Here is a 93,734-nt window from a genome sequence, read left to right as displayed (position 1 = left end):
GCTGCCTGCCGGACGATTGCCTTGATAGCCGCCGGATGGACGGTTACCGCCCTGTCCGCCTTGACCGTTAGGACGGTTGCCTTGATAACCGCCAGATGGACGATTGCCGCCGCCTTGAGCTGGACGGTTATTCGTGCTGCCTTGCTGAGATTGAGCTGCCGGGCGTTGTTCTTGCTGCGCCGGGCTAGGTTGTGATTGACTTGGTTGCGTTGGAGTTGTTTGCGTTTGGTTTGGTTGCGTATTCGTTTTAATAGAATTCATAGGCCCCTGTCTGTCCTGAGATATATTTTTGTTGGCTGGCTGAGACTGCGGTTTGCCCGCTGTCTGCGAAGCAGCCGATACCGTCGCGCCGGAACTTTCCTGCGCGCGTTTTGCTGCGGCATTGGCTTTAATATCGCGGAAAAAACCTTCCACTTTCTGCACCATTGCGTTTTCCATAACACTCATATGGTTATTAACGGGCAGATTCAGCCGTTTAAGAATAGTTATAATTTCTTTACTGCTCATGTTTAGCGATTTGGCGTATTCGTATACGCGTGTTTTATCTTTATTGTCCTTGCCGTCCTGTTGGTTGCTCAATATGATCCACCTCCGAATTTTGACTCAGATGACCTGCAATCATTTTTCCGAACTTTGCGTCAGTTACCGCCAGTACGACTCGTTCCGGCTTTCCTATGGCCTTTCCAAGCTGATCGCGGTCAAATGCTTCGGCGAGTTGTATCCCGTAGGTGCTGCATTTGTCGCGAAATTTCTTCTTCGTATTCGGGGATGCGTCTCCCGCAATAATAACGAGATGCGCGTCTCCTTTACGTACCGCCTTGAGCACGATTTCATCCCCAGTAATCAGTTTCCCGGCCCTCATGGCCATGCCCAGAGAGGATAAGCTTTTATTCGTCTTCATCGCTTATCAGCTCCTTATTGGCGAGAAACTGCTCCTCAACCGAGATGAAATCCTGTTCAAGCTGGTCGTAAATTTCATTGCCGACCGTTTGCTTCAAGGCCCGGTCAAGCGCCTTCGACTTTTTCGCCAGCTTAAAGCAGCTAACTTCGCCGCAAAGATAGGCGCCTCGACCGGCTTTTTTACCTGTAAGGTCTATCAACACTTCTTCTTCTGGTGTCCGAACAACGCGGATTAACTCTTTTTTCGGTTTCATTTCTTGGCAAGCTACGCATTTGCGCAGCGGCACTTTTCTCGGTCTCACCGTACATCCCTCCTCTGCCGATTATGGACGCAGCAGCTGAAGCCGGCTAGGAATCGATAGAGACGGAATCCTGATGCATCGTGCCTGTCAACGTTCTCGGGCGGCCGTATTCCTGCTCCGCTTGCGTTTCACTCTTAATATCGATTTTCCAGCCCGTCAGCTTAGCTGCAAGGCGAGCGTTTTGTCCTTTAATGCCGATAGCAAGTGAAAGCTGGTAATCAGGAACGATGACGCGTGCCAGCTTTTCCTGCTCGAATACGATAACTTCCAGCACTTTGGAAGGGCTCAGCGCATTTGCCACGTATTCTTCGACGCTCTCCGACCAGCGGACGATATCAATCTTCTCGCCTGTCAATTCGGTTACAATCGTCTGTACCCGCAAGCCTTTTGGACCTACGCACGAGCCAACCGGATCAACCTCTTCATTGCGCGAATGAACGGCAATTTTCGAACGGAAGCCCGCTTCGCGCGCTACGGAGCGAATTTCAACGACACCATCGTAAATTTCCGGAACTTCCAGCTCGAACAGACGTTTCAGCAAGCCGGGGTGCGTACGGGAAAGAATGATCTGCGGACCTTTCGTAGTATTCTCGACTTTTGTAATATACGATTTAACACGATCGCCGTGCTTGAATTTATCAGTTGGCATCAGCTCAGTCAGCGGCAGTACCGCCTCAACCTTGCCAAGATCGACAAACAGATTGCGAACGTCCTGGCGTTGTACGATGCCATTGACGATATCTTCCTCTTTATCGATGAAAGCATTGTAGATAAGTCCGCGTTCCGCTTCGCGAATTCGTTGCGTCACGACCTGCTTAGCCGTTTGTGCCGCAATCCGTCCAAAATCGCGCGGCGTTACTTCGATGTCAGCAATATCGTCCAACTGGTAATGCGGGTTGATCTCCCTCGACGCATCTATAGTAATCTCAAGACGCGGATCGAGCACTTCATCGACGACTGTTTTGCGCGCATATACTTTAATAACGCCAGTGTGGCGGTTAATATCGACACGCACGTTTTGCGCCGTATTGAAATTGCGCTTGTAGCTGGAGATTAAAGCTGCCTCTATCGCTTCAAGCAACACATCTTTGGTAATTCCCTTTTCCCTCTCGATTTCCGATAACGCTTCAATAAAATCCATGCTCATTGGAATGGAGTTCCCCCTTTCAAAAATAAAAGCCTCTGCCTGGCGTTTCTAGAATACAATAGCCAGTCTAGCACTCGCTACTTTCACATACGGAAGCGTATGCTCCTTCTTGCCCGCTTTCACTTGAAGCTGTTCGCCGTCAAAAGCGAGAAGCTGACCCTCGAACTCTTTCAAACCGTCGATCGGCTCATATGTCGTTATGTAGACATGCTTGCCAATCGCTTTGCGCACATCTTCCGGTTTTTTGAGCGGCCGTTCGGCCCCCGGTGAGGATACTTCGAGAAAATAGTTGTCGCTGACCGGATCATTCTTGTCGAGCTGCTCGCTGAGATATTCGCTGATCCGTCCGCATTCATCGATATCGATGCCGCCTTCCTTATCTACGAATACACGCAGGAAGTAATGGCTGCCTTCTTTCACATACTCAATATCAACAAGCTCAAAGCCATTGCTGTCGAGAAACGGCGCTACCATTTCTTCAACGACGGATTTGATTTTGGATGTGCTCAAATTGCTTTAACCTCCCGTTTGTACGTTCGAAATGGGCTTGATCCATGGAAAAAGCCCAAATACAAAACGTAAAGAGTGGGTTTCCCCACTCTTCTGCTTCAAAGTCTCTATCCACATCATTGCCACAAAAATTATATCATAACCGCATGAAGAGTGACAAGAAATCTTTTCATGTGCTGACAGTTAGAAGAGGGATAGCTGATTCGATTCCGGCAAGCCGCGGAAGCAGCCCATGCCGTTCAGAACCTCGACAATCGTCTTGCTGGCCTTCGATTTCTGCTGGAAATCTTCGATAGACAAGTACTCGCCTTCTTCACGCGAAGCCGCAATGTTCCGGGCCGCATTGTCGCCGATACCGGCGATAGCCGCAAACGGCGGGATAAGCGATTCTCCGTCTACGATAAATTTCGTAGCATGGGATCGATAGAGATCGATCGGCTTGAAGGAAAGTCCTCTAGCCGTCATTTCCAGCGCCATTTCCAGCAAGGAGATGCTGTTCTTCTCCTTCGTCGTCGCGCTAAAGCCTTTTTCTTCAATCTCTAGCAATTTCTTAAGAATCGCGTCATAACCTTGACAGAGTATTTCCAGATCAAAATCCTCGGCGCGGACCGTGAAGTACGTCGCGTAATATTCAATCGGATAATACAGTTTAAAGTAGGCGGTTCGAACAGCCGAGATAACATAAGCCGCGGCATGCGCCTTCGGAAACATATACTCGATGCGCAGGCAGGAGTCGATATACCACTGCGGTACTTTGCAGTTTTTCATCTCATCGATCCATTCCGGCGTCAGCCCCCGGCCTTTCCGTACGCTTTCCGTAATTTTGAAAGCGAGTCCGGCGTCCATTCCTGCTTTATAGATCAAGTATAACATAATATCGTCACGACAGCCGATCACGGTCTTGATGTTACAAGTCCCCTTCTTAATTAATTCCTGGGCATTGCCGAGCCATACGCCCGTGCCGTGGGACAATCCCGAAATTTGCAGCAGATCGGCAAAGGAAGAAGGCTGCGTCTCCTGAAGCATCTGACGAACGAATTTCGTTCCCATCTCCGGTACGCCAAACGTCGCGACCGGCGTCCGAATCTTCTCCGGCGCAACGCCAAGCGCCTTCGTGGAGTTGAACATGCTCATCACCTTCGGATCATTCATCGGAATTGACGTCGGATCGACGCCCGTCAAATCCTGCAGCATCCGCATCATGGTCGGATCATCGTGACCCAGAATATCGAGCTTCAGCAAGTTCATCTCAAAGGCATGATAATCGAAATGCGTGGTTTTCCATTCCGCGTTGACGTCGTCGGCGGGATATTGGACAGGCGTTACATCCTCTACCTCTATATAATCCGGTACAACGACGATACCGCCGGGATGCTGCCCGGTACTGCGCTTTACTCCGGTAACGCCGGCAGCGAGCCTCGACAATTCCGCGCCCCGCCACTTCTTCCCGTGGTCTTCCTCGTATTTTTTGGCAAAGCCAAAGCCGGTCTTCTCCGCAACCGTACCAATCGTGCCAGCCCGGAATACGTTTTTCTCACCAAACATTTCTTTGGTGAAGTTATGGGCTGTCGGCTGGTATTCACCCGAGAAGTTCAAGTCGATATCGGGAACTTTATCGCCTTTGAAACCTAGGAACGTCTCAAATGGTATGTCCTGCCCTTCGCCCTTGGTCACTTGCCCGCATTTCGCACAGCTTTTGACCGGCAAGTCAAAGCCGCTCATGATGCTGCCGTCGAGGAACCATTCGCTGTGCCTGCAATCGGGATTCAAGCACATATAGTGTGGCGGCAGCGGATTAACCTCAGAAATACCAAGGAAGGTCGCGACCACAGAAGAGCCTACGGAACCCCGGGAACCAACAAGGTAACCATCCCTATTGGATTTCTTCACGAGTCGCTCCGAAATCAAATAGTTGGCCGAGAAGCCAAATTTAATAATCGGTACGAGTTCCTTCTCCAAACGGTCGATGACAACCTGTGGAAGCTCTTCCCCGTAAAATGATTTGGCCGTGTTATAACACGTTTCACGGATTTCCTCGTCCGCGCCCTCAATGATCGGCGTGAACAATTGTTCCGGGAACATCTCGAACGGTTCAAACCGTTCCGCAAGCTGAATCGTATTCGTGACAACAACTTCATAGGCACGAGCCTCACCCAGAAAAGCGAACTCGGCGAGCATTTCGTCCGTAGTGCGAAGATGAGCTTCCGGCTTGCGGATATCCTTCAGCGGACTAAAGCCGGTAATGCCATGAATCGCGATATCCCTGAACAGCTTGTCTCTCGGGTTCAAGTAGTGCACGTTGCCCGTAGCAATTACAGGCTTGTTCAGCTCGTCGCCGATCTGGCAAATATAACGGTGAGCCTGTTCAATTTCTGCGCGGCTGCCTACGAGACCCTTTTCGACCAGATGCATGTAGAAATCGACTGGCTGAATTTCCAGCACATCATAGAAGCGGGCAACCTCCAGCGCTTCCTCATAGGATTTGTTGAGCACCGTCTCGAAAAACTCGCCTTTCTCGCAGCCGGATATAACAAGTATGCCTTCGCGAAGCTCAACGAGCTTGCTTTTTGGAATCGTCGCTACCCTTTTGAAATGTTCGGTATGAGAAATAGAAATGAGCTTGAACAGGTTCTTCTTGCCGGCAGCATTCAACGCATAAATATTGCAGTGGAAAGGCCGGGAATTGGATAAGTCCAGTCCTACATAATCATTTAATTGATGAAGTCCGGTAATGTTGCGTTCCGCTGCGTCGCTGATTAGACCATATAATACGCCGCCAAGCGCCAGAGAGTCATCGACCGCCCGGTGATGGTTCTCCAGACCGACTTTATACTTGGCCGCCAGAGTATTCAGACGGTGATTCTTTAGTGACGGATGAATGAACCGTGCGAGCTCCAGCGTATCGAGTACCGGATTCGTTACCTCTGGCATGCCCAGCGACTTGCAATTCGCTTGGATAAAGCCGATATCGAATCTGGCGTTATGTGCCACAAGAACAGAATCGCCAATAAAAGCAATAAATTCACGAAGCATAGGTTCCAGTTCAGGAGCATCCTTGACCATATCGTCGTTAATGCTCGTCAACTGCTGAATGTGATAAGGAATTTTTTCATGCGGATTAATGAAAGTTGAGAAACGATTGATCTCTTTGCCATCCTTCATACGAACGCCGGCAAGCTCGATAATTTTATTGTTTACAACGGAAAGGCCCGTCGTCTCGATGTCAAATACGATATATTCGGTTGTTGCCAGCTGTTCCTCACGGGAATTCAGCACCATCGGCACCGCATCATTGACGACGTTGGCTTCTAGTCCGAACAGTACTTGAATGCCATTCTTCTTCGCTGCCTTGAAGGCATCAGGATAGCAGTGGATATTGCTGTGATCAGTCACTGCAATCGCCTTATGCCCCCACTTCGCCGCTGTTTTCACATAGGCATCGATTGGCGTTACCGCATCCATTGCACTCATCGTCGTATGAAGATGGAATTCAACCCGCTTCTCTTCTGCCTTGTCCTTGCGGTCCGGCGGAGAACCGATTTCGTTCAGATCGCTCGGCATCATAACGAGCTCAGGCTCTTGCATAAACCGGTCGTAATCGACCCGGCCTCTCGCCTTTACCCATTTGCCGTTCGCAATCAGGCTGAACATTTTCAAGTCGTCCTTCGTTTTGGCGAACATCTTCATCGCCATGGAGTCGGAGAAGTCGGTAACGTTAAACGTGTACAGCGTCATTCCATTCCGCAGTTCTTTCACATCAAGCCCAAATATGGTGCCCTGTACCGTAATCTTCTTCTCTTCTTCGCGAATGTTCATAATCGGAACCGGCTCGTCCCGAATATCGTAGCCTACAGATATTTTAGACGGCTGCTCATCATCTTCATTCGCATCGGAATCGGCGGCGCTTTCCATAATCTGAAGAACGGCTTCCCGTTCCTCCTGTACAATTTTCTGCTGAAACTCTTCGTATACCTCTTGTCTAGACGCCCCGCCCGTACCAACCTCCAGCTTTACCCTATAGTTGCGGGCAAAACAGCGGCTGTAGAAGCGCACGATTTCCTCGTCGATCCGTTTTTTCCGGGCAAGCTCAAGGCCCATTCCGTCCAGCAGCGAGATCGTAATCAAATCGCCTTCTGCATCCATGCCGGCTTTCGCCAGCCAGCCGTTAACCGACGCGATTTCCTGCTGTGCCCATTCAATGAACAGGCCCCAATATTCCCTTGCTATGTCCGCAGAAGCAACATTGTCCTCATAGTGGAACTGAAAATCGGTCTCTGCGATATGGGCGAATTTCAGATGTACCGCCTGCAAAAGTCCGCTGTAAGCCCTAGAAGGCACTAAGGACGCTTTGCGAATGCAAAACGTCCATTTGCGGTTGCTTTTGCGGACAATTACCTGATCAATGTACCCGTCTTTATAATAAGAATGGATAAGTTCCTGAGGCAGCTCCGATTGCTGCAGCAGCAATTCGAAGCGTTGCCTCTTATCTCCGGTCTGACTCATGGTTAATCATCACTCCCAACAAACTCCTATCGATCCGATCCGAGCCAGAATTTAGTAGGCGCGTGCAAAAACGACTGTATGCTCAGCATGCTCACCGCATACGAGACAATTGGTTTTCTTCTTCTCAGGCTCAAACGGAATATTCCGGCTCGTTGCGCCTGTCTCTTCCTTCACTTGCTTCTCGCATGCCGCCGAACCGCACCAGCCTGCGAGTACGAAGCCGCGCTTCTCTTCCATCGACGCTTTCATCTCATCCAGCGTCTCGACATCATAGAAGTTGTCCTCGCGGAATTGCTTCGCTTTCTCAAACATCGCCGCCTGAATCTCTTCCAGCATCGTCTGAACTTCCTGGGTCAGATTATCCTGACGGACGATCTTCTTCTCGCCGGTTACGCGGGAGACGAGTACGACTTGTCCATTCTCCATGTCACGCGGTCCAAGCTCAAGACGAAGCGGCACGCCGCGCATCTCGTATTCGTTAAACTTCCAGCCCGGGCTTACATCGGAGCGGTCATCGACGCGGACGCGAACACCCGCCTGCTTCAGCTCGGCAAACAGTTCATCGACTCGGCCGACTACTTGCTCACGCGTTTTGGCTGGGCCAATCGGAATCATGATAACTTGCGTCGGTGCTACCTTCGGAGGCAGTGCCAGACCACGGTCATCACCGTGAACCATAATCAATGCGCCGATAAGTCTTGTACTTACGCCCCACGAAGTCGTATGTGCAAACTGCAGCGTGTTTTCACGATCCAAATATTTAATATCGAATGCAACGGCAAATTTCGTGCCGAGATAATGAGAGGTGCCGGCTTGAACAGCACGGCCGTCCTTCATCATCGCTTCGATGGAATACGTATTAATAGCGCCGGCAAACCGTTCCGAAGGTGTTTTCTCACCTACGATAACCGGAATCGCAAGAAACTCTTCGACAAACTGGCGGTAAACATCCAGCATTTTCATCGTTTCTTCGCGTGCTTCTTCTTCGTTCTCGTGAGCCGTATGGCCTTCCTGCCACAGGAACTCGCTAGTACGGAGGAAAGGCAGCGTCCGTTTCTCCCAGCGGACTACGTTCGCCCATTGGTTAATGAGCACTGGCAAGTCGCGGTACGATTGAATCCACTTCGAGTACATATGTCCGATCATCGTCTCTGATGTCGGACGGATCGCGAGCCGTTCTTCCAGCTGTTCACCAGCCGCTTCAGTTACCCATGGCAGCTCTGGATTGAATCCTTCCACATGGTCCTTTTCCTTCTGGAAAAAATCTCTCCGGGATGAACAATGGGAAGTAGGCGTTGCGGTGTCCGGTTTCTTTGAAGCGGCGGTCCAGATCGCGCTGGATGTTCTCCCAAAGCTCGTAGCCTTCGGGACGGAACACGATGCACCCGCGAACAGGCGAATAGTCCATGAGCTCCGCTTTTTTAATAACATCGATATACCATCTTGAGAAATCCTCGCCCTGCGGCGTAATTTCGGTTACAAACTGTTTATCCTTCGACATAACCGGTTTACTGCTCCCCTCGTACCAATCGCAAAATATCGTTATAGGTTACTACTACCATCAACAGCATTATCATCGCGAACCCGATAAAATGAACCATGCTCTCCCGGTTCGGATCAATAGGACGCCCGCGCAAAGCTTCCAGGCCAAGGAAGATTAGCCGGCTTCCGTCTAGTGCCGGTACAGGCAGCAAGTTGAAAATGCCTAAATAGAGACTGAGCAGCGCTGTCCATGAAGTCAGCTGCGTAATGCCCTGCTGCGCAATTTGACTCGTATATTCAGCTGTTCTTACCGGTCCGCCCAGATCATCGAGTTTAAATTCGCCCATAATGAGCTTCTTGAAGCCTTCAAAAATGCTGATGGTCATCACTTTCATCAGCTTGCCCGCGCCGGTAATCGTCTCTGTGAACGTAGCCGATCGCGTAGGAAGCGATGCGGAAATGCCCACCTTGCCGACTCCTTCAGGATTAGGCTTAGGCGTAATTTCAATCGTATGCTTCACGCCATCGCGAATGATGTCGAACTTCACAGGCACGTTAGCCGATTTACCGATAATATCGATCATTAGATCGAAATCTCCGCCTATCTTCGTTCCGTTCACAGCATCAATCGTATCGCCTTTGTGAAGGCCGGAATTTGCCGCCGGAGAGTTGTCCTGAATCGTACCGACGAACAGCCTGTCGGGATTCTCTTGCGGAATACCCGCCATTTGAATATACGCGGCAAACAAGACAAATGCCAGTACAAAATTCATTAAAGGACCGGCAAAAATCGACAACGCCCGCGCACCAACCGACTTGCTGCCGAATTGGCGGTCAATGGGAGCGATCTGCGTTTCTTTGCCTTTGGCGATCATCAACGCTTGCGGATGTACCGAAAAACGCTCGGTTTCTCCATCAATATCAAGAGAAACGAACAATGCCCGCTCCAAATCGATAGCGGTAACTTCACCACGAATGACACCGCTCCGCTCATCGAGACGGTCCAAATACAGCCTTGTCACTTTCCCGTCCTTCACACGGACGGCGATCGTCTGCCCCTCGCCAACATCAACGATTTCCGGATCTTCGCCGGCCATCCGGACAAAGCCTCCGGCCGGAATGAGACGCAACGTGAAGCGGGTTTCCCCGCGTTTGATCGAGAATAACTTCGGCCCAAAGCCGATCGCAAACTCTCTAACCAAAATGCCGGCTCGCTTGGCAAAGTAATAGTGGCCCCATTCATGAATGGTCACAATCATAAAAAATACGAGCACGGTCAAAAAAACGACCTGAATCATCTCCATAACGAGCCTCCTGTTCGTAACGGCCTGTACATAGATTATCATTATTCTCCCGTTCGATACAAGAGAACCACAGGTTGCCGCAGAAGCTAGATTGCGGCAGCGGCTTGGCGCGCCCAGGCGTCAATTGCCGCGATCGTTTCTACATCATTGACATCGGTTACCGAATGCTTCTCCAGCACTTGCTCTAGCACTTGTTCGATAGCCAGAAAATCAATCTCGCCATTCAGAAATCTTGCAACCGCCACTTCGTTGGCAGCATTGAATACCGTAGGCGCCGATTGCCCTGCTCTACCGCATTCAAAAGCCATCCGCAAGCAAGGGTAGCGTTCGAAATCCATTTCGCGAAAATGCAGCTTTCCGATCGCAGCCAGATCGAGTCTTCCGCAAAGGGAAGGCTGACGCTCCGGATAGGTAAGCGCGTATTGAATCGGTACGCGCATATCCGGCAAGCCCATCTGTGCAATAACGCTATTATCGGCAAACTCGACGTAGGAGTGGATAATGCTCTCCGGATGGATAAGCACATCAATCTGATCGTAGTTGATACCGAACAGCCATTTGGCTTCAATCACTTCAAGCCCTTTGTTTACCATTGTTGCCGAATCAATCGTAATTTTTGCACCCATCGACCAATTTGGATGATTTAGCGCCTCTTGTACGGTTACACCAACAAGCTGCTCTCGTGTGCGATCACGGAATGATCCGCCGGAAGCCGTAATGGTAATACGGCTTAGCGACTTGCGGTCCTCACCGTTCAGGCATTGGAAGATAGCCGAATGCTCGCTGTCTACGGGAATAATAGAAACTCCCTTAGCCTTAGCCCTTTCCATGACGATATGTCCAGCCGTTACAAGTGTTTCCTTATTGGCAAGCCCGATGTTTTTACCCGCTTCAATTGCAGCCAGAGTTGCCGGAAGCCCGCGGCTGCCTACAATGGCCGTAACGACGAAATCGGCATCGTTGTCTGCAGCGGTTTCAATGAGCCCCTCTTCGCCATAAACGACCCGAATCGCGGCAGGAAGCAATGCCTTCGCTTCGTCAGCCAATTCCTTGGTCGCCAGGCAGACGATTTCAGGCCGGAAGCGCAAAGCTTGCTCAACCAGCAGCAAAACGTTGCTGCCGGCCGATAAGCCAATGATCTCATAGCGTTCGGGATCGCTTGCGACTACATCGAGTGTTTGCGTGCCGATTGAGCCAGTCGAGCCAAGAATCGTTAATTTCATCGTTAACCCTCTCTCGCCATACAGCAATTAATATACTAGACAACAAAAAAGCGGGCGCTGCGCCTCCACGACGCTCCGCCCGCTTCCTCTTTGGAACCGTTTATGTAGGCAGCAAGCCGGAAAGAAGCACGAGCGGGAATACGATAATCCAGCTGTCGCAGCGGTCCAGTATGCCGCCATGCCCCGGAAGGATCGCACCGGTATCCTTAATGTCGCGTACGCGCTTATATGCGGATTGAATCAAATCCCCGAGCTGTCCAGCAACTGCGGCAATCAAGCCTATACCGAGCGCTCTCGGCAAGCTTACGACATCAGGCATAGCCAGCGCAAAAGCAACGGCTGTAATGAGCGACAAAATGACGCCGCCTGCCGCTCCCTCAATCGTCTTGTTTGGACTAATTGAAGGCCATAGCTTATGTCTGCCTATAGCTCGTCCCGCGAAATAAGCGCCGACATCCGACGCAATAATACAACCGAGAACAAGGAAGGTCCAGAACAAGCCATGCTCTTCCATTTGTCTTACCGTATCCAACGCGCCAAACCCGTAGCCTACGTATAAAGCGCCAAGCAGCATAAGCGCGGCGCCGTCAATCGTTGTTTTGTTTTTGCTAATAACCGTTACAGTCAGCAAAAGAAACGCTGCAATCCACATCACCATCAAAGCGGAAGGAGCTTCCATGTCCCATAAGGACCAAGGCAGCACGAACGTAAGCATGCCCGCAAAACCGATAAGAGAAGCAGGATGATGCCAAGCGAATCCATTCATACGTACATACTCGGAGAAGCCGATTATAGCCATGAGCACGAGCAAGCCGGCAAAAAATCCATCCGCCGGCCAGCGCAAAGGCGATGAAACCCGCGGCCGCGAGAACGCCTGTCACGATTCTTTGTTTCAAAATTCCAGTCACTCTCCGTTATGGAAGCTTACAAGCCGCCGAATCGCCGCTTGCGGCTCTGATACTGCAGCACCGCTTCTTGAAAATGAGCCTCGTTGAACTCCGGCCAATATACATCGGTAAACCACAGCTCGCTGTAAGCAAGCTGCCAAAGCATGAAATTGCTGAGCCGCAGTTCGCCGCTCGTTCGAATCAGCAGGTCCGGATCGGGGATGTCGCGGCTCAACAAACGCGCGGACATCAATTGCTCGTCAATCTGATCCGGCGTCAAACGACCATCAGCCACGTCTCCGGCTATCGCCTGGATCGCATCGATCATTTCCTTGCGACTGCCGTAGTTAAGCGCAAAATTAAGGACGAGGCCGGTATTGTTGGCCGTCCGTTCCATCGCTTCCTCCAGCGCGTCAATCGTGTAAGAAGGCAAATCGGATTTGATCCCCATCATTCGGACTTGAACGTTGTTCTCAATAAGTTCCTCCAGCTCGATCTCCAAAAACTGCTGGGGCAGCCGCATCAGAAAATCAACCTCGTCCTTCGGACGCTTCCAGTTTTCCGTCGAAAAAGCATACAGCGTCAAATACTGGACGCCGAGCCGATCGGCTTCCCTCACGACGCGTTTGACCGCCTTCATACCGGTATGATGACCCGCAATACGCGGTAATCCGCGATCTTTGGCCCAGCGCCCGTTGCCGTCCATAATGATGGCGACATGATCAGGCACTTTATCTAGCTGAGGCATCTCAGCCTTTGGGGACGATTTGCCTAGTTTGGCCCAAAGTCGACTGATCATCTACGTTCCTCCCACCCGGAATTGCAAACCCCTTCTTGCAGAAGGGACTCGAAGCGCAATTAAACTTCCATGATTTCCTTCTCTTTAACGACAAGTACTTTATCTACTTCAGCGATAAAACGGTCAGTCGCCTTTTGAATATCTTCTTGATGGCGGCGGGATTCATCTTCGGAAATGTCCGTTTTCTCCATCTTTTTCACATCATCATTCGCATCGCGGCGAATATTGCGGATTGCTACCTTAGCTTCCTCGCCGAATCTCTTCGTCATTTTCACCAAATCCGCGCGGCGCTCTTCTGTAAGCGGCGGAATTGTAATCCGGATAGCTGCGCCATCATTCGAAGGCGTCAAGCCCAGATCGGATTTCATAATCGCTTTCTCAATCGCGCTGATCGATGTTTTATCCCATGGCTGGATGAACAGCGTGCGGGAATCCGGTGTATTGACATTAGCCAATTGGGATACAGGCGTCATTGCGCCGTAGTATTCAACTTGAACACGATCAAGCAGAGCAGGCGTTGCACGGCCTGCGCGCAAAGTAGCCAAGTCGCGCTTTAATGCGCCGATCGCTTTTTCCATCCGCTCTTCAGCGTTTTTCTTAACAGCTTGAGGCATTATTTTGCACTCCCTCTCACAATGGTTCCGATTTTCTCGCCGAGCACAACTTTCTTAATATTCCCTTTTTCGGTAATCGCGAACACGACCAGCGGAATATTGTTGTCCATGCAAAGCGAGGATGCGGTTGAATCCATAACACCCAGGTTTTTGCTTATCACGTCCATGTACGTAAGCTCATCATATTTCTCTGCGGACGAATCTTTGAACGGATCGGCGGAATATACGCCGTCCACTTTGTTTTTCGCCATCAGAATGACTTCTGCTTCGATTTCAGCTGCACGGAGCGCTGCGGTTGTATCCGTCGAGAAGAACGGATTGCCTGTTCCTGCAGCGAAAATGACTACGCGGCCCTTCTCCAAGTGGCGAATCGCCCGGCGGCGAATATACGGTTCAGCAATTTGCTGCATCGCGATCGACGTTTGTACACGAGTTGGCACTTCGATTTGCTCCAAAGCGTCTTGCAGCGCCAGAGAGTTCATCACCGTTGCCAGCATGCCCATATAATCGGCAGTCGCACGATCGATCCCTTTTTCCGTTCCCGCAATTCCGCGCCAGATGTTGCCGCCGCCAACAACGATTGCAACTTCTACGCCAAGCGCAATAACTTCTTTCACTTGTTCGGCAATTTCCGATATTACAGAGGCTTCGATGCCGTAGCCATGATTCCCGGACAGCGATTCTCCGCTGACCTTCAATACGATTCTTTTAAACACTGGCTGTCCCAACGTCACTACCTCCATCATTGTACTGCTATTTTGTTGCACCATTGACTGATTGACTTTGCTGCTGTAAAAAGGCTTCCATATAAAAAGCAGGCGGGGCGGACGCCCCGCCCCGCCTGTGCGTTCGGATTACAGTTTTGCTTGAGCCATAACTTCTTCAACAAAGTTATCTACTTTTTTCTCCAAGCCTTCGCCTAGTTCATAACGAACGAAACGACGGATCGAAATGTTTTCGCCGATTGCGCTTACTTTTTCATTCAGCAATGCGGAGATTGTTTTGTCCGGATCTTTAACGAAGGATTGCTCAAGCAAGCAATACTCTTCATAGTATTTCGAAATGCGGCCTTCAACCATTTTGTCAACGATTTTCTCAGGCTTGCCTTCGTTCAAAGCTTGTGCGCGAAGAATTTCGCGTTCTTTCTCGAGCTCGTCGGAAGGTACTTCTTCACGGCGAACAAATTTAGGGTTCGAAGCTGCGATGTGCATCGCGATATCTTTAGCAAACGAACGGAATTGTTCTGTTTTCGCTACGAAGTCAGTTTCGCAGTTGATTTCAACCAGAACGCCGATACGGCCGCCTGCATGGATGTAGGATTCAACTACGCCTTCTGTTGCGATACGGCCAGCTTTGTTAGCTGCTGCGGAAAGGCCTTTCTCACGAAGCAATTCGATTGCTTTCGTTACATCGCCGTTTGTTTCGTCCAGAGCTTTCTTACAATCGAGCATTCCTGCTCCGGTTCTTTCACGAAGTTCTTTTACTGCGCTAGCACTAACTGCCATATTTAGCCCTCCTGATAATGTTCGTTGTTATTTAATCATCCGGTCAAGCAGAAACAGCTCCGCCGTTCTTAGTGGCGAAGCCAAAGTTTCGCGGTGAAATAAAAGCAAATTTATATCGAGAACCTATAAACTCTTATATTTCAAAAAAAGGGCGGTGAGAGGCTTTCACCTTCTGACCACCCTTTGTTGAACTAGCAAGCGTAATGAAGATTAAGCAGTTGTTTGCTCGCCTTGGTTAGCTTCAACAATAGCGTCAGCCATTTTGGACGTAAGCAATTTCACCGCGCGAATCGCGTCGTCATTGCCTGGAATGACATAATCGATTTCGTCTGGATCGCAGTTCGTATCAACGATACCTACGATTGGAATACCAAGTTTGCGAGCTTCAGCAACAGCGATGCGCTCTTTGCGCGGGTCGATGATGAACAAAGCGCTTGGCAGGCGTTTCATGCCTTTAATGCCGCCGAGGAATTTTTCCAAACGGTCTTTTTCTTTGTTAAGGATGATAACTTCTTTCTTTGGAAGAACTTCGAAAGTTCCGTCCTCCGACCATTTCTCCAGCGTGCGAAGACGATCGATACGCTTTTGAATCGTTTGGAAGTTAGTCAGCGTTCCACCCAACCAACGTTGGTTGATGTAGAAGTTGCCGCAACGCTCAGCTTCTTCTTTAACAGAATCTTGAGCTTGTTTTTTCGTGCCGACGAACAGCATAGTGCCACCTTCAGCTGCGATCGAGCGAACAAAGTTGTAAGCTTCCTCAACTTTTTTCACTGTTTTTTGCAAGTCGATGATGTAAATTCCGTTTCTTTCGGTGAAGATATAACGATCCATCTTAGGGTTCCAGCGACGAGTCTGGTGACCGAAGTGTACCCCAGCTTCGAGAAGCTGTTTCATGGAAATAACCGCCATTTCTCCAACACCTCCTATAGTGGTTTTGTTGTGTAGTGCTCCGCCGCCAATATCATCTTTCGCTAAAACTTCCGGCAGCCGGAAGCACCGTTAGCGAAATTAATCGGCGTGTGTTTTTAACACCGTCCATTAATATACCATATTCGTATGCACGGTGCAACAAACTTTGTGATTCAATTATCCATTTCGCTATTTTTCAGCAATTATTCGATGCCTTTTGCTTTCAGTGCAGCACGTTCTTCTTTTGTCAAAGGTTCGCTCTTAATGATCGAGACGACCTCTTTCAGCTGGGGCTTGCCTTTAAACAAAAAATAACCGGCGCGGACGGTGGGCTTCTTAGATCGTTTCATGGCCGCGATAAACGCCGCTTCATCCTCGATCAGACCGTTGTCGGCCAGCAGCTTGGCTGTCCCTGTCAAATTCATGCCGCCCTTAATCTGAAGCACAAGCTCTTGAACCGGAGCCTCCGGTTCTTCCGTCTGCTCAGGCTTCACAGTGCTTTCCGGCTTTTTCTCCGGCTCAGCCGACGCTACAGGTGTTGCAGAAGGTGCAATCGTAGCCTCGGTGCCTGCAGCGGGGCTGCTAACGACAGGCTTATCTGCCGCCTGCTCTTCGACGGCAGCAGCAACAGCGGCATCCAGCTCCTTCTGGGAGAATTGCTTCTCATCGCCTGCGAACAGACTCTCTCCCAGCTTCGCCTGACTCTGCTCCCCGATCTGCAGCAGCTGAAGCAAAAGCGCGCCAACGATGATGCCAATGCCAAGCCCTGTCAAAAACATACGGTTTTTAAGCACGAGCGCCCTCCTCCTGCTTCGCCAGCTGCAGAATAAGCTGCACTTCCCCTTTGTTCATTCCGAGCTTTTTCGCGATCAGTTCAATCGATTTACCCTGGCTGTACAGCTCCAACAACTCGGCATAACGCGACTGAATTGTAGTCGGCGCTGGCACTGCTGCTGGAGCCGGATCAGCCTCCTGTACTAGCCGTACTGGTTCCGCTGCGGGCTGGGCAGCAGGAGCAAACGCTTGCACAACGCTCGCTTCAGCTGCTTGACGCGCCCCCATCTTGAGGCCTTGCATTCGACCAGGCAGTTGCATCCCCCGCTTGTTTCTCCAGTAAATCCAGTCTTCTCTCCAGCTCTGCAATGCGCTGTTCTTTTGCTTCAGCCTGCGCCTGACCTTGCTCACGGAACTTCGTTACGAGCTGCACAAGCTCCTTGTGGTCGAGCTCCGTGTTCTCCATAAATTGTTCCAGCGCAATTTCCATATTACTTGCCGCTGTACCAGAGTTCGACTGCTCTTGCTTTGCTTTCGGAATCAATAAAGCAAGCACAAGTACGACGGCCCCCACTAATACGACATATGTCCATGTATCCATCTGCTGCACCTGCCTAAACTAACGAGTTGATAACTTAAAGCTTCATATCGAAGCGATGGCCTTTGTACGGATGAATCGGCTTCTCATCCTCGGCTTCCTCTGCAGAAGGGTTGCGCTGCTTGTCCCGTTTTCCGCCTTTGGAGCCCTCCTGGTCTTTCCTGATGTTGAGGCCAACCGCATGTTCAAGCCCTTCGTTTCGGGTGCGGGCAAGCTCATCTTGCCGCGTTTGCTGCTCCCCAAGCTTGGTTTGCTCCATGGCAGGGCGTTGGTTAAGCGCACCTTGCACGCCTCCGAGCTCTGGCGTTCTAGGAATAGAAACCTGCAAATCAATCGGTCTGAACGTCATTTCCCGTCCTCCTTATTGGTGCGGTATTGTTATGGGAAAAACGGTACGTGGACAATATCGCCTTCCATGTAACGGAACGACACATGTTGGATTGGATCTTTAAGATAGCGGGTATATCTGCCAATAACAATTTTTATCCCGCCGTATATCGTATGGCTGACATCAACCTTTGCCCGATCCGTATCTTCCAGCGTCTTCTCGATTTCAAGAATGCGATCCCGCATATCCTCGATCTCGCTCATGGACACACGCTTGGTCGCCCCTAGCTTAATCCGCAGCGCCATTTTGTCTTCTGTCAATTGACCTGATGCTGCAAGCTGGTCGAGAATCGTTAATGCTTTTTCCGATTTATCCAGACTTTCCTGAACTTGCCGAAGCTTTTGGCGCAACTCAGTCAACTCCGCGCGCTGCTCCGGCCGGACGCCGACCTCCACAGCGGTAGCAGTGGACATCGTGTTGCCGATTACTCGCGCTGAGACAAGATCAGCCGCTTGAATCGTACCGCCAACAATCAGCCCTTTGGAGCCTGAGCATATGACGCTGCGGCCGGCACGAACGGCAGAATGCATAATGCTTTGCGAGACGAGAACATCTTCTCCTGCACTTACATTGCCGTCTTGGATAAAGGAGCTTTTAATGTTCTTATTCGCTCTCACATGGCCTTTATTACCGGCCATGATGCCGCCGATAATTTCAATGGAGCCTTCCGATTCCAGTTCCGCGCCTTCTACGCCGCCGATAATCCGAATATCACCGGCTGCTTTGATCTTGAAGCCGCTTAGCACATTGCCGCGAATGACGACCGTGCCTATGAAATCGATATTGCCCGTTTTGTAATCGACATCCCCATTAACCTCGTATACCGGGAAGACGTTAATTTTTTCTTTGTCCGTTAACGTAATAAGACCGTCGATCGTAGCATACATCGCGGTCTGCTCGCCGCTAACGACGACATTCTTCCCTGGTTTAAACCTCGCTTGCTTGCCAAGCTTGGCAGCGATCGTTTCCCCGGTAACCATTTTCCCAGGCATCCCGTACTCCGCTTCAACCCGCTCGGCAATAAGCTGGCCGCGCTGGACATTCTTCAGCTGTTTGACCTCCTTGAAGTCCACCGTACCGTCTTCAAGCTCTGCCGGGCGCTGATCCCGCTCCTTCATGTCATAAATGAACCGGATATAGCCGTCTTTGCCTGTCGTTGCCTGCTGCCCTACGGCGACGAGCGTCTGCTCCTTGCAATAGGCCAGCACGTTATTGCATATCTCCGTAAGAAGTTCAGTTCGGATCCCGCTCGTAATGCCTTTGCTAATTAAGAATCGTTCCAGCTGATTAGGCGTGCAATCAAACTCATCCGTAATCCGATTAAATATTAAAAAGGCAGACAGCTTATCGGCAGATGTTTGAATGCGCAGGAACGAATCTAGTAGTTGATCGTCCACCTTTATACCCCCTTTCTAGTGCTGTGTTAATTGATCTTTATGCTTAGCCAACGCTCCACGAAGCCGCAAAATCGCCTTAGAGTGGAGCTGGGAAATTCGCGATGGTGATAGCGACATCACTTCAGCAATCTCGCTTAATGAAAGCTCATCGTAATAAAATAGAGACACGACGGTACGCTCTTTTTCCGTCAGCTTCTCGATCCCGCTTACAAGGGATTCCTTCAAGAAAAATTCGTGAACCTTATGGTCGGGATTTTTCACCCTCTCGTCAACGAGCAGGCTCATCCTCGTCTCCGTTTCTTCCTCCCGAATCGGGTCCTCCAGCGAGCATACAGTCGTGATTGCAATTTCGTGGAGCATCGTTGTAAACTCTTTCTCACTAATTTCCAAATAATTGCTTATCTCGGTATCTGTCACGGAACGCAAATATTGCTGCTCCAGCTTTTGATAGGCCTCTTCCACTCTCTTAGCCTTCTCGCGAATGGAACGAGGTACCCAGTCTCCTTGGCGAAGACCGTCAATAATTGCGCCTCGTATACGCCACGAGGCATAAGTTTCAAACTGCAGGCCGCGGCTGTAATCGAATTTTTCAATCGCATCTATGAGGCCCATTACGCCATTGCTGGCAAGATCGTCGCGGGAAACGTTTTTCGGCAAACCTATCGCCATGCGGTTCGTGACGTAGTCGACGAGCGGCAAATATTGCTCGATCAACCGTTTCTTCGCCTCAAGATCGCCTTCGTCCTTCCATGCTTGCCACATCTCGATGTTCACTGACGCAATCATCGCCTCAACCTCCCGTCAGGTGACGTATTGCTTTTACTAATTGTTCGGGATCCTTATTCTCCGTCGATACCAGCTGCGGAGGATTCAGCGGACGGAATTGCTCCGCTGCCTGCTGTTGCTCTTGATCAAATTTTTCCGTTCTCTCCGCTGCCGGCCGGCTCCCCTCTTCTAGTTGAGCCTTCAACAGCTGATTGATATCATCGCCCTCATCCGGTGTATACAAATCGAGCGCCGTTCCTTTGCCTTCTTCGTTTGCAGCCTGAGCGAGCTCAGATCCGGCATTCATCGCCGGGGGCTGCAGGATGATAGAAATAGCCGCCCTTAGAATAAACGCAAGAACGACAAAGGCGATGAAAGCGTATAAGCTGCGCAGAAGCATGACATCCAGCGGGTTTTTGCCAATCGAGAAAAGCATCGTCAGCGCCGCTCCGACAAGTCCCATCACTATATTCCATCGCCAGGTTCCGATCATTCGTGCTCAAATCTCCTTTGTACCAAGCTGTACGCTTTTTATCAGTAAAATACCGGTGCTGCTGTCAATTTCAATCGTACGTCCATAATTGCCGCCGACATCCTGAGCGATAACCGTAATCATGTTCTTCGCCAGCATGTGTAGACAGGACTCCACGTTGCGCGGACCAATTCTCATGGAATCGGACTGTCCGCTGAACGCAAACATTTGCGCTCCTCCCGCCATCTTTGCAATGGCGCGCCGCATATTCGCACCGGCATCTTTCATCCGGCCGATTAGCTCTGGAATGGCAGTATCGGCATATTTGGCAACGTTAATGGCAGATTCGCGTGCAATTTCCGATGAAGGAAGCATCACATGCGCCATTCCGGCAACCTTCGAAACAGGATCATATAGCGTTAACCCGACACAGGAGCCTAGACCCGTCGTTCGAAGAACTGCCCCGTCCGTGGCGATATTCAAATCCGCCATGCCGACCTTGACCAAATTTTGCTCTATCATTCGGCAGTTACTCCCAAAGCTTTAAATATTTTATTAAAAGATTCGGGGTCGGGTATGAGAAAGAAATGGCCTTCGAGTTCCTGCCGGTCTTCCAAAAACGTCGTTTCGATTAACAAAGCAGAATCGCCCATCTCCCCGTATTGGACCAAGCCATAGCTTAATATAGCACCGGCCATATCGAGAGCAACGGACGGCACCGATGGCGCCATCGTCAAATGGGTGAAATCAGCGAGCGAAGAAAGATAGGAGCCGGCGAGTATATTGCCGATTTCGCAGAGCGCGGACATCTCCATTTCCGAATATCCTTCTTCTATTTCTTCAGGCCTCAAGGAAAGCAGCTGGTTCAACAGCGACTTTGCCGATTGCTCCTGAATAATGAAAAACATATTGCCGGGCGCTTCCCCCTCAACGCGAAGGAAGACCGCTATGACGACCTGCTCGGAACCGCCAACGCGTTCCGCAACTTCCTCGAAGGGCAGCAAGCTGACTTTTGGAACCGCCATATCAACCGGCTTGTCCAGTAATCTAGACAGCGCAGTTGCGGCATTGCCGGCTCCAATATTGCCAACTTCCTTCAGCACATCTAATTCAAAAGCTTCAAAACGGCTGAATAAACTCACCTTACACCTCTAGCTGTTCAAGTTGAATAATTTCATTTTTGTTCAGCACCTCAGACAGATTGAGCATAATAAGCAGTCTGCTGTCGCCAAGTCTAGCAATTCCCCGCAAATATTTCGCTTTAATGCCGCCAACGATTTCCGGCGGAGAATCAATCGTATCCGTATCGATATCGATAACGTCATTCGCTGCGTCAACGATAAAGCCTACCTCGAGCTCACCAGCTGCGACGACAATAATCCGGGAATTTTCCGTCGGCTCCGTCTCGCCAAGTCCGAACCTGCCGCGAAGATCAATAACCGGAACGACGATGCCGCGCAAATTGATTACACCTTTAATGAAGCTTGGCGTTTTCGGAACGCGCGTAATTGGAGACAACCGCTCAATGGTCCGTACCTTGTCAACCTCGATGCCGTATTCCTCGTGTCCCAGACCAAATACTATGACTTTCAATTCTTCTCCCATCGTGAAACCTCCTTATTTAATGAGTGCATTAGGATCAATAATGAGCGCGACTTGACCATCACCAAGGATGGTAGCGCCTGAAACGGCTTCGATATTGGTCAAATATTTGCCAAGCGATTTCAATACAATCTCGCTTTGGCCAATAAATTCATCGACAGTGATGGCCGCCCACTTGTCGCCTTTACGGATAACGACGATTTCGGTCTCTGCTTCGTCCCGCTCGCTGTAGTCTGGAGACTCCAACACCCGGCTGAGAGAAATTAATGGAATAACCGAATTGCGGAATTCGATCATTTTATTGCCATGAACCTCTAGCACTTGCTCCCGTTTAATAATCGCTGTCTCCACAATAGACGATAACGGAATCGCATATTTTTCCGAGCCCAGCTTAATCAGCATGGCTGAAATAATGGACAGCGTAAGCGGCAGCTGAACCGAAAATTTCGTTCCTTTGCCCAGCGCTGACTCTACAGTAACGTTGCCCCCTAGAGACGTAATTTTGGAACGTACGACGTCCAATCCGACTCCGCGCCCGGAAATATCCGAGATCTTATCAGCCGTACTAAAACCGGCAGCGAAGATGAGCATGTGAATCTCGTCATTCGTTAAGCTTTTCGCTTGCGCTTCGGTGACAACACCGTTTTTAATAGCAATTTGCAGCACTCGGTCGCGATTAATGCCATTGCCGTCTTCCTCTACCTCGATGAAGACGTTGTTGCCGCTGTGGAATGCCCGCAAGTGAATCGTTCCCGTCTCCGGCTTGCCCGCGGCAATCCTTTTATCGATCGTCTCGATGCCATGGTCGACGGAATTACGCAGTAAATGGACAAGCGGATCTCCGATCTCATCGATAACTGTCCGATCAAGCTCTGTGTCAGCTCCCGTAATGACCAGATCGATTTTTTTATCGAGCGATTTTGCCAAATCGCGAATCATGCGCGGGAAACGGTTGAATACCGTATCAACAGGTACCATCCGCAGCTTTAGGACGATATTTTGCAAATCGGAGCTGACACGCGCCATGTGTTCTACTGTTTCCGTCAGGTCGCTGCGTTTAATTTCGCTTGCTAGCTGCTCCAGTCTAACCCGGTCGATCAGCATTTCGCTAAACAAGTTCATTAGTGTATCAAGACGGTCGATATCGACACGGATCGTTCGCGATACAGCCGCTGGAGCGCTTGAGGCAGCTGTCTGACTGCGAGCGCTGCTTACTTGGCTGGATGCCTCGTTTTTGGCGGAATCAGCAGAGGGCTCTGCTTTTGTTTCTGCAGGAGCAGCTTCCTGAACTGGCGCTGCTTCCGTAACATGGAGCAATTGGAGTGATTCCTCATCAAGCAGCGTTACCGTTGCCGTCTCAATTTCGGAAATCGAAGTGATCTGCTGTTGAAGGTCCTCTTGAGCGAGCTTGGAAATCGTAAAGACGACAAAGGAACGGTCGAACTTTTCTTGCTCCAAATCTTGTACAGAAGGATCGGACTTGACGATTTCGCCTGTCCGCTCGAGCAGATCGAATACCATATAAGCACGTGCTGCCTTGAGTACACAGTCTTCATTAATGCTTACCGTAATGTGGTAGGCCAAATGACCGCTTTCGATCGATTGCTGCAGAATCGAGGTTTGGAACTCATCCAGCAATCCTTTTGCAGCCGGTTTGTTTGCTGCAGGCGCGGCTGCAGCTGGTGCAGATGCTGCGACAGCAGCATTCGATTTATAATCGCCTTTAAAAATAGATTGCAGCACTGCAACGAGAGCCGTTACGTCTGCTTTGCCTGTTCCGCCGCCGACGATATCCTGTACCATCGCTTCAAGCGCATCAAGTCCTTTAAAAAGCGTATCAAATATAAAGCTGTCCATTTTAAGCTTGCTGTTCCGAACCAAATCCAGCACGTTTTCCATCTCATGTGTCAACGATGCAAGATCCTCATAGCCCATCGTTGCCGACATGCCCTTTAATGTATGGGCTGAGCGGAAAATCGATTGAACAATCGTAAGATCCTCCGGCGCTCCTTCGAGCTGCAGCAGGTTTTCATTCAAGGCTTGCAGGTGATCGTTGGACTCATCGATAAACATCGACAGATAAGCGTTCATATCCATAGTGGTGCACCTCCTGTTAGGACTCTAGCTCTTTAGATCGATTTCAAAACGGCTTGCGCGATAGCTGGTGATATGCGTTGAAGCGGCAGCACTGTCTTCGCCGCCCCGTTCTCCACTGCACTTCTTGGCATACCATAGACGATGCAGGTTTCCTCTGCTTCCGCTATAGCGGTTGCCGCTCCGCTTTCTACCAGCGCCTTCAAGCCCTTCGCGCCATCGCTCCCCATTCCGGTCATAATCACCGCATGTCTCTTTAATGAAGAAAACGGGATCAGCGATTCGAAAAGCACGTCGACTGAAGGGCGATGCCCATTGCGCGGAGCTTGCTGCGTCAGCTTGATATGATAGCCCGATGGATCATGAGCCATCTCCATATGGTAGCCGCCAGGAGCGATGTAGACGACTCCTGCTTGCAGCCTTTCGCCTTGAGAGGCTTCAACAACTTGAAGCTCGCTGAAGCTATCCAGCCGCTGGGCAAGCGATTTAGTAAATTTCGGCGGCATATGCTGTACAACGAGTACAGGAGCCGGGAGATGGGCGGGCAACGAGCAAATCACTTCATGCAGCGCTCTCGGTCCGCCAGTTGATGTTCCAATTGCCACGATATGGCGAAACGGATCGGATTTCGCAGCCGAATGTTCCGGCAAAATTGGCTTGACGATATCGGGCTGCGCTTGAGCAGCTAACCGATCTTTATGTAATGGGGCTGGTACCGAACGATTTGGCAATCGCTCCTGAACCGTCTTGCGTACAGGCTCTGTTTTTCGTTCCGGTATCCCTGGTTTACGTTCATTCGGCACCGAATCCCCTAATTTTTGAGCTTTATCGTCAGTTGGAGCTTTGATAGTTTTCTTAGCAGGCTGCGCCTGTCTCTCCGGCTCCTTCAGCTCGATTCCCGGCAGCCTTCGTTTCATCAGCACTGCGATTCTCAGCTTTTCCAGCAGAAGCTCGCCTACTTGGATGATGTCATTCGAAAAGGCTCCGGAGGGCTTTCGGATAAAGTCAAATGCGCCGTATTGCAGCGCCTTGATCGTCTCTCTTGTGTTCTCCTCGCTTATGCCAGAAAGCATAATGACGGGAGTCGGATGAAGCTTCATAATGGATTGAAGCGCATCGATTCCGTTCATTTCCGGCATTTCCAAATCCAGCGTCACCGCATCCGGCTTTAAGCGTTCTATCGCTTCAATCGCCTCTCTGCCATTGGCAGCTGTGCCGGCGATTGTAAATTGCGGATCTTTCACGATGAGATCGCTGAAAATTTTACGCATGAACGGAGAATCATCTACAATGAGCACGCGATAAGGAGCCATCTTCTTCCTCCTCATTTCAAAGGACTATCGTGATAGCCTGAACATTTTATGTAAAAATCCCTTGACGCCATCCTGCGAAGTTCCAGTTATCGCTTGCTTTGACTCTGTAAACCGCTTGGCAATTTCCTCTACTCCTCTAGAAGCGTCTGTGCCAGGAAAAGCGATTGTAAATGGAACCTGACGTTTCACCGCCTTCGAGACGTTTGGATCATCCGCGATCATACCAAGCGACTGCAAATCCACTTGCAAGAAGCGTTCAGCCGCCATGGTGATCTTCTCGGCGGTTTGTCTGCCTTCTTTCTTGTCTCCAGCACGGTTTACGATCAGTTTAAAGCTCGCGTCTATCCCCTTCGCTTTGACCATTTTGATCAGCGCGTACGCATCCGTGATGGACGTCGGTTCGGGGGTCGTCACGACGATCGTCTCCTGAGCCGCCTCGATAAACGTTACCGTTTCCTTGGAAAGGCCGGCTCCCGTATCGAAGAGGATGACATCATACATGCCGTGGAGCTTCTCAATTTGCCCGGCAAACCATTTCATCTCTTGCTCCGACAGCTCCAATAAATCTTTAAAGCCGGAACCGCCTGCAATGAAATGAAGACCTGCCGGCCCTTCTTGCACAATATCCCAAATTGTTTTATCTTGCTTGAACAGATGATAGAGATGGCTGGTAGAGCTGACGCCCATTAAGACATCGATGTTCGCCATTCCGATATCCGCATCGAACACGAGAACTTTTTTCCCCATACGCTGCAAAGCGATGGCAAAATTCAAACTAAAGTTGGATTTGCCGACACCGCCTTTACCGCTTGTAACGGTGATAATTCGCGTTCCCCGGGTGGCCTCCAGCCCATTCTTCTGCTTCACCAGGTTGCGAAGCGCCTCCGCTTGGTCATTCATTGGCTGGCTCCCCCAGCAATTCATTCACATAGGCTTCGATGCTGAACGGTGCGATGTCATCCGGCACCGTCTGGCCTTTGGCAACGTAAGTTGGAGTCAGCTCGTAATTCATCGCCAGATTAAAGATAGCTCCGTATACGGATGTCTCATCCAGCTTAGTGAATAGCGCTTTGCGGACGCCGTATTTGGAGAAGTTCTCCGCGACAGTCAGCATATCACGCGTCTTGCCAGTCAAGCTGAGCACGAGTATCGTTTCACTGATTTCATTCGTCTGGAGCAGACTGTTAACTTCCGATACATGCAGTTCATTGCGGAAGTTTCGCCCCGCAGTATCCATATAGATTAATTCCTGATTCTCTAACGCCTTGAAGGCTTTAGGCAGGTCCATTGGCGAAAAAACGACTTCTATCGGCACATTCAAAATGTTAGCGTACGTTCGCAGCTGATCGACTGCCGCTATCCGATACGTATCGGACGTGATGAATCCGACCTGCCGTCCCCGCTTAATCGTCTGCTCTGCTGCCAGCTTGGCAATTGTCGTCGTTTTCCCGACGCCTGTCGGACCGACAAAATGGATGATTCTCGCCTCTTCGCTGATCTGGCCGCTAGACATGGGCGCCATCCAATCGGTAATAATTCGCCCGGCAGCCTCCCAAACGCTCTGCACTGCCAACGGAGTCTGCTGGGCATAAAGCCTTTGCTCCACTTCATCCAACAATCGTCTAATAAGCTCGGGCTCTACCTCTTGATCAACCAGACGTTCATAAAGAGCTTCAAGCGCTGCCGGCATGTCCTGGCCTGGCTTACGAACCGACAGCTGCAGAAGTGACTGCTTGATGACGCGAATTTCATCCAGCAGCTCGTCATTGATTCGGCTTAAAGCTTGAGACGGAGGCTGCTGCGGCTCCAACACCGCGGTTGCCGCAGCAGCAGCCTGACTTTCGCTATATGCTGGCTTTGCTGATGCTGCGGCAGCTGCCGAACGCTTCTGCACCGTTTCATTAATGGCTGTCATAACAGCCTCGAAATCGGCTGCTTGCTTGCCTGGCGATTGCGGCTTCGGAGGCGGCGCATTGCTCTCAATCGCCGCGATAACCTCCATCCGCTTTTTGCGGAACATCCCCATAAATCCGCCAATGCGTACTTCCTTCGTATTTAGAATGACGGCGTCTTTGCCAAGCTCACTCCGAATCATCGGCAGCGCTTCTGGCAGATCATTGACGACATACCGTTTCACTCTCATAAGTTCACCACCCCTACGCTTTGAACTTCAATATTCGGTTCAAGCTCGCTGTAGGAAAGAACCGGCACATCCTGCATCGTGCGTTCCACGATTTGACGCAAATACATGCGAATTGTCGGAGAGGTCAACACAACCGGCTGTTGTCCGGACTGAATTTGTCTCGTAACCTGTTCATTCAGTTTGCTGTAAATTTGCTGCGTAGCAATCGGATCTAATGCAATATAGCTGCCTTGATCGGATTGTTGGACCGATTCGGCAATTTTTTTCTCAAGCGCCGGCCCGACAGTAATGACTTTCAGGGTATCGCCGGTGGAAGAAAACTGCTGCGTAATTTGACGAGATAACGCTTGTCTCACATACTCGGTCAGAATATCGGGATCCTTCGTATAATTGCCCTGATCGGCCAATGATTCGAAGATCGTAACGAGATCGCGAATTGAAACTTTCTCTCGTAGCAGCTTTGCCAGCACTTTTTGCAGCTCGCCAATCGATAGAATAGAAGGAATCAATTCGTCGATAAGTGCAGGGTATGTTTCTCTCACGTTATCCACAAGCGCTTTCGTCTCCTGACGTCCGATCAGCTCATGTGCATGGCGCTTAATAATTTCGGTCAAATGTGTTGCAACGACCGATGGCGGATCTACAACCGTGTAGCCGGAGAGCTCTGCCCGCTCTTTCATCGGTTCGTCGATCCAGATGGCTGGCAAACCAAATGCAGGTTCTGTCGTTTCGATGCCGATTACGGAGTCGTCCTCGAAGCCCGGGCTCATCGCCAGATAATGATTGAGCAGCAATTCACCTCGAGCGACCGTGTTGCCTTTAATTTTAATGATATATTCATTTGGCTTAAGCTGAATGTTGTCCCGGATTCGAATGACTGGTACAACAAGCCCAAGCTCCAATGCGCATTGTCTTCTTATCATAATGATGCGGTCCAGCAAATCGCCGCCTTGCTGCGTATCTGCCAGCGGAATTAGGCCGTAGCCAAACTCGAATTCGATGGGATCCACTTGCAGCAGACTGATGACGCTCTCCGGACTGCGCACTTCCTCGATTTGCTGTTCTTCGACGAGAAGCTCGTCCTGCTCTTGCCTCTTCGATATGGACTGCTGCATTTTCCAGCCTCCATAAGCCATAAGCAGCGAGAATGGCAGGGTACGAATAAGACCGATCGGCGTAAATAAACCAAGTAAGGCAATCGTACCTGCAACGACATACAGCAGCTTCGGATACTTGAAGAGCTGGGCTGTAACATCATCGGCCAAATTGCCGTCGGAAGCTGCTCTTGTTACGATCAGGCCCGCTGCTGTAGAAATAAGCAGTGCCGGTATTTGGCTAACGAGACCGTCACCGATGGTCAGGATTGAATAAGTAGACAATGATTCCATGAAATCATATTTATGTACGACCATACCGATTACAAAGCCGCCGATCAAATTGATCAGGAGGATAATAATCGAAGCGATTGCATCGCCTTTAACGAACTTGCTGGCGCCGTCCATCGAGCCGTAGAAGTCTGCCTCGCGCTCGATTTTAGAACGGCGCTCACGCGCTTGCTGCTCATTGATAAGTCCCGCATTCAAATCTGCGTCGATACTCATCTGTTTACCAGGCATCGCATCGAGCGTAAACCGGGCTGCAACCTCCGCTACCCGCTCCGAGCCTTTTGTAATGACAATAAACTGAACAACGACGAGAATAAGGAACACGATAAATCCGATGGCGACTTGCCCGCCTCCAACCCAACTGCCGAAAGTCTCAACGACTTTACCAGCATGGGCATGCGCCAAAATATTCCGGGTCGTCGACACGTTCAGGGCTAGCCTGAATAACGTCGTTACGAGCAGGATGGCTGGAAATATGGAAAAGTCCAGCGCTTCCTTCGTATTCATGGCGATGAGCAGAATCATGAGCGCGATGGATATATTCAGAATGAGCAATATGTCCAGCAAGGGAGTAGGGATTGGGATTACCATCATGAGTACGATGCCGATGATCCCGACCAGAATAACAAGATCTTTTAGTTTCATGATGCTGCCTCATCCCTTTCGGTTTTGATGATTTACTCGGCCTTTCAACTTATATACGTGCGCAAGCACTTCCGCCACAGCCTGGAACAGGTCCGCAGGTATGGAATCTCCGATGTCTGCCCGTTCGTACAGCGCTCTGGCCAGCGGCTTATTTTCCATCGTTATGACGCCATGCTCCTTCGCAACCTCTCGGATTTTAAGCGCGATATGGTCCATCCCTTTGGCGATAATGAGCGGCGCTTCCATCTTAGTAGCGTCGTACTGCAGAGCAATGGCAAAGTGCGTCGGGTTCGTAATGACGACATCCGCCTTCGGAACCTCCTGCATCATCCGCTGCATCGCCATCCGGCGCTGCCTCTCGCGAATTTTGCCTTTAATTAAGGGATCGCCCTCTACTTTTTTGTGTTCGTCTTTAATGTCTTGCTTGGACATCCGCAAGTTTTTGGCGTGCTCGTATCGCTGATACATATAATCGAGCAAAGCCACTACAACTAGAACGGCGCCAATCTTAATACCGAGATTAACCGTCAGTCCGGCTGCAAAATTAAAAATTTGTTCAATCGATAAATGCGGCAGTAATAGAATACGATTCCATTGCCCCGCAATCGTCTGATAGACGAGAAGTCCGATAATGAGCAATTTCGTAATGCTCTTCGCAAACTCAACCAATGATCTTGCAGAAAAAATTTGTTTAAACCCGTTATAAGGATTCAGCTTGCTGAACTTTGGCTTCAGCGGGTCACCCGTCAATAGAAAGCCAAACTGCAATACATTTCCGACTATTGCGACGATAACGGCTATCGCAAAAATAGGAGCCAGAATCAAAATCAAGTCGAGCGTCAGTTCCTTGAACAGAATACGAACATTTCCTTCTGACAACTCCATTGTCAGCTGGTCATTGAATAAATGCTCGAACATAACCATGATACGCTCTTTGAAATAACCGCCAATCATGGCGAATCCCGCGAACACGAACAACAGAATGAAAGAGCTGGGCAGCTCAGCCGATTTGGATACCTGCCCCTTCTTTCTTGCGTCCTGCGTCTTTTTCGGCGTCGCCTTTTCCGTCTTTTCTTGGCTGAATAGCTGCAAGTCGAGCTTCAAGCGGTACGTTCGCACGGCTGCAGCCTCCTTATTGGCCTTCGGCTTGCTGTACGATGCCAAACAACTGCTCCAGGTTGTCGAATAGAATTGCGAACAGCTTATCGAATAAAACCGCCATCCCAGGCATGAGCAGGATCAAAACAAACAAACCAATAATAATTTTGAGCGGTATCCCGATAACAAATACGTTATATTGCGGTGCTGTCTTCGCTAGAAAGCCAAGACCAGCATCCGTCAAGAACATAGATACGGTAAGCGGGGCAGCAATTTGAAGCGCAAGCATGAATGTATGCCCTACCGCCTTAGTTAGAAATTCCGTAATGCTGCCTTCATATAGCCTGCCAAACAGCTCGTTGTCCAGCGGTATCCATTGATAGCTGTCCATCAATGCCGTTAGCAGGTAATGATGGCCGTTCATTATCAGAAAAATCATAATGAGCAGCATATACTTGAAATTGCCGAGCAGCGGCGCGGATGTTCCTGTCATGGGATCGACGACGTTTGCCATCGCAAAACCAATCTGAAGATCCATGAGCGCACCTGCCGTCTGTACAACGGTAAAGAACAGATAAACTATGTATCCTATGAGAAGTCCTACCAATACCTCTCTGAAAATAAATAAAATATATTGCGCATCTGGTACGACAGTCTGCTTCATCCCATATGTCAGAAAGACGATAAAAGAAATAAAGAAGCCTAGACCAATCTTAAAAGCACTCGGCACACCTTTCATGGAAAACCAGCGGTGCGACGACGAAAAAAGCCGTAATTCGACAAAAGATTAACAAAAAAATAGGAAAGCTTTGCACGAACAGATCCATCTCTTCGATTCACAGCCTATCCGATGTATTTATATAAATTATTCAGCAGATTGTAAGTGAAATCGACGATCGTATTTAAGATCCAGGGACCAAATACAATAATGGATAAAAAACCGCTACGATTTTGGGCACAAAGGCTAACGTCTGCTCCTGAATTTGCGTAGTCGCTTGAAAGACACTGACGATCAATCCGACGACTAGTGCAATCACAAGCATTGGTGCGCTGGCTTTCAAAATCGTATAAAGGGCTTGTCCCGCCAAACCGATAATGAAATCAGCACTCATGGCATGTTCCTCCCGTCTTCGTCATGGATTGAAGCTGAGCAGCAGCGATTTGACGATTAAGTACCACCCATCCACAAGCACGAATAAGAGCAGCTTGAACGGAAGTGAAATCATGACTGGCGGCAGCATCATCATCCCCATCGCCATTAATGTGCTGGCAACGATCATGTCGATGACAAGGAATGGAATAAAGATCATAAACCCCATTTGAAAAGCGGTTTTCAGCTCGCTGATCGCATACGCGGGAACGAGTACCGTTATCGGAATATCCTCGAATGATTCCGGCTTCTCCGCCTTGGTGTAATTCATGAATAGCAGCAGATCTTTCTCTCGCGTATGGGAGAACATAAACTTCTTCATCGGAACTGCGGCCGCCTCCAGTGCTTGTGTCTGCGACACTTCACCCTTGAGATAGGGCTGAAGGGCTACTTCATTCACTTGCGATAGAGTTGGCGCCATAATAAAGAAGGTAAGAAACATCGCCAGGCCGATCAACACTTGGTTCGGCGGCATTTGCTGCGTGCCGAGCGAAGTCCGGACAAAGCCGAGGACAATTACGATTCTCGTAAAGCTGGTCATCAGAACGAGAATAGCCGGGGCTACACTCAATACTGTTATTAGAAGCAATATCGATAATGCGCTCGTTCCCGGTTGTTCTCCTCCGTTGCCAAAATTGATCTCGACATTGGGCAGCGGCTCCGCGAATGCATGCGGTTGAAGCAGCATCGCGGCAAGCTGTACGGCGACGATCGATATCCACCATTTATTTTTCATTGTCATCCATCAACCGTTCATTAGGTTTATCGTCTTTAAGCAACGACTCCAACTGCTGTTTACGGTCCGCTTGACGATTCAGTTTGTCGTTCAGCATCGCCTGGAAAGACGTAGAGTCGGTATTCCATTGTCCTTCCGGGGACTCTGCTTCCGTACCGCGCTTGCGGAATCGGCTGAGAACCTCCGACACCGAACCGCCGGACCAACTGCCGGAAGATTGACGCTCAAGCGCGGCGATAATTTGCTGCGCCTGTTCACCAGACTCTACTTTGTCTAGCAGCGTAACGTTCTCGCCAACTCCGACGATGTAAAGCCGGCCTGCAAGCTCAACGACCTGAAGGGAGTTGTTTTGTCCCAGTGCAACGCCTCCGAGCGAACGAAGCGAACGATTCGTGCCCCACACCCGGCTCTTCTGGGACAAAAACTTCATAACAACGACTATTAAGCCGATAACTAGAAATAAAGATATAACGACCCAAATCATGCTGCCGGTCAAATTGCCTGAATCGGAGAAAGCCGGTTTCCCGCTGTCCCCATTCAATTCGCTTGCCGCTGCGTATGCAGGCCAAACCGCGATGCCTGCTGCCGAGAGCATGGATAATTTTGCGCTTATTCCCCTAATTAGCATACCGGTAAACCGTTAGCCGAGCGTTTTCTTAATCGCTTCGATAACGCGGTCTGCTTGGAAAGGTTTCACGATGAAATCTTTCGCACCCGCTTGAATGGCGTCAATAACCATCGCTTGCTGCCCCATTGCCGAACACATAATAACCTTCGCATTAGCATCCAGCTTTTTAATTTCCTTCAATGCAGAGATACCGTCCATTTCCGGCATCGTAATGTCCATCGTAATCAAGTCTGGCTTCAGTTCCTTGAATTTCTCCACCGCCTGCGCGCCATCTTGCGCTTCTCCGACGACTTCGTAGCCGTTCTTGGATAAAATGTCTCGGATCATCATGCGCATAAAAGCTGCGTCGTCTACGATTAGAATGCGGTTTGCCATCTTTTTTTTCCTCCTAGGGTGTTATTGTAATTTTTGAATTCGGTCCCATTGGCTTACAATATCGGTTACGCGTACGCCAAAGTTTTCATCGATAACGACAACCTCGCCTTTAGCAATCAGCTTATTGTTCACGAGAATGTCGACAGGTTCACCGGCCAGCTTGTCCAGCTCGATAATCGATCCTTGGGACAATTCCAATATATCCTTAATTTGCTTCTGGGTCCTTCCTAATTCTACGGTAACCTTTAGCGGTATGTCGAGCAATAAATTAAGGTTTGTTTCATCTGTATTTACGTATGGCTGCTGGTTAAAATTGGCGAATTGTACGGGTTGTACATTTACGCCCCGATTCATCGGATCTCCATACGTTTGCGGACCTTGCGGCTGAGCCGGCATTTCGTAGTACGAAGGCGGCTGTTGCATTTGAGAAGCTGCTGCCGCTTGCATATGCCCTTGTGTATGAGCTGCTGGGGCTTGCTGTTGTGCAACTGGCTGTTGCGGCGACGGCGGCGCTGCGGCCGGTGCTGGTGCACTTGCTGGCTCCTCTGCTCCTCCGCCCATTAACGTTGACACCATTTGCTTCGCGAAGGATACAGGCAGCAATTGCATAATCGTCGAATCAATGAGATCACCAATCATCAGCCTGAACGAAATTTTTATGAAGATATCAACCGGCGGCAATTGGCCCATGCCATCCCCGCTGTCGACATCGAGAATGTCAATGCCTGGAGGCGAAATGTTGACGAAGCGGTTGAAAATGGTAGACATCGATGTAGCCGAAGAGCCCATCATTTGGTTCATCGCTTCCTGCACTGCGCTAATATGTATTTCATTCAATTCCTGAGCCGTAACTTCGCCTTCTCCGCCCAGCATGAGGTCCGCTATGACTTGAGCATCCTTCGTCTTAATGACGAGCGAATTGATGCCTTCAAACCCGTCTACATATTGCACGCTAACGGCAACATGCGGCTTCGGAAACTCGTCAGACAACTGGTCTCTCCGGATAAAAGTAACTTCCGGCGTCGTAATGTCGACTTTTTTACCAAGCAGCGTAGATAGAGCTGTTGCCGCACTGCCAAACGTAATATTGCCGATCTCGCCAAGCGCATCCTGTTCAATCGAGGTCAGAAAGTCTGACAGCACCGCATTTTCAGCGACAGGCTGCTCCGTCTCCGACTCGCCGGATGACTGCTTCAACAACGCATCTATTTCTTCCTGGGACAAATAATCTTTACTCGTCATATTCCTCTTCCGCTCCTTCGTTGACAACTTGATCCACTTGAACGGCTAACCGATCTTTGACCGAGCCGGGACTGCCGATAAATTTCAACTTGTCGCCTACCTTAATTTGCAAGCCTTTGTTGATCGGCTTATGAAGCGAAATGACATCACCGACGGACAAACTGAGAAACTCCTGAATCGTAATCGAAGATTCTCCAAGCTCGGCGACTATCGGCAGCTTAGCCTTGCTGACACGCTGCTCCAGCATTTCCACTTCTTCCGGTATGCGCTCCTTTTTCTGCGACACGAACCAGTGGTGGGCCGAGAGGCGAGGCATAATGGGTTCAATGACAACATGCGGGATACACAGGTTGATCATCCCGGTTGTATCTCCGATTTTAGTGCTAAGCGATATCAGTGCGATCGTCTCGTTAGGTGAAACAATTTGCATGAACTGCGGGTTCGTCTCCAGGGCCTCCATGCGAGGCGAAATGTCGATGACCGTCTTCCACGCCTCCTGCAAGCTTTCGAACGTACGGCTGAAAATCCGCTCCATTACGATCGTCTCTATCTCCGTCAAGTTGTTAATCTTCGACGGGGCTGTGCCTTGTCCGCCAAGCAAGCGGTCAAGCATCGCATAGGCGACGTTAGGGTGAACCTCAAGCACCATTCTTCCTTCGAGCGGCTCGGCTTCGAAAATATTAAGAATTGTCATTTTCGGAATCGAGCGTATAAACTCGTCATAAGGAAGCTGCTCGACTTGAACTACACTAATTTGCACGAACGTGCGAAGCTGTGCTGAGAAATAGGTAGTTAAATATCGCGCGAAGTTTTCGTGGATGCGGGTCAAGCTGCGAATATGGTCCTTCGAGAAACGAACAGCGCGCTTGAAATCATATACCCGTACTTTCTTCGTCACTTCTTCTTTTTTCAGATCATCCGCATCCATCTCACCAGATGACAATGCGGCAAGCAGCGCGTCTATTTCATTTTGCGATAAAACATCAACCAAATCTCTCACCCCCTTCAAGGAATGTCGGCATCAAGTTTCTAAATCTGCGTAATAATAAAGTCAGTAATTTCAACCTTAACCAGCTTTTTGCCTTCTGGCAAAATCGGATTGATCAGGTTTAGAAGCTTCGATTCCAGCATGTCCTCGCCTTTGGAGCCCCTCAGTTCATCCGCTGTCATGTCTGCTATCGTACGATTGATTATCGGCTTTATCTCAATCTCCATCAGCTTGTCGAAATCTTCTTTCGTTTTTTTGCTGTCCAGTTGGAAAGCAAAGCTGATTTTCACAACATAGTCTGCATCCAGCAGATTTCGTGTGAAGCCCTTCAGCTCGGAAGTCACTTCAACCCGCTTATCTGCACTTAATTGCTTGACGACAACCGGTTTGTTGGCATTCGCATCCGGGCCGTTTTCATTAAAGAATGATTTAAACAAAATGATACATACAATTGCGATAAGCGTAATGGCCAGCAATGTAGTAACTAACCATGGCAACATTTTTTTCATGTCTATGGACCCTCCGTTTGTTCGCTCTTATGGGTCGCCGCGTATACGCCGATCGTTCGAAGATAACTCTGTACGAGCAGCAGAAGATCGGACGCGCTTTCCGCCACTATGATTTTTTTGCCTGTCGTCAGCGAAATGATCGTATCAGGCGTCTCTTCTACCAATTCAATAAGAAGAGCATTAATCATGACTTTCGTGCCATTCAAACGAGTTACAGTAATCATAAGCTGCCCCCTTCACATACCGGGGAGGCTTCCGCCTCCCTCCGGTTATGGTCTAGCTAAGCGCGATTAGCGCTTCAGGTTTACAACTTCCTGCAAAATTTCATCCGATGTTGTAATAATCCGGGAATTGGCTTGGAAACCCCGCTGCGCTACGATCATCTCCGTAAATTCGGCAGTAAGATCGACGTTGGACATTTCCAATTGACCAGCGATGATGGCCCCAGTACCAAGCTCTGGATCATTTGCGGTCATAAATTCAAATTCGCCATCCGGATTCGCGTTAGCCGTAACTTGATACAAGTTGCCGCCCATTTTGAGCAAGCCGCTTGGATTGGTCACTTTAACGACACCCAGCTGCGCGACGACTTCCGTACCATCCGCAGTCACACCCAAGATCGAGCCGTCTTGTCCGATCGAGAATGAGGTGTATTCTGGAGGAATCGTGATTGGCGCGCCGCCACTGTCAAGAACAAACAAACCTTCAGCCGTAACCAGCTGTCTGTTCGCATCTGGCGTAAAGTTGCCTGCACGGGTCAGATAAACGGGTTGTCCGTCTGGACTTGGAGATACTGCGAAAAAGCCGTCGCCGTCGATACGCAGATCCGTCGGTTGATTCGTTGTCATCGCACTTCCCGGCGTATGCACGGTATCGATCGAAGCGATCGACACGCCAAGGCCGATTTGACGGGCGTTAACACCTGCTTGCTCACCTTCCGCAGAAGCTGTAACACCAGCCGTCGTTTGGCTCATAATATCGCTGAACATGACGCGGCTACCTTTAAAGCCAACCGTATTGACGTTTGCAATGTTATTGCCGATTACGTCAAGCTTCGTTTGAAAGCCACGCATACCGGATACACCGGAGTACATCGATCTAAGCATTTTTTTGTATTCCTCCTAATTAAATAGTAGATACATTATTCATGGGACTGCTTCAATCGGTCGGCAGCCACCAGGCCCCCTTATCGGTCCAGCCCGTTTCTTGCTTAGTTAAGAATAACTGCGCTGTCTATTTGCGTGAATACATTACTATGAAGCTGATTGCCGTCCATGGCAGTTACAACCGTTCGGCTTGGCACGTTCACAATCATCGCAATATCTTTCATAACGATAAGAGAATCTACTGCGCCTTTCGATTCCGCCTCTTCCACCGCATTCAATATTTTCGTCAATGATTCCGGTTGAAGCTGGATGCCGCGCTGCTTCATGCGTACCTCAGCATGATGACTGAAATTAAGCACCTTGGCATTCAGCATATCGCGGAATTCCGAAGACGGATTCGGCTTTGCTGCTGCTTTGGACTGCTGCATTAATTTCACTGGCATGATATGCCCAATTTTTACGCTGTCGCTCACGGTGTATCAGCCCCTTCCGAGGATGACTCCGAATCCTTGCCGTTCTCCGAATCGCCTTTATCTTCACCCGTCTCCGAGATGGAAACCAAATGATCGAGAAGCACCATCGAATCGTCGCTGAATTTGGCATATTGCTTGCCGTCCGAGAGGACAACGGAATTCACGATACCTTTTGCCAACACAGACTGACCCTGATCATTCATTTCGTACCATTCCACCGTTTTACCGATCAGATTCGATGCCGTTCCAAGGTTCTGACGCAGCAGCCCGAGCTGTGTCGACATATTCGTCAATTGCTCCACCGAAGTGAATTGGGCCATTTGCGCGATAAACTCTTTGTCTTGCATCGGCTGCATCGGATCCTGATTCGCCAGCTGTGTAACCAGGATTTTCAGAAAATCATCCTTGCCCAGCGTCTGGTTTGGCTCCCGCTTGGCCGCGTTCTGCACATTCTTCGCACTATAGTTCGGCCACACGGCAGTTGGACCAATGTTGTTATTCGCCACATCGCTCACCTCCATCCTACTTGCGCATCGATTGATATTCAGTTGATTATGCCGTTACGTTCACTGCCCGGCCAAAGCCGAGATCCTGAATGGCAATCTGTTCAGCAACTTCACTCTCAAAGCCAGCATCGTCAGATATCCGGTCACCTTTGGATTTGTTCTGTCCTGCAAAATTTTGCTGTGCTGTCCCTTGGCCATGCTGGCCGCCGGCCAGTTGAGCTGCGTGTTGTCCCTGCGTAACCTCCAGCTTGTCAACTGATAAGCCTTGCGCCTGCAGAGCTGCACGCAATTGTGCCATTTGATTGTCCAGCACGTCTTTGGCCGACACCGTATCCGTATGGAAGACGGCAGTCAATTGACCGTTTTGCATTGTAATCCGGACGTCGACTTGACCAAGCTGCTCCGGGAACAGTTGAATTTTCGCTTCCGTTTTGCCGCCGTTCAAGATGCTGATATCCAGCTTTTGAACGAATTGTGACATTGTCTCTGCGAATTGATCTGCCGCAACGTAAGGCTGAAGCAGTGCTCTCGCCGCTGGATGCTGGGCTGCTGTACGGAGAACATCTCCAAATACCGCTCCGCTTGGCACTACCGCTCCTTGCTCTTCTGTTCCAGCAGGGAAACTATCGTTCATGCTGTCAGATGCAGTTTCTTCAACTGCTGCAAGCATTACAGAAGGATGAACCGACTGCTGGGTCAAACGCTGCAGCAAAGCTGCCGATGTCGCTGTTGACTGCGTAACGACTGGAGCTGCAAGCTGCTCTCCATCCGCTTTAACAGCTGCTTGATCCTTTGCAGCAATATTGCCTTTCTGCTTCTGCAGCAGCTCCTGCAGCGCTTGAAGCTGTTGACCGATTAATTGTGTCGGTTCCTGCTGCTGAATTTGTTTCAGCGAGCCGTCTTGTACGGCAGCTTGAAGCTGCAGCAGCGAATCCTGCAGTTGAAGCTTCACAGCCGAAGCCGGGTTTTGACCCGTGTCCGAATCGGCTTGTCCGCCATCTTGTACTTGAGCCAGAGTCAACGCTGGAATGCCGAGCAAAGCCAGCAAAGCATTAAACTGATCCAGTACCGAACCCAGCTCTTTTGCCGCTTCATCGCTCCCGGCATCTGCTTCCTGCTCTTCCCCTGTGTCTAGCTCGCCAATTAGGGCATCCAGCATCGACAGTAAATCTCTGGTTTCCTCAGCGCCAATTGTTAACGCGCCGCCACCACCTAGACTTGCTCCAAGGAACACTGCTGCAGGGTCAACTGAGGCCGAACCGCTAGAGGCTTTTGACGAACCGCCGTTCATCTGGTATACCAGCGCTTGCTGAAAGCCTGCGGCACCGCCCGCCTTCGTTTGTCCTGCTCCGCTTGTTGACGCTGCTGCGCCCCCATTAGCGGGTATAGAAGCCATGATCATATCCATTTTTTCACCTCCTCTCGATTGAGAAGCTGTTATTTTCCTGTCATTAGCTTCGATACGAGCTGAGCTGTCAATTTCTCATTAATGCCTGACATCCCGGCTACAATAGCCGAACGTGTATTATCGTCGACCCCGTTCAATATCCGCAGCACTTTACTTGGACTTACATCCGCCATCGAAATAAGCAATTGCGCCGCGCTTTTTGGATCCATCGCTGAGAACGTTGCGTTTAACTGCGCCGTATCAAGCGTTGAAGAAGGTTGTTTTGTCGCATTTGCTGCCGCTTTCGCTTTTTTCAGCTCTGCTTGCAGGGCTGCGATTTGCCGGTCTTTTGCAGGAACGGTATCCTTCAGCATAACCGTCGCATCTGCTGCCGTTTGCGGGTTCATTTTTTCCATTACCCGTACCCGGTCATCCGGACGCATCGCTTCCAGAACGAGTACCATATCCTCCAGCGTCATAGCTTGCAAAATCGGTGCCGCTTTACTTGGCGTAATTTTGCCGTACATGCCGGCCAGCTCCTGAATTTTGGCTTGATACTGCTCATCCTCAAGCCCTTTTTTCTCTGAAGCTTTTGTTAATTGATCTAGCTCGGTCTGCAGATTTTTCAATTCCTGCTCTTGAGCTGTTTTTTGCTGTGCGGTTTGAGCCAGCTCATTCTCTTTCTCCGTCAACTGGGCTTGAAGATCTTCGATTTTACGGCCCATGTTGTCCGATTTGATCTCCTCATCGTCTGCCCCGCCGGTCGATGGCTTCGCTTCAGGAAGCACATTCCGAAGTACAGGAATCGAATTACCCAGTTTAAGCATCGAATTGCGCATGTCGGCATTGTACAAAATGTACACGACACCGATGAGCACGACGACAAACAGAATCGGAGTTACGAAAAACATCATTCGCTCAAAACCGTTATAGCTCTCTTTCTCCATATCCGCATTCGCCATTCCAATCACTCCCTCTAGCCTTGCGCTGCAGCTTAAGTTTACGTCGCCGATGCGATGTAGCGAACGGTCGCCATCTCATCCAGCTCATACTGTTCCTTCAGCTGCGTCGCGTACCGGAACCGTTCATGCTCATGCTCTTTCGCTTTCATCCATACCTTCTCATCCTTCATTCGGTCAGCAAGCAGCGAGCGGTTGCTGTCCACACGCATTTGCGCGCGTCTTATATCCCTGAGCTTGCTTTCGATGCAGCTGTCCAGAAATTCCAGATAATGCTGCAGTATTTGCAGCTCCGATAAAGATACGGCCGTCTGCGATGTTTCCATCAGGCTCGCTTCCCACTCTGCACGTTTTGTCCGCAGCTCGGAGAGCGACAGCTCTTCGATTTGCAGTTCGCCGATTGCGGAGGAAAGCAGCCATTCCGCTTGCGTCTTCTCGCTCGTCTTTAAGTCGACGATTTTTTGATAGGAATAACGAAAGGATGCCATTTACGGTTCAACTCCTGTAAAATTCGGTCATTAATCGGTTCTGCGTTTCTTCAAGACTGACTTTTTCATTCGTTTTTTGCCTTGTGAATCCGTTGATCGCATCGATATTATCAATAGCCAGATCAATTTCTTGATTGGAACCGCGCTGGTACGCCCCAATATTAATGAGATCTTCCGAACCTTTATAAATAGAAAGAAGTCGTTTTAATTGATTGGCTGCATCCTGCTGCTCTTCCGTTACGATCTCCTTCATAACACGGCTGATGGAAGCCAGAACGTCGATTGCCGGAAAATGACCCTTATTGGCCAATTGGCGGCTAAGTACGATATGTCCGTCCAAGATGCCTCGAACGGCGTCCGCAATCGGTTCATTCATATCGTCTCCGTCAACGAGCACAGTATAGAACGCGGTAATCGATCCCGTTGGACCGGTTCCCGCCCGTTCCAGCAGCTTAGGCAAGTTCGCAAATACAGAAGGCGTGTAACCTCGTGTTGCTGGCGGCTCGCCTATTGCTAATCCGACCTCACGCTGCGCCATGGCATACCGGGTTACGGAATCCATCATCAGCATGACGTTCAACCCGCGATCGCGGAAATATTCAGCAATCGAAGTTGCAAGCAATGCACCTTTAATCCGAATCAATGCCGGCTGGTCCGATGTGGCGACAACGACAACCGAACGGGCTAGACCTTCTGGTCCAAGATCTTTCTCGATAAACTCAAGCACCTCACGGCCCCGTTCGCCGATTAATGCAATCACGTTGACATCAGCTGAAGTATTGCGGGCAATCATGCCGAGCAGCGTACTTTTACCAACGCCAGAGCCTGCAAAAATACCGACCCGTTGGCCTTGTCCAACTGTTAGCAAGCCGTCGATCGCTCTAACACCGATTCCGAGCGGCTCCACAACGCGCGGGCGCATCAGCGGATTACTTGGCTCGTTATGTGTAGAGTAATGCTGCATCCGGCTTGGAAGGAATGAACCGTCCAACGGTTGCCCAAGACCATCCAGAACTTTACCTAACAGCTCAGAACCGACTTGTACAGTAAGAGGCTTGCCTGTACCAACAACATCGCAGCCCGGGCTTATCGCATGCAGATCGCCAAGCGGCATTAGAATGACTTTATTGTCGCGGAATCCGACAACTTCGGCCTTGATCGGCTTAGTTGCCTTCGACGGGTATATGTAGCAAACATCGCCGATGCTTGCATCCGGTCCTTCAGACTCAACGGTCAGCCCGATGACTTGCGTCACCTTGCCGTTTACGCGGACAGGATCGATGGGAGCTAAATGCTCGACATATTTGGAAGCGTCCAGCTTACTCGCGCTCATCCTGCAATCCACGCTCCTCGCTGCTTTGATGAGCCAGTTGAATGAGCTCGCGCTTAATTTCAGAAAGCTGTGTATCGATTCTCGCATCGATGCTGCCAAAGGCGGAACGGATTACACATCCGGCATCTTTAACCGTTGAATCCGGCAATATTTGAAGCTCGGCCTGCGAGTCGATTGCGAGATTCAGCTCTTCTCTTGCAGCTTGTACGAATGCCAATTGTTCCGGCGATACGCAAAGCGTAATAACGCCTTGTTCCCGCCGTCTGGACAATGACTTTCGGATAAGATCCATTGCAAGATCCGGAGCATCGGCCAATTTCTGGCCAATGATCTTCTCAGCAATCGCGCAGCTAAGCTCGACTAGAAACGGCTCCGCCTCTTGAATAATTTGCTCGCGCATATCGTACGAGGTTTTCAGAATCGAGGCCGCTTCCGCCAGCCGCTGCTCCCATTGCTGCCTGACATCAGCTTCGGCCTGACTGCCGCCTTCCGAATAGCCATGCTGATAACCGGATTCCTTCGAAGCTTGCGATGCTTCCTCGTCAGCTAACCGTTTTTCAAGCCACCAGGCATCGATTTGGGTCTCTGCTTCAGCAAGCAGCTGCTCGCTTTGCTTTGCGGCTTCACGGATTCTTTCCTCTGCGAATGTCTGAGCATCTGTAAGAATCTGATCACGCAGTGAAATGGTCTCTTCGTCCGGACCGGCCGGTTTTTCGTCGCCTATGTCCTCTTGGGCTGGTGCCGCATATTGATTGTGCCAGAGCAGCTCTTTGAATTGATCGACCGAAACGACGCTGTTCGATTTGATGAGATTAGACAATGATATCGTCTCCTCCGCCGCGAGCTATAATAATCTCGCCGGATTCTTCCAGTCTGCGAATAGTAGCGACGATACGGGTCTGTGCTTCTTCGACATCGCGCAGTCGGACAGGACCCATGAACTCCATTTCTTCCTTGAACGATTCTGCCATCCGTTTGGACATGTTGCGGAAAATCGCTTCGCGAACTTCCTCGCTCGCCACTTTGAGCGCAAGCTGAAGATCGGCATTTTCGATATCGCGGATGATCCGTTGAATCGAGCGGTTGTCGATATTGACAATGTCTTCGAAGACGAACATCCGTTTTTTGATTTCTTCAGCAAGCTCGGGATCTTGAATCTCCAGAGCGTCGAGAATCGTACGTTCCGTACCACGGTCGACGCCATTCAATATTTGAACGATGGAATCAATGCCGCCTGCATTCGTGTAATCTTGCGTAACGGTCGCTGAAAGCTTCTGTTCCAATACCCGCTCAACCTGTCCGATGACTTCCGGCGAGGTGCTGTCCATCAAAGCAATTCTGCGCGCAACATCCGCCTGCTTCTCTTGCGGAAGCGAGGACAAAATATGCGAGGATTGCTCCGATTGCAAATACGAGAGCACCAGTGCAATCGTCTGGGAATTTTCGTTTTGGATAAAGTTCAATATTTGAGTCGGCTCTGCCTTGCGGGCAAAGTCGAACGGCCGTACTTGCAGCGTGGCAGTCAGACGGTTGATAACCTCAACTGCTTTTTGCTCGCCCAGCGCTTTCTCCAAAATATCTTTGGCGTACGAAATGCCGCCTTGCGTAATGTATTCCTGAGCCAAGCAAATTTGGTGGAATTCGCTAATAATCGTTTCCCGTTCGCTGCTGTCGATTTTGCGTACATTGGCTATCTCAAGCGTAAGCTGCTCAATTTCCTCTTCCCGCAAATGCTTGAAGATTTGTGCCGAAACTTCCGGTCCCAATGTAATTAACAGAATCGCCGCCTTTTGCCGGCCGGATAAACCGTTTGCTGCTTTCGCCATTTATGCCACCTCTATTCTTCCACAAGCCAGGAGCGAAGAAGATTAACGAATTCTTCCGGTTTGCGTTTGGCCAGTGTTTCAAGATTTTTACGAGCTTGGCTTTCTTGGCTAACATCCATATCCAGCGATGGATATTCGACTTTGATCGGTTCATCGGCAACAAGCTCCTCTTGAGCCGCATTTTTTCTGCGTCTTCGAACGAGCATAACTGCAAGTGCGCCAATAATCGCCAGCGCCGCGGCGCCGATTCCGATTGCCCAGCCTGTGGACAAGCCGCTTACAGAATTGTTTCCGCCATTTACAGCAAAATTTTGCGAAATTACTGCAACTTTTTTGCCGATTAATAAGTCATCATTAACATCCTGTCCCGAATTGGCCAGCTGTGCACGGACAACTGAAGTCAGGTATGAAGTTACGCTCGCGAGCGATTGTTCGTTCAGCTTGCCTTCCTCAACACCAATGCTAATGGACAAATCCTTAATTTGATAAGGAGCGGATTCGATCAGATTGTTAATCCGGTTTACATCGTAATTTGTAATACGCGAGCTTTGCTCGGATTCGGAATTGCCGCTGCCTTGTGCAGCATTGTAACCAGGTACATCCGTTTCACCCGTACCAGCTACACCGCCTGCTTGCGAATTTCCGTTCGTCGAGCTGTTCGTATTTGTTTCTTCGCTAATGATGATGCCGTTATTATTGTTGTTCTCAAGCGGCTTAACCAGCTGCTCTTCGGATTTCTTCTTGTCGAAGTTAAAGCTGCTTGCCACGCTGATTACGAGATTGTCGCCTAACAGCGGACCTAGAAACTGCTGAATGTTTTTCTTCAATTCCGATTCATATTTGCGTTGAATTTGAAATTGTGTTTCAGCTGCTTCTGTCGCGCCGGCTGCAATGCCGTTCGTTGCCGAGGACAGCAGCTCGCCTTGCGGACTCGTAATGGTAATGTTCTCAATAGCCAGCTTTGGAATCGCCGTCTTCACCAGATTGTAATAGCCGTCGATTTCCTTTTGGCTGGGACGGTATCCCGCCGTAAAGTTCATCATGATGGAAGCCGATGCTTGATCTTTGTCTTCCGGAGTGAGAAACACCGTTTCCTCCGGCAAATTGACCAGCACTTTGGAGCTTTCCACGCCCTGCATGCCGTTCAGAAGCTGCTGGACTTCGCCATTCAACGCGTTCAAATATTTAACGTTGAATTCATTGTCTGTCGTGCCGAATGTCGATGAGCCCTCCGAAAAGGCCCCAAAACCCATGGAGCCGTTTTTAACCAGCCCCTGTGAGCCGACGTCCACTTTGACCCGTGAAGCGACCGCGCTTGGAACCGAAATACTTTTACCGTTAGGGCTCAACTGATAAGTAATGCCGCCGCTGTCCAAATAATTCATAACGGCAGCCGAATCCGTCGCATCCAAATTTGTAAATGCAACTTCGTAATCTGTTCTTGTGAATATGTAAGTCAGCAAGATGATGGACAATACTAGTACACCAATCGATGCCCCCAGCCAAATTTTTTGTTTTTTACCCATCTGACCCCAAAACTGTGTTAGCCTCTGGCGTGCTTGGGCGAATCTTTCGTTCACATCGTCACCTCACCCGAATGGTTTACGTCTAGTTCACAGCTACACTTGCATCCGCATTATCTCTTGATATGCTTCAATCATTTTGTTGCGAATTTGCGAGGTAAGCTGCAGGCTGAGCTGCGCTTGTTCAGATGCGACGAGTACTTGGGATACATCGGCTTCTCCGATTAAAAACTTGTCGTTCATGTTATGTACGTTCTTGATCTGCGAGTCTACGCCATTGATGGCTTGCTGCAGATATTGACCAAAGGACTGCGTTAACTCCGCCGGCGTGGCCTGTTTCGGCTGGGCTGCTTCCAGCAGCTTGGATACGGGTTGGACTTGATTTAGCTGAAGAGGTTGGATCATGTTAAGACCTCCGCGATTCTAGTTAGATTATTTGCCGATCTCAAGCGCTTTGACGAACATCGCCTTCGACGCGTTTAATGCCGTTATGTTTGCTTCGTACATGCGGGTTGCCGATATCATGTCCACCATCTCTTTCGCAACGTCGACGTTCGGCATACTTACGTAGCCGTTCGCGTCTGCATCGGGATGCGTAGGATTGTAGACGAGCTTGCTCGGTGTCTGATCCTCGATAATCCGGGTTGCTCTTACGCCTTGCGAACTATTGGATCCATTCAATTGGCCGTTTAATAGTTCAGCGAAATTTTGCTGCGCTGGCTCCAGAACGACCATTTTACGCTTATATGGGACAAATTGCCCATTCACATAGGAAGCGCGAGTCGTTTCTGAATTGGCGATATTGGAGGAAATGACGTCCATCCGAAGTCTCTGCGCAGTCAGAGCGGAGGCACTGGCATCAAAACTATTAGAAATTCTCATTTTTAAATCCTCCCTTCGATTCCAATGCGCATCATCTTCGCATCATGACTGATTTGCTGAATATAGAAGTTGTAACTTAGTTGGTTTTTGGCAAGCAACGACATTTCTCTGTCGATATCGACATTATTTTCGTTATTGTTCATTTTCGTCAGTTGGTCTGTCGACAATTGTGCTGTTGGCATCGATGTGCCTACCCCTATCGGGATATGTCTAGCGTTGGTGCGCTTTCCGGCAAGTTTGCCGGGTGACTGTTGACCCATCTGATCTTTCAGCAACTGCTCGAACATAACCTCGGACCGCTTGTAGCCTGGCGTTTCTGCGTTGGCAATGTTGTTAGCCAAAACCGTTTGACGCATTTCCGCCGCGTTAACCGCTCCCTCCAACCGTTGAAATGATGCTCCGTTCAACAAATTCACGCTGTATTCACCACTTTCGATTTGAAGATGTCACTTAGACGTATTCAACAGAATGTCTACCATTCCTTCTTTCTTCGACACATAATTATGAAAAAAATGAGACGAAGCTGTCGAGATTTGCCGACAAGTTAATATTCACCAATTACCTAAATTATTACAATAAGAAAAAAGCCCTATCTTTGGTGAAAGATAGGGCTTTAGTGGTGGGATATTACGAAATTTCTTATTAAGATTTTATTTTTTCCAGTTCCTGTAACAGCTGGTGATTTAGAATTTTGATGTAGGTACCTTTCATGCCAAGCGATCTCGTCTCAATAACGCCTGCGCTTTCCAGCTTGCGAAGCGCGTTTACGATGACAGAACGTGTAATTCCGACACGATCAGCAATTTTAGAGGCAACCAAAAGTCCCTCTTTCCCTTCCAATTCTTCGAAGATATGTTCGACAGCTTCCAGTTCACTGAAAGAAAGGGAACCGATCGCTACCGATACAACAGCCCGGCTCCGAACCTCTTGTTCCACCTCATCCGCACGCTCCCGCAATATTTCCATTCCGACAATCGTAGATCCATACTCCGCAAGCACTAGATCATCATCGTCAAAAGGTCCGTTTTGCCGGGTTAATACGAGCGTACCAAGTCTGTCTCCCCCGCCTGTAATCGGGACTACCGTCATAATTTCCTGCTGTCCCAGCGTTGGAAACGCTTCGTAAACGCCATTATCCGGCTGAACATTCGTTACCGATTCCTGCATGTCCAAAAAAAGGACATTGCTAGGCTGAGGGAAACGAAGCTCATCTGCCGACATTGATCGTAAAGAATCATGATCATAAGCGTTTACTGCCGCGCAGCCCAGCACCTTGCCTTTGCGGCTGACGACGAATACGTTCGTCTGAATTGTGCTGCTAAGCACCTCCGCCATCTCCCGGAAATTAACCGCCTTGCCGGCTGCTCGCTGGAGCAACCGGTTCAGCGTTCTTGTTTTTGTAAGTAAAGTCATTTTACTACTGCCTCCCAAAGCTCATACCAACTACAATATATATTGACTTAAATCGCGGTTTTGCGCAATGCCTCCGACTTTTTCTCGCACATATTCAGGCGTGATCGTCATCTGATCCAGCGTAATGTCAGGCGCTTCGAACGATAAATCCTCCAGAAGCTTCTCAAGAATCGTGTGAAGTCTGCGTGCACCGATATTTTCCGTGTTGCGATTCACGTCCGCTGCAATGGATGCCAGCTCCTTAATCGCATCGTCCGAGAACTCAATCGTAATGCCTTCCGTTTGCAGCAATGCCGCATATTGCTTTGTTAAAGCGTTTTTCGGTTCTTTCAAAATGCTGACGAAATCGTCAAGACTGAGTGAAGTCAGCTCCACACGAATCGGGAAACGTCCCTGAAGCTCCGGAATAAGGTCCGAAGGCTTGGAAACGTGAAAAGCGCCTGCCGCAATGAATAAAATATAGTCCGTTTTTACCGGACCGTACTTCGTCATGACGGTAGAACCCTCTACAATCGGCAAAATGTCACGCTGCACGCCTTCTCTTGACACATCGGGACCTGAACCTCTTGACGGGCTGGCGATTTTGTCTATCTCATCTATGAAAATGATGCCGGATTGCTCTGCGCGCGTTACCGATTCCGCAATCACTTCATCCATATTGATTAATTTATTCGCTTCTTCCTGAATAAGCAATTTACGTGCTTCCTTGACAGGCAGCTTCCGCTTCTTTGTCTTCTTCGGAAGCAATTGGCCAAACAGCTCCTGCATATTCATGCCCATGCCTTCCGGTCCTTGACCACCCAGCATATCCAGCATATTCGGCGCAGCATCCTCAACCTCGACCTCGACAACCTCGTTTTCAAGCTTGCCTGCAGCCAGATCTTCTTTAATCTGCGAGCGCTTTGCGACAATCGCTTGGTCCTGTTCCGGTTCCTCGACAGGCTCTTTCTCCTGGTTCTGATTGCCGAACAGCATTTCAAACGGGTTTTTGCCGCTTTTTTCTTTTACTTTCGAAGGGACAAGCAGGTGCACCAGACGCTCATTCGCCTGCTTTTCCGCTTTGTCCTTTACCTGTTCCGTACGTTCAGCTTTGACCATCCGGATAGCGGTCTCAATCAGGTCACGCACCATGGACTCTACATCGCGGCCGACATAGCCGACTTCCGTGAACTTCGTCGCTTCTAGCTTCACGAATGGCGCTTTAACCAGCTTGGCGAGCCGGCGGGCAATTTCCGTCTTCCCGACGCCAGTAGGCCCGATCATAAGAATGTTCTTCGGCACAATTTCATCCCGGATATTTTCTTCCAGCATGCTTCTCCGATACCGGTTCCGCAGCGCAATCGCCACAGAACGCTTTGCTTGCTTTTGGCCGACAATATATTTATCCAGTTCCGCAACGATTTGCCGCGGTGTCATCGCATCATTCGCCATCTCTGATCTCCTCCGCTCTTATGAACCGATTTCTTCGACAATGATATTATGATTCGTATAAACGCAAATATCGGCAGCCACTTCAAGCGATGCTTTGGCGATATCTTTCGCATCCATATGCGGAGCGTGCTTTTGCAGCGCTCTTGCTGCAGATAGAGCGTAATTGCCGCCAGAGCCGATAGCGAGAATGCCGTCGTCCGGTTCGATAATTTCACCATTGCCTGAAATAAGCAAGAGCCCTGTCGTATCCATGACGAGCATCAGCGCTTCCAGCTTGCGCAGGATGCGATCCGAACGCCAGTCCTTGGCGAGCTCCACGGCTGCACGCTGCAAGTTGCCGTGATGCTCCTCGAGCTTCGCTTCGAACTTCTCGAAGAGCGTAATCGCGTCGGCGACGGAGCCCGCGAAGCCGGCAATAACTTGACCGCGGTACAAGCGGCGTACCTTCTTCGCTTTGTTCTTCATCACGACGCTGTTGCCGAAGGTCACCTGACCGTCACCCGCTATAGCGCCCTTCCCTTCATGCCGCACGGCGCATATCGTCGTTGCGTGAAATTCCATCTCCATCTTCCGCACCTCCATGATTTTGGCTTGCTTCATTAGGCTAGAGACTAAAGCTAACGCCTTACTTTACGGCTAAATGATCAAAATGTTCCTCTTTAAACTTTGAAATTCCTTCCAGCGCCCGATTTGCGATCGCTTCGTTCTTATCCTTCTTGTTGCGGATACGCGTCTCCAGCGGCGGGAAGAGGCCAAAATTGGCATTCATCGGCTGGAAGTGCTTGAAGTCAGCTGTCGTTATATAATTCGCCATACTGCCCAGCGTAGTGTCGACAGGCAATACGAGCGGCTCAAGGCCACGGGCCAGTCGTGCTGCGTTAAAGCCGGCGATAAGACCGGATGCCGCAGATTCAACGTAACCTTCAACACCGGTCATTTGCCCGGCGAAGAACAGGTTTTCACGGTCCTTTAATTGGTAGGTTGGACGCATCACGCGTGGTGAATTAATGAAAGTATTGCGGTGCATGACGCCAAAGCGAACGAATTCCGCATTTTCCAGACCTGGAATGAGGGAAAATACCCGTTTTTGCTCGCCCCATTTGAGATGCGTCTGGAATCCGACCATATTGTATAATGTACCCGCAGCATTATCCTGCCGAAGCTGGATAACGGCATGAGGCAGCTTGCCGGTATGCGGATTAATCAAGCCAACGGGCTTCATCGGCCCGAACAGCACCGTCTGTTTGCCGCGGCTGGCCATAACCTCAATCGGCATACAGCCTTCGAAGTAAACTTCCTTCTCGAAATCCTTCAACTCAGCCTTCTCCGCTGTCGTCAACGCTTCATGGAAAATATTGAACTCTTCTTCTGTCATTGGACAATTCAAGTAAGCGGCTTCGCCTTTGTCATAGCGGGATGCCAAATAGACCTTGCTCATGTCAATGGAATCCTTGTCGATAATAGGAGCTGCCGCATCATAGAAGTAGAAATACTCTTCTCCAAGCAAATCTCTAACCTGTGCTGACAACGAAGGAGCGGTTAACGGGCCAGTCGCGATTACGACGATTCCGTCCGTTGGAATCTCCTTCACCTCTTCGTTGCGGACCTCTACAAGGGGATGCTCGTGCAGCAGACGCGTTACTTCCCCTGAGAAGCCGTCACGGTCGACTGCAAGCGCACCGCCTGCCGGAACCGCGTTACGGTCCGCACAGCCCAGAATCAGTGAATCCAGCTGCCGCATTTCCTCTTTCAATACGCCAACTGCATTTGACAGGCCGTTTGCACGAAGACTGTTGCTGCAGACAAGCTCTGCGAATTGATTCGTATGATGCGCAGGCGTCTTCGTCTCCGGGCGCATTTCATACAAGACGACCGGAACGCCTTGAGATGCGATTTGCCAAGCGGCTTCACTTCCGGCTAACCCGGCTCCGATTACAGTAACTTTTTGAGTATGAGACAATTTCAGTACCTCCAATAGATGTTCAGACAGCTTCTGCAAAATGCCTTGAGGCCCTTTGCAGTGTGCTGCGAAACGTATTCGTTGTGATGCATAATAATTGGCTGGTTATAACTATGCTGAGATGGTTTCACAGCAGAAATGTCCTCCCCTGTTAGGGGAGGACTCAGATGGTGGCAGACAGGCTGCGGTCCGCTATGCCTGCTCTTGATCCTCGTCCGGCAATTCCTCGGAATAGTCACAAGATGGGCATTGCAGTCTTCCGCCGTTGCGGCTCTTTTTCTCCACCAGCATCGCTTCGCATTTCGGGCAAGGCTTGCCGGACGGTTTATCCCAGGACACATAATCGCAGGTCGGGTATGTATCACAACCGTAGAAAATGCGTCCTTTTTTACTGCGGCGTTCAATGATTTTGCCTTCATGGCATTTCGGGCAAGTGACACCGATGTCTTTCACAATCGGCTTCGTATTGCGGCAGTCCGGAAATCCGGAGCAAGCCAGGAATTTGCCGAAACGGCCCATTTTGTATACCATATGGCGTCCGCACTTCTCGCATACCTCATCGGACACTTCATCTTGAATTTCAATTTCCTTCATTTCCTCTTCAGCGACTTCAAGCCGCTTCTCGAATGATTCATAGAAGGAAGCAAGCACCTTCACCCAATCCTGGCTGCCTTCCTCCACATGGTCGAGGTCACCTTCCATATGGGCGGTAAACTCCGCATCGAGTATTTCCGGGAAAAACTCCTCCATCAACTGGATAACGAGTTCTCCGAGCTCCGTCGGCATGAACTTCTTCTCCTCGATGGCAACATATCCGCGCTTCTGAATCGTTTCCAGCGTTGGCGCATACGTACTTGGCCGCCCTATACCGAGCTCCTCCAGCGTTCTTACGAGCCGTGCTTCAGAATAACGCGGAGGCGGCTGCGTGAAATGCTGCTTCGGATCGATCGTCTCAGAGGTTACGACGTCTCCAATCGCGAACGGAGGCAGAAACTTATGCTCCTCTTCAGTACCGTCGTCATTGCCCTCGACATATACCTTCATAAAACCTGCGAATTTGACTTTCGAGCCATTGGCGCGGAAAACGACATCACCTGAGGACAGGTCAACTGTCATCGTATCCAATACAGCGGAAGACATCTGGCTCGAAACGAATCGTTCCCATACCAGTTTGTACAACCGGAGCTGATCGCGGCTCAGAAACGGCTTCATCGTTTCCGGATCGCGCAGTACGGATGTTGGGCGGATCGCTTCATGAGCGTCTTGGGCATTGCTGTTTTTCTTTGTATAAACGCGAGGCTGTTCCGGCCAGAACGGTGCGCCGTACTTCTCGGTAATATATTCTTTCGCTTCTTCTTGGGCAATCGGAGAAATACGCGTGGAGTCCGTTCTCATATACGTAATTAAACCTACCGTGCCCTCTTTGCCCAATTCTACCCCTTCATAGAGCTGCTGAGCGACGGACATTGTCTTGGAAGCGCGGAAGCCCAGCTTGCGCGCAGCTTCCTGCTGCAAGGAGCTTGTAATGAACGGGGGTGCCGGGTTGCGGAGCCGTTCTTTCTCTTTCACTTCTGCAACCGTAAACTGATTGCCTGCGAGGGCATCTAATACCGTTTGCATTTCCTGTTCGTTGCCGAGGTCGCGTTTCTGGCCGCCGATCGAAATGTATTTCGCTTCGAACGGAACGCCTTTCTGCGTCATTTTGGCCGTAATTGACCAATATTCTTCCGGGATGAAAGCGTCGATTTCATTCTCCCGGTCGATGATGAGCTTTACGCATACCGATTGTACACGGCCTGCGGACAAGCCTTTTTTAACTTTTTTCCACAGAAGCGGACTGATTTTATAACCGACGAGCCGGTCAAGGATCCGTCTGGCTTGCTGCGCATTGACAAGATCCATATTGATTTTGCGCGGCGTTTTGAACGCATCTTTGACCGCCTGCTTCGTTATTTCATTAAATACAACGCGGCATGTATCGGTCTCATCAAGCTCGAGATAGTGTGCCAGATGCCAAGCAATTGCTTCTCCTTCGCGATCCGGATCGGCCGCCAGAAAGACTTGCTTTACTTTTTTGCTGGCATCCTTCAATTCTTTCAATACGGAGCCTTTACCGCGAATCGTAATATATTTCGGATTAAAATCATTGTCCACTTCGACGCCAATCTGACTTTTTGGCAAATCGCGAATATGGCCCATAGAGGCTTTTACGATATACTTGCTGCCCAAATATTTGCCTATGGTTTTGGCTTTGGCCGGTGATTCTACGATTACGAGTGAATCTGCCATTCAGGCGCCCCCTCTCTCCACTGCTAGTTACAATACTATATAAAGTGATCCTGGCTGCTGTTCGATTTTCCGTTTTATACATAAATTTATCAGAAGTGCGCTCAAATGTCCAAACGGGATTGCCGTTATCTGGTGCAAGTCGTTCATAGAAAGCGGCTGATCGCGTAAAATCTCGATCAATTTGCGCTCTTCTGCTGACAAGCTGGACTGCTCGGCTTCCGCGGAATGCCCTTTTTTCAAACGGTTTACACCGGAGATTCGGTTCAACTGCTCCGTCAGCCAAGGAAACTCTTCTATTATATGTTCAACGCGGCTTACAAGCTTTGCTCCCTTCCCAATCAGCTCATTGGCCCCTTCGCTCTTTGGGGATGATATCGGCCCCGGTACGGCAAATACGTCACGAGACATTTCGACCGCTTGATCCGCAGTTATAAGCGAGCCGCTTCCCTTCGCTGCTTCGACAACAAGCGTTCCAAGGGACAGTCCGGCGATAATGCGATTGCGGAGCGGGAACATGCCCGGATGCAGCTTTGCGCCGATCGGTGTTTCGGACAGCAGCAGACCCTGCTCGGAGATCTGTCGATACAGTTCTCTATTCTCAGAAGGATAACAACTATTTACAGCGCTTGCAAGCACCGCTATCGTGCCACCGGCTTTTTGCAGGGCGGCTTGATGGGCAACAGCGTCGATTCCACGTGCTAATCCGCTGATGACAGTCAATCCGCTCGCAGACAGCTGTTCAGCTAATTGCGCCGCTGTATGGCGCCCATAAGCCGTTGGATTGCGTGTCCCGACAACAGCAATAGATGGCCGTTCCAATAATTCCAGCCGTCCCCACGCATATAAGACCCATGGCGGCTGCGGCATTTGGCGCATAGCGGCTGGATACAGGTCATCATAAGGCGTAATAACGGACGCTCCAAGCCGTATGGCGCGTTCGGCTGGTGAATCCTCCTTGAGCATCGGTTCCTGCATCCGAACGGCAGCAGACAGCGCCTGAGCCCGTTGAAAGCCCGCTTCAAGCCAATCCGCTTCCGTCATGCCCTCAGCTTTGGTCCAAAGACTTTGTGCAACCGCCTTCTGAATGGCATGCCAGCCTACTCCCGGCAGCTCGTGAAGACGAACGACCATTTCTTTCGCTTTAGCATGATCAATTGTCATAGGACCAACCCTCTCATAAGGAGGTTCGGCCTGCATTCTTACCTATTGTGCGTTACAGCGCCTCAGAATGCAAGTCGACCTGTCATAATAGAAAACAACTTCTTTGCATGCCGCTCGCGGGACAATAGTGAAGAGCGACTGGAAAATCGGCAGAATACTGCCCGCAATTCAAGCCTTGAACATAAAAAAGCAACCTATCTATCCCCTATAGGGGGATTGATAGGTTGCTTACCTTATCGGTCTTGCTTATAGAAGCCAAGCTCCATTATTTCGCTACGTTTGTGCATTTTTCAAGCAGGCCTTGCTCTTCCAGTACAGCAACAAGCGTGGAGCCCATTTCGGAAGGCGTTGGCGCTACGCGGATACCGCAAGCTTCCAGCGTTTCGATTTTCTCTGCAGCCGTACCTTTACCGCCGGAGATAATCGCGCCAGCATGACCCATACGTTTTCCTGGAGGTGCTGTTGCACCGCCAATGAAGCCGACAACCGGTTTTTTCATGTTCGCTTTAACCCACTGCGCAGCTTCTTCTTCTGCCGTGCCGCCAATTTCGCCGATCATGATAACCGCATAAGTATCAGGGTCGTCATTGAATTTGCTCAAGATGTCGATGAACTCGGAGCCTTTAACCGGGTCGCCGCCGATGCCGACTGCGGAAGATTGGCCGATACCGCGGGTCGTCAGCTGATGAACCGCTTCATAAGTAAGCGTTCCGGAGCGGGAAACGACGCCAACGTGGCCTTTTGCATGAATGTAGCCCGGCATGATGCCGATTTTGCATTCATCCGGCGTAATAACGCCAGGGCAGTTTGGTCCGATCAGCGTTGTTTTGCTGCCTTCCATGTAACGTTTCACTTTGACCATGTCCAGAACTGGAATGCCCTCTGTAATACAGATGACAAGATCAAGACCTGCGTCTACAGCTTCCAAGATGGAATCAGCTGCAAATGCAGGAGGGACATAAATAACCGATGCAGTAGCACCAGTAGCAGCAACCGCTTGTCCTACTGTATTAAATACTGGAAGCGATACGACGGAGCCGTTTTCAAGCGTGATGTCGACGTTCGTGCCGCCTTTGCCTGGAGTTACGCCGCCAACCATCTGCGTGCCGTATTCCAATGCGCCTTTTGTATGGAACAGACCAGTAGCGCCTGTGATCCCTTGCGTGATGACTTTTGTATCTTTATTGACCAAAATGCTCATCGAATTTCACATCCCCGTTAATGAATTCTCGTACGCGTAATTTATTTCACGAGAGCGACAATTTTTTGTGCGCCGTCTGCCATAGAGTCCGCCGCTACAATGTTCAGTCCCGATTCGTTCAACATTTTTTTGCCCAGATCTACGTTCGTGCCTTCAAGTCTAACGACAAGCGGACGATCCAGACCAAGCTCTTTCGCAGCTGCAATTACGCCTTCCGCGATGACGTCGCAACGCATGATGCCGCCGAAAATGTTAACGAAAATACCTTTTACGTTCTCATCGGACAGGATGATTTTGAAAGCTTCCGTTACTTTCTCTTTCGTCGCACCGCCCCCAACGTCGAGGAAGTTGGCAGGGTCGCCGCCATAGTATTTAATGATGTCCATCGTAGCCATAGCAAGACCAGCGCCGTTAACCATGCAGCCGATGTTGCCTTCAAGTGCGATATAGCTCAGGTCGTACTTGGATGCTTCGATTTCTTTCGCATCTTCTTCTTCCAGATCGCGAAGTGCCACGATATCTTTGCGGCGGTACAGCGCGTTGGAATCAAAGTTCAATTTGGCATCAAGCGCCATGACGTTGCCGTCGCCAGTAACGACGAGCGGATTGATCTCGGCAATCGAGCAATCCTTCTCAACGAATGCTGTATAGAGAGCAATCATGAATTTAACCGCTTTGTTAACCAGCTCATTAGGAATGTTGATGGCATAAGCCAGCTTGCGAGCTTGGAATACTTGCAGGCCAATCGCTGGATCGATTACTTCTTTGAAGATTTTCTCCGGAGAATGTGCAGCTACTTCTTCGATTTCCGTGCCGCCTTCTTCCGAACCCATCATGACGACGCGTCCCGTCTCGCGGTCCACAACTACGCCAATGTAATATTCTTTCTTGATGTCGCAGCCTTGCTCGATAAGCAAGCGCTTAACTTCTTTGCCTTCTGGACCTGTCTGGTGAGTCACAAGCACTTTGCCAAGAATTTCGCTGGCATATGTACGGACTTCGTCCAAGCTTTTTGCTACTTTAACGCCGCCGGCTTTGCCGCGTCCGCCCGCATGAATTTGCGCTTTCACGACAACGACTGGCGTGCCCAGCGCTTTTGCCGCTTCTACCGCTTCGTCAACGGAGAATGCTACTTTACCTTCCGGAACAGCTACACCATACTGTTTCAGGACCTCTTTGCCTTGATACTCATGGATATTCATTGTTTGAAATCCTCCATTTCACCGACTGAATTCAGTCATAGGTACACAATCCTTGACTATTGTAGCATCTTTCCTGTTAGATTTCGAGCCTTCCGGTTTTGGTTTTTTGATATGGATTTCATCTCGAAATGAGATTAAACGACACCGATTCGACAGTGCTATGGTTATTATTATGTACGAACCGCGCTCCATCAATGCTTTTATATTGAAAAACATCCATAATATTGACAGTTATTTCTGTCATCCTTTATTATGGATACAACAGCTGTACTACCTGATTTGTTTATACTGTATTAGTCGAATTGGACGTGAGGAAGCACCTTCATCCATCTATTTGGAGGTGTTTTTTGTTATGTTCAGCGTAATGCGAAGCAGCAGTGTGCTCGGTGTTGAGGGGAAAAGCATATTGGTTGAAGTGGATATCGCAAACGGCCTGCCGCAAGTCAATATCGTCGGATTGCCCGATCCTGCCGTGAGAGAATCGGTGGAGCGGGTTCGTGCCGCTATCAAGAACAGCGGGTTTACTTTCCCGATGGACCGGATCACGGTCAATCTTGCTCCGGCAGACATGCGAAAGGAAGGAACGGCCTTTGATCTGGCTATCGCTGCAGGCATCTTGACGGCTAGCGATCAAATCAGCGGCAAGCCGTTCGAGGAAACGATACTGATTGGCGAGCTGTCGCTGAACGGTCTGCTGCGTCCTGTTGCCGGTGTACTGGCTATGATTGAGCAGGCCAAACGCAGCGGCATCCTCAAGGTGCTGCTGCCTCAAGGCAACGCCAAGGAAGCAGCATGGATCGGGGGCATGGAGCTTTATGCCTTGAACTCGCTCGCCGAGCTGCGCGGAGGCGGTACTGGTGAGGGCTGGGATGCTCTCCGCTATATTCAGCAGACGGATTCCCGGGATTCCGTCGCCGGAAGCACGACATTCGCCCAGTCTGAGTCTTTCGGCGACTATAGCGATGTCATCGGTCAGCAGCATGCCAAGCGGGCACTCATTGTTGCTGCGGCAGGCAAACATAACCTGCTCTTCTCTGGCCCGCCAGGAACAGGAAAGACGATGATGATCCGGCGTCTTCCCGGTATTTTACCCCCTTTGACCGAGGCTGAGGCGCTGGAGGTTACGAAAATTTACAGTGCGGCTGGCAAGCTGTCGACCGATGCTCAGGGCCTTATCCAGACGGTACCCTTCCGTTCGCCGCATCATACGATTTCCGCTGGCGGACTCATCGGCGGCGGCTCTGTGCCAAAGCCGGGAGAAGTAACACTGGCCCATCGGGGCGTGCTATACCTCGACGAGCTGCCGGAGTTTTCACGACAGGTGCTGGAAGTGATGAGACAACCGCTGGAGGACGGCATTGTGACAATCGCGAGATCGAAAGCGGTATTTCATTTTCCCGCACGGCTCATGCTCGCCGTTTCCTACAACCCTTGCCCATGCGGCTATTCCGGGCATGAAACGACGGAGAAACGCTGCATCTGCAGCGACGCCGTCATCTCCCGCTACCGCGCCAAGCTGTCCGGGCCGCTGCTCGACCGGATCGATCTCCAGCTCGAAATTCCCAGGCCTACTGAACAACAGGGTGGTACTTCCCCTATCAGCGGAAATACCAGGATGGACTCCGCACATATGCGCCAGCTGGTTTTGTCTGCAAGGGAGCGTCAAGCCCATCGCTTGGCTTCGCAAGGACTGCGTCCCGATACACGCCTCTCTGGCGCTTCGCTCCGCCGCTCCATTAAGTTGCTTCCAGAGGCTCGCGACCTGCTCGAAAATGCGTTAGAGGCGCTTGGCATCAGCATGCGTGCCTATGACCGCATCCTGCGGCTGTCGCGTACTATCGCGGACGTTGAAGGCTGCGATACCGTAGAGGCACAGCATGTGGCCGAAGCGATTCAATACCGGAGGCTGAACGGCTAATTGGCTGACCACTTGCTTGAGTAATGCTAATAGCCGGGCGCATGGGATATGCGACCGGCTTATTGTGCGAGTACATACATTTTATTAAGATAAGACCCTCTCAGGACTTTAACTCGTTCTCTACGCTTCCTTTTTCACATAATAAGACCCTCCGAGGGTCTTAGCCCTGCAGACTCACCTGCCTTCTTCACCGTTTTCGCGCGTTCGGTTAAGGATAAGACCCTCCCGGGGTCTTATCCCGCCCTGAACACTTCATTTTCCCCACCTTAAGACCCTGTCAGGGCCTTAACGCTACAAACTACCTGGCTTTCTTTCTGCGTTTTCCCCCCGCATTATTATTTTTTCGTTAACGAAATAACGAAGAGGGTTGCGTCTTCAGCCGACTCGCTCAGAGTTAGAGTGCCGCCCATTTTCTCAGCCAGTTTCTTCGCAATAGAAAGCCCAAGGCCTAGACCGCCTTCGCCTTCCCTGCTGCGGGATTCATCCCCTCTTACGAAGGGATCGAACAGCTTTGACTTTAATTGCTCTGGAATGCCAATACCGGAATCGCCGATTTCGATCCGGACGAAAGCCTCCTCTTCCTTAAGCGCTATCCTCAGTCTCGTTCCCGGCGGATTATATTTCAAAGCATTAGCCAAAAGGTTTGCTATGATCCGGCTAAACGCCTCAGCATCGAATACAGCTGTCATGGTTCTATCAGGGATGTCCATCCACAGCTCGAACCCGTTTCTTTCGATATCGCCGTACATTTCCGCGACGGACTCCCGCAAAAAGTCACCCACATCGTGCTTAGCCAGCTTTAAAGGATGATCCGGCGAATTAAGCTTCAACAGCTCCAGCATGCTTTCTATTAAAGCGGTCACTTGATTTGATTTATTGTAAATATAGTTCAAATAGCGGTTTTGCCTGTCACTATCCTCTACTTTCCCTTCCATTAAAGCTTGGGAAAATCCTTGAATGCTCGTAATCGGTGTCTTAAGATCATGCGATAAATCGATAATGAGCCGTTCCTTACTTTCTTCCAGCAGCCGTTTCTCTTCTGCAGAGCTTTCAATAACGCTTGCCATATAATTGAAAGTGTCGCTGATTTGCTTAAATTCCTTCTCTGCATGAACGTCGATTCGGGTGCTATAATCCCCGTGCGTCATGCGCTTCAATCCGGCGGCAACCGTATCCAGCGGCTTTTTAATGCGTCTGGCTACCCAGTAGCTGTAAAGAAAAATAAAAAACAAAATGGCAGCAATAGAGCCATAGAAAAATATTTTCACCCGGTAGAGCGGAAACGTCCGATCCTCCTCGTCCAACAAAGGATGGGATGCCATATTTTTTTGGATGGAAACCTGTTCCCGGGGCAGTTTCATCAGCAAATAATGGGGCGGGCTGTAGCTATCCATTGCCGCAATTGAATAATAGTAGGACTGTTTCTCTCCGTTCTCAAGCAATGCGAATAATTCATCCCGCGTGTAAAAGGTTTTGTCATCGCCCTTCTTCCCCTTCGAGCCGATAACGCGAAACCCGTCATCTAACTCCTCCAGCCAGCCGCCGTGCTTCTCCAGCCACCCCATGCTATATTCGCTGGGTTTCTGGGACTCCAAAAAATGAGGCGGCGCTTGCATTCATCGTCTCCGAGGTTTGTGCGTTCTGAAACACATAAATGATACCGGCAATAAAGCAAATCAACACAACGAGCATCAGAAATAGATTAAAAAAGAAAAAATCGAATATGAGCGACGTATGCAACCGCCACCTTTTTCTAATGCTGAACAGGCGCTTCAAATTTATATCCCAGCCCTCTAATTGTTTTAATGTAGGAAGGGTTTTTCGGATGAGGCTCGATTTTTTCGCGCAGGTTGCTCAAATGAACCATGATCGTATTATCATCATAGGCAAAGGCATCATCCCATACCGCCTCATAAATCTTTTTCCGCGTGAGGACGCGGCCGGAATTGCCCATCAGCAGCGCTAAAATTTTGTATTCCGTAGACGTTAGAGGAACAGGCTGTCCGGTCAGGTACAGCGTGCAGCTTTTCGTATCCAGTACGAGTTCTCCCGCTTCCAGCCGTTCTGCCTCTACCTCTGTTTTGTCCACTGCAACTGTATCGAATTGATGCACCCTGCGGAGCAACGCCTGCACCCTCGCAACGACTTCGAGCGGATTGAACGGCTTCGTCATATAATCGTCCGCCCCGACACTAAGTCCCAAAATTTTATCACTTTCCTGACTCCTCGCTGATAGAAACAGGACGGGAAAATAATGCGAATGGCGGATCGTCCTGACCCATTGGAAGCCGTCAATGCCCGGCAGCATCACATCGACGATGGCTAGATCATAGCTGTAAGATTTTATTTTATCCAGTGCAATCTGCGCATTTGCAGCTTCGTGTACGTTATACTCCGGTTCCAAATACAATTTTAAAAGCTCAATAATTTCATGATCATCTTCTATTAACAGTATCGAATAGGTCATAATTCCGCTCCTCTCCGCCTTATTTTACCTCTTTACGGTAAAAAACATAACAGGCGATCCCGAGAAACGCCGCTAGATAAACAACGTTAATCAACAACGAGCCATATAAATTAATATCAGGATAAGGAGCGGCTCCAGTCCCGCCGATGTGCGGATCTGAATCGAAATGCTTCAAATTCAAATGATTGAGCACCACATATTTGGACCATCCGTATTTGGCAATGATCGCGCTTATCCCTCCGCCGACTAGCTGGAGAATGATAGACAGCGACAATGCAAACGGGACGCTCGTTACAGCCGTGCCTATCAATAGGGCCAGTGTAAAATAAAACAAATCGCCCGGTATCGCATACAAATACACTTTGATGACAGTCAGCAGTGTATAATCGCCGCCATTTTCAAATAACACAAGGCCCGTAACGACGCTTGCCAGACAGGAAAATAGCAGAACTCCGAACAATACCGATACACCCGTAGCATATTTGGACAATAAAATGACGGAGCGGCTTGGCGGGCGTATAAGCAGTTGCTTGATCGTTCCTTCCTTGAACTCTTCCGCAATCGTCTGCGCGCCATAAATGATCATAAATAATAGAATCGGATAATTTAGAACCGGCTGCAGCTTGGCAGCAAATTCAAACCCGGTTAAGCCATGCATCGTTTGTTTCATAATGAGTCCTGCAGCTATAGTAAGCGCCAGTAAAAAAACGCCAAATAGATAGTTTTTCCTCCTGACATGCAGCTTCAACAGCTCGTTTGAAATCAGCCGCATAAATCTCATGATCTCCCCCCCTGCGTCAATTCGAGAAATAGTTCCTCCAGCTTTGCTGTTCTTATGGTCACTTGTACAATACCGATGCCATGCTGAACCAAATCCGATACAAGACCCGGAATCTCTTCTTTCATTACTCTTACGGACATGATATTACTGCCGCTGTTAGAATAAACAACGCTTGGTTTAAGCAGCATTGCCGCCCTTTCAGGATCAGTAACTTCAAGATCTACAGTCACCTTCCCATCCCCGTCTATTTCCTTCAAAGATCGTTCGGCGACCAACTGGCCCTTCTGAATAATGATGACCCGGTCGCATAAAAGCTCAATCTCTGCAATCAAATGGCTGGAGACGATGACGGCCATCCCTTCTGTCTTCGCTAACTGCTGCAAATATTGCCGGAGCTCGCGAATGCCTGCCGGGTCTAATCCGTTTGTCGGCTCATCAAGAATGAGAATCGAGGGCCGATGAAGAATCGCTTGAGCAATTCCTAGACGCTGGCGCATGCCCAGTGAATAGGTTTTGACTTTCCGGTCGATTGCTTCTCCCAATTGCACGAGGCGGACAACCTCCTCTATTCTTTTGTTCGAGACCGGTTTGCTGCTCATGTTCGCATAATGCTTCAAATTTTGCCTCCCGCTCATCTCCTTGTACAATTCGGGATTTTCGACGATGGCTCCGATCTGCTCCAGCGCTTTGCCTCTAGCCGTTCGAATACTGCTTCCGCCGATTCGTATATCTCCCTTGCCGATGGATATAAGCCCAACCATCATGCGAATGGTTGTCGTTTTGCCTGCTCCATTGGGTCCTAGGAAGCCATAGATTTCGCCCGCTTGCACGGTGAAAGACAAGTCTTTTACGATTGTTTTTCCTGCAATGGATTTCGTAACATTCCGCACTTCAATAGCTGCTGTCTGTAACATCGCTTCGTTCCTCCTTATCTGTTTCTAACGGCATAGGTTTGAGCGATATGGTCATGCAAAGCCCGTTTACGTCCGTCAAATCCGGCTAAAATAAATCCGATACATAAAATTACAGCTGACAGCCATCTGCCGACTGTTTCCCGCAAAAGCACATTCCAGAATGACAGCTTTCGGCCATCCTGCCGGATCACTTTAATTCCCAGCATCCACTTGCCTATCGTTCTGCCAGATAGCAGTGTCATTACGAGCATATAAGCTGTCATTAGCCAAGGGATTGTTTGTCCTCCCCAGTTCCCCAATGAAATTAAAAGCTGTGATACACCGTAAATGATGACGGAATCTATCACGAGTGCCGTACCCCGTATCCAAAAACCGGCATATTGAATAGGCTCATTCTCCTGATCCATTATGACTCACCCTCTCTCGATTTCTGCGCGGTTCCAGCTGCCCCCGCTGCTTCTGCTAACGAGTATAGCAACCACCGTCTAAAGTCCCCCTTAATGAAATCTGAAGATTATCTAAAGAATGCCGGGAACGGCAAAAAAGGCTCCGCGCTGCCGCGGAGCCTTTCAAATAACACTCATCCGTTTATTCCGCTTTCTGCTTTCTGCTTAGAATGCCGCTTCGATCTGCTTCAGCTCCAAAACCTCATTACCGTGGTCAAGCGTCACCGTGATCACATCAAACCGAACTGGCTGATCTGTTACAGCATGCTGACGCATGTAAAACTGCGCAAGTACAGCCAGCTTCTGCTGCTTCCGCCGGTCTACCGATTCAGCGGCCGTACCGAAACGGCCGCCGGCTCGGCGCGTGCGCACCTCTATAAAGATAAGCAAGCCGTCCCGGCTAGCGATGAGATCGAGTTCCCCCATCCTGCAGCGCCAATTGCGCTCTATGACGGTATAACCGGTTTCCGTTAAATAGTGAAAAGCCGCAGCTTCTCCTATTTCCCCTGTTAGCTTTCGGCCATCAGGCTTTAATCTCTTACCCGTTATCTCCTTACTTGTACCATTGCTCATCATCTTCTCCTGCCTTGGCCTCCCGGTCTGCCCGGTAGACAAAACTGAGTATTTCGGCTACAAGCGTGTATAGCTCTGGCGGAATCGATTGATCGATATCCAGCTTGGATAATACTTCGACGAGCGAAGCATCCTCCTGCACCGGGACGCCATTCTCTTGCGCTGCATCAAGAATTTGATCAGCTACATGCCCTCGGCCTTTTGCGATAACGACTGGGGCGGTGTTGTCTCCTGGCTCATACTTAAGCGCAACCGCTTTACGCAGCGGCATGGGTTCATTATTAGATTGGCGATTGGCGCTCATATGCGGAAGTCGACTCCTTTATAAGCTGCGGCAGAGATTGGCGCCGGCTCTGCATTTCTCAGCTTGTCCGATCCGGAATCGGCTGACAAATCTCCTTTGAAGGTTGGCGTCGTCCGCAATGACGACAACTGATAGCCGGCTTTGCTCAAACTCTCGGAAACTTCTGTCCTTGCGGTCTCCACCAATCCAGATATCGCAGGATGATCATTCCAAAGATTCAAGCTGACGATTTTGTCCACCACATTGACGTCAACGATCGTATCGCCCAGCGTCTTCATAGACAGATGAAACAAAAGGCGGCAATTGTTAGCATCCAGCTCTCCTTTACGGCCGCGTCGCGTCTGAATTTGTACCGAAGCCGTCTGATCGCCATCCGGTCCGTTTAGCGGGATAAACATCGTCAGATGGCTGAACATCGAGCCGTTCCGCTCCGGTGTCAGCAGGAGCTGTTGTCCCGTTACCTGCTGCACAAGCTGCTGAGCTGTTTCTTTCAACGCTGCTGGAGCATCATCGGATGCGGCGATAGCCATTAATACACTTTTGAGCGATTCATGGGCCAGAGCCTTCGGCGCGGCGGCAGCTTCCTGCACGGCTTGCTGGGAAGCCAAAGACGAAGCGGTTAATGAACCTCGTTCTCCCGCCAGACGCAGCTCCTGTGATGGAGCTGCGTTGTTTGGCTGCTGCAGCTTGTCATTTCCTTCTGCCCCGTTCTGTACCGCCGCCCTAGCTGTTGCTGCGTCTGCTTGCGTACTCGGATGCTCTGCCGTTTTCTGGGCTGCACCTTGAACGCTCCCAGCATCTGTTGACTGTTGAGCTGCCCCACTGCCTCCAGCCGGCGTAAACTGCTTCAGCAGCTGATTCTCATGATCAACGCCCATCCATTTCATCATTTGACCAAGCCAATTGCCAGAAGAACTGCCGGTGGCTGGAGAGCTCGCTTGGGTGACCGCAGCTCCTGTTCCTGCTTCAGCGGTCTGCTGCTGCGCAGCAGCAGGAACCGCAGTCCCTGCTGTTTGACTGGCTGTCTGAGAAGACAGTGTGCCGCTAGTTAAAGCTGCAGCACCTCCGCCTCCGTTTACAGGAACAGCTGCGGCATTCCCGCGCCCTGGCACTGACGCATTAGCACTACTTGCAGCATTCGCAGTATTTCCAGCATTAGCAATACTTGCAGCATTCGCTAAATTGGCGCCATTTGCTGTACTAGCGGCGTTTGCAGCATTTGCAGCACCACTCCCTGTATTGGCGGCATTCGTGGCGGCAACCGCCCCTGCAGCCGTACTGCCTGCTGCATTTAATCCGGCCCCTGTATTACCTCCGCTTAAGGCGGGCGCGTTTGCTGAGCCGCCTGTTGGCGCCTGAGCACTGCCCTCGGCAGCTGCGCGCATGAGCGCACCGCCTTCACCTAGCAATGCTTGCAGCTTAGCAGCAAGCTGCGGCAACTGCGATTTGCTGCCAGCCGCTGCTCCGCCTTCACCTAAAGCACGTGCTAGCTGCTGCTGCAGGGCATCCAGCAACTCATGTGCCGAGCGCCCAAACATAACCTGTTGCATTGCACTTATGGTACCGGCCGTTGCCGGCAGTCCCCGTTTTATAGCTGCAGCGGCCGCCTGCATCCATTGCTCCGCATTTTCACCTTTCGGCATCGCTGATAATGCCTGCTGAAACAACTGGGCGGTCTCACGGTTCATCGGAAATCCGTCACGCCTCAATTCTTTTACAAGCTCCGTCGCCCACTTCTGGTCTGGCAAGCCAAGCAGCTTCACAAGATCCTTAACCATGCTGTCAGGCAGAGCTGCCGTTCCGGTTTCGACCTGCTTTAGCACAATCATGCTGTTTCCGCCGTCCGTCAGCGATTGCGGCTGCACTTGAAGCATTGCCGTTTGTCCTTGCTGCAGCGGCAATTCAAGCTTCGCACGAACTTGAACACCGTTTATTTGTACAATCGCTTCATTATTGTCCATCACTTGCATAACCTGGCCGCGAACGACTTGTCCAGCCTTTAGCTCCATCGTGCGCGCTTCGCCTGCGGAAGCGTCGCCAAGAAAGCTTTTCATAATTTGATTAATATTCATCTATCGGTAGCACCCGCTTCCAATCCGCTTCTTTACCCTATTATAAACCTATATTGTACATATCGGTATAATCCAGGCGGCATTGAAGGAAGGTTTCAACAAAAAAAGAGCATCAAACGCCATGGCGGTTCGATGCCCAATTTAATGCCTTTAGAACAGCTCCTGCTGCTCCACAAATATTTTCCCCAAAAAAGAACGGCGATGCAGCGGGCTTGGCCCGTATTCCAGCAGCCTTTCCCGATGCAGCTTTGTCGCATAGCCTTTATGTATAGCGATTCCGTAAGCCGGATAAAGCTGCTCCCATTCGTTCGTGCACAGTCTATCCCGCGTCACCTTCGCTATGATGGATGCAGCGGCAATCGATTGACTCGTCGCATCACCTTTAATAATAGCAAGCTGCGGCTGCGGCATGTCTACCTTCTCCGCATCTACCAGCAAATAATCGGCTGCGGCTCCCAGCGATTGAACGGACAGCTTCATAGCAAGCCTCGAAGCCTGCTTAATGTTGATCCGATCGATCGTTTCCGAATCGACTCTCGCGGCCGACCAAGCGACGGCATTCTGTATGATGACTTCATAAAGCTCTTCGCGTCTCTTCTCGGACAGCTTCTTCGAATCGTTTACGCCTTCCAGCTCCAAATGCGGAGGCAAAATGACGGCTGCCGCTACAACGTCCCCAAACAAGCAGCCGCGGCCTACCTCATCGACGCCGGCGATAGCGGAATAGCCTTCCGCCCACAGCCTTTGTTCATACTCCAGCATTGTCAGATTTCCCCCGGTTCCCCTATTGCCCATGATGCAACCTTGCTTATTCCCCTTTGGATTGCACCGATGATCCGGCTGCTGCCGGGAAAGGAGCCTCATACGAGATTCGGCCAAGTTTCCCCGCTCTCATCTCGCGCAAAATCACGCCGGATGTTTTCTCCAGATCCACTCTTCCGCCTCCAACAAGACAGCCTCTGCGGCGGCCGATCTCTTCCATAACCCGAACGATTTCGTCAGAGTCCTCCGTATCCTTCGGCGGTGCATCCAGCTCGAACCGCTCTTTCAGTGCCGGCCAATACCGTTGTACCAAATCCTTGACGGCAAAAAAAGCAATATCCTCGACGTTAAGCACCTGCTCCTTGATCGCTCCCGTCATCGCAAGCCGGTAGCCAACGAGCATGTCCTCAAATTTCGGCCACAGGATGCCTGGTGTATCAAGCAGTTCCATTTCCGTTCCAACCTTAATCCATTGCTGGCCCTTCGTTACGCCAGGACGGTCTCCGGTAATTGCAATATTCCGTCCGGCCAGACGATTGATCAGCGTTGATTTGCCAACGTTTGGAATGCCTACGATAAGGCCGCGTACTGCCCGCGGATTAATTCCTTTGGATATCTGACGTTCGATCTTCTCATGCAAAATCTGTCTGGCCATGAGCGGAACTTCAGATACTCGTGTACCGGTTGACGAATCTAAGGCCAATACTTCATGGCCTTCATATTTGAAATACGTGATCCACTGCTCCGTAACTTTTGGATCGGCAAGATCGGACTTGTTGAGCACGATCAGTCTCGGCTTCCCGCCCAAAATTTCATCCACCATAGGGTTGCGGCTCGATAACGGAACGCGCGCATCCAACAGCTCAATGGCAATATCGATGAGTTTCAGCTTGTCCTGTATTTGCCTTTTTGCCCGGGTCATATGACCGGGGAACCATTGAATGGTCATTTCCTCACCTCACTGCAAATCTGCTTCTCTATTGTTAATGCTTAATAAAGCTTACTTTACTCATTGGCCAGAAAATAAAATCAGCGCGGCCGATCAGCTCTTTCTCAGATACGAAGCCGATGTCACGGCTGTCCTGGCTATTGTCGCGATGGTCGCCCATGGCAAAAATATAACCTTCTGGCACCGTGATCTCACTGTTTTTATCGTTTGGATAATTGGACGTAGGCGATTTATTCTCATTGTACAGACGTCCTTCAGCATGAGCCTTTTCAATCGCTTCCTTAATATACGGCTCATCAATCTTTGTATCGTTAACGAATACATCGTCCCCGTCTACCCGAATTGTTTCGCCAGGAAGTGCGATAACACGCTTAATGAAATCTCTGCCTTGATCCGGCACATGGAACACAACAACCTCACCATGCTTCGGCTCGCGGATATTGTACAGTATTTTATTGACGATTAAGCGCTCGCCCGTCTCGAAGTTAGGCTGCATGGAAGGCCCTTCGACTATGAACGGAGAGAACAGAAACTGCCGAATAATGAAGACGAGAATGATGGCGATCGCAAGCGCCTTAATCCACTCAACGATTTCCTTGGAGGCTCGTCCGCCCTTCTCCGGCCTTTTGCCGTTTGCTCCGGCCAGTTGTTCTGCTCGAGACTCAATTTGATCTTCATTTCGGTTTTGTGATTCCATTCCTACGCCTTCCTTCTATCTGTAGTCCGTTCATCGCTGGTAACTGTTCATGAATAACGAAAAGGAGCTTGTTTTCGCAAGCCCCTCTTGTCGTTTGATCTTAACGAATTTCTTTAATTCTTGCTGCTTTACCACGAAGGCTGCGCAGGTAGTACAGTTTAGCGCGACGTACTTTACCACGGCGTGCCACGTCGATTTTGTCGAGTTTAGGCGAGTGCAGCGGGAAAGTTCTTTCCACACCTACACCGTAGGAAATTTTACGTACTGTAAACGTTTCGCTGATACCGCCGCCGCGACGTTTAATTACAACGCCTTCGAAAAGCTGGATCCGCTCACGCGTTCCCTCGATAACTTTAACGTATACTTTCAACGTGTCACCGGGACGAAAGTTAGGAAGGTCTTTGCGAAGCTGCTCTTGCGTAATCGCTTGTACGAGATTCATCTTGGATTCACTCCTTCCACCATAGACGTTCTTAATAACTCGCCATGTTCTCATTGAACAGGTTCATCACTATTAGCGGACCGTCCGAATAATACAAACAACATTTGAAATTTTATCATATTGGGCTATAAAATTCAACATGTTTTTACTGGACATCATTAGGTATACTGAAATAAACAACTAGTGTAGAGAGGATATCCCTTATGCCCCGACTATCAAGAGCACGAACTGCAATCTTTTTTTATCAATTGTTCTAGGTTTGACAGTACTATTCCCGACACAGCCATCCTTGGTAAAAGCAGAAGGCAGTGCGGTTACAGCTGCCGGTGAAAAATTTCCGGATACGAAAAACCACTGGGCAAGCACTTACATCGCTTGGGCCGTTGAACAAAAACTCGCCGCCGGTTATGAAGACGGAAAATTCCGTCCCGACCGCAACATTAATGAAGCCGAATTTCTGGCTCTGCTCCTTCGGGCTTACGGAAACAAAGAGACGGCAGCAGCCGGCGCTCCGTGGTACGAGCCTTACTACAGTTACGCCAAACAGCAGGGCTGGCCGCTCATCTACGACGTTGCAGATGACAGTTCCTTCCGGCGCGGACAAGCCGCTTTACTGATGGTAAGCGCGGCAACCGGCAAACGCCTGACAGAGAAACAAGCGATTCAGTGGCTTCTTGACGAGAAGCTTACAACAGGCCGTACAGCGCCGACGGTAGCCGGCTACTATCCGCAAGGTACGCTTACCCGGGCAGAAGCGTTGACATTCCTTTACAGGCTGTCGCAGCATTCCGCGCAGCTTTCTTCGAATAAAATTCCGCCCGAAGCTGCAAATCCGGCAGCCTTACGGGGAGTTGCAATTGGCGATACATTTGCTAAAACCAAGATGATCCTCGGAGAAGCTCAACGCAGCGATGAAACCAAGGAAGGCTTCACATGGCAAGTATACAATGATGATTACAGCCGTTTCGCCATGATCGGCACTCGCGGCGGCAAAATTGTCGCCTTGTTCAGCAATACGGCCACTAGCTGGGAAGTCAAGCCGAAATTAAAGCTTGGGATAACCCTTGCAGAAGCAATCTCGATTATTGGCAGCAAAAACGGCCAAGAAAACGAGTTCCATTACACCTATGTTTCCGGAAGTATTACGACTACTTTGTTTATCGACCGTTTAGACGGAAATCGCATTATCGGCATTCTGCAAACGGATTCCAGCGCGTTCGGCCAGTCTGGAAACGCCAGTATTTCCTTGCTCCAAGAAAGCTATGAGCAGCAAAGCTTTGATCTGGCCAATGCGGAGCGCTCCAGACGCGGTATCTCGTTATTCACCCAGGACGCCAAAGCATCCAAATCGGCTAGAGGTCACAGCAAGGACATGGCTGACCGGAAGTTCTTCAATCACGAGAATCCCGACGGCAAATCGCCGTTTGACCGAATGAAGGCTCAAGGCATTACCTATCGAAGCGCCGCGGAAAATATCGCCGCCGGTCAAACAGACAGTATGTATGCCCACTTCAGCTGGATGAATTCACCCGGTCACCGCAGCAATCTGCTGAGCAAAACTCTAACGAAACTCGGTACAGGAGTCGCTTTCGGCGGACAGTATGGTGTCTATTATACCCAGAACTTCTATACCCCATAACTAAAAGAGGGACCGATCATCGCGAAAATCAAATCTTCGCGATGATCGGTCCCTCTTCTATGAATCCTAGTTCAAGCACGCGGATTCTATTGCTGCTCTTCCTTGCTGAGCGAGGCCAGCCATTTCCGTTCTTTCGGCGTCAGCTCGGCCGTCTCCAGCAAGTCCGGACGTCTGTGCAGCGTACGCAGCAGCGACTGCTCGCGCCTCCACGCGTCGATCCGGCTATGATGGCCGGATATGAGCACCTCCGGCACCTCCCAGTCACGGAACACAGCAGGACGCGTATAGTGCGGATACTCCAGCAGGCCGGTACTATAGGAATCGGTTACTGCCGAGCTTTCATTACCCAATACGCCTGGCAGTAAGCGTACAACGCTGTCGATAACCGTCATCGCCGGTATTTCGCCTCCGGTCAGAACGTAATCGCCAATCGACAACTCATCGGTCACGAGATGCTCACGAATTCGTTCATCATAGCCCTCATAATGGCCGCATATCAGCACGATATGCTCCTCCTGGGACAACTCCTCCGCTTTACGCTGCGTGAATGTCTCCCCTTGCGGGCACATCAGAATAATACGCGGCGGTTTGCCTTGCGGTACAGCGGCCATTAGATCTTCGACAGCCATAAATACAGGCTCTGCCTTCAACACCATCCCGCCTCCGCCGCCATAAGGATAATCGTCTACTGTATTATGCTTATTGTTGGAGTAGTCGCGGAAATTAATCGCTTTCAGATCAACGATGCCTTTATCCTTCGCTTTACCCAGTATGCTCGCGTTAAACACGCCTTCGAACATCTCTGGGAACAATGTTAATACGTCTACTCGCATCGCTTACATCAATCCTTCCAGCAGACGTACCTTCACCAGCTTGTTTGCCACGTCAACGTCCAGAATAACGTCGTCAATGACCGGCAGCAGCAATTGCTTGCCCTTAGGCTTGAGCAAGTCTACGACCCAGACATGGTTAGCTCCTGGACTTAATATTTCGGAGATCGCGCCTAGCTCTTCTCCATCCTCTGTGACAGCCTTACAGCCGATGATCTGATGGTAGTAATATTCGCCGTCCTCCAGCTCGCCTTGTTCAGCTTCTGAAATTTTCAGCAGCCAGCCTTTATATTTCTCGACCTCATTAATATCGTTGAAGCCCTTCAGCTTCAAGACAAACATTCCTTTTTGCTCACGAACCGCCGTAATTTCAACCTCAATCTGACGGCCGGATTGCTCATCCTGCAGAGACAGCTTATTGCCAACTGCAAACCGTTCTTCCGGAAAATCGGTGCTTGGAAGCACTTTAACTTCTCCGCGCAGTCCATGCGTATTGGCAAGCTTGCCCACCGTGTACCATTTGTTTGCCATATGTATCAACCCTTTTCGTTCAATACTTCTCTATTTTGAAAAAGGGTTAGGATAAATTATCCTAACCCTTATCGATATGTGATTACGATATGATGTCAACGATGACGCGTTTCTGAGATTTGACGGCGGCGGACGTCACGACGGTTCGCATCGCTTTCGCGATGCGGCCCTGCTTGCCGATAATTTTTCCGACATCATCGGAATGTACCGACAGCTCGTAGACGGTGCCTCGCTCATCATCCTTCTCATGGACGCGCACGTCCTCTGGATGGTCCACCAACGCCTTTGCTATGACAAGAATCAAATCTTTCATCTCAAGGCCCTCCGCTGTTCAACAGTTATTTCTGTTGCTTAAGCTCATGGAACTTTTTCAGGACACCTGCTTTGGAAAGCAAGTCGCGAACCGTATCAGATGCTTGTGCACCTGTTTGCAGCCATTTCAACGCTTTCTCTTCGTCAATCGTTACTTGAGCCGGTTGTGCAACCGGGTTGTAAGTACCGATTTCTTCGATGAAGCGACCGTCACGCGGGGAACGGGAGTTGGAAACGACAACGCGGTAGAATGGAGCTTTATGAGCACCAATGCGTTTCAAACGAATACGTACTGCCATGTAAATTCACCTCCTTCGAATAATGAACGCAGCTGAAGCAGCTGCTATGAATTAGAACGGAAACTTTTTGCCTTTACCCATCAAGCCCTTCAGGCCTTTCATGCCCTTGGAGCCCTTACCCATCATCGACGAGAATTGCTTCATCATCTTACGCATGTCATCGAACTGCTTGATGAGGCGGTTTACTTCGGCAACCGATGTTCCGCTGCCTGCAGCAACGCGCCGGCGGCGGCTATGGTTCAAAATTTCCGGTTTTTGCTTTTCTTCCTTCGTCATGGAGCGGACGATAGCCTCGACGCGGTCGATTTGCTTCTCATCCACCTTCATGTCTTTCATGCCCTTCATCTTGTTCATACCCGGCAGCATGTCCATCAGCTGGTCGATCGGGCCAAGATTACGGACTTGAGCCATCTGCTCGAGGAAATCATCGAACGTGAACTCGGCATTGCGCATTTTGCGCTCCATCTCTGCCGCTTTGTCGGCATCGATGTTGGCTTGCGCCTTCTCGATCAAGCTGAGCATATCGCCCATGCCGAGAATCCGGGAAGCCATACGATCCGGATGGAAAGGCTCCAGGGCGTCAATCTTCTCGCCCATTGCCGCAAACTTAATCGGCTTGCCCGTAACGGCTTTAACCGATAATGCGGCGCCGCCTCTCGTATCGCCATCCAGCTTCGTCAGCACGACGCCTGTAAGCTCCAATTGCTCATGGAAGCTTTGCGCAACGTTTACGGCGTCTTGACCGGTCATTGCATCGACGACGAGAAGCACTTCATCCGGCTTCGTTACCTGATGGATTTGTTTCAGTTCCTCCATCAATGCTTCGTCGATATGCAGCCGTCCGGCAGTATCGATGATCACATAGTCGTTGCCGTTATCCTTCGCATGCTGCAAGCCTGCGCGGGCAATTTCAACCGGTGAAGTCTGGTCGCCAAGCGTAAATACCGGCGCGTCGATCTGTTCACCTAACACTTGAAGCTGCTTGATCGCAGCTGGCCGATAAATATCGCCTGCGATAAGAAGCGGCTTATGATTGCCCTTTTGCAACAGACGAGCCAGCTTGCCTGTCGTCGTCGTTTTACCGGCGCCTTGCAGGCCGACCATCATAAGCACGGTAGGCGGTTTATTCGCTTTCGCCAGCTTGCTCTGCGTCCCGCCCATCAGCTCGGTCATCTCTTTGTTGACGATATCGATAATGACCATGCCAGGCGTAAAGCTTTTGGACACTTCCAGACCAAGCGCTTTCTCTTTTACTTTGGCGATAAAATCTTTGACGACTTTAAAGTTAACGTCGGCTTCAAGCAGCGCCAGTCGAACTTCGCGCATTGCTTCGTTGATGTCATCCTCAGTTACTTTGCCTTTGCCTCTCAGCTTGCCGAACACATTTTGCAATCGGTTAGTTAAGCTCTCAAATGCCGCCATGATCCATCACCTCCGTTTTCATTCTGTCGTTGTTAATCGTTCTATCGCGGCAAGCAGCCGTTTTTTCTCGTCTTCCCCAACTGCAAGCTCGGCTATGCTCCGCTCCAGCTCTACTACATGCTGCTGTCGCGATTCATGCTTCGCTAGCAATTGAAGCTTGCCCTCGTAGCTTTCCAGCACTTGTTCCGCACGCTTGACATGCTCGTACACCGCTTGCCGGCTAATGCCGGATTCCGCGGCGATCTCGCCGAGCGAATAATCGTCGTGAAAATAATATTTGAGAAAGGTTCGCTGCTTTTCAGTAAGCAAAGGCTCGTAGAAATCGAACAGCAAGTTGATTCGGTTCGTTTTTGCAAGGGCATCCGGCTCTTCAATAAGCATCCTTGATCCCTCCGCCGCGTCCCATTCCCGGCTTAGCGTAAATATACCGCCGGTCTTTGACGTCTAGTCTGTTGCGAGTCCGTCAAGGAAATATCCTTTACACCTGCGCAACGTCTTTTATCTTACACGATGGCAGATATCACTGTCAAGCTTTTCGCCTTGTCACCTTTAATCCTCTTGCGGAGCCTGTTCGGTCTCACGCTGAATAAGTCCAGCAAACAGCGCGTGCACGAATTGCTCGGAGTCGAACTCCTGCAAATCGGTCATCTTTTCCCCGAGCCCTACCAGCTTCACTGGCAGGTTCAGTTCATTGCGGATCGCAATGACAATTCCGCCCTTCGCCGTGCCATCCAGCTTCGTGAGCACCAACCCGGTTACGCCGCTTTTCTCGCCAAACAGCTTCGCCTGGCTAAGCGCGTTTTGACCTGTCGTTGCATCCAGAACGAGCAAAACCTCGTGCGGCGCTTCTGGAAGCTCGCGTTGAATAACACGGAAAATTTTGTTGAGTTCCTCCATCAAGTTCGACTTGTTCTGCAGACGACCTGCCGTATCGCACAACAGGACGTCTACTCCGCGCTGCTTCGCAGCTTGCACCGCATCGAACATAACCGCAGCCGGATCAGAACCGGAAGACTGCTTAATAACATCGACGCCAACCCGCTGTCCCCATACCTCTAGCTGCTCAATCGCGCCTGCACGGAACGTGTCCCCTGCTGCCATCAGAACGCTTTTACCCTCGCTTTTGAACTTATGGGCGAGCTTGCCGATCGTCGTCGTCTTGCCGACGCCATTGACGCCGACGAATAAGATGACCGTAATCTCTCCGCTCTTCGCCATTTGCAGTCCTGGATTGCTCTCGCCCTTGAGCAGACCGATCAGCTTCTCGGAAAGAACCGGCTGCAAATCGGACGCATCCTCGATTTTCCGTTTCTTCACTTCACTGCGGAGTTCTTCGATTAGCTGCATTACTGTATTGACGCCTACATCGGCGCCAATTAGAATTTCTTCGAGCTCCTCATAAAACTCTTCATCGATTTTTTTCCTTCTCGTAATCAGCTCTTCCACCTTTTCCACAATAGCGGTCCGGGTTTTGGACAAGCCTTCTTTGAAAATATTCGTAACCGCCTCCGTCTTGGAAGCGATGCTTTCCTTCAGTCTCTTAAAAAACGCTCACGTATGTTTCCTCCCTACAGGTTGCTCTTAGGCGTCTTCTCTCTTGCTCTCTTGCTCTCTTGCTGACTTCCATCTTCTATCTGTCTGTTCATGCTTGAATCTGCACGTTCAGCTTGACACTGACCGGAACGGCTAAGCAGTTGCAGGCTCTTCTTCATCGACCTGCTCCTCCAGCCGGACGGATACGAGCTTCGATACGCCGCCTTCTTCCATCGTTACGCCGTATAACACGTCGGCTTCCTCCATCGTTCCTTTACGGTGGGTAACGACAATAAACTGCGTAAGTCCGGAAAACTCTCGTAAATATTGGGCAAAACGAGCAACGTTCGCTTCGTCAAGCGCCGCCTCGACCTCATCGAGAACACAGAACGGAACGGGTTTAACTTGCAGAATCGCAAACAGCAGCGCGATCGCTGTAAGCGCCCGTTCACCGCCGGACAACAGCTGCAGGTTTTGCAGCTTCTTGCCTGGCGGCTGGGCTACGATATCTATCCCTGTATCCAGAACACGATCCGGCTCCACAAGAACGAGATCCGCTCTTCCGCCTCCGAACAGCTTCGAGAAGACGACGACGAAATGGCCGCGTATCGCCTCAAAGGTCGTTCTGAACCGCTTCGACATCTCTTCATCCATCTCGCGAATGACCTGATACAGTGTCGTCTTCGCTTCCACCAGATCATTCTTTTGCTCGGTAAGGAATTCATATCGTTCCTTCACCCGCTCGTATTCGTCAATTGCACCCAAATTCACATCGCCAAGCGCTGTAATTTGACGTTTCAATTCACGAACCGCATTTTGCGTGCCTATCACATCTTCCGGAACCGGATAACGCTCCTTCGCCAGCTCAAAGCTCAGCTCGTACTCCTCGCTTAGCTTGCGCAGTAAATTATCGAGCTCCACATCAAGCCGGTTGGCTGCAATTTCCGTCTGACGAAGCTGTTCATCGACGTTGCGAAGCTGCGCCCGCTGCTCCTTCGTCTCGCTTTCGCCTTGCTCCAATTCACGCGTACGCTCGGAGCGGGCTGAACGTTTGAGATCCGTCTGCTCAGCGCATTCCTGCTTCTTCAATCGCAAATGATTCAGCTGCTCGATTTGTTCGACCGTCTCCTGCCCATGGCGAGCCAGCTCCTCTTCCTGCTGTGACAGCAGCGAACGGTAACCGCTCAGCTCCTGCTTAGCCCGCTGAATATCGCTGCGTACCCGGGTCGCTTGATCTTCGAAGCTGAGCTTCTCCGAATCCGTCTTGGCAACGGCGATTTTCAAGTCCGTCAGCTGCCCTTGAAGCTCTTCCTTGGCGGTCTCGCTCGCTTTACGGCGGTCTTCCGCCAACCGGATTGCTTCCTGCAGCCTAACTTCGTCTGCTTGCAGCTGCTCCAGCCGCGTCTCCGCCTCGGCAGCAGCTTGCTCCATCGACTTCCGCTCTGCCAAGTGGCTGTTGCGGTCGGCAGAGAACAGCTGCTCCTGCTCGCCAAGATGCTTCGCTTCGTTATTCAACTGCTGCAGCTCGGCTCTTACCTGCTGCTCTTCAATCCGGCTCTGTTCAGACCCTGCACGCAGCTCCTCCATTTTATGATTCAATATGGATTGCTCCTTGCGCAGGTCGCTCAGCTTGTCCCGCAGCTGTGTAATGGTCGATTGCGCTTCTTTGATTTCCTTATCCAGCGCTTCGATTTGACGGCCCCTGCCAAGCAGGCTTGCTCCTTTTTTCTGCAAGCTGCCGCCGGTCATTGAACCGCCCGCATTAACGACATCACCTTCCAGCGTCACAACGCGATAGCGGTACTGGCATTTCGACGCGATCCGGTTGGCCTGTTCCAGCGTTTCAGCAAGCAGCACGTTACCCAGCAAGCTTTTGACGATTGCCTCGTACTTAGAATCGCTCCCAACCAAATCGGCTGCTACCCCAACGAAGCCCTCTACATCTTCAGCCAGCCGCTTATCATGCTCCGAAATATGTCTTCCGCGGATGACATCAAGCGGCAGGAACGTAGCTCGTCCCAACTGACGCTGCTTCAGGAAGCTGATCGCAATGCGCGCTGACTTCTCGTCTTCCATCACGATATGCTGCATCGCTCCGCCAAGCGCAGTCTCAACTGCCGTCTCCAGACGCTCCGGCACCCGAATAAGCTCGGCTACCGCGCCATGTACGCCAGCAATACCGCCTGATGAACGGCGTGAAGCTTTCAGAATTTCCCTGACACCTTGCATAAAACCGTCCAGCGCGTCCTGCATTTCCTTCATCGTATCGCGGCGGGAAATTTGCGATTCCAGCTTTTGCTCCCATTTGCGAATGGCAGCCGTCGCATCCTCGACGTATTGTCCGGTTTCTTTGGACTTTTCCGCCTCGTCAATATATTTGTTACGGTTTGTATTAATGGCTTTCAGCGTAGCTTCGAGCTGCTTTTCCAGTTCCAGCCGTCTAGATGTAAGCTTCTGATGCTGCTCATTCCACTTGGCTTCGTCGTCCGACAGTCTCTCCATCCGGCGTTGAACAGCTTCCTGCTGCTGCGCCGAATAACGGATCTCGTTCCGCAATTGCGCCATTGTACTCAGCACGTCCAGCAGCTCGCCCTTTAGCAGTTCCTCGGCGTCCGCCACAGCACTGCCGGCGACCCCGATCAAATGAACTTCTTCTTCAGCCAGCTTTGTCTTCAGTTCTGCTAGTTGAAGCTCCAACACGGCTGCTTTGCTTCGGAACTCCGCTTCTTCTTTCGTTAGGGAAGCGATGCGTTCGTCCTGCGCAGCAGTCGTTTCTTCCAGCTGGCGTTTATTTTGCTCCAGGTTGCGTTTGCGTTCCTTGAGCACCTCGCCGTAGCCTTCGCATTTCTCGTACTCCTCGCTGTACTGGAGCATCGATTCATGCAAAGCGTCCAGTGCTTCCTCCAGCTCGCGCAAAGCATGCCGGTCCTTTTCCAGATGTGCGTCATGCTTGCTTACGACGGTAGACAGCTCTAACTGCTCCCGCTTCAGCCGATCGAGCTTTTCGTTGGCTTCTGCCCAGGAGCTATGCACAGTCTCGATATTATGTACGTACATCGATATCTCTTGCGTCTTCAGCTGTTCCTTGAGCTGCTTGTAATGAATCGCCTTCTCCGACTGCTCACGCAGCGGCAGAACCTGATCCTCCAGCTCTGTTACCAGATCGTGAATACGAAGCAGATTGCCTTCCGTTTCCTCCAGCTTTTTCTGCGCCTCGCGCTTACGCGACTTGTATTTCACAATGCCGGACGCCTCTTCAAATATGCCGCGGCGATCCTCGGAACGCGTACTTAAAATTTCCTCAATCCGGCCCTGGCCGATGATCGAATACGCTTCCTTGCCGATGCCCGTATCCATGAAGAGCTCCGTAATATCCTTCAGCCTGCAAGGCTGCTTGTTAATCATATACTCGCTGTCGCCGCTCCGGTGAACCCGGCGCGTAACCGTCACCTCGTTGTACTCCAGCGGCAGCGCGCCATCACCATTGTCGAGCGTTAATGACACCTCGCCATAGTTGACCGCCTTGCGTGCATCGCTGCCGGCAAAAATAATGTCTTCCATCTTGCCGCCGCGCAAGCTCTTTGCACTTTGCTCGCCGAGCACCCAACGGATGCCGTCCGAAATATTGCTTTTGCCGCTGCCGTTAGGCCCGACAACCGCGGTAATGCCGGTAACGAACTCCATCTCCGTTTTGTCGGCAAATGATTTAAATCCCGCTAATTCGATCCGTTTCAGGAACATAACTTGGCTTTCACCTCAACGTATATTGTAACACAACTTGCAGGTACCCGTTAACCATTTTACCTTGCCACGCTCGGCTCACCGCGCTTTTAGCCGATATCGGCCGTGTTTGCCGCCTGCCCTTGTCCACGCCTGGACAAAACTGATTCTTTATAAAGCGCACGGTAAACAATACATCTTCATGCACCTTCATCTAGCAAGTCTTATATATAAGAGTTGCTCTCCGCCTACAGCATACTTTCTCGCTATTAAGCATGAAACTTCCTTATTAACAATTCCAATTGGAGGTTTTCAAGCTATAGCGCAAGAAAAGTTCAGAACAGCGGAGCTTCATTTACGCCAAGGTTTGACTCCATATACTCCCTCCGCCAAATTCCTTGCCCAAATAAAAACGGGTTTGTTTCGCAAGCGCCGCCTTACTGGACGCGCATTCGAAACAAACCCATCTTCTATTCAACCGACAACGATTGCCACGCTTGCGACGCGGCGCGCTGCTCCGCTTCTTTCTTGGTTCGCCCTGCTCCGCTGCCGTAAGGTGTCTCTCCGAGAAAAACCTCGACGACAAACTCACGATCATGCGCGGGCCCGCGCTCTTCGGTAATCCGGTATTCCACCGGACCAAGACCGTTATGCTGCGCACGCTCCTGCAGCTTGGACTTGAAATCCTTCACAAGCAGACCATAGTCATTGGACTCGATGAAAGGGAACATGTGAGCTTGCAAAAATACCCGCGTCCGATCGATCCCAGCATCCAAGTAAATCGCGCCGACAAAGGCTTCGAACAAGTCCGCCAGCAGTGCAGGACGCTGTCGTCCGCCAAGCTGTTCCTCTCCTCGTCCGAGCATAACATGCGCGCCAAGATCAAGGCGTTCCGCAAATTGCGCGAGCGATGGCTCACAGACAACGGATGCACGCATCCGTGTCAGCTCGCCTTCCGGCCGCTGCGGGTAGGCAGAGAATAAATATTCTGACACAAGCAATTGGAGCACAGCGTCGCCGAGAAATTCAAGGCGTTCGTTGTGCTCGATGGAACTGTGCTTGTGCTCGTTCACGTAAGACGTATGCGTAAACGCCTGCTTCAGCAGCTTCAGCTGTTTAAACTTGAGCTCCAGCCTGAACTGGAGCTCATGGAATGTATCACGCTTCATAAACTTTCAACACGATCGTTGCATTGTGGCCGCCAAATCCGAAAGAGTTGGACAGCGCCGTACGAACATCCGCTTTACGCGGCTTATTCGGTACATAATCCAGATCGCACTCCGGATCCTGGTTTTCCAGGTTGATGGTCGGAGCAATAACGCCGTTTTGCAGCGTCAGGCCAAGAATAACGGCTTCAACACCGCCAGCGGCACCGAGCAAATGGCCCGTCATCGATTTGGTCGAGCTGACAGCGACTTTATAAGCGTGGTCTCCCAGCGCCTTCTTAATCGCTTTCGTCTCCGAACGGTCGCCTACAGGTGTGGACGTACCATGCGCATTGATGTAATCGATGTCGCTTGGCTCAATTCCAGCATCCTTAAGCGCTCTTGTCATGCAGCGGGCAGCGCCGTCAGGATCAGGCTCAGTCATATGATGAGCGTCACCGCTCATGCCGTAGCCGATGACTTCAGCGTAGATCCGTGCACCGCGTTGCTGAGCATGCTCTAGCGATTCAAGAATGAGAACGCCAGCACCTTCACCCATTACGAAACCGTCGCGGTCCGTATCGAAAGGACGGCTTGCTTTTGCCGGCTCATCATTGCGCACCGACATTGCACGCATAGAACAGAATCCTGCAAGACCGGTTGGACGAATCGTCGCCTCCGCGCCTCCGCAGATCATGACATCGGCTTCACCGCGCTGAATTAGCTTGAACGAATCGCCGATAGAATGCGTACCCGTTGCACAAGCAGTAACCGCCGTGCTGTTCGGGCCTTTCGCACCAGTCAGAATCGATACTTGCCCAGAACCCATATTTGCGATCATCATCGGGATAAAAAACGGACTTACACGTTTTGGTCCCTTTTCAAGCAAAATGTTGTGCTGGTCTTCCCAAGTGCCAAGTCCGCCGATACCGGAGCCGATCATAACACCAATGCGTTCTGCATCGACATTCTCCCCGACTACGATTCCGGAATCCTTCACCGCAGATAAGCTTGCAACGGATGCAAACTGTACGAAACGATCCATGCGGCGGGCTTCTTTTTTATCTAAATTAAATTCTTCAGGATTGAAGTTTTTAATTTCTGCAGCAATTTGTGTTGGATATTCAGACACATCAAACGCCTCGATATGAGAAACGCCCGATTTGCCCTCCAGCAGATTGCCCCAGAACTGATCCAATTCCGATCCGAGTGAGGTCATGACCCCCATGCCAGTTACGACAACTCTCTGTTTCATTCGATTCACCTCAAGAACAGCTATTTGGATGCGCTTCTTAACGCATCTTGATTTATATATAAAAAGCTTGCCAGCTCATTCATGCCTTCATGTTGGATGCTATCGCAACCCTGCTTCATATGGAGAGAAGTCCCGTCTGTTACAACGGGACCCTGGCTTCCTTAGTTAAGAGATTGTATGTAATTAACTACTTCTCCCACTGTGGTGATTTTCTCTGCATCTTCATCAGAGATCTCCATATCAAACTCGTCTTCCAGCTCCATGACCAATTCAACGACATCAAGAGAGTCAGCGCCGAGGTCATCTTTAAAGGAAGCTTCCAGCGTGACTTCCGCTTCGTCTACGCCAAGTCGGTCGACGACGATACGTTTTACACGTTCTACTACTTCGGACATCCGGTTCACCTCCTCTTTGGTATTATACGAGAATTAAAGATAAAATGCCATACGTAACCGTTTTAATTCCTGCCCGGGCCGCGTCGGCCAAGGGCTGGCGCGGCTTTTACGCATCCTTACATGTACATGCCGCCGTCCACATGGACGGTCTGGCCTGTCATATAAGAAGCAGCATCGGAAGCGAGGAATCTCACCGCATGGGCGATATCCTCAGGGTTTCCGAGACGGGCAAGCGGAATGTCCTTGGCAAGCGCATCGCGAGTCTCCTCGGGCAGCTTGTCCGTCATATCCGTCTGAATAAAGCCCGGAGCGACGCAGTTGACTGTAATGCCGCGAGAAGACAATTCACGCGCGCTTGCTTTGGTAAGTCCGATGACACCCGCTTTCGCGGCCACATAGTTGGCCTGCCCCGGATTTCCGAGCACGCCAACAACCGAAGAAATGTTAATAATGCGGCCTGAGCGCTGCTTCATCATCGTCCGCGTTACGGATTTGATCCCGTTGAAGACGCCCTTCAAGTTCGTCTCAATAACTTGATCAAATTCTTCTTCCTTCATACGCATAATTAAATTATCTCTTGTAATGCCCGCGTTATTCACCAAAATATCAAGCGCTCCGAATTGATCGACGACTTCTTTCACCATCGCATCGAATTCATCCGCTTTCCCGACATTGGCTTTGAGCGTAATGGCACGTCGTCCAAGCGCTTCTACCGCCTGCGCCGTCTCCGCCGCAGCCGTTTCGCTGCCCGAATAGTTGATCGCAACATCTGCACCGGCTTCTGCCAGCGCAATAGCGATCGCCCGGCCTATGCCGCGCGATGCGCCCGTAACGAGCGCTTTCTTGCCTTCCAAACTGGCAAACATCGCATACCCTCCTCAGCAAAATATAGCATTAATTCAACGCTTCGATCGCCGCTGCACTGTTAATCGAAGTGACACGAACGTTTTTATCGATTTTTTTGATCAGGCCCGCAAGCACAGTGCCAGAGCCAATCTCAACAAAATGATCAACACCTTGCTCGATCAGATAACGAATACTGTCTTCCCAAAGTACAGGCGAATACACCTGTTCAACGAGCAGACGGCGGATATCGGAAGCTTCCTTCACCTGTGAAGCCGTTACATTGGCAATAACCGGAACAGCCGCATCCCCCATGCTTACGCCTTCCAGTACAACACCAAGCTTCTCAGCCGCAGGCTTCATCAGGGATGAGTGGAACGGACCGCTGACTTCCAGCGGAATAACCCGCTTCGCGCCTGCTTCTTCTTTACCGCGTTCTACGACCGCTTGAACGCCAGCAGATGTTCCGGAAACGACGATTTGCCCCGGGCAGTTCACATTCGCCAGCTCAACCGCATTCCCGTCAGCTGTAACAGCCGCGCATAGCGCAGCTAAAGCCTCGCGCTCCGCGCCTAATACAGCCGCCATTGCGCCTTGACCGCTAGGAACTGCTTGCTCCATAAATTCACCGCGTGCTCTTACCGTACGCACGGCATCAGCAAACGACAAAACGCCTGCCGCGACTAACGCGCTGTATTCGCCTAAGCTATGACCCGCGACATAATCGGGCTTCAAGCCGTGTCCTTCGAGCGCTTCAAACAAAGCAACGCTAACCGTCAGCAAAGCCGGCTGCGTATTTGCAGTCTGCTTCAACAGCTCGTCCGGCCCGTTAAAAGTAATATCGCTAACCGAAAAACCAAGCGCTTCGTCTGCTTGCTCAAAAATCGCGCGCGACGCAGTTACGGAATCGTACACGTCTTTCCCCATACCTACCGCTTGCGCGCCTTGACCGGGAAATACAAATGCTATTTTACTCATAAATAAGTTCCCTCCGTTACCATTTCAGAACCGATGCGCCCCAAGTCAGACCGCCGCCAAAGCCGACAAGCACCAGGCAATCGCCTTGTTTGACTCGTCCTTCTTCAACAGCTTCCGCTAGTGCAATCGGAATCGATGCAGCGGAAACGTTGCCGTATTTGTCGAGGTTGATCATCGCTTTCTCTTCAGGCAAATCAAGCCGCGTAAGAGCGGACCGGATAATTCGGATATTCGCTTGATGCGGTACGAGCAGATCGATGTCTTCCTTCGTCAAACCGGCTTTCTCCAGCGCTTCTTCAGCGGCTCCGCCCATAATGCGCACGGCGAATTTGAACACATCGTTGCCGGCCATTTGAATATAATGCTGTCTTGCTTGAATGCTCTCTTCCGTAGCTGGCGTACGGGAACCGCCGCCGTCTACTTTGAGCAGCTCTCCGCCGCTTCCATCTGCGCCTAGCACGAAGGACTGGAAACCCCGTCCTTGCTCGACAGGGCCTAGTACGACCGCACCAGCACCATCGCCGAACAGAATACAGGTGTTTCGATCCGTATAATCCGTAATCCGCGACAATGTCTCTGCCCCTACGACCAGTACATGTTTGTACATGCCTGTTGCGATCATATTCGATGCAGTAGCCAAGCCGTAAATAAATCCGGAGCAAGCCGCCGACAGGTCAAAAGCTGCCGCGCGCTTTGAGCCCAGCTTATCTTGCAGCAGGCAAGCGGTCGAAGGAAAAAACATATCTGGAGTGATTGTAGCTACAATGATGAGATCGATGTCCTCTGCCGTAATTCCAGCTGCTTCAATTGCTTGCTTAGACGCTTCATATGCCAGATCAGATGTTGCCTGCTCCGGCGCCGCAAGTCTACGCTCGCGAATGCCGGTACGGGTTACGATCCATTCATCATTCGTTTCTACCATTTGCTCCAGCTCTTGATTCGATAAAATCCGGTCGGGAACATATTTGCCCGATCCAATAATGCCTACAGGATGTAAACTCAATTCTGCTCACTCACTTCCCGCTTATTTCCGCTGCGATCGATTCGGTCAGTTGTCCTTGAATTGCCGTCCGTGCTTGACGTACCGCGCTTTTCACTGCCAAAGCGTCAGATGAGCCGTGGCATTTCATGACCAGTCCGTTCAAACCGAGCAGCGGCGCGCTGCCATGCTCTTTATAATCCATCTTTTTCTTCAGCTTCCGGAGTCTTGGCAGCATAATTGCCGCCGCGAGTTTCGTCATCATGGATTCGCCGAAAGCGTCCTTCAAGTAATTCAACAACGACCCTGCGGTTCCTTCCATCGACTTCAGCATAATGTTGCCAGCGAAGCCGTCACAGATAAGAACATCGCAGCTGCGCTGCAAAATATCCCGCGATTCCACATTGCCGATAAAATTTATAGGAGCATCTGCCAGCAGATCATAAGCCGCTTTCGTCAGCTCATTGCCCTTCTTCTCTTCCGTACCGACATTAAGCAAGCCAACTCGCGGCTTCTCCATGCCATGCACTTTGGAGCGATAGATGCTGCCCATAATGGCGTACTGAAGCAAATGCTCCGGCTTCGCATCCATGTTGGCTCCTAAATCAAGCGCAAGAACGCCGATATCATCCATCGTCGGCAGCATCGGCGCAAGCGCAGGGCGCTCTATGCCGTCCAGACGGCCGACAACGAGCAGGCCCGTCGTCATCAATGCGCCGGTATTCCCTGCCGAAAGCATGGCATCCGCCTGTTTTTCCCGAACAAGCTGTCCAGCTACGACCATTGAAGCTCCCTTTTTCCGCCGAACAGCCTTCACAGGCTCATCATCAGCTCCGATTACTTCATCTGTATGGTGAAGCTGAAGATTGGCCGGCTTCTGCCCCTGGAGCAGCGGTTCAATAACCACCGTATCTCCAACGAGGAGCAATTCCGTATCCGGCCATTCCTTTGCAGCCTCAACCGCCCCTTGTACAATTAATCCGGGGGCATGATCGCCGCCCATTGCGTCAATGGCGATCCGCATGTCCGTCTCCTCCTTCGTTTTCCGCATCTCCGGCAGTACGATAAATGACAAAATTGCCTTGGAACACCATCTCGTCGCCCACATAGGTAAACAATTCTACCTTGGACTTGTTCCGTTCGCCGGAAATGGAGCGTACATATGCTTTCGCAATGCATTTTTCACCCAGCTTGACCGGCCGGATGAATCGGATGTCCGCCGTTACCGTCAAAGCAATTTTGTCATCTATAATAGCAACCGCCAATGAATTTGCCTGCGCAAATACATGATGGCCGCGGGCAATACCGGTACGAGAGAAAACATGTTCATCACGTATTTCAAATATCGATATACCGCTTTTGTCCAGCTGCAGATCGACGATATCGCCAATCACCTCATGCAGCGGCAGTGACCGAACCGAATCGTAGGAGCGTTCAGCCATCAGCTTCATCCGCTCACGCAGCTCAGGAATGCCCAGCTCCATGCGATCCAGACGGATCGTCTGAATGCTGATTTTCAAATGGCGGGTGAGCTCTCGGTCCGTCATAAACGGATTTTCGTCAATTAACCGGGCGAGCAGCTGATGCCGCTGCCGCTTGGGCATGCGTTCCATCGTCGGCACCACCTTTACAGTATAGTGACTCCCATTCTATTTTAAAACTAAAGCTGACCGCTTTGTTTCAAATGCAAGAATATATAGGCTCATTCATATAAATGCACGCTTATAAATTAACCTAGCAGGCGGCATAGCCGTGTCCGCAGGGTGCTTTATAGCTGATATTATCACCAGGTACTAATCATAAGTATATAAAAAATAGCACCTCATCGCAATGAAGTGCTATTGTGGGAAATCCCGAGATTATTGAGCAATAATCTCTTTCGTTTTGTAGTATCCGCACACTTTGCATACGTGGTGAGCCAGTTTCAGCTCTCCGCATTGCTCGCATTTTACCATACCCGGCACCGCCAGTTTGAAATGCGTGCGACGTTTGTCGCGGCGAGTTTTGGACGTTCTTCTTTGAGGTACTGCCATATTTCCCACCTCCTTCACAAAATCAATCAGCATTGCGTTATTGTTCTTCTTTGAACAAGTCCTTGAGCACTGCCAGACGGTGATCAATCCGTTCCGTCTTGCAGCCGCATGTGTGTTCATTTAAGTTTTGCCCGCAAGTTTGGCAAAGACCCTTGCAATCGTCACTGCATAACGGAGCAAAAGGCATAAAGAGCTGAAGCGCTTCTTCCACAAAAGGTTTCAGATCCAGTCTGTCTCCAGCCACTGCAATGACGTCATCCTCCTCGTCGTCGCTCTCCCCCTCGTCCGATTCGGACGCTGGCTTGAACTGCTCGAAGAAAGGAATAACCGTGTGCTCTTTCACAGGGTCCAGGCATCTGGAGCAAGCAAGCTCCCAATCGATGGACAATTCGCCGTCAACTGTAATTCCGCCTTCGTTGCCTATTACTTGAAGCGACACATGGAGCGGACCCTTGCTAATGACATCGCTGCGTCCTTCAAACAGGGCGGTTACGTCGATGGACTCATCCACCTTCGCCTTCAACCCCTTGGACATTGTTTCCTGTACATGAAACTGCATCAGATCACCCCAAACAAACAAAATTTATTATATCTATCCCAGCACTGTTTTGTCAACATTTTCACGCCTTTCACTATCCTGCCGTGAATCCCGATCCCGCTCTATGCTATGATGGATCATATATTCATTCGAGAAGCAAGGAGCGGCCGTATGCGAACAGTAGGACTAATTGTCGAGTATAACCCGTTTCACAACGGACATCAATATCATTTGCAGCAATCGCGAAAAATAACGGGCTCTGATTCTGTCGTCGCTGTCATGAGCGGCAACTTTCTCCAGCGCGGCGAACCCGCGGTTATGGACAAATGGGCGCGTACGGAAGCTGCTCTGCGCGGCGGCTGCGACCTCGTCATCGAGCTTCCGGCCGCCTACGCCACACAGGCCGCGGAATGGTTCGCATACGGCGCTGTGGCCTTGCTGGAGGCTACAGGCGTCGTGGATGCCTTCTGCTTCGGCACAGAGAGTGGCGAGCTGGATGCGCTGCGTGAAGCGGCCTACATCGTTGCACATGAGCCACCGGGCTTCAAGGCGCTGCTCAAGGAGGAGCTGGCAGGCGGCAGTGCTTATCCAAGCGCGTACAGCACCGCAATTAGTGCATACCTTCGGTCTATCGGCCGGGATGAAGTCTCTAGATTTCCTTTCGCCCAGCCAAACCATACACTAGGTCTGCATTATTTAATTGCGCTAGAGCGGCTTCAAGGACGAATGGAGCCTTATACGATCCGCCGCGAGAAATCTGATTACAACCAGACCGACGTGACGGATCAGGCAATCGCCAGCGCTACGGCGATCCGCAAGCTGCTTCTGGACAAGCGGGAGCTGGCTGGCAGCCGCCCTTACGTTCCTGCTTCTACATATAGCGTCATGGAACAGGAGTGGGCGGCAAGCCGTAGTCCTGTAAGCTGGGAAACCTTCTCCCCCGCTTTGTTCCACAGCATCGTCACACGCACCCCGGGCCAGCTTGGCGAGCTTCGGGAAATTGCCGAAGGGCTGGAGCACCGCTTAGCATCCGTAATGCCCAAGCTTGCCGGTTCCAGCGTTGAATCGCTCCTCGAAGCGCTGAAGACGAAACGATATACGCGCACCAAGCTGCAGCGGGCGCTGTTATCCATATTGCTTGGACACCGCAAGGAGGATTTTACGGCAGACAAACTCGCCTCCGGCATTCAGTACATTCGTGTGCTTGGTTTTACCGAGAAAGGCAGGGAGCTGCTCCGCCGGATGCGCAGCCATGCCGCGCTGCCCGTGCTCTTAAGCGCCTCCAAGGCGGATGAGCCTTACCGCTACCTCCAGTTGGACGTTCAAGCCTCCGCAGCTTACATGCTGGCTCAGCCGGGACACGCTTCGGCAGCAGCGATGTACCGGGATTTCACTGGCAAGCCGATTATGATTTAGCGGATTGTACAGCTTCCAGTGCCACTACTGCTTCCTTCAGTGTCGACACGCGAACAACCTGCATCGAGCTGCGGATTCGTTTCGCTTTTTTCACCGCTTCCTCGTAATTGCCGGCAGGTGCAAGAAACAGCTTTGCGCCTGCTTGATGAGCGGCTACTATTTTATAACCAATCCCGCCGATTTCTCCAACCTTTCCGGTTGGATCGATCGTACCCGTACCTGCGATTATTTGTCCGCCGGTTAAATCTCCGTCTGTCAACAGATCCAATGACTGCAAAGCGAACATGAGGCCGGCCGAAGGGCCGCCGATTTCTCCCGCATTGATAGACAGCGCTAGATTCCCGTCAATTGGCGCAAGCTCCCGGTATTCGGAAAGCTGAGCGCCTCCAAGCGCCAATGAGAGCCGTTCCTTCGTCAAGGTCCCGTTAAATGCCTCCAGGCTCATCGTAAGATCAAGCTCCGATTCGTTTCTTAATACCGTCAACTGAACTTGATTCCCGGCTTGCTTAGTCCGCCATACAGCCGCTAAATCTTCCAATCCCGCAACCTCTTTGGCTTCTGCTTTTATAATTGAATCGCCTGGCAGCAAGCCATTTTCCGAACGGCTCGAACTTGACACCATCACTCCTGCAGGAACTGTATGGTAAGGTACGTGGGCGAACCGGTACGCCGCTTCGATGGCATCATTCTGAGAGCCGTGCATGATGACATTCATCCGCTGCTGATACTGCTGATCGGTATAACCTTTCAGAATGTTAGTCTTGGACATCGCTTCTGCATCCCGCTGCCAAGTGGCACGGATTGCTCCCCAATAATTCGTGTCTGTCAGCTTCACTGTTGTCATGAGAAAAGCTCCGTTTTCCACATTACTCATAACCGGGATTTCCCCATTGCTTTCTGGCCCCATCGTGACCATAGAGCACGTCCCAGCCGCGATACCCGGTTCATAAATGACATACGGGGATGGCGCGAACAATAGAAACCACATGAAAGCTGCCGTCGCGGCAACAAGGGCGATATTTTTCCATCCAATTCGTTTGAATCCCTCTCCCATAGCTTCCCTCCTCTCTTCCATACTGCCAGCTAACTGGTCTATCCTTGTCCAAGCAAGCGTACAATTTACAATCGGCTAAGCTGATAGTGACAACGAATGTATAGTCAAATCAAATGGCCAGTAAAACCTTGAAACATTTCCAGTTTGCTGTTACTAAACAAGCAGAACGGCCTGTACGAGCAGCCTGTTAGCTGCCAAGGTCGTCTCAAAATCGCCTATATAAAATGGAGTGATCGGCCCATGGCCCGAACGATTTTGCTTGCTATTATATCGCTTACCCTGATCGGGGCCGTCATTCGCATGCCGGACGCCGCTTTTCAAGCATCCCTGCAAGGATTAACCGTCTGGTGGACGATTGTGTTCCCCGGACTGCTTCCATTTCTTGTCCTCTTTGAAATGATCGTCGCGTTTGGCCTCGCCCACGGTCTTGGTGTACTGATGCAAACCCCAATGCGCAAGCTGTTCAAACTGCCGGGAGATGCCGCACTGCCGCTTGTTCTAGGCTGGATGTCGGGCTTCTCTGCAGGAGCGGAAGCTACCGCTGAGCTCAGACGCCGTGAAGTGCTGTCACAGCGCGATGGTCAACGGCTGCTCGCTCTGTCTCATATGCCGAACCCGATGTTCATGCTTATTGTGATCGGAGCAGGATTTATGCATCGTCCTGAGCTAGGCATTATTATTGCCGCTGCCGTATGGCTATCGGCCCTGTGGACGTTCGGGCTGCAGGCACTGTTCCGCAGACGCAGACCCGTTCAAACTGCTATGAACCCTCGGCGGGGCGGCCTAGTCGGGGGAACTGACGGTGACGGCGGCAGTCTGCTGCGCAGAGCCTCAGCGGCAATCACCTCCGCTCGAGAGGAGGATGGCCGCGGCTTCGGCAAAGTGCTTGGCGACGCCGTTTACTCCGGCGTACAGAAGCTCATGGTTGTCGGCGGCTTTATTATATTCTCCTCCGTGGTTGCTCGCCTGGCGCAGCCGCTGCTTCATTTCGCTGCGCCTAATGGTGCGCTGGACCTTGCATTGCCTGCGCTGCTGGAAGGCCATATCGGCGCGTATGCTGCTGCCGTCTGGCAAGGGCCGCTGAGCAGCGTATCCGTCAACGCTGCGCTTGTCGCCGCTGTGCTGGCTTGGAGCGGCATCAGCGCTATTTTGCAAGCGGGCTACGCCATATCGGGCACCGGATTGAAGCTGCTCCCCTTCATCGGCACGCGTTTGCTCCATGCGGTGCATGCAGCGCTATTCGCTCTGCTGCTGTGGAAGCCTGCGCAAGCTGCCCTCGCTTGGCTGCCAATGCCGCTCCCCGTCTTTCTTGGCGGCGACGGTGGTGCCGGAAAAACAGAGGCCGCCATGCTTTCGCATGGCGACCCCATCAATGCGCCGCTGCCGCTGGCTGTCAGCGACCTGCCTGGTCTATGGCCGTATGCGCTTTCGTGCGCAGCAGCCGTTGCAGCAGCTTTTGCGTTGCTGTCCTTGTTAATGAAATGGATGCCTCCAACCGGCGGAAGCAGGCGCTAAGCTTATTTATAATTTTTCGATCAGACGACGTTCTACCGCTTGCGGCACCAGTTCCTTGACCTCGCCCTTAAACTGAGCGATTTCCTTCACAATGCTGGAGCTCAGATACGAGTACTTCGGATTCGTCATCATAAAGATCGTATCGATATCACTGTCAAGCAAATGATTGGTCGATGCAAGCGTAAGCTCATATTCAAAGTCAGTAACCGAGCGAATGCCCCGGATAATGACGTTGGCGTTACGTGATTTCATGAAGCGTACAAGCAAGTCCCGGAAGCTGTCTATCGTAACGTTCGGTATGTCGCTCGTTACTTCACGAAGCATCTCTTTCCGCTCCTCAACCGTAAAAAGCGGATTTTTACTTGTATTATTCAGCACCGCTACTATTAATTGATCAAATTGCTTTGCCGATCGGCGTATAATGTCCAAATGTCCAAACGTAACTGGATCAAAGCTGCCGGGATATACCGCCACGCGAAGCTTCTCACTCATCTGCTTGTCCCCCATTCATGCTGTCAGACGGTATGTATCGGTAAATGGTTACCGCTGTATCTCCGTACTTGGATTGTTTCAACTGCTCGAATTGCTCAATATGCTCGGGGTAAAGATGCGCCGCATCATGCTCCACGACGATAATGGCATCTTCCTCCAGCATGGACCGCTGTGCCAGATCTGTCATCAGTTCATCCATCTGGGTCATCTTATATGGAGGGTCCAGAAACACGAGCTTAAACACGACTCCCCGCTTCTCCAGCAGCTTGATCGCCCGCTCTGCATCGTTGCGGTAAATTTCCGCCGCGCTGCCCATCCTCGCCATCTCCGTGTTATGCCGGATAATATCAATGCTTATTTTCTCACGGTCGATAAATATCGTCCGCTCAACGCCTCTGCTCCAGGCCTCAATTCCGAGTCCGCCGGTGCCGGCAAACAAATCCAGCGCCACGCCTCCGTCGAAATACGGCCCGATCATGCTGAAAATCGCTTCCTTCACCTTATCTGTCGTAGGACGCGTATTCATGCCGGGAACGGCTTTCAGCGTACGGCCTTTTGCCGCGCCTGCAATGACTCTCACTGCATTTTGCCCCCTTCGTATACTGTCCCGCTTATCGTAACATAATTTATAGCCGTTGAAAAAGCTTCTGTTCCTGCAGACGCGGTTTTGCAATTTTTTTTGGATGCCAAGGTATATTCCCCCACAAACCGGACAAGATAAAATCATCGGCGTCGGAAGATGCCGTAGACAACCGCGGAGAAGACTTACGTTTCCCCATAAGCTCTTCGTCCGGTTTTCTCCTCTCCCATGAAAGAGGCTCTCGAAAGAGGGCCTCGATTTTTTTTCGAATAAAGCCTTATAAATAAAGGGTTTTATACTTATTCGAGTTTCACTAAAGTGAAATTGTCGTTCAAAAATCTTGTATGTTAATTACTCGTACAGATTAATAAAA

At 50.5% G+C, this 93,734-nt stretch carries 96 protein-coding genes and 3 pseudogenes; 4 read left to right on the top strand and 95 right to left on the bottom strand.

The window, feature by feature from the left end:
- The 61 genes and pseudogenes from TY10_RS03275 to sucC all read right to left on the bottom strand — a co-directional run.
- The coding region (locus TY10_RS03275) for a translation initiation factor IF-2 N-terminal domain-containing protein (protein WP_042160543.1) at nt 1-579 on the bottom strand (579 nt) is incomplete at its 3' end.
- Nucleotides 548-901 carry a L7Ae/L30e/S12e/Gadd45 family ribosomal protein gene (locus TY10_RS03270; RefSeq protein ID WP_042160541.1) on the bottom strand — a complete coding sequence of 118 codons (354 nt, stop codon included), beginning with the start codon at nt 899-901 and terminating at the stop codon, nt 548-550. The genes TY10_RS03275 and TY10_RS03270, both read right to left, overlap by 32 nt.
- Nucleotides 888-1,202 carry an RNase P modulator RnpM gene (gene rnpM / locus TY10_RS03265; RefSeq protein ID WP_042160539.1) on the bottom strand — a complete coding sequence of 105 codons (315 nt, stop codon included), beginning with the start codon at nt 1,200-1,202 and terminating at the stop codon, nt 888-890. Before rnpM ends, TY10_RS03270 begins: the two co-directional genes overlap by 14 nt.
- A 46-nt stretch (nt 1,203-1,248) precedes the next feature.
- Nucleotides 1,249-2,349 (bottom strand): transcription termination factor NusA, encoded by a 1,101-nt coding sequence (gene nusA / locus TY10_RS03260; RefSeq protein WP_042160536.1) that lies wholly within the window; start codon nt 2,347-2,349, stop codon nt 1,249-1,251.
- A 48-nt stretch (nt 2,350-2,397) separates the two neighbouring features.
- A complete protein-coding gene (gene rimP / locus TY10_RS03255) occupies nt 2,398-2,859 on the bottom strand; it encodes a ribosome maturation factor RimP (protein WP_042160535.1) in 462 nt (153 codons plus the stop codon).
- Between the two features lie 183 nt (nt 2,860-3,042).
- Nucleotides 3,043-7,362, bottom strand: a complete 4,320-nt coding sequence (locus TY10_RS03250; protein WP_042160532.1) for a PolC-type DNA polymerase III — start codon at nt 7,360-7,362, stop codon at nt 3,043-3,045.
- A 51-nt stretch (nt 7,363-7,413) separates the two neighbouring features.
- Nucleotides 7,414-8,863 (bottom strand): annotated as a pseudogene (gene proS, locus TY10_RS03245) (proline--tRNA ligase).
- 7 nt (nt 8,864-8,870) lie between these two features.
- Nucleotides 8,871-10,148 carry an RIP metalloprotease RseP gene (rseP, locus tag TY10_RS03240; RefSeq protein WP_042160531.1) on the bottom strand — a complete coding sequence of 426 codons (1,278 nt, stop codon included), beginning with the start codon at nt 10,146-10,148 and terminating at the stop codon, nt 8,871-8,873.
- An 86-nt stretch (nt 10,149-10,234) separates the two neighbouring features.
- Nucleotides 10,235-11,371: a 1-deoxy-D-xylulose-5-phosphate reductoisomerase gene (locus tag TY10_RS03235; protein WP_042160529.1), complete on the bottom strand. Its 1,137-nt coding sequence runs from the start codon at nt 11,369-11,371 to the stop codon at nt 10,235-10,237.
- Between the two features lie 100 nt (nt 11,372-11,471).
- Nucleotides 11,472-12,215: a phosphatidate cytidylyltransferase gene (locus tag TY10_RS03230; protein ID WP_337588322.1), complete on the bottom strand. Its 744-nt coding sequence runs from the start codon at nt 12,213-12,215 to the stop codon at nt 11,472-11,474.
- A gap of 80 nt (nt 12,216-12,295) precedes the next feature.
- Nucleotides 12,296-13,057, bottom strand: a complete 762-nt coding sequence (locus TY10_RS03225) for an isoprenyl transferase (RefSeq protein WP_042160527.1) — start codon at nt 13,055-13,057, stop codon at nt 12,296-12,298.
- A gap of 59 nt (nt 13,058-13,116) precedes the next feature.
- Nucleotides 13,117-13,671 carry a ribosome recycling factor gene (gene frr / locus TY10_RS03220; RefSeq protein WP_042160525.1) on the bottom strand — a complete coding sequence of 185 codons (555 nt, stop codon included), beginning with the start codon at nt 13,669-13,671 and terminating at the stop codon, nt 13,117-13,119.
- Nucleotides 13,671-14,399 (bottom strand): UMP kinase, encoded by a 729-nt coding sequence (gene pyrH, locus TY10_RS03215; protein WP_042160523.1) that lies wholly within the window; start codon nt 14,397-14,399, stop codon nt 13,671-13,673. Before pyrH ends, frr begins: the two co-directional genes overlap by 1 nt.
- Before the next feature lie 126 nt (nt 14,400-14,525).
- Entirely contained in the window at nt 14,526-15,176 is a 651-nt protein-coding gene (gene tsf, locus TY10_RS03210; RefSeq protein WP_042160520.1) for a translation elongation factor Ts, read from the bottom strand.
- 210 nt (nt 15,177-15,386) lie between these two features.
- Nucleotides 15,387-16,085, bottom strand: a complete 699-nt coding sequence (gene rpsB, locus TY10_RS03205) for a 30S ribosomal protein S2 (RefSeq protein WP_042160518.1) — start codon at nt 16,083-16,085, stop codon at nt 15,387-15,389.
- Nucleotides 16,086-16,288: 203 nt separating this feature from the next.
- The gene (locus TY10_RS03200) at nt 16,289-16,879 is read right to left on the bottom strand and encodes an MltG/YceG/YrrL family protein (RefSeq protein WP_042160515.1); all 591 of its coding nucleotides are present in this window, start codon (nt 16,877-16,879) and stop codon (nt 16,289-16,291) included.
- On the bottom strand, nt 16,872-17,147 hold the full coding sequence (locus TY10_RS03195; RefSeq protein ID WP_042160514.1) for a DUF6115 domain-containing protein: 276 nt from the start codon (nt 17,145-17,147) through the stop codon (nt 16,872-16,874). Before TY10_RS03195 ends, TY10_RS03200 begins: the two co-directional genes overlap by 8 nt.
- A complete protein-coding gene (locus tag TY10_RS03190) occupies nt 17,125-17,460 on the bottom strand; it encodes a hypothetical protein (protein WP_042160512.1) in 336 nt (111 codons plus the stop codon). The genes TY10_RS03195 and TY10_RS03190 overlap by 23 nt, the downstream gene beginning before the upstream one ends.
- 34 nt (nt 17,461-17,494) lie before the next feature.
- Complete coding sequence (locus tag TY10_RS03185; protein ID WP_042160510.1) at nt 17,495-17,806, bottom strand: hypothetical protein; 312 nt, start codon at nt 17,804-17,806, stop codon at nt 17,495-17,497.
- A gap of 29 nt (nt 17,807-17,835) precedes the next feature.
- Complete coding sequence (locus tag TY10_RS03180; protein ID WP_042160508.1) at nt 17,836-19,242, bottom strand: DUF342 domain-containing protein; 1,407 nt, start codon at nt 19,240-19,242, stop codon at nt 17,836-17,838.
- 15 nt (nt 19,243-19,257) lie between these two features.
- A complete protein-coding gene (locus tag TY10_RS03175; protein WP_042160506.1) occupies nt 19,258-20,028 on the bottom strand; it encodes a FliA/WhiG family RNA polymerase sigma factor in 771 nt (256 codons plus the stop codon).
- 4 nt (nt 20,029-20,032) lie between these two features.
- On the bottom strand, nt 20,033-20,500 hold the full coding sequence (locus TY10_RS03170; RefSeq protein WP_042160504.1) for a hypothetical protein: 468 nt from the start codon (nt 20,498-20,500) through the stop codon (nt 20,033-20,035).
- 6 nt (nt 20,501-20,506) lie between these two features.
- Entirely contained in the window at nt 20,507-21,001 is a 495-nt protein-coding gene (locus tag TY10_RS03165) for a chemotaxis protein CheD (RefSeq protein ID WP_042160503.1), read from the bottom strand.
- The gene (locus tag TY10_RS03160) at nt 20,998-21,621 is read right to left on the bottom strand and encodes a chemotaxis protein CheC (RefSeq protein ID WP_042160501.1); all 624 of its coding nucleotides are present in this window, start codon (nt 21,619-21,621) and stop codon (nt 20,998-21,000) included. Before TY10_RS03160 ends, TY10_RS03165 begins: the two co-directional genes overlap by 4 nt.
- Nucleotide 21,622: 1 nt before the next feature.
- Complete coding sequence (locus TY10_RS03155) at nt 21,623-22,084, bottom strand: chemotaxis protein CheW (RefSeq protein ID WP_042160499.1); 462 nt, start codon at nt 22,082-22,084, stop codon at nt 21,623-21,625.
- A 12-nt stretch (nt 22,085-22,096) separates the two neighbouring features.
- The gene (locus TY10_RS03150; RefSeq protein WP_042160497.1) at nt 22,097-24,178 is read right to left on the bottom strand and encodes a chemotaxis protein CheA; all 2,082 of its coding nucleotides are present in this window, start codon (nt 24,176-24,178) and stop codon (nt 22,097-22,099) included.
- A gap of 32 nt (nt 24,179-24,210) precedes the next feature.
- A complete protein-coding gene (locus tag TY10_RS03145; RefSeq protein WP_042160495.1) occupies nt 24,211-25,488 on the bottom strand; it encodes a protein-glutamate methylesterase/protein-glutamine glutaminase in 1,278 nt (425 codons plus the stop codon).
- A gap of 24 nt (nt 25,489-25,512) precedes the next feature.
- Nucleotides 25,513-26,388, bottom strand: a complete 876-nt coding sequence (locus TY10_RS03140; RefSeq protein ID WP_042160493.1) for a MinD/ParA family protein — start codon at nt 26,386-26,388, stop codon at nt 25,513-25,515.
- Nucleotides 26,381-27,631 carry a flagellar biosynthesis GTPase FlhF gene (flhF, locus tag TY10_RS03135; protein WP_042160492.1) on the bottom strand — a complete coding sequence of 417 codons (1,251 nt, stop codon included), beginning with the start codon at nt 27,629-27,631 and terminating at the stop codon, nt 26,381-26,383. The genes TY10_RS03140 and flhF overlap by 8 nt, the downstream gene beginning before the upstream one ends.
- Nucleotides 27,628-29,661, bottom strand: a complete 2,034-nt coding sequence (flhA, locus tag TY10_RS03130) for a flagellar biosynthesis protein FlhA (RefSeq protein ID WP_042160490.1) — start codon at nt 29,659-29,661, stop codon at nt 27,628-27,630. The genes flhF and flhA overlap by 4 nt, the downstream gene beginning before the upstream one ends.
- A gap of 9 nt (nt 29,662-29,670) precedes the next feature.
- The gene (flhB, locus tag TY10_RS03125) at nt 29,671-30,780 is read right to left on the bottom strand and encodes a flagellar biosynthesis protein FlhB (RefSeq protein WP_042160558.1); all 1,110 of its coding nucleotides are present in this window, start codon (nt 30,778-30,780) and stop codon (nt 29,671-29,673) included.
- Between the two features lie 13 nt (nt 30,781-30,793).
- A pseudogene (fliR, locus tag TY10_RS03120) lies at nt 30,794-31,586 on the bottom strand (flagellar biosynthetic protein FliR).
- Nucleotides 31,587-31,602: 16 nt separating this feature from the next.
- Nucleotides 31,603-31,871, bottom strand: a pseudogene (gene fliQ / locus TY10_RS03115) (flagellar biosynthesis protein FliQ).
- Between the two features lie 21 nt (nt 31,872-31,892).
- Nucleotides 31,893-32,597: a flagellar type III secretion system pore protein FliP gene (gene fliP, locus TY10_RS03110; RefSeq protein ID WP_042160557.1), complete on the bottom strand. Its 705-nt coding sequence runs from the start codon at nt 32,595-32,597 to the stop codon at nt 31,893-31,895.
- 37 nt (nt 32,598-32,634) lie between these two features.
- Nucleotides 32,635-33,240, bottom strand: a complete 606-nt coding sequence (locus TY10_RS03105) for a FliO/MopB family protein (RefSeq protein WP_052350324.1) — start codon at nt 33,238-33,240, stop codon at nt 32,635-32,637.
- Nucleotides 33,241-33,285: 45 nt separating this feature from the next.
- Complete coding sequence (locus TY10_RS03100) at nt 33,286-33,648, bottom strand: response regulator (RefSeq protein ID WP_042160489.1); 363 nt, start codon at nt 33,646-33,648, stop codon at nt 33,286-33,288.
- A 21-nt stretch (nt 33,649-33,669) separates the two neighbouring features.
- On the bottom strand, nt 33,670-34,890 hold the full coding sequence (gene fliY, locus TY10_RS03095) for a flagellar motor switch phosphatase FliY (protein WP_042160487.1): 1,221 nt from the start codon (nt 34,888-34,890) through the stop codon (nt 33,670-33,672).
- Nucleotides 34,880-35,881 (bottom strand): flagellar motor switch protein FliM, encoded by a 1,002-nt coding sequence (gene fliM / locus TY10_RS03090; RefSeq protein ID WP_042160485.1) that lies wholly within the window; start codon nt 35,879-35,881, stop codon nt 34,880-34,882. Before fliM ends, fliY begins: the two co-directional genes overlap by 11 nt.
- A 38-nt stretch (nt 35,882-35,919) precedes the next feature.
- Nucleotides 35,920-36,387, bottom strand: a complete 468-nt coding sequence (locus tag TY10_RS03085; protein ID WP_042160484.1) for a flagellar basal body-associated FliL family protein — start codon at nt 36,385-36,387, stop codon at nt 35,920-35,922.
- A gap of 2 nt (nt 36,388-36,389) precedes the next feature.
- Nucleotides 36,390-36,611 (bottom strand): flagellar FlbD family protein, encoded by a 222-nt coding sequence (locus tag TY10_RS03080; RefSeq protein WP_042160482.1) that lies wholly within the window; start codon nt 36,609-36,611, stop codon nt 36,390-36,392.
- Nucleotides 36,612-36,677: 66 nt separating this feature from the next.
- On the bottom strand, nt 36,678-37,493 hold the full coding sequence (gene flgG / locus TY10_RS03075; protein ID WP_042160480.1) for a flagellar basal body rod protein FlgG: 816 nt from the start codon (nt 37,491-37,493) through the stop codon (nt 36,678-36,680).
- Nucleotides 37,494-37,597: 104 nt separating this feature from the next.
- Nucleotides 37,598-37,966, bottom strand: coding sequence for a TIGR02530 family flagellar biosynthesis protein (locus TY10_RS03070; protein WP_042160478.1), 369 nt, complete (start codon nt 37,964-37,966; stop codon nt 37,598-37,600).
- Nucleotides 37,963-38,472 carry a flagellar hook assembly protein FlgD gene (gene flgD, locus TY10_RS03065; RefSeq protein WP_052350323.1) on the bottom strand — a complete coding sequence of 170 codons (510 nt, stop codon included), beginning with the start codon at nt 38,470-38,472 and terminating at the stop codon, nt 37,963-37,965. Before flgD ends, TY10_RS03070 begins: the two co-directional genes overlap by 4 nt.
- 46 nt (nt 38,473-38,518) lie before the next feature.
- Nucleotides 38,519-39,880, bottom strand: a complete 1,362-nt coding sequence (locus TY10_RS03060) for a flagellar hook-length control protein FliK (protein ID WP_042160474.1) — start codon at nt 39,878-39,880, stop codon at nt 38,519-38,521.
- A gap of 29 nt (nt 39,881-39,909) precedes the next feature.
- On the bottom strand, nt 39,910-40,821 hold the full coding sequence (locus TY10_RS03055; RefSeq protein ID WP_042160472.1) for a MotE family protein: 912 nt from the start codon (nt 40,819-40,821) through the stop codon (nt 39,910-39,912).
- Nucleotides 40,822-40,859: 38 nt separating this feature from the next.
- Nucleotides 40,860-41,306: a flagellar export protein FliJ gene (gene fliJ, locus TY10_RS03050; protein ID WP_042160469.1), complete on the bottom strand. Its 447-nt coding sequence runs from the start codon at nt 41,304-41,306 to the stop codon at nt 40,860-40,862.
- A 7-nt stretch (nt 41,307-41,313) separates the two neighbouring features.
- Nucleotides 41,314-42,639 carry a flagellar protein export ATPase FliI gene (fliI, locus tag TY10_RS03045; protein ID WP_042160467.1) on the bottom strand — a complete coding sequence of 442 codons (1,326 nt, stop codon included), beginning with the start codon at nt 42,637-42,639 and terminating at the stop codon, nt 41,314-41,316.
- A complete protein-coding gene (locus tag TY10_RS03040) occupies nt 42,626-43,459 on the bottom strand; it encodes a FliH/SctL family protein (protein ID WP_042160465.1) in 834 nt (277 codons plus the stop codon). Before TY10_RS03040 ends, fliI begins: the two co-directional genes overlap by 14 nt.
- Entirely contained in the window at nt 43,452-44,465 is a 1,014-nt protein-coding gene (gene fliG / locus TY10_RS03035) for a flagellar motor switch protein FliG (RefSeq protein WP_042160463.1), read from the bottom strand. The genes TY10_RS03040 and fliG overlap by 8 nt, the downstream gene beginning before the upstream one ends.
- A gap of 11 nt (nt 44,466-44,476) precedes the next feature.
- The gene (fliF, locus tag TY10_RS03030) at nt 44,477-46,045 is read right to left on the bottom strand and encodes a flagellar basal-body MS-ring/collar protein FliF (RefSeq protein WP_042160462.1); all 1,569 of its coding nucleotides are present in this window, start codon (nt 46,043-46,045) and stop codon (nt 44,477-44,479) included.
- Nucleotides 46,046-46,084: 39 nt separating this feature from the next.
- Entirely contained in the window at nt 46,085-46,393 is a 309-nt protein-coding gene (gene fliE, locus TY10_RS03025; protein WP_042160460.1) for a flagellar hook-basal body complex protein FliE, read from the bottom strand.
- A gap of 27 nt (nt 46,394-46,420) precedes the next feature.
- Nucleotides 46,421-46,870, bottom strand: coding sequence for a flagellar basal body rod protein FlgC (flgC, locus tag TY10_RS03020; protein ID WP_042160459.1), 450 nt, complete (start codon nt 46,868-46,870; stop codon nt 46,421-46,423).
- 2 nt (nt 46,871-46,872) lie between these two features.
- Complete coding sequence (gene flgB, locus TY10_RS03015) at nt 46,873-47,286, bottom strand: flagellar basal body rod protein FlgB (RefSeq protein ID WP_042160457.1); 414 nt, start codon at nt 47,284-47,286, stop codon at nt 46,873-46,875.
- A gap of 226 nt (nt 47,287-47,512) precedes the next feature.
- Complete coding sequence (codY, locus tag TY10_RS03010; protein WP_042160454.1) at nt 47,513-48,283, bottom strand: GTP-sensing pleiotropic transcriptional regulator CodY; 771 nt, start codon at nt 48,281-48,283, stop codon at nt 47,513-47,515.
- A gap of 30 nt (nt 48,284-48,313) precedes the next feature.
- Entirely contained in the window at nt 48,314-49,714 is a 1,401-nt protein-coding gene (gene hslU, locus TY10_RS03005) for an ATP-dependent protease ATPase subunit HslU (RefSeq protein ID WP_042160452.1), read from the bottom strand.
- An 18-nt stretch (nt 49,715-49,732) separates the two neighbouring features.
- Nucleotides 49,733-50,281 (bottom strand): ATP-dependent protease subunit HslV, encoded by a 549-nt coding sequence (gene hslV, locus TY10_RS03000; RefSeq protein ID WP_042160450.1) that lies wholly within the window; start codon nt 50,279-50,281, stop codon nt 49,733-49,735.
- Between the two features lie 58 nt (nt 50,282-50,339).
- On the bottom strand, nt 50,340-51,674 hold the full coding sequence (gene trmFO, locus TY10_RS02995; protein WP_042160447.1) for an FADH(2)-oxidizing methylenetetrahydrofolate--tRNA-(uracil(54)-C(5))-methyltransferase TrmFO: 1,335 nt from the start codon (nt 51,672-51,674) through the stop codon (nt 50,340-50,342).
- A 192-nt stretch (nt 51,675-51,866) separates the two neighbouring features.
- On the bottom strand, nt 51,867-53,963 hold the full coding sequence (gene topA, locus TY10_RS02990; protein ID WP_042160445.1) for a type I DNA topoisomerase: 2,097 nt from the start codon (nt 53,961-53,963) through the stop codon (nt 51,867-51,869).
- 27 nt (nt 53,964-53,990) lie between these two features.
- Nucleotides 53,991-55,124: a DNA-processing protein DprA gene (dprA, locus tag TY10_RS02985; RefSeq protein ID WP_042160443.1), complete on the bottom strand. Its 1,134-nt coding sequence runs from the start codon at nt 55,122-55,124 to the stop codon at nt 53,991-53,993.
- Nucleotides 55,125-55,389: 265 nt separating this feature from the next.
- The gene (sucD, locus tag TY10_RS02980) at nt 55,390-56,325 is read right to left on the bottom strand and encodes a succinate--CoA ligase subunit alpha (protein ID WP_042160441.1); all 936 of its coding nucleotides are present in this window, start codon (nt 56,323-56,325) and stop codon (nt 55,390-55,392) included.
- A gap of 41 nt (nt 56,326-56,366) precedes the next feature.
- Nucleotides 56,367-57,527 carry an ADP-forming succinate--CoA ligase subunit beta gene (sucC, locus tag TY10_RS02975; protein WP_042160439.1) on the bottom strand — a complete coding sequence of 387 codons (1,161 nt, stop codon included), beginning with the start codon at nt 57,525-57,527 and terminating at the stop codon, nt 56,367-56,369.
- Nucleotides 57,528-57,879: 352 nt separating this feature from the next.
- On the opposite strand from sucC, the gene TY10_RS02970 reads away from it, so the two are divergent.
- On the top strand, nt 57,880-59,445 hold the full coding sequence (locus TY10_RS02970; RefSeq protein WP_042160437.1) for a YifB family Mg chelatase-like AAA ATPase: 1,566 nt from the start codon (nt 57,880-57,882) through the stop codon (nt 59,443-59,445).
- A gap of 335 nt (nt 59,446-59,780) precedes the next feature.
- On the opposite strand, the gene TY10_RS02965 is transcribed toward TY10_RS02970, so the two are convergent.
- The 12 genes from TY10_RS02965 to rplS form a co-directional block, all read right to left on the bottom strand.
- Nucleotides 59,781-61,010: a HAMP domain-containing sensor histidine kinase gene (locus TY10_RS02965; RefSeq protein WP_162160566.1), complete on the bottom strand. Its 1,230-nt coding sequence runs from the start codon at nt 61,008-61,010 to the stop codon at nt 59,781-59,783.
- Nucleotides 61,011-61,198: 188 nt separating this feature from the next.
- Nucleotides 61,199-61,912, bottom strand: coding sequence for a response regulator transcription factor (locus TY10_RS02960; RefSeq protein ID WP_042160435.1), 714 nt, complete (start codon nt 61,910-61,912; stop codon nt 61,199-61,201).
- Between the two features lie 19 nt (nt 61,913-61,931).
- Entirely contained in the window at nt 61,932-62,693 is a 762-nt protein-coding gene (locus TY10_RS02955; RefSeq protein ID WP_042160433.1) for an ABC transporter permease, read from the bottom strand.
- A complete protein-coding gene (locus TY10_RS02950; RefSeq protein ID WP_042160431.1) occupies nt 62,690-63,607 on the bottom strand; it encodes an ABC transporter ATP-binding protein in 918 nt (305 codons plus the stop codon). The genes TY10_RS02955 and TY10_RS02950 overlap by 4 nt, the downstream gene beginning before the upstream one ends.
- Before the next feature lie 14 nt (nt 63,608-63,621).
- The gene (locus TY10_RS28605) at nt 63,622-64,014 is read right to left on the bottom strand and encodes an RDD family protein (protein ID WP_052350321.1); all 393 of its coding nucleotides are present in this window, start codon (nt 64,012-64,014) and stop codon (nt 63,622-63,624) included.
- 204 nt (nt 64,015-64,218) lie between these two features.
- The gene (locus tag TY10_RS02940; RefSeq protein ID WP_238327419.1) at nt 64,219-64,629 is read right to left on the bottom strand and encodes a YraN family protein; all 411 of its coding nucleotides are present in this window, start codon (nt 64,627-64,629) and stop codon (nt 64,219-64,221) included.
- Nucleotides 64,607-64,930 carry an EscU/YscU/HrcU family type III secretion system export apparatus switch protein gene (locus TY10_RS02935; RefSeq protein ID WP_042160427.1) on the bottom strand — a complete coding sequence of 108 codons (324 nt, stop codon included), beginning with the start codon at nt 64,928-64,930 and terminating at the stop codon, nt 64,607-64,609. Before TY10_RS02935 ends, TY10_RS02940 begins: the two co-directional genes overlap by 23 nt.
- Nucleotides 64,927-67,002: a hypothetical protein gene (locus tag TY10_RS02930; protein ID WP_042160425.1), complete on the bottom strand. Its 2,076-nt coding sequence runs from the start codon at nt 67,000-67,002 to the stop codon at nt 64,927-64,929. The genes TY10_RS02935 and TY10_RS02930 overlap by 4 nt, the downstream gene beginning before the upstream one ends.
- A gap of 150 nt (nt 67,003-67,152) precedes the next feature.
- Entirely contained in the window at nt 67,153-67,764 is a 612-nt protein-coding gene (locus TY10_RS02925; protein ID WP_052350320.1) for a ribonuclease HII, read from the bottom strand.
- 46 nt (nt 67,765-67,810) lie between these two features.
- Nucleotides 67,811-68,713 carry a ribosome biogenesis GTPase YlqF gene (gene ylqF, locus TY10_RS02920; protein ID WP_042160421.1) on the bottom strand — a complete coding sequence of 301 codons (903 nt, stop codon included), beginning with the start codon at nt 68,711-68,713 and terminating at the stop codon, nt 67,811-67,813.
- Between the two features lie 34 nt (nt 68,714-68,747).
- Entirely contained in the window at nt 68,748-69,410 is a 663-nt protein-coding gene (gene lepB, locus TY10_RS02915) for a signal peptidase I (RefSeq protein ID WP_042160419.1), read from the bottom strand.
- A 100-nt stretch (nt 69,411-69,510) separates the two neighbouring features.
- Nucleotides 69,511-69,852: a 50S ribosomal protein L19 gene (gene rplS / locus TY10_RS02910; protein WP_042160416.1), complete on the bottom strand. Its 342-nt coding sequence runs from the start codon at nt 69,850-69,852 to the stop codon at nt 69,511-69,513.
- 289 nt (nt 69,853-70,141) lie between these two features.
- Between rplS and TY10_RS02905 the strand changes: the two genes are divergently transcribed.
- Nucleotides 70,142-71,491 (top strand): CAP domain-containing protein, encoded by a 1,350-nt coding sequence (locus TY10_RS02905; RefSeq protein WP_042160415.1) that lies wholly within the window; start codon nt 70,142-70,144, stop codon nt 71,489-71,491.
- 86 nt (nt 71,492-71,577) lie between these two features.
- Here TY10_RS02905 and trmD read toward each other — a convergent pair whose 3' ends face one another.
- The 19 genes from trmD to TY10_RS02815 form a co-directional block, all read right to left on the bottom strand.
- Nucleotides 71,578-72,324 carry a tRNA (guanosine(37)-N1)-methyltransferase TrmD gene (gene trmD / locus TY10_RS02900; RefSeq protein WP_042160413.1) on the bottom strand — a complete coding sequence of 249 codons (747 nt, stop codon included), beginning with the start codon at nt 72,322-72,324 and terminating at the stop codon, nt 71,578-71,580.
- A 3-nt stretch (nt 72,325-72,327) separates the two neighbouring features.
- Nucleotides 72,328-72,852 (bottom strand): ribosome maturation factor RimM, encoded by a 525-nt coding sequence (gene rimM / locus TY10_RS02895; RefSeq protein ID WP_042160411.1) that lies wholly within the window; start codon nt 72,850-72,852, stop codon nt 72,328-72,330.
- Between the two features lie 82 nt (nt 72,853-72,934).
- Complete coding sequence (locus TY10_RS02890) at nt 72,935-73,165, bottom strand: KH domain-containing protein (RefSeq protein ID WP_042160409.1); 231 nt, start codon at nt 73,163-73,165, stop codon at nt 72,935-72,937.
- Between the two features lie 25 nt (nt 73,166-73,190).
- Nucleotides 73,191-73,463, bottom strand: coding sequence for a 30S ribosomal protein S16 (gene rpsP / locus TY10_RS02885; protein WP_042160406.1), 273 nt, complete (start codon nt 73,461-73,463; stop codon nt 73,191-73,193).
- A 51-nt stretch (nt 73,464-73,514) separates the two neighbouring features.
- Complete coding sequence (gene ffh / locus TY10_RS02880) at nt 73,515-74,885, bottom strand: signal recognition particle protein (protein ID WP_042160404.1); 1,371 nt, start codon at nt 74,883-74,885, stop codon at nt 73,515-73,517.
- An 18-nt stretch (nt 74,886-74,903) separates the two neighbouring features.
- Nucleotides 74,904-75,266, bottom strand: a complete 363-nt coding sequence (locus TY10_RS02875) for a putative DNA-binding protein (protein WP_420329372.1) — start codon at nt 75,264-75,266, stop codon at nt 74,904-74,906.
- A 168-nt stretch (nt 75,267-75,434) separates the two neighbouring features.
- On the bottom strand, nt 75,435-76,421 hold the full coding sequence (gene ftsY / locus TY10_RS02870) for a signal recognition particle-docking protein FtsY (protein WP_042160403.1): 987 nt from the start codon (nt 76,419-76,421) through the stop codon (nt 75,435-75,437).
- A gap of 32 nt (nt 76,422-76,453) precedes the next feature.
- Nucleotides 76,454-76,597: a hypothetical protein gene (locus tag TY10_RS30215; protein ID WP_155985667.1), complete on the bottom strand. Its 144-nt coding sequence runs from the start codon at nt 76,595-76,597 to the stop codon at nt 76,454-76,456.
- Nucleotides 76,572-80,159 carry a chromosome segregation protein SMC gene (gene smc / locus TY10_RS02865; protein ID WP_042160401.1) on the bottom strand — a complete coding sequence of 1,196 codons (3,588 nt, stop codon included), beginning with the start codon at nt 80,157-80,159 and terminating at the stop codon, nt 76,572-76,574. The genes TY10_RS30215 and smc overlap by 26 nt, the downstream gene beginning before the upstream one ends.
- A 449-nt stretch (nt 80,160-80,608) precedes the next feature.
- On the bottom strand, nt 80,609-81,307 hold the full coding sequence (gene rnc / locus TY10_RS02860) for a ribonuclease III (RefSeq protein WP_042160399.1): 699 nt from the start codon (nt 81,305-81,307) through the stop codon (nt 80,609-80,611).
- Nucleotides 81,297-82,538: a beta-ketoacyl-ACP synthase II gene (fabF, locus tag TY10_RS02855; protein ID WP_042160398.1), complete on the bottom strand. Its 1,242-nt coding sequence runs from the start codon at nt 82,536-82,538 to the stop codon at nt 81,297-81,299. The genes rnc and fabF overlap by 11 nt, the downstream gene beginning before the upstream one ends.
- A 161-nt stretch (nt 82,539-82,699) precedes the next feature.
- Entirely contained in the window at nt 82,700-82,933 is a 234-nt protein-coding gene (gene acpP / locus TY10_RS02850) for an acyl carrier protein (protein WP_042160396.1), read from the bottom strand.
- A 116-nt stretch (nt 82,934-83,049) separates the two neighbouring features.
- Nucleotides 83,050-83,799 carry a 3-oxoacyl-[acyl-carrier-protein] reductase gene (fabG, locus tag TY10_RS02845; protein WP_042160393.1) on the bottom strand — a complete coding sequence of 250 codons (750 nt, stop codon included), beginning with the start codon at nt 83,797-83,799 and terminating at the stop codon, nt 83,050-83,052.
- 28 nt (nt 83,800-83,827) lie between these two features.
- Nucleotides 83,828-84,754 (bottom strand): ACP S-malonyltransferase, encoded by a 927-nt coding sequence (gene fabD, locus TY10_RS02840; protein WP_042160391.1) that lies wholly within the window; start codon nt 84,752-84,754, stop codon nt 83,828-83,830.
- A gap of 16 nt (nt 84,755-84,770) precedes the next feature.
- On the bottom strand, nt 84,771-85,757 hold the full coding sequence (locus TY10_RS02835) for a beta-ketoacyl-ACP synthase III (protein WP_042160389.1): 987 nt from the start codon (nt 85,755-85,757) through the stop codon (nt 84,771-84,773).
- A gap of 10 nt (nt 85,758-85,767) precedes the next feature.
- Nucleotides 85,768-86,757, bottom strand: coding sequence for a phosphate acyltransferase PlsX (gene plsX / locus TY10_RS02830; RefSeq protein WP_042160387.1), 990 nt, complete (start codon nt 86,755-86,757; stop codon nt 85,768-85,770).
- Nucleotides 86,741-87,337 (bottom strand): transcription factor FapR, encoded by a 597-nt coding sequence (fapR, locus tag TY10_RS02825; protein ID WP_042160547.1) that lies wholly within the window; start codon nt 87,335-87,337, stop codon nt 86,741-86,743. The genes plsX and fapR overlap by 17 nt, the downstream gene beginning before the upstream one ends.
- Before the next feature lie 255 nt (nt 87,338-87,592).
- Nucleotides 87,593-87,766 carry a 50S ribosomal protein L32 gene (gene rpmF / locus TY10_RS02820; RefSeq protein WP_042160385.1) on the bottom strand — a complete coding sequence of 58 codons (174 nt, stop codon included), beginning with the start codon at nt 87,764-87,766 and terminating at the stop codon, nt 87,593-87,595.
- A gap of 37 nt (nt 87,767-87,803) precedes the next feature.
- A complete protein-coding gene (locus tag TY10_RS02815; protein WP_042160383.1) occupies nt 87,804-88,325 on the bottom strand; it encodes a YceD family protein in 522 nt (173 codons plus the stop codon).
- 150 nt (nt 88,326-88,475) lie between these two features.
- Here TY10_RS02815 and TY10_RS02810 point away from each other — a divergent pair, with 150 nt between their 5' ends.
- The gene (locus tag TY10_RS02810; protein ID WP_042160381.1) at nt 88,476-89,720 is read left to right on the top strand and encodes a nucleotidyltransferase; all 1,245 of its coding nucleotides are present in this window, start codon (nt 88,476-88,478) and stop codon (nt 89,718-89,720) included.
- Here TY10_RS02810 and TY10_RS02805 read toward each other — a convergent pair.
- Nucleotides 89,710-90,774: a YlbL family protein gene (locus tag TY10_RS02805; RefSeq protein ID WP_042160379.1), complete on the bottom strand. Its 1,065-nt coding sequence runs from the start codon at nt 90,772-90,774 to the stop codon at nt 89,710-89,712. The genes TY10_RS02810 and TY10_RS02805 overlap by 11 nt on opposite strands.
- A gap of 240 nt (nt 90,775-91,014) precedes the next feature.
- Between TY10_RS02805 and TY10_RS02800 the strand changes: the two genes are divergently transcribed.
- On the top strand, nt 91,015-92,289 hold the full coding sequence (locus tag TY10_RS02800; protein WP_052350319.1) for a nucleoside recognition domain-containing protein: 1,275 nt from the start codon (nt 91,015-91,017) through the stop codon (nt 92,287-92,289).
- Between the two features lie 6 nt (nt 92,290-92,295).
- On the opposite strand, the gene coaD is transcribed toward TY10_RS02800, so the two are convergent.
- Together coaD and rsmD are read right to left on the bottom strand one after the other, a co-directional pair.
- On the bottom strand, nt 92,296-92,781 hold the full coding sequence (gene coaD, locus TY10_RS02795) for a pantetheine-phosphate adenylyltransferase (RefSeq protein WP_042160377.1): 486 nt from the start codon (nt 92,779-92,781) through the stop codon (nt 92,296-92,298).
- Nucleotides 92,774-93,361 carry a 16S rRNA (guanine(966)-N(2))-methyltransferase RsmD gene (gene rsmD / locus TY10_RS02790; protein WP_042160375.1) on the bottom strand — a complete coding sequence of 196 codons (588 nt, stop codon included), beginning with the start codon at nt 93,359-93,361 and terminating at the stop codon, nt 92,774-92,776. Before rsmD ends, coaD begins: the two co-directional genes overlap by 8 nt.
- Nucleotides 93,362-93,734 lie beyond the last annotated feature (373 nt).

The sequence above is a fragment of the Paenibacillus gorillae genome, assembly GCF_000513275.1.
In the GTDB taxonomy this organism is placed as follows: Bacteria; Bacillota; Bacilli; order Paenibacillales; family Paenibacillaceae; genus Pristimantibacillus; species Pristimantibacillus gorillae.
Note: the sequence above shows the minus strand (reverse complement) of the source record. Positions and strands in the feature narration are given on the sequence as shown.

Coding starts and splice junctions, on each gene's coding strand:
- TY10_RS03270 (WP_042160541.1), bottom strand. CDS start 901: ATGAAGACGAATAAAAGCTTATCCTCTCTGGGCATGGCCATGAGGGCC.
- nusA (WP_042160536.1), bottom strand. CDS start 2,349: ATGAGCATGGATTTTATTGAAGCGTTATCGGAAATCGAGAGGGAAAAG.
- TY10_RS03250 (WP_042160532.1), bottom strand. CDS start 7,362: ATGAGTCAGACCGGAGATAAGAGGCAACGCTTCGAATTGCTGCTGCAG.
- rseP (WP_042160531.1), bottom strand. CDS start 10,148: ATGGAGATGATTCAGGTCGTTTTTTTGACCGTGCTCGTATTTTTTATG.
- TY10_RS03235 (WP_042160529.1), bottom strand. CDS start 11,371: ATGAAATTAACGATTCTTGGCTCGACTGGCTCAATCGGCACGCAAACA.
- TY10_RS03225 (WP_042160527.1), bottom strand. CDS start 13,057: ATGATCAGTCGACTTTGGGCCAAACTAGGCAAATCGTCCCCAAAGGCT.
- frr (WP_042160525.1), bottom strand. CDS start 13,671: ATGCCTCAAGCTGTTAAGAAAAACGCTGAAGAGCGGATGGAAAAAGCG.
- tsf (WP_042160520.1), bottom strand. CDS start 15,176: ATGGCAGTTAGTGCTAGCGCAGTAAAAGAACTTCGTGAAAGAACCGGA.
- rpsB (WP_042160518.1), bottom strand. CDS start 16,085: ATGGCGGTTATTTCCATGAAACAGCTTCTCGAAGCTGGGGTACACTTC.
- TY10_RS03195 (WP_042160514.1), bottom strand. CDS start 17,147: ATGGGGGCGCGTCAAGCAGCTGAAGCGAGCGTTGTGCAAGCGTTTGCT.
- TY10_RS03190 (WP_042160512.1), bottom strand. CDS start 17,460: ATGGATACATGGACATATGTCGTATTAGTGGGGGCCGTCGTACTTGTG.
- TY10_RS03185 (WP_042160510.1), bottom strand. CDS start 17,806: ATGACGTTCAGACCGATTGATTTGCAGGTTTCTATTCCTAGAACGCCA.
- TY10_RS03175 (WP_042160506.1), bottom strand. CDS start 20,028: ATGATTGCGTCAGTGAACATCGAGATGTGGCAAGCATGGAAGGACGAA.
- TY10_RS03170 (WP_042160504.1), bottom strand. CDS start 20,500: ATGATCGGAACCTGGCGATGGAATATAGTGATGGGACTTGTCGGAGCG.
- TY10_RS03165 (WP_042160503.1), bottom strand. CDS start 21,001: ATGATAGAGCAAAATTTGGTCAAGGTCGGCATGGCGGATTTGAATATC.
- TY10_RS03155 (WP_042160499.1), bottom strand. CDS start 22,084: ATGGGAGAAGAATTGAAAGTCATAGTATTTGGTCTGGGACACGAGGAA.
- TY10_RS03150 (WP_042160497.1), bottom strand. CDS start 24,178: ATGGATATGAACGCTTATCTGTCGATGTTTATCGATGAGTCCAACGAT.
- TY10_RS03145 (WP_042160495.1), bottom strand. CDS start 25,488: ATGGCTCCTTATCGCGTGCTCATTGTAGATGATTCTCCGTTCATGCGT.
- TY10_RS03140 (WP_042160493.1), bottom strand. CDS start 26,388: ATGAATGACCAAGCGGAGGCGCTTCGCAACCTGGTGAAGCAGAAGAAT.
- flhF (WP_042160492.1), bottom strand. CDS start 27,631: ATGAGAGTGAAACGGTATGTCGTCAATGATCTGCCAGAAGCGCTGCCG.
- flhA (WP_042160490.1), bottom strand. CDS start 29,661: ATGAAACTAAAAGATCTTGTTATTCTGGTCGGGATCATCGGCATCGTA.
- fliP (WP_042160557.1), bottom strand. CDS start 32,597: ATGCTGCTTCAACCGCATGCATTCGCGGAGCCGCTGCCCAATGTCGAG.
- TY10_RS03105 (WP_052350324.1), bottom strand. CDS start 33,240: ATGCTCTCGGCAGCAGGCATCGCGGTTTGGCCTGCATACGCAGCGGCA.
- TY10_RS03100 (WP_042160489.1), bottom strand. CDS start 33,648: ATGGCAAACCGCATTCTAATCGTAGACGACGCAGCTTTTATGCGCATG.
- fliY (WP_042160487.1), bottom strand. CDS start 34,890: ATGACGAGTAAAGATTATTTGTCCCAGGAAGAAATAGATGCGTTGTTG.
- TY10_RS03085 (WP_042160484.1), bottom strand. CDS start 36,387: ATGAAAAAAATGTTGCCATGGTTAGTTACTACATTGCTGGCCATTACG.
- TY10_RS03080 (WP_042160482.1), bottom strand. CDS start 36,611: ATGATTACTGTAACTCGTTTGAATGGCACGAAAGTCATGATTAATGCT.
- flgG (WP_042160480.1), bottom strand. CDS start 37,493: ATGCTTAGATCGATGTACTCCGGTGTATCCGGTATGCGTGGCTTTCAA.
- TY10_RS03060 (WP_042160474.1), bottom strand. CDS start 39,880: ATGGATATGATCATGGCTTCTATACCCGCTAATGGGGGCGCAGCAGCG.
- TY10_RS03055 (WP_042160472.1), bottom strand. CDS start 40,821: ATGGCGAATGCGGATATGGAGAAAGAGAGCTATAACGGTTTTGAGCGA.
- fliJ (WP_042160469.1), bottom strand. CDS start 41,306: ATGGCATCCTTTCGTTATTCCTATCAAAAAATCGTCGACTTAAAGACG.
- fliI (WP_042160467.1), bottom strand. CDS start 42,639: ATGAGCGCGAGTAAGCTGGACGCTTCCAAATATGTCGAGCATTTAGCT.
- fliG (WP_042160463.1), bottom strand. CDS start 44,465: ATGGCGAAAGCAGCAAACGGTTTATCCGGCCGGCAAAAGGCGGCGATT.
- fliE (WP_042160460.1), bottom strand. CDS start 46,393: ATGATCCAACCTCTTCAGCTAAATCAAGTCCAACCCGTATCCAAGCTG.
- flgC (WP_042160459.1), bottom strand. CDS start 46,870: ATGAGAATTTCTAATAGTTTTGATGCCAGTGCCTCCGCTCTGACTGCG.
- codY (WP_042160454.1), bottom strand. CDS start 48,283: ATGACTTTACTTACAAAAACAAGAACGCTGAACCGGTTGCTCCAGCGA.
- hslU (WP_042160452.1), bottom strand. CDS start 49,714: ATGGCGAATGATGCGATGACACCGCGGCAAATCGTTGCGGAACTGGAT.
- hslV (WP_042160450.1), bottom strand. CDS start 50,281: ATGGAGATGGAATTTCACGCAACGACGATATGCGCCGTGCGGCATGAA.
- topA (WP_042160445.1), bottom strand. CDS start 53,963: ATGGCAGATTCACTCGTAATCGTAGAATCACCGGCCAAAGCCAAAACC.
- dprA (WP_042160443.1), bottom strand. CDS start 55,124: ATGACAATTGATCATGCTAAAGCGAAAGAAATGGTCGTTCGTCTTCAC.
- sucD (WP_042160441.1), bottom strand. CDS start 56,325: ATGAGCATTTTGGTCAATAAAGATACAAAAGTCATCACGCAAGGGATC.
- sucC (WP_042160439.1), bottom strand. CDS start 57,527: ATGAATATCCATGAGTATCAAGGCAAAGAGGTCCTGAAACAGTATGGT.
- TY10_RS02970 (WP_042160437.1), top strand. CDS start 57,880: ATGTTCAGCGTAATGCGAAGCAGCAGTGTGCTCGGTGTTGAGGGGAAA.
- TY10_RS02965 (WP_162160566.1), bottom strand. CDS start 61,010: ATGGGGTGGCTGGAGAAGCACGGCGGCTGGCTGGAGGAGTTAGATGAC.
- TY10_RS02960 (WP_042160435.1), bottom strand. CDS start 61,912: ATGACCTATTCGATACTGTTAATAGAAGATGATCATGAAATTATTGAG.
- TY10_RS02955 (WP_042160433.1), bottom strand. CDS start 62,693: ATGAGATTTATGCGGCTGATTTCAAACGAGCTGTTGAAGCTGCATGTC.
- TY10_RS02950 (WP_042160431.1), bottom strand. CDS start 63,607: ATGTTACAGACAGCAGCTATTGAAGTGCGGAATGTTACGAAATCCATT.
- TY10_RS28605 (WP_052350321.1), bottom strand. CDS start 64,014: ATGGATCAGGAGAATGAGCCTATTCAATATGCCGGTTTTTGGATACGG.
- TY10_RS02940 (WP_238327419.1), bottom strand. CDS start 64,629: ATGATGAGCAATGGTACAAGTAAGGAGATAACGGGTAAGAGATTAAAG.
- TY10_RS02935 (WP_042160427.1), bottom strand. CDS start 64,930: ATGAGCGCCAATCGCCAATCTAATAATGAACCCATGCCGCTGCGTAAA.
- TY10_RS02930 (WP_042160425.1), bottom strand. CDS start 67,002: ATGAATATTAATCAAATTATGAAAAGCTTTCTTGGCGACGCTTCCGCA.
- TY10_RS02925 (WP_052350320.1), bottom strand. CDS start 67,764: ATGCTGGAGTATGAACAAAGGCTGTGGGCGGAAGGCTATTCCGCTATC.
- ylqF (WP_042160421.1), bottom strand. CDS start 68,713: ATGACCATTCAATGGTTCCCCGGTCATATGACCCGGGCAAAAAGGCAA.
- lepB (WP_042160419.1), bottom strand. CDS start 69,410: ATGGAATCACAAAACCGAAATGAAGATCAAATTGAGTCTCGAGCAGAA.
- rplS (WP_042160416.1), bottom strand. CDS start 69,852: ATGAATCTCGTACAAGCGATTACGCAAGAGCAGCTTCGCAAAGACCTT.
- trmD (WP_042160413.1), bottom strand. CDS start 72,324: ATGCGAGTAGACGTATTAACATTGTTCCCAGAGATGTTCGAAGGCGTG.
- rimM (WP_042160411.1), bottom strand. CDS start 72,852: ATGGCAAACAAATGGTACACGGTGGGCAAGCTTGCCAATACGCATGGA.
- TY10_RS02890 (WP_042160409.1), bottom strand. CDS start 73,165: ATGAAAGATTTGATTCTTGTCATAGCAAAGGCGTTGGTGGACCATCCA.
- rpsP (WP_042160406.1), bottom strand. CDS start 73,463: ATGGCAGTACGTATTCGTTTGAAACGCATTGGTGCTCATAAAGCTCCA.
- ffh (WP_042160404.1), bottom strand. CDS start 74,885: ATGGCGGCATTTGAGAGCTTAACTAACCGATTGCAAAATGTGTTCGGC.
- TY10_RS02875 (WP_420329372.1), bottom strand. CDS start 75,266: ATGCTTATTGAAGAGCCGGATGCCCTTGCAAAAACGAACCGAATCAAC.
- TY10_RS30215 (WP_155985667.1), bottom strand. CDS start 76,597: ATGAAGAAGAGCCTGCAACTGCTTAGCCGTTCCGGTCAGTGTCAAGCT.
- smc (WP_042160401.1), bottom strand. CDS start 80,159: ATGTTCCTGAAACGGATCGAATTAGCGGGATTTAAATCATTTGCCGAC.
- rnc (WP_042160399.1), bottom strand. CDS start 81,307: ATGAAGCGTGATACATTCCATGAGCTCCAGTTCAGGCTGGAGCTCAAG.
- fabF (WP_042160398.1), bottom strand. CDS start 82,538: ATGAAACAGAGAGTTGTCGTAACTGGCATGGGGGTCATGACCTCACTC.
- acpP (WP_042160396.1), bottom strand. CDS start 82,933: ATGTCCGAAGTAGTAGAACGTGTAAAACGTATCGTCGTCGACCGACTT.
- fabG (WP_042160393.1), bottom strand. CDS start 83,799: ATGTTTGCCAGTTTGGAAGGCAAGAAAGCGCTCGTTACGGGCGCATCG.
- fabD (WP_042160391.1), bottom strand. CDS start 84,754: ATGAGTAAAATAGCATTTGTATTTCCCGGTCAAGGCGCGCAAGCGGTA.
- plsX (WP_042160387.1), bottom strand. CDS start 86,757: ATGCGGATCGCCATTGACGCAATGGGCGGCGATCATGCCCCCGGATTA.
- fapR (WP_042160547.1), bottom strand. CDS start 87,337: ATGCCCAAGCGGCAGCGGCATCAGCTGCTCGCCCGGTTAATTGACGAA.
- rpmF (WP_042160385.1), bottom strand. CDS start 87,766: ATGGCAGTACCTCAAAGAAGAACGTCCAAAACTCGCCGCGACAAACGT.
- TY10_RS02815 (WP_042160383.1), bottom strand. CDS start 88,325: ATGCAGTTTCATGTACAGGAAACAATGTCCAAGGGGTTGAAGGCGAAG.
- TY10_RS02810 (WP_042160381.1), top strand. CDS start 88,476: ATGCGAACAGTAGGACTAATTGTCGAGTATAACCCGTTTCACAACGGA.
- TY10_RS02805 (WP_042160379.1), bottom strand. CDS start 90,774: ATGGGAGAGGGATTCAAACGAATTGGATGGAAAAATATCGCCCTTGTT.
- TY10_RS02800 (WP_052350319.1), top strand. CDS start 91,015: ATGGCCCGAACGATTTTGCTTGCTATTATATCGCTTACCCTGATCGGG.
- coaD (WP_042160377.1), bottom strand. CDS start 92,781: ATGAGTGAGAAGCTTCGCGTGGCGGTATATCCCGGCAGCTTTGATCCA.